This is a genomic window from Halogranum gelatinilyticum, from assembly GCF_900103715.1.
Lineage (GTDB): Archaea > Halobacteriota > Halobacteria > Halobacteriales > Haloferacaceae > Halogranum > Halogranum gelatinilyticum.
In genome coordinates this window covers 551713-661278 of record NZ_FNHL01000001.1, presented here as the reverse complement: position 1 = coordinate 661278, position 109566 = coordinate 551713, and the positions used below count along the sequence as shown (strand labels likewise).

At 66.7% G+C, this 109566-nt stretch carries 118 protein-coding genes and 2 tRNA genes (2 of these 120 cut by a window edge); 59 read left to right on the top strand and 61 right to left on the bottom strand.

The genetic code is table 11. The features are described 5' to 3' along the window. The 8 genes from BLR57_RS03405 to BLR57_RS03370 all read right to left on the bottom strand — a co-directional run. Nucleotides 1-1283 carry the 5' portion of a cobyrinic acid a,c-diamide synthase gene (locus tag BLR57_RS03405; RefSeq protein ID WP_089694142.1) on the bottom strand. It extends 76 nt beyond the left edge of the window, so 1283 of the gene's 1359 nt are visible here — the first part of the coding sequence; the start codon lies at nt 1281-1283; the stop codon falls past the left edge of the window. 140 nt (nt 1284-1423) lie between these two features. Further along, nucleotides 1424-2152, bottom strand: a complete 729-nt coding sequence (locus BLR57_RS03400) for an adenosylcobinamide amidohydrolase (protein ID WP_089694140.1) — start codon at nt 2150-2152, stop codon at nt 1424-1426. Further along, nucleotides 2152-3162, bottom strand: coding sequence for a threonine-phosphate decarboxylase CobD (cobD, locus tag BLR57_RS03395; RefSeq protein WP_089694138.1), 1011 nt, complete (start codon nt 3160-3162; stop codon nt 2152-2154). The genes BLR57_RS03400 and cobD overlap by 1 nt, the downstream gene beginning before the upstream one ends. Further along, the gene (locus BLR57_RS03390) at nt 3152-4144 is read right to left on the bottom strand and encodes a nicotinate-nucleotide--dimethylbenzimidazole phosphoribosyltransferase (RefSeq protein WP_089694135.1); all 993 of its coding nucleotides are present in this window, start codon (nt 4142-4144) and stop codon (nt 3152-3154) included. The genes cobD and BLR57_RS03390 overlap by 11 nt, the downstream gene beginning before the upstream one ends. Further along, nucleotides 4135-4707, bottom strand: coding sequence for an NTP transferase domain-containing protein (locus BLR57_RS03385; RefSeq protein WP_089694133.1), 573 nt, complete (start codon nt 4705-4707; stop codon nt 4135-4137). Before BLR57_RS03385 ends, BLR57_RS03390 begins: the two co-directional genes overlap by 10 nt. Next, nucleotides 4707-5504, bottom strand: a complete 798-nt coding sequence (gene cobS / locus BLR57_RS03380; RefSeq protein WP_089694131.1) for an adenosylcobinamide-GDP ribazoletransferase — start codon at nt 5502-5504, stop codon at nt 4707-4709. Before cobS ends, BLR57_RS03385 begins: the two co-directional genes overlap by 1 nt. Continuing rightward, nucleotides 5495-6397 carry an adenosylcobinamide-phosphate synthase CbiB gene (cbiB, locus tag BLR57_RS03375; protein WP_089694129.1) on the bottom strand — a complete coding sequence of 301 codons (903 nt, stop codon included), beginning with the start codon at nt 6395-6397 and terminating at the stop codon, nt 5495-5497. The genes cobS and cbiB overlap by 10 nt, the downstream gene beginning before the upstream one ends. After that, nucleotides 6397-7035 carry an HAD family hydrolase gene (locus BLR57_RS03370; RefSeq protein ID WP_089694127.1) on the bottom strand — a complete coding sequence of 213 codons (639 nt, stop codon included), beginning with the start codon at nt 7033-7035 and terminating at the stop codon, nt 6397-6399. Before BLR57_RS03370 ends, cbiB begins: the two co-directional genes overlap by 1 nt. Before the next feature lie 128 nt (nt 7036-7163). Here BLR57_RS03370 and BLR57_RS03365 point away from each other — a divergent pair, with 128 nt between their 5' ends. Next, nucleotides 7164-8483: an outer membrane protein assembly factor BamB family protein gene (locus tag BLR57_RS03365; protein WP_089694125.1), complete on the top strand. Its 1320-nt coding sequence runs from the start codon at nt 7164-7166 to the stop codon at nt 8481-8483. Nucleotides 8484-8487: 4 nt separating this feature from the next. On the opposite strand, the gene BLR57_RS03360 is transcribed toward BLR57_RS03365, so the two are convergent. The 3 genes from BLR57_RS03360 to BLR57_RS03350 form a co-directional block, all read right to left on the bottom strand. Then, a complete protein-coding gene (locus tag BLR57_RS03360; protein ID WP_170830548.1) occupies nt 8488-9537 on the bottom strand; it encodes a dipeptidase in 1050 nt (349 codons plus the stop codon). A gap of 192 nt (nt 9538-9729) precedes the next feature. Beyond that, nucleotides 9730-10338: a translation initiation factor IF-2 subunit beta gene (locus BLR57_RS03355; protein ID WP_089694122.1), complete on the bottom strand. Its 609-nt coding sequence runs from the start codon at nt 10336-10338 to the stop codon at nt 9730-9732. Nucleotides 10339-10489: 151 nt separating this feature from the next. After that, nucleotides 10490-11479, bottom strand: coding sequence for an aldo/keto reductase (locus BLR57_RS03350; RefSeq protein ID WP_089694120.1), 990 nt, complete (start codon nt 11477-11479; stop codon nt 10490-10492). A gap of 170 nt (nt 11480-11649) precedes the next feature. Between BLR57_RS03350 and BLR57_RS03345 the strand changes: the two genes are divergently transcribed. After that, nucleotides 11650-12252, top strand: a complete 603-nt coding sequence (locus BLR57_RS03345; RefSeq protein ID WP_089694119.1) for a flavin reductase family protein — start codon at nt 11650-11652, stop codon at nt 12250-12252. Nucleotides 12253-12304: 52 nt separating this feature from the next. On the opposite strand, the gene BLR57_RS03340 is transcribed toward BLR57_RS03345, so the two are convergent. Next, nucleotides 12305-12378, bottom strand: a tRNA-Tyr gene (locus BLR57_RS03340). A 120-nt stretch (nt 12379-12498) separates the two neighbouring features. Here BLR57_RS03340 and BLR57_RS03335 point away from each other — a divergent pair. The 3 genes from BLR57_RS03335 to ftsZ all read left to right on the top strand — a co-directional run bounded on the left by BLR57_RS03335 (nt 12499) and on the right by ftsZ (nt 14629). After that, the gene (locus BLR57_RS03335; protein WP_089694117.1) at nt 12499-13038 is read left to right on the top strand and encodes a double zinc ribbon domain-containing protein; all 540 of its coding nucleotides are present in this window, start codon (nt 12499-12501) and stop codon (nt 13036-13038) included. Nucleotides 13039-13246: 208 nt separating this feature from the next. Continuing rightward, on the top strand, nt 13247-13438 hold the full coding sequence (locus BLR57_RS03330; RefSeq protein ID WP_089694114.1) for a ribbon-helix-helix domain-containing protein: 192 nt from the start codon (nt 13247-13249) through the stop codon (nt 13436-13438). A gap of 3 nt (nt 13439-13441) precedes the next feature. Next, nucleotides 13442-14629: a cell division protein FtsZ gene (ftsZ, locus tag BLR57_RS03325; RefSeq protein WP_089694113.1), complete on the top strand. Its 1188-nt coding sequence runs from the start codon at nt 13442-13444 to the stop codon at nt 14627-14629. Between the two features lie 117 nt (nt 14630-14746). On the opposite strand, the gene ncsA is transcribed toward ftsZ, so the two are convergent. The 4 genes from ncsA to BLR57_RS03305 form a co-directional block, all read right to left on the bottom strand. After that, a complete protein-coding gene (ncsA, locus tag BLR57_RS03320; RefSeq protein WP_089694111.1) occupies nt 14747-15724 on the bottom strand; it encodes a tRNA 2-thiolation protein NcsA in 978 nt (325 codons plus the stop codon). Nucleotides 15725-15764: 40 nt separating this feature from the next. Next, nucleotides 15765-16481 carry an RAD55 family ATPase gene (locus BLR57_RS03315; RefSeq protein WP_089694109.1) on the bottom strand — a complete coding sequence of 239 codons (717 nt, stop codon included), beginning with the start codon at nt 16479-16481 and terminating at the stop codon, nt 15765-15767. Then, complete coding sequence (locus BLR57_RS03310) at nt 16474-17076, bottom strand: response regulator transcription factor (protein WP_089694107.1); 603 nt, start codon at nt 17074-17076, stop codon at nt 16474-16476. Before BLR57_RS03310 ends, BLR57_RS03315 begins: the two co-directional genes overlap by 8 nt. 88 nt (nt 17077-17164) lie before the next feature. Continuing rightward, complete coding sequence (locus tag BLR57_RS03305) at nt 17165-19888, bottom strand: PAS domain-containing sensor histidine kinase (RefSeq protein WP_089694105.1); 2724 nt, start codon at nt 19886-19888, stop codon at nt 17165-17167. 98 nt (nt 19889-19986) lie between these two features. Here BLR57_RS03305 and BLR57_RS03300 point away from each other — a divergent pair, with 98 nt between their 5' ends. After that, nucleotides 19987-20637, top strand: coding sequence for a DUF7095 family protein (locus BLR57_RS03300; RefSeq protein WP_089694103.1), 651 nt, complete (start codon nt 19987-19989; stop codon nt 20635-20637). Nucleotides 20638-21013: 376 nt separating this feature from the next. On the opposite strand, the gene BLR57_RS03295 is transcribed toward BLR57_RS03300, so the two are convergent. From BLR57_RS03295 to BLR57_RS03275, 5 genes are all read right to left on the bottom strand, one after another. Next, nucleotides 21014-21811, bottom strand: coding sequence for a class I SAM-dependent methyltransferase (locus tag BLR57_RS03295; protein WP_089694101.1), 798 nt, complete (start codon nt 21809-21811; stop codon nt 21014-21016). A 165-nt stretch (nt 21812-21976) separates the two neighbouring features. Next, nucleotides 21977-23638, bottom strand: coding sequence for a bacterio-opsin activator domain-containing protein (locus tag BLR57_RS03290; protein WP_089694099.1), 1662 nt, complete (start codon nt 23636-23638; stop codon nt 21977-21979). A gap of 195 nt (nt 23639-23833) precedes the next feature. Beyond that, a complete protein-coding gene (locus BLR57_RS03285; protein ID WP_394327564.1) occupies nt 23834-24805 on the bottom strand; it encodes a metal ABC transporter permease in 972 nt (323 codons plus the stop codon). Then, nucleotides 24802-25647, bottom strand: a complete 846-nt coding sequence (locus tag BLR57_RS03280) for a metal ABC transporter ATP-binding protein (protein WP_089694097.1) — start codon at nt 25645-25647, stop codon at nt 24802-24804. Before BLR57_RS03280 ends, BLR57_RS03285 begins: the two co-directional genes overlap by 4 nt. Continuing rightward, entirely contained in the window at nt 25644-26669 is a 1026-nt protein-coding gene (locus tag BLR57_RS03275; RefSeq protein WP_089694095.1) for a metal ABC transporter substrate-binding protein, read from the bottom strand. The genes BLR57_RS03280 and BLR57_RS03275 overlap by 4 nt, the downstream gene beginning before the upstream one ends. 111 nt (nt 26670-26780) lie before the next feature. Here BLR57_RS03275 and BLR57_RS03270 point away from each other — a divergent pair, with 111 nt between their 5' ends. Further along, nucleotides 26781-27620 (top strand): lipoate--protein ligase family protein, encoded by an 840-nt coding sequence (locus BLR57_RS03270; protein WP_089694093.1) that lies wholly within the window; start codon nt 26781-26783, stop codon nt 27618-27620. Between the two features lie 55 nt (nt 27621-27675). Here BLR57_RS03270 and BLR57_RS03265 read toward each other — a convergent pair whose 3' ends face one another. Beyond that, a complete protein-coding gene (locus BLR57_RS03265; protein WP_089694091.1) occupies nt 27676-28206 on the bottom strand; it encodes a redoxin domain-containing protein in 531 nt (176 codons plus the stop codon). 104 nt (nt 28207-28310) lie between these two features. Between BLR57_RS03265 and BLR57_RS03260 the strand changes: the two genes are divergently transcribed. The 3 genes from BLR57_RS03260 to BLR57_RS03250 all read left to right on the top strand — a co-directional run bounded on the left by BLR57_RS03260 (nt 28311) and on the right by BLR57_RS03250 (nt 30912). Continuing rightward, nucleotides 28311-29180, top strand: a complete 870-nt coding sequence (locus tag BLR57_RS03260) for a deoxyribonuclease IV (protein WP_089694089.1) — start codon at nt 28311-28313, stop codon at nt 29178-29180. Nucleotides 29181-29303: 123 nt separating this feature from the next. Next, the gene (locus BLR57_RS03255) at nt 29304-29903 is read left to right on the top strand and encodes an arsinothricin resistance N-acetyltransferase ArsN1 family B (protein ID WP_170830547.1); all 600 of its coding nucleotides are present in this window, start codon (nt 29304-29306) and stop codon (nt 29901-29903) included. A 94-nt stretch (nt 29904-29997) separates the two neighbouring features. After that, nucleotides 29998-30912, top strand: a complete 915-nt coding sequence (locus BLR57_RS03250; protein WP_089694087.1) for a serine/threonine-protein kinase RIO2 — start codon at nt 29998-30000, stop codon at nt 30910-30912. A 114-nt stretch (nt 30913-31026) separates the two neighbouring features. Here BLR57_RS03250 and BLR57_RS03245 read toward each other — a convergent pair whose 3' ends face one another. Genes BLR57_RS03245 through BLR57_RS03235 form a run of 3 tightly spaced genes read right to left on the bottom strand, consistent with a single transcriptional unit; the run spans nt 31027 to nt 34532 of the window. After that, on the bottom strand, nt 31027-31578 hold the full coding sequence (locus tag BLR57_RS03245; protein WP_342026070.1) for a metal-dependent hydrolase: 552 nt from the start codon (nt 31576-31578) through the stop codon (nt 31027-31029). Between the two features lie 24 nt (nt 31579-31602). After that, a complete protein-coding gene (locus tag BLR57_RS03240; protein ID WP_089694083.1) occupies nt 31603-32553 on the bottom strand; it encodes a CDP-alcohol phosphatidyltransferase family protein in 951 nt (316 codons plus the stop codon). Further along, the gene (locus BLR57_RS03235; RefSeq protein ID WP_170830546.1) at nt 32550-34532 is read right to left on the bottom strand and encodes an aldo/keto reductase; all 1983 of its coding nucleotides are present in this window, start codon (nt 34530-34532) and stop codon (nt 32550-32552) included. Before BLR57_RS03235 ends, BLR57_RS03240 begins: the two co-directional genes overlap by 4 nt. Before the next feature lie 211 nt (nt 34533-34743). Between BLR57_RS03235 and BLR57_RS03230 the strand changes: the two genes are divergently transcribed. Further along, nucleotides 34744-35115, top strand: coding sequence for a DUF7475 family protein (locus tag BLR57_RS03230; RefSeq protein WP_089694079.1), 372 nt, complete (start codon nt 34744-34746; stop codon nt 35113-35115). Between the two features lie 170 nt (nt 35116-35285). Here the strand turns inward: BLR57_RS03230 and BLR57_RS03225 are convergent, their stop codons facing one another. Then, nucleotides 35286-37220, bottom strand: a complete 1935-nt coding sequence (locus BLR57_RS03225; RefSeq protein WP_170830545.1) for a methyl-accepting chemotaxis protein — start codon at nt 37218-37220, stop codon at nt 35286-35288. A gap of 243 nt (nt 37221-37463) precedes the next feature. Next, nucleotides 37464-38534 carry a TrmB family transcriptional regulator gene (locus BLR57_RS03220; RefSeq protein WP_089694075.1) on the bottom strand — a complete coding sequence of 357 codons (1071 nt, stop codon included), beginning with the start codon at nt 38532-38534 and terminating at the stop codon, nt 37464-37466. 165 nt (nt 38535-38699) lie between these two features. On the opposite strand from BLR57_RS03220, the gene BLR57_RS03215 reads away from it, so the two are divergent. Then, nucleotides 38700-40823, top strand: coding sequence for a DUF7997 domain-containing protein (locus BLR57_RS03215; RefSeq protein WP_089694073.1), 2124 nt, complete (start codon nt 38700-38702; stop codon nt 40821-40823). A gap of 70 nt (nt 40824-40893) precedes the next feature. Further along, complete coding sequence (locus BLR57_RS03210) at nt 40894-41304, top strand: hypothetical protein (RefSeq protein WP_089694071.1); 411 nt, start codon at nt 40894-40896, stop codon at nt 41302-41304. A gap of 63 nt (nt 41305-41367) precedes the next feature. On the opposite strand, the gene BLR57_RS03205 is transcribed toward BLR57_RS03210, so the two are convergent. Then, nucleotides 41368-42492, bottom strand: a complete 1125-nt coding sequence (locus BLR57_RS03205) for an ABC transporter ATP-binding protein (protein WP_089694070.1) — start codon at nt 42490-42492, stop codon at nt 41368-41370. A gap of 372 nt (nt 42493-42864) precedes the next feature. On the opposite strand from BLR57_RS03205, the gene BLR57_RS03200 reads away from it, so the two are divergent. Genes BLR57_RS03200 through BLR57_RS03190 form a run of 3 tightly spaced genes read left to right on the top strand, consistent with a single transcriptional unit; the run spans nt 42865 to nt 46331 of the window. Beyond that, entirely contained in the window at nt 42865-44154 is a 1290-nt protein-coding gene (locus BLR57_RS03200; protein ID WP_089694068.1) for an extracellular solute-binding protein, read from the top strand. 12 nt (nt 44155-44166) lie between these two features. Next, entirely contained in the window at nt 44167-45186 is a 1020-nt protein-coding gene (locus BLR57_RS03195; RefSeq protein ID WP_089694066.1) for a carbohydrate ABC transporter permease, read from the top strand. After that, nucleotides 45183-46331, top strand: a complete 1149-nt coding sequence (locus BLR57_RS03190) for a sugar ABC transporter permease (protein ID WP_089694064.1) — start codon at nt 45183-45185, stop codon at nt 46329-46331. Before BLR57_RS03195 ends, BLR57_RS03190 begins: the two co-directional genes overlap by 4 nt. 30 nt (nt 46332-46361) lie before the next feature. On the opposite strand, the gene BLR57_RS03185 is transcribed toward BLR57_RS03190, so the two are convergent. Further along, complete coding sequence (locus BLR57_RS03185) at nt 46362-47249, bottom strand: DUF7351 domain-containing protein (protein WP_089694062.1); 888 nt, start codon at nt 47247-47249, stop codon at nt 46362-46364. Between the two features lie 268 nt (nt 47250-47517). On the opposite strand from BLR57_RS03185, the gene BLR57_RS03180 reads away from it, so the two are divergent. Both BLR57_RS03180 and BLR57_RS03175 read left to right on the top strand, forming a co-directional pair. Further along, nucleotides 47518-49578 carry an alpha-amylase family glycosyl hydrolase gene (locus BLR57_RS03180; protein ID WP_089694057.1) on the top strand — a complete coding sequence of 687 codons (2061 nt, stop codon included), beginning with the start codon at nt 47518-47520 and terminating at the stop codon, nt 49576-49578. A 193-nt stretch (nt 49579-49771) separates the two neighbouring features. Beyond that, complete coding sequence (locus BLR57_RS03175; protein WP_089694056.1) at nt 49772-50362, top strand: 50S ribosomal protein L15e; 591 nt, start codon at nt 49772-49774, stop codon at nt 50360-50362. 154 nt (nt 50363-50516) lie between these two features. Here the strand turns inward: BLR57_RS03175 and BLR57_RS03170 are convergent, their stop codons facing one another. Then, nucleotides 50517-50957, bottom strand: a complete 441-nt coding sequence (locus BLR57_RS03170; protein ID WP_089694055.1) for a DoxX family protein — start codon at nt 50955-50957, stop codon at nt 50517-50519. 107 nt (nt 50958-51064) lie between these two features. Then, the gene (locus BLR57_RS03165) at nt 51065-51388 is read right to left on the bottom strand and encodes a rhodanese-like domain-containing protein (RefSeq protein ID WP_089694053.1); all 324 of its coding nucleotides are present in this window, start codon (nt 51386-51388) and stop codon (nt 51065-51067) included. A gap of 125 nt (nt 51389-51513) precedes the next feature. Here BLR57_RS03165 and ubaA point away from each other — a divergent pair, with 125 nt between their 5' ends. From ubaA to BLR57_RS03150, 3 genes are all read left to right on the top strand, one after another. Then, complete coding sequence (ubaA, locus tag BLR57_RS03160; RefSeq protein ID WP_089694052.1) at nt 51514-52323, top strand: SAMP-activating enzyme E1; 810 nt, start codon at nt 51514-51516, stop codon at nt 52321-52323. Between the two features lie 53 nt (nt 52324-52376). Then, nucleotides 52377-53012, top strand: coding sequence for an MBL fold metallo-hydrolase (locus tag BLR57_RS03155; protein ID WP_089694050.1), 636 nt, complete (start codon nt 52377-52379; stop codon nt 53010-53012). A 137-nt stretch (nt 53013-53149) separates the two neighbouring features. Next, a complete protein-coding gene (locus BLR57_RS03150) occupies nt 53150-53599 on the top strand; it encodes a PaaI family thioesterase (RefSeq protein ID WP_089694048.1) in 450 nt (149 codons plus the stop codon). A gap of 120 nt (nt 53600-53719) precedes the next feature. Here the strand turns inward: BLR57_RS03150 and BLR57_RS03145 are convergent, their stop codons facing one another. Next, nucleotides 53720-54142 carry a DUF6069 family protein gene (locus BLR57_RS03145; protein WP_089694046.1) on the bottom strand — a complete coding sequence of 141 codons (423 nt, stop codon included), beginning with the start codon at nt 54140-54142 and terminating at the stop codon, nt 53720-53722. Between the two features lie 130 nt (nt 54143-54272). Between BLR57_RS03145 and BLR57_RS03140 the strand changes: the two genes are divergently transcribed. Both BLR57_RS03140 and BLR57_RS20020 read left to right on the top strand, forming a co-directional pair. Next, complete coding sequence (locus BLR57_RS03140) at nt 54273-54623, top strand: winged helix-turn-helix transcriptional regulator (RefSeq protein ID WP_089694044.1); 351 nt, start codon at nt 54273-54275, stop codon at nt 54621-54623. A 112-nt stretch (nt 54624-54735) separates the two neighbouring features. After that, nucleotides 54736-54855: a DUF7129 domain-containing putative zinc-binding protein gene (locus BLR57_RS20020; protein WP_449271666.1), complete on the top strand. Its 120-nt coding sequence runs from the start codon at nt 54736-54738 to the stop codon at nt 54853-54855. Here BLR57_RS20020 and BLR57_RS03135 read toward each other — a convergent pair. Next, nucleotides 54852-55484, bottom strand: coding sequence for a DsbA family oxidoreductase (locus BLR57_RS03135; RefSeq protein WP_089694042.1), 633 nt, complete (start codon nt 55482-55484; stop codon nt 54852-54854). The two genes, BLR57_RS20020 and BLR57_RS03135, sit on opposite strands and share 4 nt — an antisense overlap. Before the next feature lie 140 nt (nt 55485-55624). Here BLR57_RS03135 and BLR57_RS03130 point away from each other — a divergent pair, with 140 nt between their 5' ends. From BLR57_RS03130 to BLR57_RS03120, 3 genes are all read left to right on the top strand, one after another. Beyond that, nucleotides 55625-56677 (top strand): AIR synthase family protein, encoded by a 1053-nt coding sequence (locus BLR57_RS03130; RefSeq protein WP_089694040.1) that lies wholly within the window; start codon nt 55625-55627, stop codon nt 56675-56677. Continuing rightward, nucleotides 56677-58047 carry a bifunctional hydroxymethylpyrimidine kinase/phosphomethylpyrimidine kinase gene (gene thiD, locus BLR57_RS19960; RefSeq protein ID WP_089694038.1) on the top strand — a complete coding sequence of 457 codons (1371 nt, stop codon included), beginning with the start codon at nt 56677-56679 and terminating at the stop codon, nt 58045-58047. The genes BLR57_RS03130 and thiD overlap by 1 nt, the downstream gene beginning before the upstream one ends. A gap of 223 nt (nt 58048-58270) precedes the next feature. Then, nucleotides 58271-58561, top strand: a complete 291-nt coding sequence (locus tag BLR57_RS03120) for a DUF7536 family protein (protein ID WP_089694036.1) — start codon at nt 58271-58273, stop codon at nt 58559-58561. Between the two features lie 12 nt (nt 58562-58573). On the opposite strand, the gene BLR57_RS03115 is transcribed toward BLR57_RS03120, so the two are convergent. After that, nucleotides 58574-59782, bottom strand: coding sequence for a potassium channel family protein (locus BLR57_RS03115; RefSeq protein ID WP_089694034.1), 1209 nt, complete (start codon nt 59780-59782; stop codon nt 58574-58576). Nucleotides 59783-60061: 279 nt separating this feature from the next. Between BLR57_RS03115 and citZ the strand changes: the two genes are divergently transcribed. Both citZ and BLR57_RS03105 read left to right on the top strand, forming a co-directional pair. Next, nucleotides 60062-61204, top strand: coding sequence for a citrate synthase (citZ, locus tag BLR57_RS03110; protein ID WP_089694032.1), 1143 nt, complete (start codon nt 60062-60064; stop codon nt 61202-61204). 83 nt (nt 61205-61287) lie between these two features. Further along, nucleotides 61288-61611: a hypothetical protein gene (locus tag BLR57_RS03105; protein WP_089694030.1), complete on the top strand. Its 324-nt coding sequence runs from the start codon at nt 61288-61290 to the stop codon at nt 61609-61611. 89 nt (nt 61612-61700) lie between these two features. Here BLR57_RS03105 and BLR57_RS03100 read toward each other — a convergent pair whose 3' ends face one another. Continuing rightward, nucleotides 61701-63092, bottom strand: coding sequence for an MATE family efflux transporter (locus BLR57_RS03100; protein WP_244509891.1), 1392 nt, complete (start codon nt 63090-63092; stop codon nt 61701-61703). A gap of 108 nt (nt 63093-63200) precedes the next feature. Between BLR57_RS03100 and BLR57_RS03095 the strand changes: the two genes are divergently transcribed. The 11 genes from BLR57_RS03095 (at nt 63201) to BLR57_RS03050 (ending at nt 71316) form a co-directional block, all read left to right on the top strand. Continuing rightward, nucleotides 63201-63641: a gamma-glutamylcyclotransferase family protein gene (locus tag BLR57_RS03095; RefSeq protein ID WP_089694028.1), complete on the top strand. Its 441-nt coding sequence runs from the start codon at nt 63201-63203 to the stop codon at nt 63639-63641. Nucleotides 63642-63885: 244 nt separating this feature from the next. Next, nucleotides 63886-65097: a threonine ammonia-lyase gene (gene ilvA, locus BLR57_RS03090; RefSeq protein WP_089694026.1), complete on the top strand. Its 1212-nt coding sequence runs from the start codon at nt 63886-63888 to the stop codon at nt 65095-65097. 51 nt (nt 65098-65148) lie between these two features. After that, the gene (locus tag BLR57_RS03085) at nt 65149-65529 is read left to right on the top strand and encodes a Rid family detoxifying hydrolase (RefSeq protein WP_089694024.1); all 381 of its coding nucleotides are present in this window, start codon (nt 65149-65151) and stop codon (nt 65527-65529) included. Nucleotides 65530-65535: 6 nt separating this feature from the next. Then, complete coding sequence (locus tag BLR57_RS03080; RefSeq protein WP_089694022.1) at nt 65536-65742, top strand: DUF7981 family protein; 207 nt, start codon at nt 65536-65538, stop codon at nt 65740-65742. A 29-nt stretch (nt 65743-65771) separates the two neighbouring features. Then, a tRNA-Ser gene (locus tag BLR57_RS03075) sits at nt 65772-65852 on the top strand. A 415-nt stretch (nt 65853-66267) separates the two neighbouring features. Then, nucleotides 66268-66444, top strand: a complete 177-nt coding sequence (locus tag BLR57_RS03070) for a hypothetical protein (RefSeq protein WP_244509889.1) — start codon at nt 66268-66270, stop codon at nt 66442-66444. 46 nt (nt 66445-66490) lie between these two features. Further along, the gene (locus tag BLR57_RS03065; protein WP_089694019.1) at nt 66491-66880 is read left to right on the top strand and encodes a DUF7383 domain-containing protein; all 390 of its coding nucleotides are present in this window, start codon (nt 66491-66493) and stop codon (nt 66878-66880) included. Between the two features lie 81 nt (nt 66881-66961). After that, nucleotides 66962-67102 carry a hypothetical protein gene (locus BLR57_RS19220; protein WP_170830544.1) on the top strand — a complete coding sequence of 47 codons (141 nt, stop codon included), beginning with the start codon at nt 66962-66964 and terminating at the stop codon, nt 67100-67102. A gap of 446 nt (nt 67103-67548) precedes the next feature. Next, nucleotides 67549-69186 carry a thermosome subunit beta gene (gene thsB / locus BLR57_RS03060; protein WP_089695475.1) on the top strand — a complete coding sequence of 546 codons (1638 nt, stop codon included), beginning with the start codon at nt 67549-67551 and terminating at the stop codon, nt 69184-69186. A gap of 111 nt (nt 69187-69297) precedes the next feature. Beyond that, nucleotides 69298-70206, top strand: coding sequence for a hypothetical protein (locus BLR57_RS03055; RefSeq protein ID WP_089694017.1), 909 nt, complete (start codon nt 69298-69300; stop codon nt 70204-70206). A 117-nt stretch (nt 70207-70323) separates the two neighbouring features. Continuing rightward, on the top strand, nt 70324-71316 hold the full coding sequence (locus tag BLR57_RS03050) for an ornithine cyclodeaminase family protein (RefSeq protein WP_089694015.1): 993 nt from the start codon (nt 70324-70326) through the stop codon (nt 71314-71316). Nucleotides 71317-71433: 117 nt separating this feature from the next. Here the strand turns inward: BLR57_RS03050 and BLR57_RS03045 are convergent, their stop codons facing one another. From BLR57_RS03045 to hisH, 7 genes are all read right to left on the bottom strand, one after another. After that, nucleotides 71434-71667: a DUF7535 family protein gene (locus BLR57_RS03045; RefSeq protein WP_089694013.1), complete on the bottom strand. Its 234-nt coding sequence runs from the start codon at nt 71665-71667 to the stop codon at nt 71434-71436. 68 nt (nt 71668-71735) lie between these two features. Then, nucleotides 71736-74645, bottom strand: coding sequence for a leucine--tRNA ligase (gene leuS / locus BLR57_RS03040; protein WP_089694011.1), 2910 nt, complete (start codon nt 74643-74645; stop codon nt 71736-71738). 69 nt (nt 74646-74714) lie between these two features. Then, complete coding sequence (locus tag BLR57_RS19215) at nt 74715-75125, bottom strand: hypothetical protein (RefSeq protein ID WP_170830543.1); 411 nt, start codon at nt 75123-75125, stop codon at nt 74715-74717. Nucleotides 75126-75367: 242 nt separating this feature from the next. Continuing rightward, nucleotides 75368-75835, bottom strand: a complete 468-nt coding sequence (gene hsp14, locus BLR57_RS03030) for an archaeal heat shock protein Hsp14 (protein WP_089694009.1) — start codon at nt 75833-75835, stop codon at nt 75368-75370. Between the two features lie 212 nt (nt 75836-76047). Next, nucleotides 76048-76509, bottom strand: a complete 462-nt coding sequence (locus BLR57_RS03025; RefSeq protein WP_089694007.1) for an Hsp20/alpha crystallin family protein — start codon at nt 76507-76509, stop codon at nt 76048-76050. 96 nt (nt 76510-76605) lie between these two features. Next, nucleotides 76606-77412, bottom strand: a complete 807-nt coding sequence (pheA, locus tag BLR57_RS03020) for a prephenate dehydratase (protein WP_089694006.1) — start codon at nt 77410-77412, stop codon at nt 76606-76608. 137 nt (nt 77413-77549) lie between these two features. Further along, nucleotides 77550-78209 carry an imidazole glycerol phosphate synthase subunit HisH gene (hisH, locus tag BLR57_RS03015; protein WP_089694004.1) on the bottom strand — a complete coding sequence of 220 codons (660 nt, stop codon included), beginning with the start codon at nt 78207-78209 and terminating at the stop codon, nt 77550-77552. Between the two features lie 213 nt (nt 78210-78422). Here hisH and BLR57_RS03010 point away from each other — a divergent pair, with 213 nt between their 5' ends. From BLR57_RS03010 to phnE, 3 genes are all read left to right on the top strand, one after another. After that, entirely contained in the window at nt 78423-79460 is a 1038-nt protein-coding gene (locus tag BLR57_RS03010; RefSeq protein ID WP_089694002.1) for a substrate-binding domain-containing protein, read from the top strand. A 98-nt stretch (nt 79461-79558) separates the two neighbouring features. After that, nucleotides 79559-80356 (top strand): phosphonate ABC transporter ATP-binding protein, encoded by a 798-nt coding sequence (gene phnC / locus BLR57_RS03005; protein WP_089694000.1) that lies wholly within the window; start codon nt 79559-79561, stop codon nt 80354-80356. After that, the gene (phnE, locus tag BLR57_RS03000; protein ID WP_089693998.1) at nt 80346-81311 is read left to right on the top strand and encodes a phosphonate ABC transporter, permease protein PhnE; all 966 of its coding nucleotides are present in this window, start codon (nt 80346-80348) and stop codon (nt 81309-81311) included. Before phnC ends, phnE begins: the two co-directional genes overlap by 11 nt. A 94-nt stretch (nt 81312-81405) precedes the next feature. On the opposite strand, the gene BLR57_RS02995 is transcribed toward phnE, so the two are convergent. The 3 genes from BLR57_RS02995 to BLR57_RS02985 are packed head-to-tail and all read right to left on the bottom strand — an operon-like array spanning nt 81406 to nt 82824. After that, complete coding sequence (locus BLR57_RS02995; RefSeq protein WP_089693997.1) at nt 81406-82002, bottom strand: uracil-DNA glycosylase; 597 nt, start codon at nt 82000-82002, stop codon at nt 81406-81408. 24 nt (nt 82003-82026) lie between these two features. Beyond that, complete coding sequence (locus BLR57_RS02990; RefSeq protein ID WP_089693995.1) at nt 82027-82644, bottom strand: endonuclease dU; 618 nt, start codon at nt 82642-82644, stop codon at nt 82027-82029. Next, entirely contained in the window at nt 82645-82824 is a 180-nt protein-coding gene (locus BLR57_RS02985; RefSeq protein WP_089693993.1) for a DUF5786 family protein, read from the bottom strand. A 128-nt stretch (nt 82825-82952) separates the two neighbouring features. Here BLR57_RS02985 and BLR57_RS02980 point away from each other — a divergent pair, with 128 nt between their 5' ends. After that, nucleotides 82953-83579, top strand: a complete 627-nt coding sequence (locus BLR57_RS02980) for an MBL fold metallo-hydrolase (protein ID WP_089693991.1) — start codon at nt 82953-82955, stop codon at nt 83577-83579. A gap of 236 nt (nt 83580-83815) precedes the next feature. Here the strand turns inward: BLR57_RS02980 and BLR57_RS02975 are convergent, their stop codons facing one another. From BLR57_RS02975 to BLR57_RS02960, 4 genes are all read right to left on the bottom strand, one after another. Continuing rightward, entirely contained in the window at nt 83816-83965 is a 150-nt protein-coding gene (locus BLR57_RS02975; protein WP_089693990.1) for a 50S ribosomal protein L40e, read from the bottom strand. A gap of 46 nt (nt 83966-84011) precedes the next feature. Then, nucleotides 84012-84308 carry a phosphoribosyl-ATP diphosphatase gene (hisE, locus tag BLR57_RS02970; protein WP_089693988.1) on the bottom strand — a complete coding sequence of 99 codons (297 nt, stop codon included), beginning with the start codon at nt 84306-84308 and terminating at the stop codon, nt 84012-84014. A gap of 51 nt (nt 84309-84359) precedes the next feature. After that, nucleotides 84360-84989 carry a pyridoxal 5'-phosphate synthase glutaminase subunit PdxT gene (gene pdxT / locus BLR57_RS02965; protein WP_089693986.1) on the bottom strand — a complete coding sequence of 210 codons (630 nt, stop codon included), beginning with the start codon at nt 84987-84989 and terminating at the stop codon, nt 84360-84362. A gap of 110 nt (nt 84990-85099) precedes the next feature. Then, nucleotides 85100-85264 (bottom strand): preprotein translocase subunit Sec61beta, encoded by a 165-nt coding sequence (locus BLR57_RS02960; RefSeq protein WP_089693984.1) that lies wholly within the window; start codon nt 85262-85264, stop codon nt 85100-85102. A gap of 152 nt (nt 85265-85416) precedes the next feature. Here BLR57_RS02960 and BLR57_RS02955 point away from each other — a divergent pair, with 152 nt between their 5' ends. Next, nucleotides 85417-85683 carry a thioredoxin family protein gene (locus tag BLR57_RS02955; RefSeq protein WP_089693982.1) on the top strand — a complete coding sequence of 89 codons (267 nt, stop codon included), beginning with the start codon at nt 85417-85419 and terminating at the stop codon, nt 85681-85683. 13 nt (nt 85684-85696) lie between these two features. Here the strand turns inward: BLR57_RS02955 and BLR57_RS02950 are convergent, their stop codons facing one another. Continuing rightward, nucleotides 85697-86119: a hypothetical protein gene (locus BLR57_RS02950; RefSeq protein ID WP_089693979.1), complete on the bottom strand. Its 423-nt coding sequence runs from the start codon at nt 86117-86119 to the stop codon at nt 85697-85699. A 160-nt stretch (nt 86120-86279) separates the two neighbouring features. Between BLR57_RS02950 and BLR57_RS02945 the strand changes: the two genes are divergently transcribed. Next, nucleotides 86280-86654, top strand: coding sequence for a hypothetical protein (locus BLR57_RS02945; RefSeq protein WP_089693977.1), 375 nt, complete (start codon nt 86280-86282; stop codon nt 86652-86654). Nucleotides 86655-86658: 4 nt separating this feature from the next. On the opposite strand, the gene npdG is transcribed toward BLR57_RS02945, so the two are convergent. Continuing rightward, the gene (gene npdG, locus BLR57_RS02940; RefSeq protein WP_089693975.1) at nt 86659-87327 is read right to left on the bottom strand and encodes an NADPH-dependent F420 reductase; all 669 of its coding nucleotides are present in this window, start codon (nt 87325-87327) and stop codon (nt 86659-86661) included. 102 nt (nt 87328-87429) lie between these two features. Between npdG and BLR57_RS02935 the strand changes: the two genes are divergently transcribed. After that, entirely contained in the window at nt 87430-87912 is a 483-nt protein-coding gene (locus tag BLR57_RS02935; RefSeq protein ID WP_089693973.1) for a hypothetical protein, read from the top strand. Nucleotides 87913-87934: 22 nt separating this feature from the next. Here the strand turns inward: BLR57_RS02935 and BLR57_RS02930 are convergent, their stop codons facing one another. Genes BLR57_RS02930 through BLR57_RS02920 form a run of 3 tightly spaced genes read right to left on the bottom strand, consistent with a single transcriptional unit; the run spans nt 87935 to nt 89505 of the window. Further along, nucleotides 87935-88156, bottom strand: coding sequence for a DUF7534 family protein (locus BLR57_RS02930; protein ID WP_089693971.1), 222 nt, complete (start codon nt 88154-88156; stop codon nt 87935-87937). After that, on the bottom strand, nt 88153-89016 hold the full coding sequence (locus BLR57_RS02925; protein ID WP_089693969.1) for a TIGR01548 family HAD-type hydrolase: 864 nt from the start codon (nt 89014-89016) through the stop codon (nt 88153-88155). Before BLR57_RS02925 ends, BLR57_RS02930 begins: the two co-directional genes overlap by 4 nt. 57 nt (nt 89017-89073) lie before the next feature. Beyond that, nucleotides 89074-89505, bottom strand: a complete 432-nt coding sequence (locus BLR57_RS02920) for a UPF0146 family protein (RefSeq protein ID WP_089693967.1) — start codon at nt 89503-89505, stop codon at nt 89074-89076. Nucleotides 89506-89544: 39 nt separating this feature from the next. Here BLR57_RS02920 and BLR57_RS02915 point away from each other — a divergent pair, with 39 nt between their 5' ends. From BLR57_RS02915 to BLR57_RS02905, 3 genes are all read left to right on the top strand, one after another. Further along, nucleotides 89545-90066, top strand: a complete 522-nt coding sequence (locus BLR57_RS02915; RefSeq protein WP_089693965.1) for an archaemetzincin family Zn-dependent metalloprotease — start codon at nt 89545-89547, stop codon at nt 90064-90066. A gap of 114 nt (nt 90067-90180) precedes the next feature. Beyond that, complete coding sequence (locus BLR57_RS02910; RefSeq protein WP_089693963.1) at nt 90181-91359, top strand: CBS domain-containing protein; 1179 nt, start codon at nt 90181-90183, stop codon at nt 91357-91359. Between the two features lie 84 nt (nt 91360-91443). Further along, nucleotides 91444-91893, top strand: a complete 450-nt coding sequence (locus BLR57_RS02905; RefSeq protein WP_089693961.1) for a universal stress protein — start codon at nt 91444-91446, stop codon at nt 91891-91893. Between the two features lie 29 nt (nt 91894-91922). Here BLR57_RS02905 and BLR57_RS02900 read toward each other — a convergent pair whose 3' ends face one another. From BLR57_RS02900 to BLR57_RS02885, 3 genes are all read right to left on the bottom strand, one after another. Next, nucleotides 91923-92546, bottom strand: a complete 624-nt coding sequence (locus BLR57_RS02900; protein WP_089693959.1) for a dienelactone hydrolase family protein — start codon at nt 92544-92546, stop codon at nt 91923-91925. 1313 nt (nt 92547-93859) lie between these two features. Beyond that, a complete protein-coding gene (locus BLR57_RS02890) occupies nt 93860-95680 on the bottom strand; it encodes a ribosome biogenesis/translation initiation ATPase RLI (protein ID WP_089693955.1) in 1821 nt (606 codons plus the stop codon). Between the two features lie 2 nt (nt 95681-95682). Continuing rightward, complete coding sequence (locus BLR57_RS02885; RefSeq protein WP_089693953.1) at nt 95683-95997, bottom strand: EMC6-like membrane protein; 315 nt, start codon at nt 95995-95997, stop codon at nt 95683-95685. Between the two features lie 266 nt (nt 95998-96263). Between BLR57_RS02885 and BLR57_RS02880 the strand changes: the two genes are divergently transcribed. Then, on the top strand, nt 96264-96539 hold the full coding sequence (locus BLR57_RS02880) for a MarR family transcriptional regulator (RefSeq protein ID WP_089693951.1): 276 nt from the start codon (nt 96264-96266) through the stop codon (nt 96537-96539). Nucleotides 96540-96672: 133 nt separating this feature from the next. Continuing rightward, nucleotides 96673-97464, top strand: coding sequence for a hypothetical protein (locus BLR57_RS02875; protein WP_089693949.1), 792 nt, complete (start codon nt 96673-96675; stop codon nt 97462-97464). Between the two features lie 3 nt (nt 97465-97467). Here BLR57_RS02875 and BLR57_RS02870 read toward each other — a convergent pair whose 3' ends face one another. Next, a complete protein-coding gene (locus BLR57_RS02870; RefSeq protein ID WP_139173269.1) occupies nt 97468-98142 on the bottom strand; it encodes a helix-hairpin-helix domain-containing protein in 675 nt (224 codons plus the stop codon). 172 nt (nt 98143-98314) lie between these two features. Between BLR57_RS02870 and BLR57_RS02865 the strand changes: the two genes are divergently transcribed. After that, nucleotides 98315-99040 carry a 2-phosphosulfolactate phosphatase gene (locus BLR57_RS02865; RefSeq protein WP_089693945.1) on the top strand — a complete coding sequence of 242 codons (726 nt, stop codon included), beginning with the start codon at nt 98315-98317 and terminating at the stop codon, nt 99038-99040. A 25-nt stretch (nt 99041-99065) separates the two neighbouring features. Here the strand turns inward: BLR57_RS02865 and BLR57_RS02860 are convergent, their stop codons facing one another. Next, the gene (locus tag BLR57_RS02860) at nt 99066-100949 is read right to left on the bottom strand and encodes a PINc/VapC family ATPase (RefSeq protein ID WP_089693943.1); all 1884 of its coding nucleotides are present in this window, start codon (nt 100947-100949) and stop codon (nt 99066-99068) included. Nucleotides 100950-101010: 61 nt separating this feature from the next. Continuing rightward, nucleotides 101011-102123 carry an ATP-binding protein gene (locus BLR57_RS02855; protein ID WP_170830542.1) on the bottom strand — a complete coding sequence of 371 codons (1113 nt, stop codon included), beginning with the start codon at nt 102121-102123 and terminating at the stop codon, nt 101011-101013. Nucleotides 102124-102224: 101 nt separating this feature from the next. Here BLR57_RS02855 and BLR57_RS02850 point away from each other — a divergent pair, with 101 nt between their 5' ends. The 3 genes from BLR57_RS02850 (at nt 102225) to BLR57_RS02840 (ending at nt 105728) form a co-directional block, all read left to right on the top strand. Continuing rightward, entirely contained in the window at nt 102225-103304 is a 1080-nt protein-coding gene (locus BLR57_RS02850; protein WP_089693939.1) for a M20 family metallopeptidase, read from the top strand. 278 nt (nt 103305-103582) lie between these two features. Beyond that, entirely contained in the window at nt 103583-103996 is a 414-nt protein-coding gene (locus BLR57_RS02845) for a carboxymuconolactone decarboxylase family protein (protein ID WP_089695471.1), read from the top strand. Between the two features lie 205 nt (nt 103997-104201). Next, nucleotides 104202-105728: a carboxypeptidase M32 gene (locus tag BLR57_RS02840; RefSeq protein ID WP_089693936.1), complete on the top strand. Its 1527-nt coding sequence runs from the start codon at nt 104202-104204 to the stop codon at nt 105726-105728. 66 nt (nt 105729-105794) lie between these two features. Here the strand turns inward: BLR57_RS02840 and BLR57_RS02835 are convergent, their stop codons facing one another. Next, nucleotides 105795-106241 carry a pyridoxamine 5'-phosphate oxidase family protein gene (locus tag BLR57_RS02835; RefSeq protein ID WP_089693934.1) on the bottom strand — a complete coding sequence of 149 codons (447 nt, stop codon included), beginning with the start codon at nt 106239-106241 and terminating at the stop codon, nt 105795-105797. Between the two features lie 138 nt (nt 106242-106379). Here BLR57_RS02835 and BLR57_RS02830 point away from each other — a divergent pair, with 138 nt between their 5' ends. The 4 genes from BLR57_RS02830 to BLR57_RS02820 form a co-directional block, all read left to right on the top strand. Beyond that, entirely contained in the window at nt 106380-106562 is a 183-nt protein-coding gene (locus BLR57_RS02830; protein WP_089693932.1) for an HVO_0416 family zinc finger protein, read from the top strand. Nucleotides 106563-106642: 80 nt separating this feature from the next. Then, the gene (locus BLR57_RS19210) at nt 106643-106801 is read left to right on the top strand and encodes a DUF7563 family protein (protein WP_170830541.1); all 159 of its coding nucleotides are present in this window, start codon (nt 106643-106645) and stop codon (nt 106799-106801) included. 97 nt (nt 106802-106898) lie between these two features. Beyond that, complete coding sequence (locus tag BLR57_RS02825) at nt 106899-108740, top strand: UvrD-helicase domain-containing protein (protein ID WP_089693930.1); 1842 nt, start codon at nt 106899-106901, stop codon at nt 108738-108740. Nucleotides 108741-108747: 7 nt separating this feature from the next. Continuing rightward, on the top strand, nt 108748-109566 hold the 5' portion of the coding sequence (locus BLR57_RS02820; protein WP_089693929.1) for a M24 family metallopeptidase. The gene runs 297 nt beyond the window's last position; only the first 819 of its 1116 coding nucleotides appear in the window; its start codon is at nt 108748-108750; its stop codon lies beyond the right edge, outside the window.

Sequence of the window (109566 nt, the reverse complement as noted above, 5' to 3'; positions counted from 1 at the left end):
GTCCGGTACTCGGTCAGCCCATCGTGCTCGCCGTCGATGCCCGACCCGCGAACCACGTCGAAGGCGAAGCGGGCGTCGTCGGCGACGGTGGCACTCGAATAGTGGAACTCGTGGCCCCGGAGCGTCCCGCCCGCGTCGGCGGTGAGCACCCCCTCTCGACCCTCCAACTCGACGTGGTCCAGGGCCTGATACCGGTCTTCCATCCGGACGTCGGCGGGGAGGACGCCCGCCATCTCGTATGTGTCGCCCTCGGCCGTCGTCAGCGACTCGGCCAGGGCCATCAGGCCGCCGCACTCGCCGAGGACGGGCAGGCCGTTGGCGGCGCGGTCGGCGAGAGTGGCGAGGCCCGGACTCGATTCGAGGGCGTTGGCGTGGAGTTCGGGGTAGCCGCCGGGAAGATAGACCGCGTCGCAGTCGGGCAGGTCGTCGCCCGCCGTCGGCGCGAAGGGGACGACCGTCGCGTTCGCGCGGAGCCGTTCGCGGGTCGCCGGATAGACGAACCGGAAGGCGGCGTCGTCGGCGACGGCGATGCGGGGACCGTCGTCGCTCCCGTCTGCGGTGTCACCCGCGGCCGTCGCTCGCGACGACGCGGACTCGACGGACTCGCTCGGTGGGGTGGCCGCCCGCGCGACGTCGAGCAGGCGGTCGGTGTCGAGACCGTCGGCCGCGGCGTCGAGTGCCTCGCCGGTCAGTGACTCCTCTTCGCCGAGGACCAGCCCCAGATGTCGCTCGGGGATGGTCAAGTCCTCACGCGGGGGAATCCGACCGAGATAGGCGATGTCGTCGGGGAGCGCGTCCTCGATTCCCTGCTCGTGACGGCCGCCGTGGGCGCGGCTCGCGAGGACGCCCGCGACGTCGATGTCGTGGCCGGAGTGCTCGGCGTAACGCTTGAATCCCAACGCGGTGGCGGCGACGCTCTCCATCCCCGCACTCGCGTCGACGACGAGCACGACGGGCAGGCCGAGCAGTTCGGCCACCCGCGCGGTCGACGTGTCGGGGTCGCCAGCACCGTCGTACAGCCCCATCATCCCCTCGACGACGCAGACGTCGCCGTCGCCGCGGGCGTAGTTCTCGCGGAGTCCGTCGACGCCCTGCATCCACGGGTCGAGCGTCCGCGACGCGCGCCACGTCGCGGCGGTGTGGTGACTCGGGTCGATGAAGTCCGGGCCGGCCTTCGCGGGCTGGACGGTTCGCCCCTCGCGCTGGAGCGCGCGACACACCGCGAGCGTCGCCACGGTCTTCCCGACACCCGACGCGGTGCCAGCGACGACGACGCCCTTCACGATCTCACCTCGGATTTCATTGAATCTGTGTTACTGCAAGTCTACTTTAATTCGATGGTCGGCGCGGGCGGCGTCCTCGCTGTGGGAGTGCAGACGTGGAAGCGGAGCGGGGTGGGTGGAGATGGGAGAGAGAAACCCGACTAGTCCAGCCGCGAGACGGTGGCTCGCTCGTCGGTGACGACGCCGTAGGCCGCGTCGGCGACGGATTCAGGTAACTCGACGTCACCCACCGCGTACCGCGAGTCCAGCGAGGCAGTCAGCGCGTCGCGGACACAGGCACGGGTCGCCGCGCCGACCGCGGTCGCGCTGCCGGAGAAGGCGGCCTCCTCGCCCGCCGGGTCGCAGCCGACGACGACCGCGTCGGTCGTCGTCCCCGTGAATCCGGTCGTCGCCAGCAACGTGGCCGTCTTGGCCTCTGCGGCGACCGTGAGGAGGTTTTCGAGCGCGCCGGGCGCGAGCGACCGGGTCGTGCCGACGACGACGTTGACCGTGCCGACGGGGCGGCCGTCGGACGGGGCCGTCTCGTTCGCTGTCGCCGACGCGGCCTCGGATACGAGCGGCAGCGTCGCCGGGTTCGAGACGCCCGCCGTGACGACGGTCTCGACCGGGCCGAGTCGCGCGCGGTGAGCGTGTTGCTGTTCGACGCCGGTCAGGAGTGTCGGTCCCGGCTCGGAGAACCCGGCACGGTCGCGCCGCTCGCGGACGTACTCGCCGAGGTCGGTCTCCGGCCATCCCTCGGGGACGGTGACGTTGTAGGCCGTGGGACCGCGGGACTCCCCGCCGTCGTAGCCCGTCGAGAGCCAGCGCGTCCCCTCGCGGCGGAGCCGACAGACGCCCTCGCGGACGGTCGTCTCGAAGACACGCTCCATCAGACGTCCCGCAGCGCGTCGAGCAGCCGGTCGTTCTCCTCTGCGCGCTTGACGGCGACACGGATGTGCGAGTCCAGCCCGCGGAAGGTCGTCGCGTCGCGGACGGCGACCCCGCGCTTGCGGGTGGTCTCGGCGACGGTCTGAACGTCTCTGTCGCCGACGTCGACGAGCAGGAAGGGCGCGTGCGACTCGCGGACGTCGAACTCGTGAGTCAGGACGTCGTACATCCGCTGCCGCTCGCGGGTGACCCGCGCTCTGGTCTCCTCGACGAACTCGTCTTGGCGCATACAGTACGCGCCGACGTCGGCCGCGGGCGTGCTCAGTCCCCACGCGGGGCGGGCGGTTTCGAGTCGTTCGCGGAGGTCGCCCTCGGCGGCGGCGTAGCCCGCGCGGATGCCGGGCAGGCCGAACATCTTCGTCAGCGAGCGGGCGACGACGACACCGCGGGTCCCCGCGATAGAGGGGGAGTCGGTGAAGTCGAGGAAGGCCTCGTCGACGAGCAGCGTCGTGTCCGCCCGGCGGCACTGGCGGGCGAACCGCTGCAGGTCGTCCGCCGGGTAGAGCTGGCCCGTCGGATTGTTCGGGTTGCAGACGACGACCACCGAGTACGGCTCGGGGTCGAGGTCGAGCAGCGTGTCGGCGTCGACGAACTCGGGGTCGCCGCCCTGCAAGCGCGCCTCGCGGGCGTACTCGCCGAAGCTCGGCGCGGGGACGGCGACCGCGTCGCCGGGGCTAACGGTGACACCGAGCGCGAGCCGGATGGCGATGAGACCGCCCGCCGTGGGGACGACGTGTTCGGGTTCGCAGTCGGCGTAGTCGGCCGCGGCGAGCCGGAATTCGGTGTAGTCGTCGGCGTGGTAGCGGGTCGACGCGCCGAAGGCGGCGTCGTAGACCTGTGTCACACCTCTGGGCCGCACCGGGTTGATGTTGGCACTGAAATCGAGGAGGTCCGCGTCGGTGACCCCACCGTGCGGAACGTGGTCGACGTCCGAGAGGGCCTCAGGGTCCATTACCGGTGCCAAGACGGTCGAGCAAGTCAAGCGTTGCGCCCGTCACCTCGTCGACCAGCCCCTCGCGAGCCGCGAGCGCGAGCGCGCCGCCCATCCCGGCACCCTCCTTTGCGACGCCGTCGGCGTAACTCGCCAGCCCGGCGTGGTCGACCGCGTCGAAGCCGGGGTCGGTGACGGTCAGCCCGAGATCGAACGTCGCCGCCGCCTCGCGGAAGTCCGGGACGCTGTCGACGACGTAGCTCGTCGTCGCCAGCGACAGCGGGGCTTCGATGCCCGCGTGTCGGACGAGCGCGGCGGCCGCGAGCATCTGCGTCCCGCCGCCGAGGACGACGCGCGTGCCGGATTCGAGCGCGCCGACGGTCAGTCCCGCGACGACCGCGAGAACGGGGTCGCCCATCCGCCGGACGGCCATCTTCGGGTCGCCCGCGGCGTCGCCGGGGGAGAGACCGCTCGCATCCAGCCCCTCGGCGACGACCTCTTCTTTCAATTTCTGGGGGTTCTCCGGCAGCGACGACGAGACGGCCCAGTCCTCGCCGAGCGCGCGGAGGACGCCGAGTGCCGTCGTCGTCCCGCCGGGGACCGTCTCGCCGACGACGAACTCCTCGTTCGGCAGCTTCCGGCCGTACTGGCGGGCCGCCACGAACGACCCCGGTGCAGACGGCACGGGGTCCTGTTCGCGGATGTCGTCGCCGGGGCGGGCACCGACGGTCACGGTCGGCGCGCCGGTCGGCACGCGCAGGCCGCCGTCGACGGTCACGACGTCGAAGCCGACGACCTCGCGGGCGGCGCGGGTGACGAGCGCCGGTGTCGGACAGCCCGTCGGACTCATCGGCACCTCGGGCGCGCGCACCACGTCGCCGTAGGCCAGCAGTTCGGCGTCGGCACCCGGCGTATGTTGCAGCAGGTCCGCGTCGGCACCAGCCGCGCTGATGCCGTCGATACCGGCGGTCGCCGTCGTCCCGGCGACGAGAATCAGTCGCACAGTTCCTCCGCGAGTCGGTGGTCTGCGGGGCGGTTGACGTTCACGCTGAGTCGCACGTCGTGGCTCCGATACAAGTGGTCGTCGCTTCCACCCACGACGTTCAGGCCGGTTGGCACGAGTTCGATCCCCTCGGACTCGAAGCTCGTGTCGACGCTCGCGCCGAGCGCGCGCTTGACGGCCGCGGGGACGCAGACGGTGACCGAGTCGCCGTGGCGGTCGGGGCGCGTCGCCTCGTCCAGCACGCGGTTGACGATCTCGGGCGCGAGCAGCGGCAGGTCGGCGACGACGGTCACGACGGGTGTCTCGACGCGTTCCAGCGCGTAGCCGAGGTCGTCGACGTAGCCCTCGCCGGGGGCGTCGACGACGGTGCAGTCTCGCCCGCGCAGATGCTCACGCGTCGCGGGCGTGTCAGGCGAGACGACGGCGTAGACTTCGCCGCCGTCGCTCGCGACGCGACTCGCTGCGAGCGCGTCGAGCACGCGGTCGACCATCGGCGTCCCGCAGACTTCGACGAGCGGTTTCTCGACGCGACTGCCGAGGCGGGTTCCCCGGCCGCCGCACATCAGAAGAACGTCCACGCGACCACCCCCGCGTGGAGCGCGACGAGGCGCGTGAGTTCGTTGGCCGCGCCGAGCACGTCGCCCGAGACGCCGCCGACCGTCCGCGTCGCCCACCAGCCGACGCCGCCCGCGACGAGCGGCGCGACGAGCAACGCGGCCAATCCGGCCGAGACGGCCGGGCCGGGCACCAGAAACAGCGGCAGGGAGAGCGTGAGCACGGGGACGACCCACCAGCCGTCGACCGCGCCGACGAGCTGCGAGCCGAGTCCCTCGTGGGGCGCGCGGCCGAGACAGACCAGGAGTGCCATCGCCGTCTTGGCGGCGACCTCCGCGGCGACGACGATGCGGACTGCGGGCAGCGCGCCCCAGCCGTTCGTCGGCAGGCCGAGCGCGCCGAGCGCGAGGCCGACGACGACGAGGACGACCGCGAGCGTCCCGCCGACGCCGGTCTCTGAGTCCTTCATCACGTCGACGCGCTTCTCCACGCTTCCGTGGACCGCGAAAGCGTCGCCGAGGTCCGCCAGCCCGTCGGCGTGGGTGATGCCGGTCACGGCGTAGAGCGCGAGCAGGTAGCCCACGATGGCGACGTTGAGCGGCAGCGGCGGGAGTCGCGGGACGAAGGGCAGCAGCGAGAGCAGGTCGGGCGCGAAGAACGGGACGGCCGCGAGGAGCCCCACGAGATAGCCGACGAGCGGGAAGGTGATCGGCGTCCGACGGAAGGCGTCCCAGCCGGACTCGCCGCCGCCGACCGGAAGTCTGGTGAGGAACGAAACCGCGCCGCGGAGCGCGGTCAGAACCACGCGACCACCCCCGCGACCGCGACGGCGAGCAGGCCCGCGACGGCGACGACGCGGACGCCGCGTTCGGCGTCGGCGACGGTCGGGAGGTCGCCGTCCGCGTTGAGCCGGTAGTGGCCGGACTTCTCCAGACGCGTCCCGAGGACGACGGCGAGCGTCGCCATCGGCCAGCCGGAGTTCGGGGATGCCGGGACGCGGGCGTCGTCGCGAGCACGGACAACTGCCGCAGGCGCGCCAGCGGCGAGCGCGATCAGGAGCGCGCTGACACGCGCGGGCAGCCACATGGCCGCGTCGTCGAGGCGGGCGGGTGCCCAGCCGACCGGCTTCGAGCGGTAGCCGAGCATCGAATCGAGCGTGTTGACCGCCTTGACCCACGCCGCGGCCGCCGCTGCGAGCGGGAGCGAGAGGGGAGCGAAGAGCGCGAAGCCGAGCAGAGGTGCGACGAGACCGTCGGCGAGGTTCTCCGCGAGGCTCTCGACGGCGGCACTCCGAATCTCGGCTGCGTCGAGCGTCGAGGCGTCCCGCCCGGCGAGCGCTCGGAGTTCGAACCGAGCGTCGTCGAGGTCCGACTCGGTCAGCGCGACGACGTCGCCCGCGGCGTCGAGAAGCATCCGGAGGCTCGTCGTCGCGAAGAGGACGAGTCCGGCGACGGCGGCCGCGGCGACGGGATGCACGAGACCTGCGCTCGCGACGACCCCCGCGACGACACCGGCCGCGAGGAGCGGGAGAGCGAGCGCGACGGCGAGTCCGACGAGTTTGGGAGAATCCCACTCGCGGTCGAACGGCGCGACCAGTTTGCCGAACCAGACGACCGGATGGAGTCGGGTCGGGGGTTCGGCGAACAGCCGGTCGAGACCCGCGCCGAGCGCGACGGCCGCCGTCGCCGTCAGGGGCATCAGTCGGTCCCTCCGCCGTCCCGGTTTTTTAGCCACGCGGAGAACTCAGACAGCGGGACCTCCGCCACGTCGACGAAGGTGCCACCGAGAGCCTCGATACCGCCATCGGTCCGGGGGTCGTCGCCGACGTGAATCAGGTCGCCCACGTTCACGCCGAGACCGCGCGCAACCGTCTCGAAGGCCTGAGCGTGGGGTTTCCGCCAGCCGCAGGCGACGCTCGTCGTGATGGTGTCGAAGACGTCGCGGTCGACGTCGGCGCGGATGAGCGTCCGGGCGACGAGTTCGGGGACCGAACAGTTCGAGAGCAGTCCCACAGAACCGCGGTCGGCGGCGGCGTCGAGAGCCTCGCGTGCGCCGGGGCGAGTCGTCACCTCGGGGTCGAAGGCACTGACGACGGCGTGGCGGGAGGCGTTGTTGGGGGCGTCGACGCCGCGGGAGGCGAGCGCGGCACTGACGTGGGCGGGGAGCGGGACCTCGGCACCCTCGGGGGCGTCGATGTGGACCTCGCGGTAGGCGTCCCCCCAGTCGTCGGGGACGGCCACGCCGCGGGCGTCGAGTTCGTCGGCGACGACGGCCGCGGGGTCGTCGGGATACGAGACGTCGACGAGGGTTCCGAAGAGGTCGAACGAGACTGCCACTGTACTGTGGTTAACGAAAGTAGACTTGAAGATAGTGGTCGGTGGGGGTGAGACGCGACGTACAGCTGTCGAGAGCCCACCGAGCGACCACCACAAGATATGTGCGACTGACGACAGAACGCGGTCGTATGTCCCTCCACCGCCGCACTGCCCTCCGACTCGGTGGGAGCATCCTCGTGGGTGCACTCGCCGGCTGTCTCGGCCAGACGGACGACCGGCCCGGCACTGACGACACGGCGACGACACAGCCACCGACCGACCAGCCCGCGACCGAGACGGAGACGTCCGACGCGGACGACCCGGCGGCGTTCCCCCGCTGGGAGCCCTCGTGGAGCGTCGTCCTCGGCGACGGCTCGCGCAACGTCGTCGGCCTCGACACCTTCGACGGCCTGCTCTACGCGACGACGAGCGACGACGCCTTCGCGTCGGGCGTCGCTGCCATCACACCCGGCGACGGCGTCAGATGGTCCCGGACGTTCGAGGGCAGCCCGCTCGACTGGGAGCGTGTCGTGACCGACCGGAGCGTCTACGTCGTCAGCGGGACGCAGGCACCGGGTCTCGGCTGGAGCGAACTCTACGCACTCAACCGCGAGACGGGCGAGACGCGCTGGTCGGAGCGGCGTGAGCGCTCGTTCGACGTCTACGGCGTCGTCGGCGACGTCGTCGTCGCCAACGCCCGCGAGTACAACGACGAGACGCACAGCCACGCCGAGTCGTTCGTCGGCGGCACGGTGGTCGGTCTCGACGTCGAGACCGGCGAGGAACGGTGGCGCTACGACGTCTCGAAGCCGGACAGCGGCGTCGTCGCCGGCGACACAGCGCTCGTAGTCGATGGCACGGAGCTCGTCGCCCTCGCCGGGGACGGCACCGAGCGACGGACGGTCGACATCGGAGGGCCGACCAACGAGCCACTGGCGACCGACCACGGGGTCTACCTCACGACCGACGCCGGGGTCCGTGCACACGAACCCGACGGCCAAACGCGGTGGACGAAGTCGCTTCCCCGCGGTGCCTTCCACCGCGTTGCCGGCGACAGCCGAGTCTACGTAAGCAGCGACGGTATCTACGCCATCGAGGCCGATGGGAGCGTCGCGTGGCACCACGAAGAGCTCGGGAGTGCCCGGTGGGCATCGCCCCGGAACGGCCATCTCTACGTCGGGCGGAACGGCAAAGAGAACGACCAGTACGTCGAGTCGCTGTCGACGGCCGACGGGTCAGTGGAGTGGACGTTCGACCCCGACCCACCCATCCTCAACCAGGTGGCGGCGACGGACGAGCTCTGTCTCGCCGAAGAGGCCATCGACGACATCCTCTACGGGATCCGCGCCGCCGACGGCAGTGTCCGCGGCCGATTCCAGCCGGGGTCGACACTGTTCGACGTGGAACCACTGGACGGGACGGTGTACGTCGCGGACTCGACGGCGACGGTCTACGAACTCCCGCCGTGAGCGGCTAGACCGCCAGCGTCTCGTCGAGCACGCGGAGCCAGTTGTCGTGGGCGACCTTCTCCACCCCGTCCGCGTCGAAGCCGCGGGCTCGGAGTTCGTCGAAGACTGCCGGGAGTCCGCTGACGTCGCCGAGGGAGTCGGGCACGGTCGTCCCGTCGAAGTCCGAGCCGAGCGCGACGTGGTCGACGCCGAGGCGGTCGGCGACGTACGCCACGTGGTCGACGAGCGTCGAGAGCGGCACGTCGGCGTCGAACTCCCCGTCCGGTCGGAGGTCGCTCACGCCGAAGGTGATGCCGACGACGCCGCCGGAGTCGGCCACGGCGTCGAGCTGTTCGTCGGTCAGATTGCGCGAGGAGGGACAGAGTTCGTGGGCCGCGGTGTGGGTGACGACGAGCGGGTCGTCGGACGTTTCGGCGACGTCCCAGAAGCCCCGTTCGTTCAGATGGGCGCAGTCGACGACGATGCCGAGGTCGTTACAGGCGGCGACGAGTTCCTCCCCGGCGTCGGTCAATCCGGGACCGATGTCCGGCGAGGCAGGGTAGCGGAACGGGACCCCGTACCCGAAGGCGTTCTGCCGACTCCAGACGAGACCGATCGACCGGATGCCCGCGTCGTACAGGTCGGTGAGGTTCGAGAGGTCGGGGGCGACGGCCTCCGCCCCTTCGAGATGCGCGAGCGCGACGAGCGTGTCGCCGTCGAAGCAGTCCGCCAACTCGGCCGCGGTGCGGACGAGTCGCAGTTGGCCCTCGGACTCCTCGACGAGGGTCGTCAACAGGTCGAACAGTCGCTGTGTCATCTCGTGGGCGCACTCGTGACGGACGGCCGGGGGATGGGGGACCTCGTAGCCCTCGTCGGTCTCGACGAGGTCCAGGCCGTCCTCACTGGGGACGAACATGGCGAAGAAGCCGCCGCCGAAGCCGCCGTCTCTGGCACGCGGGAGGTCGAGATGGCCGCACTCGGACGCCTCGAAGAACGACCGCTCGCCGCTCCGACCGTGCAACAGGTCGAGCAACGTGTCGTTGTGGCCGTCGAAGACGAGCGGTGAAGAAGACATGATGAGAACCGTGTGGGTACGCTCACCTCCGGCCGCTGACTACCTCAAGCTTCCGTCCGGGCGGGCGAACCGCTCGGGGTCGATGAGCGGGAGAACAGGCGGAGAACAGGCTGTCCGACGGTTGAGGCACCGCTTGCCACGAGCGTCAGACAGCCGAGAAACGGAAAGACAGCGGAGTCGTCGGGTGAAAGATCAGGCCAGCCGGGCGAACGCGAGCGTGCCGCTCACGTTCTCGATGTAGATGTTGACGACGTCGCCCTTCTGCGCGCCGGGGACGAAGATGGTGTATTTGCCCTTCTCGGCGACACCGTCGCCCTTGCGGCCGGTGCCGGTGATCTTGACCTCGTAGGTCTTGCCCTCTTCGACCTCGGGCCCGCTGGAACGCTGGCTGGCGCGCTTACGCTTTGCGACCGGCCGGAAGGCACCACAGGCCTCACAGCGGAGCATCTGGTTTCGGTCCTCCATGACGAGGCGGGTGTCGGGCAGGCCACACTCCGAACAGGTGACGTACTCCGCGATGTAGCTCGTGACGGCGGCGTCGAAGTCCTGGCCGGAGAAACTGCCGTTGTAGCGGGCACGGCCGTCGGAGTACTGGCCAGCGGTCCCGAGTTCGCGCTGGATGGCACTGTGGAGATGCTCGGGATCACGCGAGAGGGCGTCGGCGATGGCCGAGAGATTGGTCAGTCGGGTGAACGCCCCGTCTTTCTGTGCCTGCGCGTCGGGAACGGAGAGACGCTCGTCGGACCCGCCGAGGTCGGGGACCTCGTCGAGTGCTCGGTCGAGACTGGCTTGATAGTCCATAGAGGTGCGTGGAGAAGGAGACGTATAGGCGTTCCGAGAGAGTCATTCACGAGTCTGTCACGCGAGCACGAGCACGCGTTCACGCGGGGTGCGGCGGGCCGTACGCACGCAGGTCGAGATCGGACGGTCGCCGACCGTAAGACGGCCGGAGTTACCAGCGGTGATGAACGTGCTCGCGGACGTACTCGTCGTACACCTCGGCGACGCGGTGGTGCTGGTCCGCCGTGAGCGGCGGGAGGTCGGCGGCGGCGACGTTGTCTTCGATGTGTTCCGGCGACGTCGACCCCGGAATCACCGTCGTCACGGCGTCGAACGAGAGGATCCACTGCAGCGTGAACTGTGCCATCGTCGTCCCCTCGGGGACAGCGGGCCGAAGCTCGTCGACGGCGTCCAGCCCCGCCTCGAAGGGGACGCCCGCGAACGTCTCGCCCACGTCGAAGGCGTCGCCGTCGCGGTTGTAGTTGCGGTGGTCGTTTTCGGGGAACTCCGTGTCGCGGTCGAGCTTGCCGGTCAGCAGCCCCGACGCCAGCGGCACGCGGACGATGACGCCCACGTCGCGGCGTGCGGCCTCGCGGAAGAACAGCTCCGAGGGCCGCTGGCGGAACGGATTGAAGATGATCTGGACGGACTCGACGCCCGGATACTCGATGGCCTTCAGTGCCTCTTCGACCTTCTCGACGCTGACGCCGTAGGCGTCGATCTTCCCACGGGCTTTCAGGTCGTCGAGGGCGTCGAAGACCTCGGGCTGGTAGTAGACCTCGGTCGGCGGACAGTGCAGCTGGAGGAGGTCCAGCGAGTCGACGCCGAGGTTGTCGAGGCTGCGGTCGACGAACTGTTCGAAGTTCTCGGCGTTGTAGCCCGCCGGTTCGTGCGGGTCAAGGCGACGGCCGGCCTTCGTCGCGACGGTGACGTCGTCGTACGCGTCGCGCTCGTCGAGCACGTCGCCGATGTTGCGCTCGCTCTTGCCGTCGCCGTAGACGTCGGCGGTGTCGAGGAAGTCGATACCGGCGTCGAGCGCGGTCCGGATGGCCTCGCGGCCCTCCTCGTCGCTCACGTCGCCCCAGTCGCTGCCGATGTTCCACGTGCCGAGGCCGATCTCTGTGACGCGATACCCCGTGCTACCGAGTGTCCGATGGTCCATGGTCGGACGTCTCGCTGGAGGCGTGTAAACGTCTGTGCTGCGGCAGAGATAGACGGTGTCGGGAGGGCGGCGTCGGGACGAGCGATCTCGGACAGACCGTGCCTCCGGAACGCCGTCGTGTCGGCTCAGCCGCGAGAACAGTTATCAGGCTGGTTTGCAGAGAGAGGACGATGGATATCGACCCCGACGAGGCCGTCGACGAGATGTACCGGCTGCTCACGAGTCTCATCGTCCCCCGACCCATCGGCTGGGTCTCGACCCGGAGCACCGACGGCGTCGACAACCTCGCGCCGTTCAGTTTCTACATGGGCGTCATCGAGGCGGACCCGCCGGTGGTGATGTTCTCGGCGGAACACCGGTCGGACGGGACGCTGAAGGATTCCGCACGCAACGCCGTCGAGACGGAGGCGTTCGGTCTCAACCTCGTCACGGCCGACCTCGTCGAACAGATGGACGGGACGAGCCGCCCCGTCGACCCCGAGACCGACGAGTTCGACGTCGTCGGCCTCGACCGCCGGGAGGCGACCACGATAGACGTCCCGCTCGTCGCGGCGGCGAAGGCGACGATGGAGTGCTCGCTCCACGACACGATGGAGGTCGGCGACCACACCGTCGTCTTCGGCCGCATCGAACGCATCCACGTCGACGACGAACTCCTGACCGACGGGAAGATCGACATCGAGAAGGTCGACGCCGTCGGCCGCCTCTCGGGGTCGTACTACGCGCGACTGGAGCCGTTCACGGTCGAACGGGACTGGGTCTACAAAGACTGAGCGGGCGACGGTCGGGGGTCGACGCAGTGCTCGCCGGTCGGAATTAGAGAAGTCCGCTCTCCCCGATTTGAACGGGGGACAAGCCGATCTACAGTCGGCTGCTCTGCCAGGCTGAGCTAAGAGCGGTCACTGAATCGTATCCGGCACTGTCGTTTAACGATTACTGTTTTTCGCTCGTGACCGCCACGGTATCGTCTGACATGAGGGAAGATTAAAATAGTCCCGCGTTAATGTGCCGCACAGACGATGAGCAAGATCACGTTCCGTGCGGACGAAGACCTCGTCGAGCGTCTCGAAGCGCTCGATGCCTCGAAGAGCGAGGCTATGCGCGAGGCACTTCGTGCGTATCTCGACGGTGCGGAACGTGACGCGGGACAGTCGGCCACGGTCGACGACGCCCTGGCCGCCCGCGTCGACGAACTCATCTCCGAGCGACTGGACGCGGCGATGGCCGAGCGCGAGCCGAGAGACCGTCGGACGAGCGACGTCAACGTCAACGTGAGTTTCGACGGCGTCGCCCCGGCAGACACGGCCGTCGACCGAGAGCCGGAACCGAACGACAGCGTCCGTAAGACACCGGTGGAGACGACGGCAGACACCGCGACGACCGCCTGCGGACAGTGCGGCGAGGAAGTCGACGGTGACCACGTCTACTGTCCGAACTGTGGCGAGAAAACCGCGAGACGTGCCTTCTGTGACTGTGGTGACGAGGTCCGGTCGGACTGGGCCTTCTGCCCGAGCTGTGGAAGGCGGACGCCGGCGGCAGACGTGCTCGACCGCTCATAGTCCCAGTAGACGCTCTGTAAACGGCGTATTCGGGATTTGTCTTACAACCGCCGATACCTTTATAACCTGTCGGTCTGTGCCTACTTCTGCGTAAGACGGTTGTCTTACACGGCAGAACCCGGCGGGGGATGACCCTCCCGTCATGGGGTTTTGGTGTGTCTGACGTCCGCACGGGGCAGACCCGCCGTCTTACCGGGGGAATGTAAGCATGGAGCGTGTGACACTACGAATTCCGAAGCAGCAGATTGAAGAGGTCGAACAGATGGTCGAAACGGGGAAGTTCCCGAACCGAAGCGAGGCGATTCGCTCGGCCGTCCGTGAGATGCTCAACGAACAGGGCGAGAGCCGCGACGCCCAGAAAAAAGAGAAGACCACCAAGCGCAGCTGGGCGAGGGTGTAACCGATGCAAGACATCGTTCAAGACGCACTCGACAACGCGGAAGCCGAGCAGCGTGACATGGATATCGACGACGACGACGACGATTTCGGGGAACCGCGAATCGTCATCGTCGGCGCCGGTGGTGCCGGTAACAACACCATCAACCGACTGTACAACATCGGTGTCGAGGGCGCAGATACCGTCGCCATCAACACCGACAAGCAGCACCTCAAGATGATCGAGGCCGACACGAAGATCCTCGTCGGCAAGTCCCTGACGCAGGGGCTCGGTGCCGGTGGCGACCCCTCGATGGGCGAACGTGCCACGGAGATGGCACAGGGTACCATCAAGGAGGTCCTCGGCAACGCCGACCTCGTGTTCGTCACCGCCGGTATGGGTGGCGGAACCGGGACGGGTGCGGCACCCGTCGTCGCCAAGATCGCAAAGGAGCAGGGCGCAATCGTCGTTGGCATGGTCTCGACCCCGTTCAACGTCGAGCGTGCCCGGACGGTCAAGGCCGAGGAAGGGCTGGAGAACCTCCGCAACGAGGCGGACTCCATCATCGTCCTCGACAACAACCGCCTGCTCGACTACGTGCCCAACCTGCCGATCGGCAAGGCGTTCTCGGTCATGGACCAGATCATCGCCGAGACCGTCAAGGGCATCTCCGAGACCATCACCCAGCCGTCGCTCATCAACCTCGACTACGCCGACATGTCGACCATCATGAACCAGGGCGGCGTCGCGGTGATGCTCGTCGGCGAGACACAGGACAAGAACAAGACCCAAGAAGTGGTCAACGACGCGATGAACCATCCGCTGCTCGACGTGGACTACCGGGGGGCCTCGGGTGGCCTCGTCCACATCACGGGCGGCCCCGACCTCACGCTGAAGGAGGCCGAGGGCATCGCGGACAACATCACCGAACGGCTCGAAGCGAGCGCAAACGTCATCTGGGGTGCCCGCATCCACGAGGAGTACAAGGGCAAGGTCCGCGTCATGGCCATCATGACCGGCGTCCAGAGCGCGCAGGTGCTCGGCCCGACGACGCAGAAACAGGCCGACAAGTCCCGCGCGAGCCTCGACAATCAGGCTTCGGACTTCGGTTCGAGCTCGAGTTCGAGTAGCGGTCAGAACACCAACGAAGCGTGGCAGTCCGACGGCGGACGCGACGAGGTCGAGAAGAACAACGGTCTCGACGTCATCCGCTAAGCCACGACTCGAACTCTCTACTTCGTTTTTACAGTCGCGAGCGACAGCCACGAGCGACGACGCTGTCATACGGTGTGAAGGGAGCCGACGACGAGACACGTCTTACAGCCGTCTCGACTACACGGCCTCGATGGCTTCGACCAGCTTGCACTTCCGACAGACGTCGCGCGCGGTCATCGACCCACACCGCTCGCACTCGTTGAGGTCCGGCCCCTCGCCGTCGTCACCGTCGCCACGGTACCGCTCGGCGGCGAGATGCGCGAGTTCCTCGTAGCCGGCCATGATGGAGTGGCGCGTGCCGGGATGGTTCTCCTCCAGTTTCAACATCAGCTCCTGAATCTCGCCGCGGAACGCCTCACTGGCGTGGGGACATTCGGTGATGTGTGCGGGGAGGTCTTTCAGGTGGGCGTACAGCGCGACCTCCTTCTCGGGGACGTCCCGCAGCGGCTTCGCCCGCGGGATGAAGTCGTCCTGTTCGTTGCGGTCGTCGAAGCCGCCGATGCTGGCGTCGAAATGTTTGGCGACCTGTTTGACGTCGCCTTCGAGGAAGTTCATCAGCGCCGTCTCGGCCTCGTCGTCGAGGTTGTGGCCGGTCAAGAGCTTGTCCGCGCCGTACTCGTCGGCGAAGCGTTCGAGGAGGTCGCGACGGAAGACCCCGCAGTAGGCGCAGGGAGCCATGTCCATCGGGTCCTTCTCGGCGACGTCGTCCATCTTGACGCCGATTTCGTCCTCGTACGTCACGAGTTCGTGGCGCATATCGAGGTCGTCAGCCAGCTCGACGCAGGCGTCGACGCTCTTGTCGCGGTAGCCCTCGATACCCTCGTGGATGGTCAGCGCGATCATCTCGATGCGCGGGTCTTTTCCAAATGTTTCGTCGAGGATGTGGGTGAGCACGACGCTGTCTTTTCCGCCCGAGAGACCGATGACCCACGTCTCTGGGTCCTCGGGTGTCGCGTCGGACGGGAGCATACTATCCTCGCGGATGCGGCGGCGGACGCGTTTGTCGACCGAGGCACAGAAATGGTCCTCACAGAGATGTGCCCCGGAGTAGCCCGCGTGCATCACCGCGTCGCGACTGCACTTGTCGCACTCCATTACCGAGTCGTTGCCGACGAGTGGGCATGACCGTTTCGTCTCAGGGAGGCGCGAGCGTCCGCCACGTGCTCGGCACGTCCTCGTCGCCGACGACCCGGATCTCCCGGCTGCCGTCGTCGGTCTCCCGGAGTTCGACGACCACGTCGTACAGCGAGCGGAGCGTGTTACGCTCTTCGTCGCTGTGAGCCGTCGGGTCGACCGTCGAGACGCCGAGGTAGCCCGCCGCCGACACCCGGCCGGTCAGGACGTGCAGGAAACCGAACAGCCGGTTCATCTCCGTATAGCGGAGCATCGTCGACAGCGAGAGCGTCGACAGCCGAACGCCATCGTCGTCGGCGTCGGCGTCCGCGACGATCTGTCTGGTGCATTTGACGACACCCAGTCCGATACCGGTGAGGTCTGCAGGCGAGGAGACGTATCTCACCCCTTCGGCGTCGTCGAACGACTCCTTGCCGCTGGCACCCGAGCAGTCGACGACGTGGAGCCGCGAGGGGTCGCCGTCGACCGCCTCGAACCGCTGGCGGAGGCGTGTGCCGTCGACGTCGGCCGTGACGGCGATGGCCTGCTCACCGGTCGCCGTCCCGCGGGCGAGCAGCCGGAGCGCGAGCCGCGTCTTGCCGGACTGCGGCGGGCCGCTGACGAGGACGTTGGTGCCCGCCGACACCGCGTCGAAGCCGTCGACGGGGACGATGTCGGCGACGTCATACGCCGACCGGTTCGTGTCTGCCGACCGAGTCGCGGGAGGCTGTTCACTCACTGGTCTCACCTCGCTCGCCCGCGATATCGCGGATCGTACCGACGAACGTCGCATCGTCGAGCAGGTCCGTCTGGTCTTCTTCGAGTTCGGCCGCTACTTCCTCGATATCGCGTTCGAGCCGTGCGTACTCGCGGTTCGACGCGAGTGCGTCCGGCGACTTCTCCGACGCCAACGCCGACCGCTTGGCGAGCAGCGCGTAATACTCCCGGAGCTGTGCCGTGTAGTCGCTGCGGTCCAGCAGGTCCTCGATCGTCTCGACGAGCGTCTCGCGCGTCGGCGGCTTCTGGATGTACTCGTCGAAGCCCATCTCCAGAATGTCGAAGTCGGGGTCGACGGCGGTCACCATCGCCACCCGGCACTCGTAGCCGCGGTCGCGGATCGCTGCCAGCACCTCCTCGCCCGACAGCCCGGGCATCATCCGGTCGAGGAGGACGACGTCGACCGCTCCGTCGAGACTGTCGAGTCGGTCGAGCGCGCGCTGGCCGTCCGGGGCGTGGTGGACGTCGTAGCGGTCGTCGAGCCACCGCCGATACGTCTCCGCGACATCGGGTTCGTCTTCCACGAGGAGGACGACTGCTTCGGCGGGGTCGTTCATTAATTCGTGTCGTCAGTTGCTCGCCGACGTAATGACCGTTTCCCCGAACTATCTCGCGGACAGCGTTGTCGACGGCCACCTCGCGGTCTCAGGCGAGCGGCAGTTCGACGACGAACACCGCGCCGGTCGGCTCGTTGTCCTCGACGCGAACGCTGCCGCCGTACGCGTCGACCATCGTGTCGACGAAGAAGAGACCGAAGCCGGTACCGGCGGATTTCACGTGGCCCGTCTCGTCGCGCCGGAAGATGCCGTCTTTGAGTTCCGGACGGACGCCCGGCCCGTTGTCGGCGACGCAGAGCGTCGCCGTCCCGGCGTCGTGGTCGGTCTCGACGGCCACCGTCACCTCGGGGTCGTCGCCCCGGTTGTGCTCGACGGCGTTCGTCACGAGGTTGCCGACCACCTCCGGGAGGACGGCGTTGGCGGCCACGGTGACGCCGTCCGCGACGTCGGTGTGGAAGCCGACGTCCGGATAGGTGGTCCGGACGCGGTCGACCTCGGCCTCGACGACCGCCGAGAGGTCCGTCGGTTCCGTCTCCGTCCGACCCGACCCGGCGAAAGTATCGAGCAGTGCCCGCACGTTCTGCACGAGGTCGACGATGTCGTCGGCCCACCGCGAGACGGTCTCGGCGTACCGCGTCTGCTCCTCGTCGAGGTCGGTCTCCAGAAGGAACTCCGCCCGCGAGTCGACGACCATCATCCCGTTGAGGATGTCGTGTCTGAGGAGGCTGTTGAGGAACTCCAGTCGGTCGCGCTGTCGCCTGAGGTCGGTCTCGCGGGCCGCCCGCCCGAGGGCGACCTCGGCGTTCGCCGCGAGGATGGTTGCGAGACTCACGTCGTGCTCGTCGAACTGCGCCGGTTCGGGCGAGCCGATGATGAGCACGCCGTGCGGGCCGAGCGGCAACAGCAGTTCGCTGCGGACCGGCGTGTCGGGGTTGTAGACCCGGTCGTCGGTTCGGACGTCGTCGAAGACGAGCGGGTCGCCGGTCTCGAAAGTGGCCCACGCGAGACTCTCGCCCGCCGCGGTGAACGTCGGTAGCTCGTCGAACAGTGCCTGCGACCGCACCGTCGACGCGACGGGCGTGAGCTGTGTCTCGTCGTCGTCGACGAACCAGACCCCGGCGATGGGGTAGCCGAGGATCTCGTCGGTCGTCTCGGTGACGAGCTCGGCGACCTCGGCCGCGTCGCCCGCCTGGACCATCCGTCGCATGGCCGACTGGAGCGCGTCGATGGTCCGGTCGCGAGCGACGCGGTCCAGCGTCGCCGTCGCCTTGCGCGCGAGGATGTCTGCGAGATAGCGGTCGGCGGCGGTAAACTCCCCGCCGTCCTGTGCGGCGATTCCCAGCAGTCCGTGCTCGCCGAGCGGTTCGTAGAGGACGCGTTCGAGCGGCAGGTCGAACCGCTTGCTCCGGTCGACGTCCTGGTAGTCCTCCAGGAACTCGGGTTCCTCGCCCCGGAAGGCGGCCATCTGTCGCATCCCCTCGTGGACGACGAGCGACTCGACCGGCAGGTCACGCGACGCCAACAGCGACGCCGCCTGCGTCGACGTGGCCATGGGGACGAGCCGTTTTTCGGTCTCGTCGTACGACCAGACGATGGCGAGCGGCTTGTCGAGGACTTCCTCGACGATGTCGGCGACGGTGGTGGCGACCTCGGTCTCCGAGTCGGCGTCCCGCAGGGTGAGCGTCGCCTCTTGGAGTGCCTTGAGCCGACTCTCCCACTGCTTTCGCTCGGTGATGTCGCGGACGACGCCGACGAGACCGCCGTCGTCGAGCGTCGTCAACGAGACCTCCTGGGGGAACGTCGTCCCGTCGATGCGGCGGCCGACGGCCTCGCCCCGCCACTGGCCCGCCTCCCACAGTTCGGGCATGACCTCCTCCTCGAACCGGGCGAGTTCCTCGTCGTCGTAGAGGAGCCGCCACGTTTCGTCGAGGAGGTCGTCGGCGTCGTCGAAGCCGTACAGCTCCGCGTGGGCGTCGTTGACGTAGACGTATCTGCCGTCCTCGTCGAGGATGGCCATCCCGTCAGTGGCGCTGTCCATCGCCGTCGCCTGCGCTTCGAGCTGTCGCTCGCGCGCCTTGCGTCGCGTGATGTCGCGGGCGACGACGACGAGTCCACCCTCGTCGGTCCGGTTGACCGTCAGCTCCTTCGGAAACGTCGACCCGTCGATTCGCTTGCCGGTCACTTCGCCGTGCCAGTGGTCGGCCGCCTGGACGGCCGGGACGACCTCGTTGGTCAACCGGTCGACGTCGGCGACGAGCTGATACTCCTCGTAGTGGTCGTTCAGAAACGCCGACTCGTTGTCGATGCCGTGGATGTCCAGATACGCCTGGTTGACGGCGCGGAACGTGAAGTCGTCGTCGAGGACGGCGATGCCGTCCGTGGCGGCGTCGACCGCCATCTGGACGCGCTCTGCCATGGCCGCGTTCGCCTGCTGGCGGACCTCGTAGTAGCCGACGAGCGCGCTCACCAGCCCGCCCGCCGTGAGATACATCACGCTCTGCTCGAACGCCTCGGCCAACGGGAGGTCGTCGAAGAGGAGATGGTAGCCCCCCCACACCGTCAACAGGCCGAAGACGACGAGTCCGCTCGCGGTCCAGGCGGCGATACGGACGATCTCGTCCGGGTCGAAGGCCAGCCGTGACAGCCGGACGCCGAACCCGACCAGTGCCACGGAGAGGAGCACCGGCATAAAGAGCAAGAGCCGCTCGCCAGGCTCCGCGCTCGTCACGTAGGTGACCGTCGAGAGCACGACGAGCAGGAGACCGAGGCCGGTGACGGACGACCGGCGGAGACGAGTCGAGAGCGAAACCATGTGTCTGCTTTCCCCGACGTGGACATGAAATTTGGGCACGAGTCGCCGACTGTCGCGGGAGGAAACCGTTTTGCGCGTCCGTCGGCAAGAGACCGCCAATGGAGCGAGCCGCCGCCCTCGACCGCGTCGAGACCATCGTCGACACAGTCGCGTCCGAACCCATGGCCGTCCCCATCCGCGAGGTGTGGGTCTACGGCGACGTCGCGCTCGGTCTCGACCCCATCGAGCGACTCGACGTCTACGTCACCAAGGACCTCATGCTCCGCGGCGACGGCAGCGACGAGCAAGAAGCCCGGTTCGAGACCGAGTACGGGGTGAAAGGCGTCGGCAAGAGTGTCTCTGCCGACTGGGCCGAACAGTTCCCCGACCATCTCCGCGCCAACGACAACGGCTACGCCGCCCCCGAGAAATGTCTCGCCGCCCATCTCGTCGACGACAGCGAGCCGATCCATCTCGAAGTCTGCAACGCCAGCTTCGAGGACAACGTCACCCAACGGCTGCGCGGCGCGGTTGCCCGCGACGCCTACGAGCAGATTCTCGACCCGCGCGGCGTGTGTCTCTGGATGGACGGTACCTACGCCGAGGAGACGATGGCGAAACTCCGCGGCGGCGAACTGCCGTTCCCGACGCTCTCGGGCGCGCTGGAGATGCTCGGGCTGGAGGAAGAGAAGGCGAGCGAGGCGGCCGACGCCATGCGACAGCACCGCGCCGAACAGACCGGCTCGACCGTCCGCGGCGACGTCATCTGAATCTTCTCGACGCCACGGCATCCGAGACGCCTTCTCGACGCCACGATTTCTCGACGGCGTCCCATCGCGACGACACGCCGCCGTGACGCGGTTTAATCGGTGCTTATGGCTCCGATAGGCCTCCTCAGTACAACTCCTCGAAGACGGCGTCGCGCTGGCTGGCCTGCGTGCCCGTCTGTGAGCCTACACCGCGACTCCACGCTTCGAGCGTAAACGTCCGAAAACGAACCGTAGCGGCGTTTTCGCTGTCGTGACAAAGACTGGCACAGAAATACGCGTTTCGAGGAGAACACGTGGGGGTGTGCGTCGGGCTGATTTCTCCCGCTCGAATTTGGGAACCTCCCGACAGGTAAGTAGTCACGACAGCGCGCGCTGGTCACACTCGGCCGACGGTCACGTCGAACGGGACGACCTCGACGCGGCGGTACGCCTCGCGCTGTATCTGGTCGGCGACGGCCCGACCCATCTCGCGCCAGTCGCGTCGGAGGTCGTCGTACGCGTCGGCCGAGAGCACGCGTCGGAGTTCGGTTTCGTGGTCCGCGAGCCCCGCCCCACTCGCTTTCCGCGCAGCGTCCTGCAACGCCATCTCGTCGTACGGTGGCTCGACGACCTTCCGGTGGTGGTACCGCCGCGTCCGGACGTCCGACAGCCCGCAATCGCCGAACAGTTCGGGCACCTGTTCGCCGAGGGCGACGTCCGTCTCGACGCCGCGCAGATAGGTCTCGCGGACGCGTGCTTCCAGGTCGACCTCGCTCTCGACGGTCGAGTCGACGTCGACGTCGGCGTTGTCGGGTTCGACGGCGGCGACGAGGTCCGTAGAGACACGGGCGAACTCGCGGAGTGCCGCAGCCGGGTCGGGGAGATTGACCAGGAGTGCCTGACAGACCACGAGGTCGAAGCTGTCGTCGGCGACGGGCAGCCGAGTCGCGTCGCCAGCGACGGTCGGCAGGCCGGTCTCCTCGCGGGCGACCGAGAGCAGCGACGGGTCGGCGTCGAGACAGACGACGTCGGCGGGACTCTCGGCGGCGAGCACGCGGGAGAGTTCGCCGGTTCCGCAGCCGACGTCGAGAATCCGTGTCCGCGAGTCGAGGCCGAGATCCGACAGTGCCGCTCGCGAGTCGTCCCACATCCCCTCGCGCGTCCGACGGAGATATTCGGCAGTGAATCTGCGCACAGACGCGCTTCGCGACTGCTCGGCAAAAGTGGGTCGGACGAGTCGTCTCCTCGACGGTCCCCGTAGGCGTCGATGAAAAAGCGCGTCAACAGGTCGTCGTTTCCAGTGTCGGACATGACCGTCGTTTCCAAATGTCCGACACGGCCGTCGTTTTCAGGCTCCGGCTCAGGCGTCGCGTTCGAACAGCAGTCGGAGCATCTTCTCCAGGCCGACGCGGGTGTGTTCGTGGAACGTCGCCGCCGAGAGATCGAACGACTCGGCGACCTCCTCGCCGGAACTCTCGCGCGGCCACTCGAAGAAGCCGGCGTGGTACGCCGCCTGCAACATCGACAGCTGGCGGTCGGTCAGCCGTTCGGTCAGCTCGTCCCAGTAGTCGTCGATGGTCCGCGTCTCGCGTTCGACTTCGCGTTTGGCGACGAGTTCGGCACTGTCGAAGTGCGCGCTGACGGCCTCGACGACCTCGCGGATGTCGGCGTCGGCGACGGCCTCGGCGACGACGCGCACCTCGCCATTGGCCGCGGTCGCCGTCCGGACGTTGACGCCGTGTTCGGCGAGCAGCGCGACGAGCGAGGTGTCGCTGACGGCGTATTCGAACCGGACGCTGTCGTCGTGTTCCGAGATGATACTCACGTTCTCGACGGTCTCGATCTCGTCGGCGAGCACCTCGACGAGAGCGGCGTCGGTGCCCTGGGCCGTGACGTACTGGAGGACGGCGTCGGTCGTCAACGGAACGAACCCCGTCAGCTCGACGTCGCAGTTACAGCGCGCCGAGAGCTGGGTCAGGAAGGAGGTGGGGTCGCTGACGGCGAACTCGACCTCGGTCACGAAATCCGAAAAGAGCAGCCGGCGGTTCTCGATGGCGTTGCTCGCGTGGCCGAGCGTCTCGCCGAGCACCTCGAACGCGGCGCGCTCCCACTCGCTGAAGGCGTCCTGGGTCGTCGAATGGACGACGAGGACGCCGTACTCGGCGTCGCGGTAGCGGATGGGGACGGCCGTATACGACTGGTTGCCCTCTTCGAGCGCGAGCGACTCGATGGCTCCCGCGGTCCGGTGGCTGGCGCGGACGACCTCCGGCCGTTCGCCGTTCAGCGCGGTGGCGACGCCCGTCCGGTCGACGTCGTCGGCATCGATAGCCTCGACGCTGTCGCGGAACGATTGGGTCGTGTTGGCGTGAGCGCGCATCTCCAGCCCGCCGTGGTGGGTGTTGCGGCCGGCGACCCACGCCGAGTCGTAATACTCCGATTCGGCGAGCCGTTCGCAGACGAGCGTCTCCAGCTCGTCGCGCGTGTCGACTTCGAGCAGCGACTGGATGATCTCGCGGATGAGGACGTTGATGCGGTTGACCGTCGAGAGCTGGGTGTTGTGACGCTGGGCGGCCAGCTCCGACAGCTTCCGTTCGGTGACGTTGAGATGGAGGACGAGCGCGAACCGGTCGCCGTCGTGGCGAAACCGGATGGTTCGCATGGTGAACCACCGACGCTCGTCGGGACCGTGACAGGGGTATTCGAGCGAGAACTCGTCACGGTCGCCGTCGAGGACGGAGCGGATGCCCGTCGCGGCGTCCGTCGCGTCGGCACCGCTGCTGCCGTCACAGACCGAGAGATAGTTCTCCCCCATCATCTCCGGGGGGCCCGGATAGTCGTTGTCGCGAGCGAACTCCCGCCACGAGCGGTTCGTGTAGACGATATCGCCATCGTAGTTGATAATCGCGACCTGGGTCGGGAGCGCGTCGAGCGTCGCTTGCGCAAACGGATGTGTCTCGAACGTCCCCGCTGTCGGAACGGTACCGGTGTTTGACCCGGCTGAATTTTCCGTACTGTGTTCCATCTGGTAGTAGCCCTTGGTATCCCTTCAACAGCTACAACGGCTACGTACTCAAAAATCTATTCACTATGGAACATTCCCGAACTGTCATTTCTGCCGGAGTCAGGACAACAGAACAGGGCGGTCAGGACAGGTCGCTCGGGCCGACGTCGATGAAGACGTGACAGCCTTCTTGAATATCAGTTCGCCGACGCGGTCTCACTTCGACAGCCCGGTGACGCCGACGACGACGGCGTAGCCGCCGATGGCCGCGAGGACGATACTCCCCCCGGCCGCCAGCCCGTAGCCGTAGGACAGCGCGATACCGACGAGGACGGCCAGCTGGGCGGCGACGACCGAGATGACGACCGACTCCCGAAAGCTCCGAGCCACCGGCGCGGCGGTCGCGACGGGGACGACGAGCATCGCGGCGACGAGGATGACGCCCAGAATCTGCATGGCCGCGACGACGACGAGTGCAGTGAGGACGACGAGCAGCCGCGTCGTGCGGGTCACGTCGACGCCGCCGACAGCGGCGGCCGTCTCGTCGAACGTGACCGCGAGGAACTGCCGGTAGTAGCGCGCGACGACCGCGACGACGACGAGGCTCAGGACGACGAGCAACAGCGTGTCCTCCCAGCGGACGGTCGCGAGGCTGCCGAACAGATACTGGCTGATACTGACCGCGATGCCGCCGTCGGTGAGGCTCACGAGAACCGTTCCGAGGGCGAAGCCGCCCGAGAGGACGATGGCCATCGAGACGTCGCCGTAGGCGTCGGTCCGCTCGGCGATGACCTGCACCACGAGCGCGCCGATGACGGCGACGACGAGCGCGGTCAGCGACGGCGACAGCGGGAGACCGAGCCGCGAACCGAGAAACAGACCGACGGCGACGCCAGCGAAGGCGGCGTGCGCCAGCGTGTCGCCGATGAGCGCCAGTTCCCGGTGGACGAGAAACGAGCCGACGAGCGGCGCGACGACGCCGACACAGAGTCCCGCCACCAGTGCCCGCTGCATGAACGGATAGCAGACGAGATCGACGCCGAGCGGCGCGAGCAGGCGACAGAGCAGGTCGCCGACAGCCCCGAGCACGGCCGAGAAGGCGTCGAGGACGGCGGTGAACGGGTCGGCGACGGCGAGCAGTCCGGTGACGACGTCGGCGAGGAGAAGCGTCGTCAGCGGGTCGGTCACTGGCCGTGGCCTCCGTCTCGGCCAGTCGCGCCCTCGGCCTCGCTGTCGTGGTCGTGGACGACGACGTGGTGGTTCGCGCCGTAGGCCGCCGAGAGCGCGTCGCTGGCGACGAAGTCGTCGGTCGAGCCGTGGAAGTGGAGCTGACGGTTCAGACAAGCGACCCGAGTCGCGTGGGTCGTCACGACGCCGATATCGTGTTCGACGAGGACGACCGTCAGCCCCTCGCGGTTGAGTTCCGAGAGCAGGTCGAAGAAGGCCGCTCGGGAGGTGGCGTCGACGCCGACGGTCGGCTCGTCGAGCGCGAGCACGTCCGCGCCGGTCGCCAGCGCGCGGGCGATGAACACCCGCTGGCGTTGGCCGCCGGAGAGTGCTCCCACGCGGCGGTCGGCGAGGTCTGTCACGTCGACCGTCGCCAACGCCTCCTCGACTGCCTCGCGGTCTTCCCGCCGGAACCGCCCGCGCGGGACGTGCGGATACCGGCCCATCCGGACGACTTCGCGGACGGTGATGGGCATCGCCCGCCCGCCGCTGGCGACGTCCTGGGCGACGTAGCCGACGCGGGTGCCCGTCGCGGCCTCGTGGGCTGGCTCGCCGAACAGCTGCACCGACCCCGAGTCGGGGCGGTGCAGTCCGAGAAAGAGCCGGAGCAGCGTGCTCTTGCCGCTGCCGTTCGGGCCGACGAGCGCGAGGAAGTCGCCCGGCTCGACGGTGAACGAGACGTCCTCGACGACGGGCGTCGGGCCGTAGCCGAAGGTGACGTCCTCGAAGCGGGCGACGGGGTGGTCGTCCCCGCTTCCGACAGCTGTCGAGTCGTCTGCCGACCCAGCGTCTGCGGGCGTCATTTCGCTCCCAGTGCCGTCGCCAACGAGTCGAGGTTGACCTCGCGCATCACGTCGAGATAGCCCCAGCCCTGGTCGGCCCACTCGGCCGTGAGCGTCGGGATGGGCGTGACGGGCAGCGTCGCCGTTGCGTCCGTCTCCTCGACGAGCTGTGTCGCCGCGCGGTCGGACTCGAAGACGGGCGCGAGGACGTGCTCGATGTCGTGGCGGTCGATGACCGCCTGTGCCTCGCGGATGGCCTGCGGCGACGGCGTCGCGTCGGGAGCGATGCCGACCAGCGCGTGGACCTCGAAGCCGTACCGCTCCGCGAGATACTGGAAGGCGTTGTGGCCGGCGACGAGGACGACGTCGCGCTCGCGGTCGGCGAGCGTCTCCTCGAACTCGGCGTCGAGGTCGTCGAGGGCGGCCGCGAACGACTCGGCGTTGGTCTCGTACGTGGCCTCGTTGCCAGCGTCGAAGTCGGCGAAGGCGTCGCGGACGTTCATCGTCGCCTGCTTCGCGCGCTGGGGGTCGAGCCAGAAGTGCGGGTCCGCCGCGCCGTGGTCGTCGTCGTGTTCGCTCTCGTGGTCGTCGGTCTCGTCGTGAGAATCCTCGTCGGCGTGCTCGTCGGACTCCGGCGCGGGCAGGAGGTCGATGCCCTCGCGGACGGCGACGACCGGGAGGTCGGGCGCGTCGGTCGCGAGGTTGGCGACGATGTCGTCGGCCCACGGCTGGAAGCCCTCGCCGACGTAGACGAAAGCGTCGGCGTCGGCGACGGCCCGCTGAATTTGGGGACCGGGTTCCCAGCCGTGGCCGTGCTGGCCGAACGGGACGAGGTCGCTCACGGTCGCTTCCTCGCCCGCGACGTGGCGGGCGATGTCGCCCGCGACGAAGAACGACGACTGGACGTCGTGGCCGTTCGGCGACTGCTGGCCATCTGCGGCTTGACTGTCAGGGGCGGCCGAACCGCCGAGACAGCCGGAGACGGCGGCGAGCGTCCCGGCTGTCGCAGCGGCGAGAAAACGGCGTCGGGTGGGGGAAGACATCTTGATAACAATTTTGGCGTTTTAGTTAATAAAATCTGCTATCCACACACCAGCTGTTGTTAACGGCGCGCCGTCGCAACCGCTATGGCCGGTGCGGGGTAACTCCGCGGTATGACTGGAGGCGACCCGGACGCCAGCGACGACATCGACGTCCGAGACCGGGAGTGGCGGCTGATTCGCGAGGAGTCGTGGTCGGGTGCGATGAACATGGCACTCGACGAGATCGCCGCCGAGACCGCCGCCGACGGCGGCCCGCGGACCGTCCGCGTCTACCGCTGGGAGCCGAGCACCCTCTCACTCGGCTACCGGCAGGACCCCGACACCGTCGACTGGGCGTTCTGCGAGCGCGAGGGCATCGAGGTCACGCGCCGACAGACCGGCGGCGGCAGCATCTACCACGACGCCCACGGCGACGTCTCCTACTCCATCATCGCGCCGAAGGCCGAACTGCCGTCGAGTCTGATGGACTGCTATCATCTGCTGTGTACGCCCGTCCTCGACGCCTTCCGCCGGATGGACGTCGCCGCTGACTTCGCCGACGAAGGGTTCCCCGAAATCTACCATCCCGCGTGCTATCTGCGGGAGTTGCACCCAGCCCACGACGTCGTCGCGGGCGGGAAGAAGATCAGTGGCAACGCCCAGTACCGACGGAAGGACGCCGTCATCCAACACGGCTCGCTGACCTACGCCGTCGACGCCGAGCGTCACCTCGCGACGTTTGCGGGCCACGACGTGTCCCCCGATACGTTCCGCGAGCGCGTCACCGGCATCGACGAGGAGAGCGCGGCGACCCGCGGCGACGCCGTCGCCGCCGTCGAAGACGCCCTCGCCGAGTGGACCGACGCGAGGGAGGGGTCGTGGACGGACGACGAACTCGAACGGGCACGCGAGCGAGCCGAGGAGAAGTACGCGGCCGACGACTGGGTCCGGCGGCGACCCGACGACCGATAGTCGGCGGAAAGAAGCCGGTCGACCCGACGACCGGTAGTCGGCGGAGAGAGGCCGATCAGAAGCCGAAGCTGCGGTTTTCGGAGCCGAGTTCTTGCTGAATCGCGTCGTGGATCTCGCTGACGGGCGGCGTGTCGCGCGTGGGGTCAAGCCAGTGGTCGCTGATCCACCGGTACCGGACGGTGCGGTCCTCGTCGACGAGGAAACACGACCGGCGGGCGCGCCGGGAGATGCCGAAGGCGCGGTAGGCGACGTCGAACGCCGACGCGACGTCGAGGTCGGGGTCCGAGTAGAGCGGGAAGTTCAGACCCAGATGGTCGATGAACCGTTTGTGGAGTCTGACGCCCGACTTGCTGATGCCGACGACGCGGACGTCCTCGCCGGTCGAGAACCAATCGAAGTCGCGGAAGGCACACCACTCGTCGATGCAGTCGGGACTGAAATCGGCCGTGTAAAACGACAGCAACACCGGTTTGTCGTCGAGAAGCGAGGAGAACGAGACGTCTTCCGTCCCGCGCTCCGCACTGACTAGCGGTGCCGTGAAATCTGGTGCTTGCTCGCCGACCGCAAGCCCGGATGAGCTACCCATGGGTTCGGACTCTGGGCGCGAGGACAATGTGTATTACGGACAGGTCGCCCGCTCGCGCCGCCGACTCCGAAGTCCCTTTTAGCGGCCACCCCCTCCCCTCGGCCATGCAAGTCGGAGCCCACGTATCCATCTCCAGTTCGAAGGTCGACAGCGACGAGGAGACGCCGCCGCACGGCAACATCGCCAACGCCGTCTCCCGACAGGTCGCCTTCGGCGGCAACTGCGGCCAGATCTTCACCACCTCTCCGCGCGTCTGGCAGGAGCCGGATATCGAAGACGACGAGGCCGAGACGTTCCGCCGCGAGACCGAAGAGAAACTGGCGGGGCCGTGGGTCATCCACGCCTCCTATCTCGTCAACCTCTGTACGCCCAAGGACGGCCTGCGCGAGAAGTCCATCAACTCGATGCAGACGGAGGTCGACGCCGCGGCCACGCTGGGCGTCCCCTACGTCAACGTCCATCTCGGTGCCCACACCGGCGCGGGCGTCGAAGGCGGCCTGGAGAACGCGGCCAGCGCGCTCGACGAACTCGACATCCCGGACGGCGTGACGGTGCTCATCGAGAGCGACGCCGGGAGCGGAACCAAACTCGGCGGCGACTTCGAGCATCTCGCGACCGTCCTCGAGGAGTCCGAACAGGACCTCGACGTCTGTCTCGACACGGCCCACGCCTTCGCTGCGGGCTACGATCTCTCGACCGAGGAGGGCGTCCACGAGACGGTCGCGGAACTCGACGACATCGTCGGGCTGGAGCATCTCAAGTACATCCACCTCAACGACTCCAAACACGAGTGTGGCACGAACAAGGACGAACACGCTCTCATCGGTGAGGGCCTCATCGGCGAGGAGGGGATGCGCGCGTTCATCAACCATCCCGACCTCGCTGACGTTCCGATGGCGCTGGAGACTCCGACCGAGGACGGCAAGGGCTTCGCGTGGAACATCCAACGCGTCCGCGAGTACCGCGAAGCGTAGGGCGGCGAGCGACGAACGCCGTTCCGACCGAGACGGGTGGGCTTATGTCCGGTTCCGGCGACCATCCGGTATGTTCGTATCCGTGTCAGACACCGACGTCTCGCCGTCGGCAGGAGGAACCCCGTGAGCGAGGCGGAAATCCGCCTCGCCACGCGCGACGACGCCGAGGCAATCGCCGAGATCTACCGCCCCTACGTCGAGGAGACGGCCATCACCTTCGAGTTGGAGCCGCCGACGGCCGAGGAGATTCGCGAGCGTATCGAAAAGAAACTCGTCGACTACCCGTGGCTGGTCTGTGAGCACGAGGGCAGAGTCGTCGGCTACGCCTACGCCGGGGCGGTCCGGACGCGCGAGGCCTACCAGTGGTCCGTCGAGAGTTCGGTCTACGTCGCCGAGTCGGCGCACCGAAACGGCGTCGCTCGCGGTCTCTACGAGTCGCTGTTTGCACTGCTCGACCTACAGGGCTATCTCAACGTCTACGCCGTCGTCACCCTCCCGAATCCGGGGAGCGTCGCCCTCCACGAGGCGTTCGGCTTCGAGCACGACGCCCGCTTCGAGAAGATGGGATACAAGAGCGGCGCGTGGCACGACGTCGGCTGGTGGTCGCTGTCGCTGGGCGAGCATCCCGAAGCACCGTCGCCGCCGACGTCGCTCGCGACGGCGCGGGAACACGACGAGTGGACCGAGCGACTGCACCGTGGTGAGGACTCGGTCCGGCTATAGCCGCTCATCCTGATTGGGTATCGCGCCATCTGATTCATTTGGCAGCCCGATGCCGACTCGCGGCCCTTTTACCGGCACGTCACGACCACCCGATATGGTTCGGAACATCGCGAGCGTGATGGCCGAACTCGAGCCCGAGGACTTCTATCTCCTCTCGGGGGTCGAGCACGGCATGCGCTTCAGCAAGTGGGTCAACCGGGAGAAGATCCCGGACTACGCGAATCTCACCAAAGAGGAGGTCGACTACCGCATCGACCGCTGTATGAAACGCGACCTCATCACCCGTAAGACAATCCAGTACGAGGGCTACCAGCTGGAGTTCGAGGGCTACGACGCCCTCGCCCTGCGGACGTTCTCCCAGCGGGACACCATCGACGGCGTCGGTGCACCCCTCGGCGTCGGCAAGGAGAGCGACGTCTACGAGGTCCAGTCGTTCAAGCCGATGGCACTGAAGTTCCACCGCGAGGGCTACACCAACTTCCGGAGTGTCGACCGCGAGCGCGACTACACCTCCGACAAGCAGCACGTCTCGTGGCTCTACACCGCCCGGAAGGCGGCCGAACGCGAGTACGAGGCCCTGGAAACTCTCTATCCGGACGTCTCGGTTCCCCGCCCCGTCGACCACAACCGCCACGCCATCATCATGGAGAAACTCGACGGCGTCGAACTCGGCCGCGCGAAACTCGAATCCGAACAGGTCGTCGGCGTCCTCGATCTCGTCCTCCGGGAGATGGCGACCGCCTACGAGGCGGGCTACGTCCACGCCGACATGAGCGAGTACAACGTCGCTATCAGCGAGAACGGGGTCACGGTCTTCGATTGGCCGCAGTCGGTCCCGACCGACCACGACAACGCAGACGAACTGCTCGAACGCGACGTCAAGAACATCGTCGGCTACTTCGGCCGGAAGTATCCCGCCGAGACGCCCGATTCGCTCGATATCAGCGCGCTGGCAGCGTCAGTCGCCAGCGGCGAGTTCGAGACTGCTCGCGCGTTCGCGGGAGAATAAACTGCATAACGCGATAGCAAATCGCCATTCTGTCCTGTCGGAGTCCGACTCCACCTCCGAGCCGAGTGTGCGGGCTGCTCTTCGGTCGTTCCTCCAGCCCAACGAGAAAACGAGTTACAGGATTCGCTCGAAGTACGGCACGAGTCGACGTCGAAGGGCGGCGTACACGAGGGCGACACCGAGAGCCGCGGCGAGTCCCCAGCGGACCGGCCCCTCGTACACGAGAAGGACCGGGAGGCTGGCGGCGACTGCCAACAGGAGGTCCTTCGGCGAACCGTCGTACGGAATCACGTACCGCGCCTGCCACCAGCGTCCGGCGACGTGGTCGTAGACCGCGTCCGTGTTCGTCCGTTCCCACGGCCGGAGTTCCTCACCCGCACCCAACACGTCGCTCGCGCTGTGGACGCCGAAGCCGACGAGAGCGAGCGCGAGCGCGACTGTCGCCGCCGTCGGAACCAGAAACGCGAGTATTACCGCAGGAACCGCAAGCAGGGGACCGACCACCGGAAAGTGCAGTGTCCGCCGGTGTTCGCCGACGAGCAGGTCGAGATCCGGAAAGACCCCGCCGACGGTCGCGCCGACGGCCGCGGCCGTCGCGAACTCGGGGGCGACCAGCGCGACCGGCACCGCGAACGCCAACGCGACGGCGACGTGGGTGATGACCATCACGGCTCAGTCATCTCGCGCCCTTCATGAAGTTCGTTCACGCTCCTCACCAAGGGGCGGCGAGTCGTGTGTGTTCGACCCGCCGAGTCGGCCGGTGACCGAGAGGAAGTCCCGGCAGAACACTGCCAGCGAGGGAACCACTGCCAGCGTCGCGAGCGGCCAGACGAGACGCGGTGGCGTCACCGGAAGCAGCGCGCCAGTGATGACTGCCATCTGAAGCCCGGCGAGCGGCCGTCTGACGCGGCTCTCCGGGAGCTCACCGAGCGTCCCGCCACGGCGTTCGTGGAGCCAGCAGCCGAACCGGTAGCAGTACCGCGCCGCCGACACGGAGAGATACCAGACCGGCAGTGCCCCCCAGGCGACCGCCACGACGGGCGCGATCAGAAAGCCCATCGTGTCGAACGCCATGTCGAGTCGCTCCCCGAGGACTGTCCGGCGGCCGATCCGACGGGCGACGAAGCCGTCGACCCAGTCGAGCGCGGCACCACCGCCGTACCAAAGCGCTGGTAGCCACCGCCAGAGGCTGTCGACGGCGGGGACGACGAGGAGGAAGCCTGCCACGCCAGCGTAGAGCCAGCCACGGCCGATGGTGATGCCGTTCGCCAGTCCGAGGGTCGGATACACCGACGACCCACCGTCTGAGGCAGTGTCGGTCGCGTCGGTCGTTTCGGTCCCTTCGGTCGCGTCGGCCACATCGGTCGCGTCCACTGCGTCGGTCGCGTCCACTGCGTCGGTTGCATCGGCTATGTCGGCTGTGTCGGCCGATTCCGGGGGATGGTTCAGCCCCAGCGACTGCCGCAGGAACCACAGGACGTAGCCCAGCGGGACCGCGGCCACGAGGAACCACGACACGCCGGCCGTGGGCGAGAATGCATCCGCCGCGGCCGACGCGACGGCGACGGCTGCGAGGGCGGCGACGGCCGTCGTCAGCCACCAGCGACCGCGGAGCGCGGCCGGGACTGACTCGGCGGTCATCGTTCGAACTCCGGGTCGGCGAGTCCGTCCAGCCGAGCCATCGCCTTGTCGTCGAGCCGACAACGGGCGGCCGCGAGGTTCGACACGGCGTGCTCCCGCTCGGTCGTCGACGGGATGGGGACCACGCCCCGCCCGACGTCCCACGCGAGCACCGCCTCGCTCGGTGTCACACCGGCGTCCGCCGCGACCGACTCGACGACCGGGGCGGACAGCAGCCCCGGTGCCGAGAGCGGGGAGTGGGCGACGACGCGGATACCACGCGCGTGACACCACTCGACCAAGTCGGTTTGGGGGCGGTAGGGATGCCGCTCGATCTGGACGAGTGCCGGTGGGATGCGCGCCGCATCGACGAGGCGGGAGAGCTGCGGCAGCGTCACGTTGCAGACGCCGAGCGTCCGTGTCAGCCCCTCCTCGACCAGCGACTCCATCCGTTCCCACGTCTCGACGAGCGAGTGGTCGGCACGGACTGGATCGCCCGCGTCGTCGGTCGGGAACGTCCGACGCTCCTGTTCGGCGAGCGGGAGCTGCGAGAGTTCGGACAGCTCCCCACGATGGGCCCACGCGTCGGGCCAGTGGAGCGCGTAGCAGTCGAAGGCGTCGACGCCGAGTTCCGCGAGCGAGCCTTCACAGGCCCGTTTGAGATGGCCGGGACCGTGGTTCGTCCGCCAGGGCTTGCCGAGGAGGAACAAAGACTCCCGGTCCGGCGCGCCCGGTGCGGCGAGGAGGTCGCCGAGTCGCCACTCGTTACCGTACAGCTCCGCGGTGTCGAACAGCCGGTAGCCCGCGTCGAGGGCCGCGCCGAGTGCCGGTTCGACGTAGCCGTCGCCGCGGTAGCGCGAGCAGCCGAACCCGACCGGCGGGAGCCGCATCGCGGCCTGGCAATCGTCGAGTTCCGTCGCCGTCGGCGGGCGGACCGGGACCGCCCCCTCGGACGCTGGTCCCCCCAGCGCGTCGTCGAGTCCGTTCTCGACCGGGACCGGTCCACACTCGTCTGCGGCGGCCAGGACGGCCTCACAGACCGCGACCACGTGTGCCGCACGGCGGGCACTCGCCCTGCTCGGGCGGCTACGCTCGACCGTCTCGGCGAGGCGGGCTGGCCCGGCGGCGTGCGGGCGTTCGCGTCGTGGACGGGGATGGGGAGCGACGGTCGGGTCGCGGTCGCCGCCGCGGACGGTCACGGCGTCACGGTCGGCAGCGAGCGCGCCCGTGTCGCGGAGATAGAGCGTCCCGTCGTCGCCGTGGAGTTCCAGCCCGTAGAACTCGCGGCTCCGGTGGTCGACGTAGAAGCTCGTGCGGAGCGCGACGACGGGACCGTCGGCGAACTCGAGCGTCGCCTCGACGTGTGGCGGTGCCGAGGCGTCGGCCGGTCGCTCGCCGGGCCAGACGTCGATTGCGTCGGCCGTCCGAACCCGGTCGACACGGCCGAACCAGGCGACGAGCACGGAGAGCGGATAGACCGCGCCGTCGAACAACGGGCCGACGGCGAGAAACGACGCCGGCCGGTCGTGCCACTCGCGGACGCGGCCGACGTTGGCCGTCGCGCTGGCGAAGCGGACCGTCCCGAGCCGTCCGTCCGTGGCGAGCGTCCGGGCGTGTCGCTGGGCGTCAGCGAGATGGTTCTCCGGCGCGCAGCCGAGCGCGAGACCGCGGTCGGCGGCCAGTTGGACGAGGTCGGCAGCGGTCTCCGCGTCGAGCGCGAGCGGTTTCTCCGAGAAGACGTGTCGGTCCGCCCGGAGACACGTCCGGGTGACAGCGGCGTGCGCGCCGTGGCTGGTCAGATTCACCACGAGCGGGACCGACTCGGCCGCAAGCAACTCTTCTAAGTCGGTGTAGGCGGTGGCGTCGTCGACGCGGGCGGCGAGCGTCTCCGCGCGGTCCTCGTCCAGGTCACAGGTCGCGACGACCCGAAGCGGGGACTCCCGGAGTCCGTCTGCGTACTGTTCCGCGATGCTCCCCGCTCCGACTAACGCACAATCCACCCCTGTTCGTAAGCGGATACGCATAAAGTAGCTCGGTCTTCCGGCCGACGATGCCGGGATTCCCGGGATTCGACCCCCGCTCGGAGCCGGACTGTCCAACTGGCGGCCCCGGCCGGTTCGAGACGAAGTGAGACGAAACGGGTCGCCACCGGGAGCCGAACACGTCCCCAGCAGCATGAAGATAGAAGCGGCTGGCGGTCAAAGAAGAGGTATGGCAACACAAAACACGGCAAACAGCGGGCTACAGCTCGCCACGGAATCGATGACACCGCTCCACTGGATCGGGGTGGTGCTCGCGGTCGTCACCGGCGTCCTCCATCTCGGACTGGGGGCCTCGTTCGGACTCAGCGGGTTCGGCATCAGCTTCATCGTGGCCGGAATCGCCTTCCTCGGCGGGGCGGCGGCCATCGTCGTCGACTACCGTCGGCGGCTGTTCTACCTCCTCGGAATCCCGTTCACTCTCGGACAGATCGTCGCCTGGTACGTCGTGAACGCGCCGTCGTTCAGCCCGCTCGGTCTCGCGGACAAGGCGGTCCAGGTCGCGTTCGTCGTCGTCCTCGTTCTCCTCCTGCGGCGGAACTGAGGCCGCCGCTCACGAGCAGTTCAGGCGACAGAAGGCAACGGCGCGTCGGTGACGAGTTCGTCGTCCGTCTCGACGAGGCCGGGCAGGTGACCGACCGGGAAAGAGTCGTTTCTGCGACGGTACGCCCCCTCACCTGGAGTCAGCGGGTCCAGGGCGGGTCGCCCGTGGTCTCAGTTCTCGAAGCGAAACCCTCCGTCGGTTGATACGGACATACTGGAGGTCCTCGTCCTGTCGGCGGCTACCGGCTCGCCGGACACGGGAACGGCGTCGCCGACCTCGAACGCGTCGAGTAGCGCGTGGAGTCTGTCGGCGCGCGCAGACAGCGCGTTGACGCTCGTCGACACCTCCTCGAGCGAGTCCAACTGCTGTTCGGAGGCCGTCGAGACGGTCGACGCCTCGGCGGCGGTCTGCTCGCTGACTCCCGTGACCTCTTCGACCATCCCGACGACTTCCTCGGTCGAGGTCGACTGCTCGTCGGTGGCCTTGCTGATCTCTTGGACGCCCTGGTTGACTTCGTCGAACTGAGCGACGACGTCCTCGACTGCGTCGAGGGTCTCTTCGACGGTCTCGACACCGTCGGTGATACTCTCGCCGGTCGCCTGCATGTCGTCGACGGCTCCCTCGGTGGAGGCGACGATTTCGCCGATGAGCGTTTCGATGTCTGTCGTCGCCCGACTTGCCTCTCCGGCGAGTTGCTTGATCTCGTCGGCGACAACGGCGAAGCCGTCACCGGCCTCGCCAGCACGTGCGGCTTCGATGGAAGCGTTGAGCGCGAGCAGGTTCGTCTGTTCGGCGATGCCGTTGATCAGCTCGATGATCTCACTGATACGTTTGATCTCGTCGTCGAGCGATTCGACGTCCTCGACCGCCTGTTCGGTACGCCGCTCGATCACGCTCATCTCCGCGATCGCGTTCCGTGCGTGGTCCTGTGCGTCCTCGCCACGGTCAGCCGCTTGCTCGGACGTCGCGGCGACCTGATTGGCAGCGGCCGCGACTTCCTCGACGCTGGCCGAGAGCGTGTTCATCTCGTCGACGGTTTCGACGAGCTGCTCGGTCTGGTGTTCCGCACCGGTGGCGATCTCCTGCGTCGACCCGCGAACCTCTTCGCTGGCGTACTGGACGGATTCGACGCTCGCGGTCGCCTCTTCGCTCTGGACAGCGACCTCGTCGGCGAACTCCTGGATGCGGACGATGGTCTCCGAGAGGTCGTCCATCATCCGGTTGAACGTCGTTGCGATGTCGGCCATCGCCTCGTGGTCCGAACTGGTGTCCATCCGCTGCGTGAGATCACCGTTCGCACACTTCCGCATCACCTCACCGTACTCGTTCGCACGCTGCTCGATGGTCGTCGCCAGCTCTTTGACCTCCTCGCGCTGTCGCTCTGCTTCCGCCTTTGCCTCCTCGATGTCCTGGAGTTGGTTGGTCTGCGCTGTGACCTCCCGGAGTCGCGCTTCGGACTCCTCTCTGGAGCGTTCGATGGAGTACCAGTTCGAGATGAGCGCGCCGGAGAGCCCGAGGATGAACACCGCGTGGATTCCTGCCCACGCCCACGGATACTCGATCGCAGCGGTGTGGTTGTAGACCCTCGTCGGGTCGATCATGCTGAAGATGACGTGGCCGGTCGCAACGTACAGCAGCCCGATCGCGAACGGGAGCCAATCCTCGTAGAGTGCGATCACTCCCATGACGACGAAGAAGTGGAAGTGGGCTTCGATGTACCCACCCGAGAACTGGACGAGCAGGGTCGACGTGGTCATCAACCCGAAGGAGCCGATAGCGGTACGCGTCCGTCGGCTAAACCGAGACCAGTTCGACAACAGGGCGAGCGCGAGGACGATGCTGAGTTGGCCGACGACGAGCCACGTCGGAATCGAGGGAATCGTCGCTCCGGTCACCACCGACTCGGTCCCCTCGTACAGGCCGAGTGCCAACAACAGGGGGATGTGAGCGACGACGCCGATGAGAATCCGCTTGTGACGTGACCGCCAGACATCCTCCGGTATCGACGACCCGTTCGGTGTGTATTTGAGGTCCTCGCGTATCTTCTGCCGCCATCTCTCGACTGCCGAGAGGACAGTCCGAGACTGCCAGCTGGGACGTTCCATACGGTTCGTATCCGAACAACAGTCCATATGTATTCCCTCCCAAATACACGTTCTGATAATTTATTGGAGCATTAATAAAATTGTCAGTGAAATAAACCATCGATGGCGTGCACTTTTCCGGGAAGTGGACAGGATACCAGTTCGATTCCCGGTTCGTCCACTTCGAGCGTCAAACTGAGAGCACTCGAAAACGAGCGGTGGGTGGTCGGACAGAGACGCGTGGTTCGCGCCCTGAGAGTGGTGTCACTCCTCGTCGATGGCTTCGTCGAGGACGTCGAGCGTCACGGATTCGGCCTCGAAGTCCTCGATGAACGCGCCGCCGCCGCCGACGGTGACGAGACCGTCGTCCGTCTCGACGACGAGCGTGTTCTCGACCGGAAAGGCGTTGTTCGCCGGTTCGGTCAGCCCCTGGCGGACGTCGACGACGCGGCCGACCAGTTCGTCTTCGGTCTCGCCGCCGCGGGTGCGTCGGCCGCGGATGCGAGCGCGAAGCGGGGTGTCGGCCCGGAGATGGAGCGTCGCCTGAAACACCGTCTGCCGGAAGTTCGTGTACGTCTCGGGGAGCGTCACCGGCTCTGCGACGTAGACCTCCTCGGCCATCGGCCAGTAGTTGCCGAGGAAGGAGCCGACGATGACCGGGCCGAGACGAGGTTCGGTGAAGGCGATGGCGCGCGCGCCGCTGTTCGAACGGATGATCATCTCCGTCGGGGCGACCAGCCCGACCCGCTGGTCGGTGGTGAGCATCGTCGGCATCGGCTCGGTCCACGCCCGGACGACGCTGGCGACCCCATCGAGCGGGAGGTCGGCCGTGCCGTCGGGGTCGGCGACGACGAGGAGGACGAGGACGCCCCGGTCGACGGCCGCACGGAGCGAGTCGGCGACCTCGTCGAGGTTGTCCTTCGGAATCGAGAGGGTCACTTCCTCTTCGGCGTCCTCGATGAGGCTTCGGATGCGTTTGAGGACGGTGACGCGGGATTTGATGACCTCGAAGCGTTCGGTCTCGGGGGCGGCGTGGGAGTAGCGCTCTTCGAGCGCGGGGCGCATCGTCTCGATGTCGTCCGTCAGCGACGCGATGACCTCCTCCGGCGGGTTGGCTCGGATCGTCGTCGGCACGACGTGGTCGTTGACCGAGACGAATCCCCGGTCTTCGAGCTTCTCGCTGATGCTGTAGACGTAGCGCTTCGAGACACCCGCGGCGTCGGCGACGGTGCTCGCCTTCGCCTCCCCGTGTTCCAAGAGCGTCAGATACGTGTCGATCTCCTTGTCCGAAAGCCCGAACTGCTGTAGAATCCGCCTGAGCGCGGTGTCGTCCATATCGAGAAGAACTCGGCGGGGCACTTAAGCGACGGTGTGCGGCCGTGACGTCGTCGGGGACGGACGCCGCCGAAGTGTGCCACGCGCGGGCGACCGGCAGCTGCCAGAAACTATGAACGACAATTACACCAAGAGTTATTACCCCGGCGCGGCCTCACACAGCTAATGCAACTTCGCGACGCCCTCGACGATTACAAACGTCACGAGGGACACGACACCCGGTTTCCGGGCGAGCGACGCTCGACGACCGGTCTCTTCTCGGGGTTCGACGGGCGGCTCGTCCACGTCGACCCCGACGGCTCGCTCCGCGACTTCGGCTATCCGCTGACCGGCCGCAACGGCATCGACCGCTGCCGGCTCGGTCTCCGTGTCGGTGCCGACCGCAGCGGCGACAGCAGCGGCGAGGTCTACTGGTTCGACGCCAGCGACACGGTCTCACAGACGTACCACGAAGCGACCGCACTCGTCGTCACGGAACGCGAGACGCCGGTCGGCACCGTCACGCAGTACGACCTAACCGTCGGCGACGCCCACGTGACACACATCGACGCTGACATCGAGCGCGAAAGTGAGAGTGAGAGCGAGCGCGAGTACGACGACGCCGAGTTCGTCGCCTACGTCGGTCTCGCGCCGAACGCCCAGGACACCCGCATCGGCCAGCTCCGCCACGGCGACGCGGTCGAGGTCTACCACACCGACGAGCACGACTTCGTCGGCAGCGCGACCGGCTTTTCGGACCTCACCGGGCAGGTCCCCGCACGCTTCGACGAACTGCTCGACGCGGCGGCCGTCGACCTCCCGCGCCCGGTCTCGGAGGACCGCTACGAGGAGGACCGACTCAGCGGCGACGTCGTCGCCTCGATGCCCGTCGAGTCGGGCCGCGCGACGCTCGTCACGCTCCTGACCGACGAGAACGCGACGCCCCGCGACGCCGCGCTCGGCCGACTCGACGAACTCACCTCGACCCACGTCGACGCGGACGCGCTCCGACGGGCCGCCGAGGCGGAGACCGTTGCCGTCCCCGAGGACGCGCCCCACGCCGACGCCGTCGCGACGGACGTCCGCGTGCTCCAGTTGCTCTCGGCTGCGACCGGTCTCCGCATCGCCGGGCCGGACTTCGACCCCTACTACGCCCATTCTGGCGGGTATGGCTACACCTGGTTCCGCGACGACGCCGAGATCTCGCTGTTCGTCGACGAAGCGTCCGAGTATCTGGGTCTCGACCTCGACGCGTGGACCGAGCGCAGTGCCCGCGCCTACCTCACCACCCAGGAGGCCGACGGCACGTGGCCCCACCGCGTCTGGCCGCACGACGGCAGCCTCGCACCCGGCTGGGCGAACGGCCGTCTCGAAGCCGGTGACGGCGTCGACTACCAGGCCGACCAGACGGGGAGCGTCGTCACGTTCCTCGCCTCCGTGCTCGGCGAGGCCGACGGCGACCTGCGCGAGGAAGTCGTCGCCGCACTCGACGTCGCCCTCGACGGGCTGGACGACACGCTCGCCGACGACGGCCGCCCCATCGCCTGCCAGAACGCCTGGGAGGATATGAACGGCCGGTTCAGTCACACGGCGGCGACGTTCCTCGAAGCCTACGCCGCCGTCGCGGCCGCGGACCTCGACGAGGAGACGACGGCTCACGCGAAGGCCCAGGCCGACCGCGTCTACGACGCGCTGGACGACCTCTGGGTCGAGGAGCGGGGTATCTACGCGCTCCGGGAGTGCGAGGAAGCCGACGAGGAGGAGGGACTCGCCGCGGGTGACCTCGACGAACGTGCCGACTCGGCCGCGCTGGCACTCGCCGCTGCCCACCGCGAGTACGCGCGGGTCGGCGACGTCGACGACGCACGGCTGGACCGCCTCGTCTCGCACGTCGAAGCGGTTGTCGACGACCTCTGGCACGACCCCGCCGAGAGCGACGTGAAGGGACTCGTCCGCTACGAGGGCGACGGCTGGCGACAGCGTGGCCAGGGCCACGAGAAGATCTGGACCGTCTCGACCGCCTGGGGTGCCCACGCCGCCGCGAGCATGACCGCACTCCTCCGCGAGGAGGGCGACAGCCGCGCGGAGTTCTTCGCCGCGCGCACCGACGACCTGCTCTCGCTCGTCCTCCCCGACGGCCCGCTCTGCATGGACACGGGCTATCTGCCCGAACAGCTGTTCGACGACGGCACGCCCGACAGTGCGACGCCGCTCGGCTGGCCGCACGCGCTGCGACTGGCGACGGTCGCGCTCGCCGACGAACTCGACATCACGGTCGGCGCGAAGACACCGGCACTCGCCGACGACTGAGCATCCCTGACGGCTGACGACTCGGCTGACAGCCGACACGACTTTTATTGCTCTCTTCGTCGCTCGACGTGTGCCCTCCAGACGCCAACTCCTCCTCGCCAGCGGTGGTCTCTCCCTCCTCTCGGGCTGTACCGAACTCGTCGAGCCGGACGCGACGGTCGAGTCCGTGGAAGTCGAACTCGCCAACGGCGAGACCGAAGCCCAGGAGTTCCACGTCGCCCTTGAGACGGACGAGGGTCTCGGCGAGTGGCAGACGTGGACCGTCCCGCCGGAGACACGCCGGACGGTCACGCTCGACTCACCCACTGAGCGCGTCCCTGCCGCAGTCCACGGCGTCGTCGGTAACGAGCCGGTTCGAGCCAGTCTCGGACGCATCGATTTCGGGAGCGAAACGGTCTGTCTTCGCTTCGTGTTCTACTATCACATCGTCGACGACGACGAAGTTGAACTCGCGGAGATCGCCGACATCTCGTGTGAGTAGCCGGACTGCTGGCTCTCGGAGGGGAGGTGTCAGAGAGAAGAGGTCGGAGTCAGGTATCGCGGCCTACTGCGCAGCCGCGAACACTTCGCGCTCGCCGTCGTCGAACGTCAGTGACTCGCCTGACTCGGCGTCGAACAGATGGATGTCGGCCTCGTCGAAGGTGATGGCGACGGTGTCGTCCGTCTCGGGTTCGATGTCCGAGTCGACGCGGGCGATAAAGTCGGTCGCGAGGTCGAGATAGAGGTAGTTGTCGCTGCCGATGGGTTCGATGACCTCGACGACCGTGTCGATGCCGCCGGTGTCGGCGACGAACACGTCCTCCGGCCGGATGCCGAACGAGAGATGGTCGCCGTCCTCGATGTCGGGGTAGTCGGCCGCGTCGAGCGTGTAGACGAACCGCCCCGAATCGTCTTCGAGCGTCACCGTGCCCTCGGAGACGGTCGCGCGGACCTCGATGAAGTTCATCGACGGTGAGCCGACGAAGCCGCCGACGAAGGCGTTGGCCGGGTTCTCGTAGACGTCCTTCGGCTTACCCACCTGCTGGAGTTCGCCGTCTTTGAGGATGACGATGCGGTCACCCATCGTCATCGCCTCCTCCTGGTCGTGGGTGACGTAGATGGAGGTCGTGGCGAGGTCGTTCTGGAGCCGCTGGATCTCCGTCCGCATCGTCGTCCGGAGCTTGGCGTCCAGATTCGACAGCGGCTCGTCGAAGAGGAACACGTCCGGTTCGCGGACGATGGCACGGCCGAGTGCGACGCGCTGTTTCTGGCCGCCGGAGAGTTCGTTCGGCTTGTCGTCCAGCAGGTCCTCGATACCCATCATCTCCGCCGTCTCGCGGACGCGCTCGTTGCGCTCCTCTTTCGAGAGGTCGGTGCTCATCCGCAGGCCGAACGCCATGTTCTGGCGGACGGTCTTGTGCGGATAGAGCGCGTAGTTCTGGAACACCATCGCCACGTCGCGGCGGCGGGCGTGGACGTCCGTCACGTCCTCGTCGTCGATAGTGATTCGTCCCGACGTCGGTGACTCCAGCCCGGCGAGCATCCGCAGCGTCGTCGATTTCCCGCAGCCTGACGGACCGACGACGGTGATGAACTCACCGTTTGCAACGTCGAGTGAGACGTCGTCGACGGCGACGATCTGTCCGTTGTCGAACTCCTTTCTGAGATTATCGAGCGTTACAGTTCCCATTATCTCACCGAGTTGGGAGCATCTGTAATAGGTCTTACCCTCGAATCAGGATTTGTGATGCACAATTTCGTAGTATTTTTACGGTCGTCGTCGCCAGGTGACACGAACACGGGTGACGATAACGACCCACGCGGACCCGAATCGCACTGACGACGGGACCTGGCCTGTCGACGGGAGCCCCGCCGACGCCCACGTCGCGACCGCACGAGGCCGGGTGACGGTTTCCGTCGACTGACTTTATCGCCCGAATTCGGCCGCCAGAGGCGTTCTACTGGCTCATATCGTCGCCACAGTGACATCAAATAACGGATGAACAATCGTGTCGTATCCGAAGGTTTAAGGTGTGAACACATTATTCATCCAGTATTCACCATGACAATGGATCGCAGAACGGTTCTCAAGAACCTTGGTGTGGCAGGAACGCTCGGCGCGCTGGCAGGCTGCGTCGGTGTCCAAGAGCAGAGTACGGAACAGCCCGCGAACGACGGGAGCGGTTCGAGCGAGTCGAGCGGTGACTCGACGGCCGACCAGGAGGACAGTGCCCCGGCTGGCACCGCGAAGGCGTGGTACGCGCTCTCCGACACGGAGCTCCCCATCCGCGAGGCGAACATCGAGGCGTTCAACGAGGCGTCCAAGCACACCATCGAGGGTGCGGACATCGCCGATATGCGCAAGAAGACGACCAGTGCCATCCCGGCCGGTCAGGGGCCGAAGACCTTCGAGTGGGCACACGACCTCGCCGGCGGCTACCTCGACCGCGGCTTCATCGTCGGCAAGGGCGACTCGCTGACCGTCGACCTCGACGCGTTCACCGGCACCGCCGCCGAGGCGGCGCAGTTCGACGGCAACGTCGTCGGTCTCCCGCACAGCGCGGAGACGGTCGCGCTCGTCTACAACAAGGACATCGTCGACGAGGCTCCCTCGACCGTCGCCGAGATGACGGCGACGATGGAGGAGTACCACGACCCTGACAACAACCAGTACGGGCTCGGGATGCCCTTCGCGGACGCGTACTTCCTGAGTGCGTGGGCACACGCCTTCGGCGGCTACTACTTCGACTCGACGAAGGAGGACCAACTCGGCGTCGACAACGCCGAGACCATCGAGGGCGTCCAGTTCGCCGTCGACAACTTCGTCCCGTACATGCCGAACGACCCCGCCTACGAGCCGCAGGCGTCGGTCTTCGCCGAGGGCAACGCCGCCTTCGCCATCAACGGCCCGTGGTATCTCAACACGCTCAACGACAAGGGCGTCGACTACGGCGTCGTCGAACTCCCGACACCCGAGGGTGGGTCGCCCCAGCCGTACACGGGCATCACGCTCTGGTACTTCACGAAGTCGATGGAGGAGGACGGTCCCGCGACGGCCGCCGCCCAGGAGTTCGTCGAGTGGTTCGTCACGAACGAGGAGATCCAGCAGGAGGCCGCCCAGGAGACGGGCAGCATCCCGGTTCTCCAGAGCGTCGCCGAGAGTGGCGACCTCCCCGCGGACGTGCAGGGCTTCGCCGACGCGGTCGCGCAGGGCTATCCGATGCCCGCGGACCCGAAGATGAACCAGGTCTGGACGCCCGTGAAGGACGCGCTCACGAAGAGCTTCAACGGCAACGACGTCGAACAGGCGATGCAGACCGCCGCCGAAGAGATCCGCGGCAACTGGGACTAAGGACAGCCACCAATGAGCACTGCATCACGGTTCGCCCGTCGGATCGAAGAGGTTCCCTTCCTCGACAAGCAAGACACATCGCTCCTCTTCGTGCTGCCGGGGCTGTTCGTCTTCTCGGCGTTCATGCTGTTTCCGGTGGTCTACCTGATCGGCATCTCCTTCACCGACGCGGCCCCCGGAAACCTGTTTGCGGGCGAGGGCGCGCTGTCGGTGTTGACGTTCGGCGAGGCGACGTTCGTCGGGCTACAGAACTATACAGAGGTACTGTTCGAGGGAACGTTCACCGTCGTACTGTTTGGTGAGACGCTGCTCACGCTCCCCATCAACGGACGGTTCTGGAACTCCTTCGGCGTGACGTGGCTGTTCGTGGCCACGAGCGTGACGCTGAAGATCGCGCTGAGCCTCGGTATCGCCCTCGTCGTGACGGGCGACCGCGTCCGCGGCAAGCGGTTCATGCGCTCGCTCATCATCCTCCCGATGGGGCTACCGGCTATCTTCACCATCACGGTGTGGCGCGGTATCTTCAGTTCGGCGCAGTTCGGTCTCGCCAACCAGATCCTCAGCTCGCTCGGCCTCGGGACGGTCTCGTGGCTCAGCGAACGCTGGATGGCGTTTCTCGCCTACAACGTCACCGAGGCGTGGCTGGCCTACCCGTTCATGGTCATCATCACCGTGAGCGCGCTGCAGGACGTCCCGGCGGAACTCCACGAGGCAGCGATGGTGGACGGCGCGGGATACTTCTCGCGGTTCTTCCACGTGACGCTGCCGTCGATCAAGAAGCCGGTCCTGTTCGCGACCATCCTCACCTCGGCCGCGTCGTTCCAGCAGTTCCTCATCCCCTACGTGTTCAACGAGGGTGGGCCTGCGCGGGCGAACGAACTCATCGTCGTCTACGGCTACCGCGAGGCACTCGCGTTCTCCGAGTACGGCCGTGGCGCGGCGATCAGCATCATCGCGCTGCTGTTCATCGGCGCGTTCATGTGGCTGAACGTCAAGCGCGGCAAACTCGCCGACGGGGTGAGTGACGCATGAGCCTCTTGGACGGCATCGGCCGCAAGCTCAAGGAGGACGCGCAGAACGCCGCCGAAGCACCAATCGACGCTGCTCGCGACGCCCGGTACACCGTCGGTGCGATCCGCCGCGGCGAGACCTCGCCCGTCGAACCGCTGAAGACGCTCGGGGCGACGGTCGGCGCGCTCGTGCTCGTCTCGCTCCTGCTGTTTCCCATCTACTGGATCCTCATCGCGGGACTGTCGGGGACGGGCGGCTCCATCTACTCGTCGGGCGGCCTCCGGCTGTTCCCCGAGTCGCCGTCGTTCGTCCCGTTCCTGTGGGTCGTCGGCGACCTCATCGTCCCGGCGTACGACATTACGGTCAACGTCCCGCTGACGGATCTCGCGGTCGTGTTCAGCACGCCACAGCTGGCGTTCCTGGACGTGAGCGCGATCCAACAGGGGACGGTCGGGCGGCTCGCGCTCGGCTCGTTCGAGCTGTTCCCCGGCTTCGCGGTCGGGCCCGTCGAGAACCCTTCGGGGTTCAAGGCGTTCTTCGCCAACAGCCTGACGGTGGCGATTCCGACGGTCATCATCGCGATGGCACTCATCATTCCGGCGTCGTACGCGCTGTCGCGCCGTGAGTTCATCTTCCGCCGGAAGATCCTGTTCGTCTACGTCCTGTTGACGCAGGTCGGCGGCGGACTGGGCATCGCGCTGCTCATCGGTCTCTACACCGTCTACGTCCAGCTCGGCATCAACGACAGCAAGCTGGCACTGTCGGTCTACTACGCCGCGACCGCGGTCCCGTTCAACACGTGGCTGCTCAAGACCTACATGGACGGTATCCCCGTCTCCTACGAGGAGGCCGCCGTCGTCGACGGCGCGCCGCCGTGGCGTGTCGTCACCGAGGTCATCCTGCCGCTGTCGGCGGCGGGGCTCGCGACGGTCTTCATCTTCACCTTCCTGACGGGGTGGACGGAGTTCGTCGTCGCCCAGACACTGCTCGGGACCGACAACTACACGCTCCCGGTCGGGCTGTACTCGCTCGTCAGCGAGTACTCCATCCCGTGGGCGCGGTTCTCCGCGTTCGCGCTCACCTTCGCGGCACCCATCATGCTCGTCTACCTGTTCGCCCAGCGCTACATCGAGGGCGGCCTGTCGTTCAGCGGCATGGAAGGGTAAGCCGCCGACCGCCACTCGTTTTTCAGCCGTCTACCGTCGTCGCCGCCGCACCGTCTCCACCACGTCGCCAGCGGCGTCGACGGTCACGCGTAGCGTCTCGTCTCCCTGCTCGATGGGAACTGCGACCCGGAACGGGTCCTCGGAGACGACGGCCACGTCGCCGTCGTCGAGACAGAAGTCGAAGGTCCAGAACGGCCGGTCGTCGACCGCGATTCTGTGGTCGTGGAGGAACGAGACGACCGCCGGGTCCGCGAGCAGGCGGAGACCGATGGCCGTCGCGACTTCGGCCCCGCAGTCGTGGCAGTCGCTGACGGCCGGATACTGGAGATGGTGGTCCGACCCCCGTTCGACACGGGTCTCCATCCGCCCGCTACAGTAGGGACAGACGCCCTCGTCGGCGAGCGTGAAATCCCGCCAGACTCCCTTGGCGTAGGCGTCGAACAGCTCCTCGGGGTCCCGACTCGTGCGCGCACGCGGGGGAAAGTAGCCGTAGTGGACGAGCGTCGAGCAGTCGGGGCAGCCCACTTCGACGTTCTCCTCGGCGTAGGTCGCGCGGAGCGTCGCCCCGCAGGTCGGACAGTCGGCGTCGACGGCGCGTTCGACGGGCGGTGGCGACTCCCCGAACCGTTCGTCGGTGACGATGTCGACGGCTTTCGCTCCGGCGGCGCGGAGTTCGTAGCCGTCTTCGACCTTCCGGACGAACCGTCCGAGAAGCCGGTCGAGATGGTAGTTGAACCGGCCGCTGTCGGCGAAGCCCGCGGCCCGCTGGAGTTCGACGAACGTGAGCGTCTCCCAGTTGCGGAGCGCGAGGAGGATCGCCAGCCGGTCTTCGTCCGCGAGCGACCCCATCGCCGACGCCGCGCGGGCGACGTCGACGTCCGCGGCCCGCTCGCCCTCGTCTGTGGCGTCCTCGGTCATGTCCGAGAGAGGGAGCCGGTCGGGTGAAAAGCTGTCTACTCCGGGGGTGAAGAAACCTTCACAGCGAGCGGCCACTGGCGCGCCAGCGACGACGGGACGGCGCGGGAACGTCGAGAGAGACGCGCGGACGACACTGGAACAACCGGAACCACGTCGGAACGGCACCAAGACGACGCCGGAACGACGACGGTCGCGAGACGTCCGGTCTCGCGAACAGAAGAACCCTTCTGAAGAGGTTTATCCGCGACGCGGACGCTCGAATAGGACGATGCACCACCCCGGACCACCCCGGTTTACGACCGTCGGCGAGCCGGTTGAGTTGGCTCCCCGTGACCCCGACCCCGAGACCCACTACCGTTGGACGCTCGCGTCCGCACCCGAGGCGTCCACGGTCGAACTCGGCGATGGCCCCGTCGTCCATCTCGACCCGGACGTATCGGGCACCTACGTCGCGGAACTCGACGCGCCGGACGGGACGCACCGCCAGACCGTCCGCGTCTTCCCCGCGACCCGGAAGCCCGCGCAGCTCTCCGTCGCCGCGGACGAGGTCGACGGCGACCTCGACGGCGTCGAGTCCGCCTCCGTCATCGGCCCGTTCAACGACTTCACGATGGGTAGCCACCGCGTCACCCGCGAGGGCGACGAGTGGACGCTGGACGTCGAGCTACCGCCCGGCGACCACGACGCCATCTTCGCCTTCGAGGACGGCTTCGAGCCGTACGCGAGGACCGAGGTCACCGTCGACGGTGCAGGCCGCCCTCGGATTCGGCTCGACGGCTGCCGCGAGGCCGAGGAGGTCGTCGTCACCGCGACCGCCCAGCCCGCACCCGACGGAGGCGGACCCGACGTGGAGTTCCACCTCGACGACCGCGACGCGCTCGGTGAGAGCGACGTCGTCGTCGACGGCGACGAACTCCGCGTCGCCGTCGAGGACCTGCCCGTGCTCTCGCGTGTTCACGCCGTCGCCGTCGCCGAGCGGCCGAGCATCGCCGACACGCTGACCATCGAGGTCGCCGCCGACGGGTCGGTCGGCTTCGACCACCCTGCCGACGCGCCCGAGTGGGTCCGCGACGCGACCGTCTACCAGATATTCGTCCGCGAGTTCGCCGGCGAGACGGTCGATACGACATTTGAAGAAATCGAGCGGCGCGTCCCTTACCTCGAATCGCTCGGCGTCGACACCCTGTGGCTGACGCCGGTCTGTGGCAGTCCGACCCGTCACGGCTACCATATCACCGACCTGTTCGACACGGCCGACGACCTCGGAACCCAAGAAGAGTTCGAGTCGCTCGTCGACCGGCTCCACGAGGCGGGAATCAGGGTGCTCTTCGACCTCGTCGTCAACCACACCTCGCGGGACCACCCCGCGTTCCAACTGCACCGCGCGGGCGTCCCCGAGTACGCCGACTACTACGAGCGGATTCCGCGCGAGCAGGACACCACCGGCGTCGACTGGGCGGGCGAAGACTCTCCCGGCCATTACTTCAACTGGGCGTCGATTCCGAACGTGAACTACGACTCGCTCGCAGTCCGGCAGTGGATGCTCGACGTGGTCGACCACTGGGCACCGCTCGTCGACGGCTTCCGGTGTGACGTCGCGTGGGGCGTCCCCCACGGCTTCTGGAAGGAGGTCCGCGAGCGCGTCAAAGCCGACGACCCCGAGTTCCTGCTACTCGACGAGACGGTTCCTCGACGGGTTGGCTTCCGCGAGAACGAGTTCGACCTGCACTACGACACGGACCTCTACTTCGCGCTCCGTGATATCGGCACGGGCGACGCACCCGCGACGGCCATCTTCGACGCGCTGCGGGCCTCCGAGGCGATGGGGTTCCCCGACGAGGCGGTCCACATGCGCTACGTCGAGAACCACGACGAGGACCGCTACGCGACCGAGTGCAACGACGGGACGCTCCGCCCCGCGGCGGCGGCGACGTTCACCCTTCCCGGCACGCCGCTGGTCTACTACGGTCAGGAGCGAGGCGTCCCCGAACAGCGCGGGCCGATGCGCTGGCACGACGGCGACGCCGCGTTGACGGCGTTTCACAAGCGACTCGTGGCCCTGCGCGACGAGGTCCCCGCGCTTCGCGCGCGCGAAGTAGACCGAGTTGGCTGCGACGTCGTCGGGGGCGACTCCGAGGCTGTCGTCGCCTACGAGCGGACGGATGGTGAGGACGACACCGTGGTCGTCGTCGTGCTCAATTTCGCCGACGAATCCGCGACTGTCGCCCTTAACCGCGCCGTCGACACGGTGGATCTGTTCTCCGGGAGTGACGTCAATTCAGACAAAGGCGTCCGCGTCGACGACGTGGCTGTCCTGCGCGTCGACTGAGGGAGTGGTCGCGGATGCGACGCCGACACACACGAACGGGAGTTCCGAAGTCGTTAAAGGCGGAGATATGGAAGTAGAGGTAACTCGCTGGCAGACGGACCACCAGTGGGCACCCGTGACCCGTCCAAGACGGGAACGGGACGAAATGTGGTTGCGTTCGCAACTGAATCGCAAGCGTCCGTGGTGATTACAAATGGCACGAAGCTTCTACTCCCACATCAAGGAAGCCTGGAGGCAGCCCGGCGACGGCAAGCTCGCCGAACTCCAGTGGCAGCGAAAACAGGAATGGCGTCGCGAGGGCGCGATCGAGCGCGTCGAGCGCCCGACGCGTCTGGACAAGGCCCGCGAACTCGGCTACAAGGCCAAGCAGGGCATCGTCGTGGCTCGCGTCTCCGTCCGTAAGGGGACCGCGCGCAAGCAGCGACACAAGGCGGGTCGCCGCTCGAAGCGTCAGGGTGTCAACCGCATCTCGCGGCGTAAGAGCATCCAGCGCATCGGCGAGGAGCGCGTCTCCCGCAAGTACCCCAACCTGCGTGTCCTCAACTCCTACTGGGTCGGTGAGGACGGTTCGCAGAAGTGGTTCGAAGTGATTCTCGTGGACCCGGAGCATCCGGCGATCGAGAACGACGACGAGCTCAACTGGATCTGCTCGGACAAGCACAAGGGCCGCGCGTTCCGCGGTCTCACCAACGCTGGCAAGGACAACCGTGGGCTCCAGAACCGCGGCAAGGGGACGGAACACGTCCGCCCCGGCGTCCACAAGGGCCAGGGTCGCGGCAAGTAACTGCGGACGCAACGCGTCCACCACACACGTTCTGTCTTTTTTCAGTCGCTGAGTGACGACGCCGTTCTCTCCACTCGTCGACACGGAGCCACGGCTCTTGGCGGTCGTCGAGTGGAGAGAACGGCCCGGACGCCCGGGCGGGTTGGCGTCCGAGTCAGTCGCGCTGGGCCTTGATGAGGAAGGCAATCGCGCCGCCGAAGATGGCGATGTTCTTCAGGAAGTTGGTTCGCTCGCTCTGTTTCTGTTCCTCGTCGACCTCCCAGAAGGGATGCATCTTGATCGAGACCGGGATGAGGAACGCCGCGACCGCACCGGCAGCGAGTGTCGGGAGCCGCCAGAGCGCGATTCCGACGCTGCCGAACGAGAGCATCCCGACCGCGAAGGGGACGACCTGATCGGCCTTGTCGACGCCCATCGCATCGGCGTAGCCGATGGTGCCCTCCATGTCCTTCCAGTGGTCAAGTGCCGTGACCGCAAGCGGAATCGCAAAGGCCAGCCGCGCGAGAAGGAAGAGAATCCCGCCGTCGCTGCCGCCGGTCTGCTGCGCGCTCGTCTGTTCGTCTTCGACGTCGATGGTGATTGCCTCGTCGCTCATGAGAACGGGTCTCCGTTACGGGAGATACACCACAGGACGCTCCGAATACGTTTAGCTCTACGCCAGCAGGCAGACGGTTCCGCCAGTAGCCGTCTCGGGAGCGGCCGTCACCGCGAGGCGGGACTCGCGCGCTCGACGTCGCCCTCCCAGCCGTCGAAACCGCCGCGGAGGCTCGCCACGTCGGCAGCGAGGTTCGCGTCGAGCACCCCCGCGATACGCTTGGAACTCTTGCCGACGTAGCAGGAGACGACGACCTCGTCGGGCCACTCCTCCTCGAAGACCGAGGCGTCCAGTCGCTGGGCGGGGCGGTTCTCCGAGCCGGGGATGTGGCCGTCCGCGTAAGACTGCGGGTCGCGGATGTCGAGCACGGCGAGGTCGGCGTCGGCGTTCAGTTTCTCCTGTAGCTCCGACGGCGAGAGTTCCCTGACCATACTCGCAGTTGTGTGCAATTGTGGAAATGCTCGTCGGTTCGAGACGGTGAGACCGAGTGCCGGGTGTGGTACGGGCCACACCACCGAGCCGTACCCTTATCCCGCCGTATCGCAAACCTCCGGTAATGAGCCTCGCACTCGACGCGACCCAACTCGACAGATACTCCCGGCACATCATCATGGACGAGGTGGGTCCCGAGGGCCAGCAGAAGCTCCTCGACGGCAGCGTCCTCGTCGTCGGCGCGGGCGGGTTGGGCGCGCCCGTCATCCAGTATCTCGCCGCCGCGGGCGTCGGCCGCATCGGTGTCGTCGACGACGACGTGGTCGAGCGGTCGAACCTCCAGCGACAGGTCATCCACGCCGACGCCGACGTGGGCGTCCCGAAGGTCGAGAGCGCCCGGAAGTTCGTCGAACGTCTCAACCCCGACGTCACCATCGAGACGCACGAGACGCGCCTCGACACAGGGAACGTGGAGGAACTCGTCGCCGACCACGACGTCGTCGTCGACGCCTCCGACAACTTCCCGACGCGCTACATGGTCAACGACGCCGCCCGCATCCACGACGTCCCCGTCGCCCACGGGGCCATCTACAAGTTCGAGGGACAGGTGACGACCCTGACGCCCGACGGGCCGTGCTACAGGTGTCTGTTCCCGGAAGCACCCGAACCCGGCACGGTCCCCGACTGCGCGACGACGGGCGTCTTAGGTGTCCTCCCCGGCACCGTCGGCTGTATCCAGGCGACCGAGGCGGTCAAACTCCTCTTGGACGCCGGTGAGGTGCTGGAGGGGCGGCTGCTGTTCTACGACGCGATGGACATGACGTTCGAGACGGTGCCCTACCGCCGGAACCCCGACTGTCCGGTCTGTGGCGACGAGGCCATCGACTCCATCGAGGGCGTCGAGTACACCGGCGGCTGCAGTATCGCCGACTGATCTCGCTCTCTGCGACACCCGAAGCTAAGCCGCTCGCGGCCGTCTCCCCCACCATGCCCGAAGAGATTCTCCCGGACGTGTACGACATCACAGTCATGGAGGGCGAGGGGCGACGGCTCCGCGCCTACCTGTTCGACGGCCCGACGCCGACGCTCGTCGACACCGGACTCGAATCGACGACAGAGGCGTTGTTCGACGGTCTCGACGACCTCGGTGTCGAGCCGGAGCGCGTGGTCATCACCCACCACGACGGCGACCACACCGGCGGTCTCCCCGCCGTCGTCGACCGCTTCGCACCCGAGGTGTTCGTCCCCGAGCAGACCCCCGACGACGCGCTCGGCGGCGTCGAACCCGACGTCCGCTTCGGCCACCGCGACGCAGTTGGCGACTTCGTGGCGGTCCACACCCCCGGCCACGAGGCGGACAACTACGCGCTCGTCGACGAGTCTCGAAACCTGGTCGTCGCTGGCGACGCGCTCAGCGGGTCGGACCAGCGCGGCCTGCCCGCCGGCTATCTGATTCTTCCACCGGCGATCTACTCCGAAGACCTGAACGAGGCCGAGGTGAGCCTCGAACGCCTCCTGAAGTACGACTTCGACGCGGTACTCGTCTTCCACGGTTCCTCTGTCTTGGAGGGAGCGAAGGACAAGCTCGACGCCTTCGTCAACTTCCCCGGCAAGCCGTCGTAGCGTCGTTGCCCCGTCGTCCGGCTATCCGACGGTCGGCGGCGCGACGAGCGTCGCCGTCGGCGACCACTCGCGGAGTCGCGGCCACCGCGACACGGCCTGCGACAACCGTTTTCTCCCTCCCCGGTGAACGGCCGACAATGACGTTGGAGGAGCTACTGACGCGGATGCCCTTCGCCGAGCATCTCGACATCGAGGTGACCGAGGCCGACGACGGCTACGCGAAGGGGACGCTCTCACTCGACGACCACCACTCGTCGGTCCCCGGCCGTTCGATTGCCCACGGCGGCGTCGCCTACGCGCTGGCCGACACCGTCGGCGGCGCGGCCGTCATCTCGCTGCACTACACGGCGACGCCGACCATCGATATGCGCATCGACTATCTCGCCCCGGCCCGGACGGACCTCGTCGCCGAGGCCGAGGTCGTCCGCGACGGCGGTAGCGTCGCCGTGGCCGACGTGACCGTCCGCGACGCCGACGGCCGGGACGTGGCGACCGCTCGGGGGACGTTCAAGACGAGCGGCGCGGCCGAGGAGACGGCGTGGGGGTCCGGAGCGAAAGGGAGTCTGGCCGAGCGCGAGGAGGAGTAGTGCCCGTTCGCGACTGCAGATGGGCGTCTGAACTGTGACGCCTGTTCGCGGCTGCAGACGGGCGTCTGAACTGTGACGCCTGTTCGCGGCTGCAGACGGGCGTCTGTACTGTGACGCCCGTCAGCGGCCGACCGCGCCGGTCAACCCGGCGACGAGACCGGCGGCGGTCGTGACGTGGAGCACGACGAGGACGGCCAGCACCGAGGTCGTGACGCCCGGAAGCGTGGGTGCGACGGTGAAGACGGGTGCCATCGAGAGCAGGAGCACGACGGCGGCGACGACGGTGAAGTGGTAGTCGGGGCGTGCGGAAACCCGGGAGACGAGCGCGTAGACGGCGGTGGCTCCGACTGCCGCGACGACGGTCGCCCCGAGAATCGCTCCCCAGCCGAGCGGTTCGATGCCCGCGGTGTCGAGGACGGTCCCGGCGATACCCCGGACGAGACCGTTGGCGACGACGGCGACGAGGAGACCGACGAGCGCGCGCTCGGGGAGCGACGAGACGGGTTTGACGGCCGGGTCGGCAGTTGTCGAGACGGATTGCATACCACCCTCATACGTCTTCTGCAGAGATATAGTCGTCCTCAGTCCGGTAGCTATCCGACACGAGACGCGATTTCGAACCAGGTTCGGTTCCGAACCGGTTTATACTCGGAGGGCGTTGGGGTGGATAGAGATGGCGATCAACGACATCGAAGACGAGGAACTCGTGGGACCGTGCTCGGTCATCGACTCGATCCAGCAGATCGGGTCGCAGTGGCGACTCATCGTACTCCACGACCTCCAAGAGGGCGAGAAGCGGTTCAACGAACTCAAGCGGTCGACGGGTGCGAGTTCGCGGACGCTCTCGCGCGTCCTCGAAGACCTCCAAGAGACCGGCTTCGTCAACCGGCGGCTGGAGGAGGACTCGCCGGTCGCGACGTACTACAGCCTCACCGAGAAGGGCTGCTCGCTCGCCCCCGTCTTCGAGGAGATCGAGGCGTGGGCCGAAGAGTGGCTCGAGCAGCCGCTCGTCGGCGAGAACTGAGCAGTCCTCGGATTCGGCCCCACCGGCCCCACAGCGGTCCCTCCGGCCGCTTCGTTCCCGTCGAGCGAGAACCGTGGCCAACGGTTAACTTAGTCGATAACCATAAATCGTTATGGACAAACAGGAAGCGTTCGACGGGATGGTCGCGTGGTACGAATGTGCCCACTGCGGGTTCAGACCCATCGCGACCGAGGCGCGGTCGACGTGTCCGCGCTGTGACCAGCCGCTCTAAGTTCCCTCGACCAGCCGTTCGAGCTGTTCGGGTGGCACGGCACCGCGAGCAGCGTAGCCCTCGTAGGCGAACGTCGGCACGCCGGTAACGCCGCTCTGCTGTGCTTCGGTGAACTGCTCGCGGACCTCCGCGCGCAACGCCTCGTCGTCGAGTGCCGACCGGATCTCGTCGCCAGCGACGCCCGCGTCTTCGGCGAGTTCGACGAGCAGCTCCTCATCACCGATGTCCTTGCCCTCCTTCCAGAGTGACTCGAAGACGGCCACGTCGAAGTCGAGCCAGGTGTCGGTGTCGTAGTGCTGCTTGACGTAGTAGGAGGCAATCTGGGCGGGCAGCGAGTCGATGTCGGTGGCGATGTCGAGCGTCATCTCGACGTCGTACTTCTCCTGCAGGCGGCGGACGTTCTCTTTGGCCTGCTCGTAGTAGTCCTCGTCCTTGCCGTCGTCGACCGAGAAGTCGATGCTGCCGTCCGGCTTACGCTTCTGGCTTCGGAGGTCAAACGGGTGCCAGTCGATCTCGAGTGCCTCCTCGCGGGTCTCCTGATACTGTTGCAGCGAGTGGCGGCCGAGATAGCAGAACGGACAGACGTAGTCCGAATACACCGTGATCTGGTCTGCGGACTTCTGGCTCATCGTGGTCGGATAGTGGCCAACCGGACAAAAGAGGGTTGGTCGGGTGTGCGAGGGGAGCGCGCTCGCGCGGAGTGGCGGAGCGAACGGCGGAGGGAACGACGAAGCACACAGCTTTGTACCACCAGAGAATACCACCGAGTATGTCCGAACTCGGCAAGATAGACCGGGCGTTCTTCGACGAGTACGTGTATCCGAATCTGGGCGCGGAGCGCGACGACGTGCGGCTCGCACCGCAACACGGCGTCGACTTCGGCGTCGTCGACGTGGGTGGGAAGGCCGTCGCGATGGCGACGGACCCGGTGTTCGTCCTGCCGTCGCTCGGCTTCGAGCGGGCGGCGTGGTTCGCGTTCCACATCCTCGTGAGCGACGTGGCCGTCTCCGGGCTTCCGCCGACGCATCTCGCCGTCGACTTCAACCTCCCGCCCGAGATCACCGACGAGCAGTGTCGGACGCTGTTCGAGACGTTCGACGCCGAAGCGCGCGGGCTGGGCGTGAGCATCGTCACGGGCCACACCGCCCGCTATGCCGGCTGTAACTATCCGATGGTCGGCGGCGCGACGAGCGTCGCCGTCGGCGACCACGCGAACCTCGTCCGCCCGGACGGTGCGCGCGTCGGCGACACCGTCGTCGTCACGAAGGGACCCGCAATCGAGGCGACCGGTCTCCTGAGCATCCAGTTCGAACCGCTGCTCCGCGACAGCGACCTCGCCGCGGAGACGGTCGAGGCCGCCCAGGACCGCTTCTACGACATGAGTCCCGTGAAGGACGCGCTGGTCGCGGCGGCCGCCGGAAACGTCACGGCGATGCACGACGCGACGGAGTGCGGCGTCTACGGCGGGCTGTACGAACTCGCCCGTGCCGCCGACGTCGGTATCGACATCGACCGCGACCTAGTGCCGGTCATGCCGGGCGTCCGCGAGGCCTGCGACTTCTTCGGCATCGACCCGTGGCACTCCATCAGCGAGGGGACGCTCCTGGCGACGGTCGACCCCGACGACGTCGATGCCGTCCTCGCCTCGCTCGAGGCCGAGGGAATCCCCGCGGCCGCCGTCGGCACCGTCGTCGAAGGCTCGGGCCTCCGCGTCGACGGCGAGGACGTCCCCCATCCCGAGGTCGACCCGTTCTGGGGGACGTTCGAGGAGTACATGGAGAAGCTGGGGGCAGGGGGCGAGGTTACGGAGGGAGGGGCCTGATGCGCCGACCTGCACCCGTCTCGCCGCCCGTCGCGCTGACCGTCGCTGGCAGCGACTCCGGCGGCGGCGCGGGCATCCAAGCGGACCTGAAGACGATGGAGGCCCACGGCGTCTTCGGCACCTCCGTCGTGACCGCCGTCACCGCACAGAACACCCGCGGCGTCGAGTCCTCGCACGTCCTGCCGACCGAGGAGATCGAAGCCCAACTCGACGCCGTCCGCGACGACTTCGCCGTCGCCGCGGTCAAGACCGGGATGTTGGCGACGGCCGACGTGGTTCGCACCGTCGCCGACGGACTCGCGGCCGTCGACGCCCCGCTCGTCGTCGACCCGGTGATGGTCGCCACGTCGGGCGACCGCCTGCTCTCCCCGGATGCCGAGTTGGCCTACGAGGACCTCGTCGCGGCCGCGACGCTCGTGACGCCGAACGCCGACGAGGCGGACGTCCTGACCGGTCTCGACGTGACCGACGCGGCGTCCGCGGAAGCCGCCGGCGAACGGCTCGTCGAGCTGGGGGCGGACGCCGCGCTCGTGAAGGGTGGCCATCTCGGCGGCGACCGCGTGGTCGACGTGTTGGTTTCGGACGAGGGAGTCCACCGCTTCGAACACTCCCGCGTCGACACCGACGCGACCCACGGCTCCGGCTGCACGCTCTCCAGTGCCATCGCGGCCCGACTGGCCCACGGCGACGACCTCGTGAGTGCCGTCGAGCGCGGGACCGACTTCCTCCAGCGGGCGGTCCGCTACAACCTCGACGTCGGCGACGGACCCGGCGCGGTCCACCATCTGGTCGGCCTGCGCGAAGAAGCCGACCGTCACCGCGTCGTCGAGGACGTCGCGAGCGTGGTCGAGCGGTTCGTCGCCCGCGACGTGTCGGCACTCGTCCCCGAGGTCGGAATGAACGTCGTCGGCGCGACCCCCGCTGCCGAGGCCGTCGACGAGACCGCGGCCGTCGAGGGTCGCATCACCCGGACGCTCTCGGGGGTCAACCCGAACCGAGGGGTCCGGCTGGGCGCGTCGAGCCACGTCGCGCGCTTCCTGCTGGCCGCCCGCGAGTCGGACCCGGCACTCCGCTTCGCGGTCAACTGTCGGTTCGCCGACGACGTGGAGACCGCGCTGTCGGCACTCGACGGGCCGGTCGCGGAGTACGACCGCTCGGTAGAGCCCGAGTCCGACGAGGAGGGCAACACGATGGGGTGGGGTGCGCGACAGGCGTTCGGCACGCGCGACGCCGACGAGCCGACGCCCGTCGCCGTCGTCGACCGCGGCGCGGTCGGCAAGGAGCGCATCGTCAAACTCGTCGCTCGCGACCCCGCGGAGTTGGTCGAGCGGACGTTCACGCTGCTGGACGCGGTGGAGAACGAGTCGTAGGAGCCGCGAGCGAGTGGGTGGGGAGTTGTTGGCGAGTCGGTGGCGAGTGGGTGGGGAGTTGTTGGCGAGTCGGTGGCGAGTGGGTGGGGAGTTGTTGGCGAGTCGGTGGCGAGTGGGTGGGGAGTTGTTGGCGAGTCGGTGGCGAGTCGGTGGCGAGTCGGACGGACGTGACGCGCGGCTCCGAGACGACGCGCCTATATCGTCGCGCTCCTCACCCTCAGTCGTGAGCGACGACATCCCCGAACGGCCGCCGTCGGGCGGACTCGTCCAGGCGTTGAACGTCCCGCGGAACGCCACGATCGGCGTCGCCGTCGGCCTTCTCTTGGCAGTCTCGGTCTATCTCATCCGGGTGTTCGAACTGCTCGGGCCGGTCCTCGGCACGCGCGAGTATCCGATTCTCGGGCCGCAGGGCTGGTTCGTCTTCCTCGCGTTCGTACTGGCGACGACGAGCGCGATGCTCGTCACGGCACTGTTGACGCTGGTGTCGGCCTACCGGCTCGCCCAAGAAGTCTAGACGTCTAATCGCTCAGTCGTGGTAGTCCTGCGGTTCGCCCGCGAGTTCGCTCAGCTGTTCTGCGGCCGCGCGCGTCCCCTTCGCGATGATGACGTCGCCCGGCGTGAGCTTCGTCGCCGGGCCGGGTGAGACGACCCACTCGCCGCCGTCGGGCCGGCGGACCGCGATGACGCGCATCCCGGTCTCCGTCCGGACCATCTTGTCGCCGAGCGTCGCGTTCGCGAGCGGGCTTCCCGCGCCGACGGTCAGCCGGACGATGATCTCATCGGACTCCTCGACGGCGGCGGCGACGACGGGGTGGGTGTCCATCCCGCGGAGGACGCCCTCACTGATTTCGAGTGCGGCGTCGCTGATGACCTCCGTCGCGCCCGCGAGATGCATTAGCCCGCGTAGCGAGATGGGGTCCTCGACGCGACTCGCGGCGCGGAGCGTCCACGCCTCGAAGCGCGATTCGAGCGCGTCGACCTCGGCTTCCAGTTCCGCGACCTCCTCGGCGACGCCCTCGCTGTCGAAGAGGACGGCCCCGTAGGCGAGGTCGACCGCGAGTTCGCTCATGTTCTTCATCAGGACGATGGAGTCGACCGCGCGTTCGAGGTCTTCGATGGTCGACTCGGATATCTCGGGGGGTTCGTAGGCGGTGCCCGTCGCGGTCTCGTAGACCGTCGCGATGCCCTCTTCCAGCCCGCGCAGGAGGACCACGTCACCGGCTTCGAGCGTCGTCTCGTGGTCGGGGTTCGTGATCCAGTCGCCCTGCCGGCGGATGGCGATGACGCGGACGCCCGTCTCCGTCTCCATGTTGACGGCGGCGAGCGTCTCGCCCGCGTAGGCCGAGTCGGCGGCGACGGTCCCGCGGACGACCGTCTCGACGGCCTCGGGCAGTGCCGCGCGCATCGCGTCGGGCAGGCCGATGTCTTCGAGGACGATCTTCGCGATGTCGCCCGCTGCGTCGGATATCTTCTCGGCCGCGCCGACGACGCCGAGGACGGGCGCGAGCGCTTCGGCGTCGTCGGGGGTGCGGGCGGCCATGAGGAGGCTCATCCGCGCCTGGAGCTGGAGGACGTCCATCCGGTCTTCGAGCTCGAGCACCTCCTCGGCGATGTCGGTGCTGCGGTGGAGGACGGCGGAGTACGAGAGGTCGATGAGCAGCTCTGCGGTGTCTTTCATCTCCGCGAGCACCGCCTTCACACTGACCGGCTCGTACTCGACGTCCCGAGGGTCCATGACTCGGCGTTTACGCCCCGGTGAGAAAAGGGTTGCTCGCCTCACTGGGCGCGCCTCGGCGACGACGCGGTCCCGGCTCGGTTCTGATACACTGCTGCTGGCAGGCCGGTCGGGGTCGCCGCCGACCGCCCTGCCGTCCGACGGTTCATCTGCCGAATTTAAACGACGTGGGCCGTGATGTACCTGTCGCTCACGGAGAGGGACACAAAAGACGACACATGGTGGCACGAAACGCGAAAACGGTAACGCTTTTTTGAGACGGTCCGGAACCATTGGGGTATGTCAGACGAACTGAAGCGGGGGCTGGAAGGCGTGCTCGTCGCTGAGTCGGAACTCAGCTTCATCGACGGCGACGCCGGGAAACTCGTCTACCGAGGCTACACCATCGAGGACCTCGCGCGCAACGCGAGCTACGAAGAAGTCGTCTATCTCCTCTGGCACGGTGAACTGCCGACGCGCGAGGAGCTGGAGTCGTTCCGCGAGACGATGGCCGCCGAGCGCGAACTCGCAGACGGCGTCCACGAGACTGTCCGCGAACTCGCCGAACAGGACGAGGACCCGATGGCCGCGCTTCGGACCATCGTCTCGGACTTCTCGGCCTACGACGCCGACGCCGACGGCTTCGAGAACGTGACCGACGACGAGGCGAACATCCGGAAGGCCTGTCGCATCACGTCGAAGATCCCGACCGCGCTGGCCGCGTTCCAGCGGATCCGTCAGGGCGACGACCCCGTCGCGCCGCGCGAGGACCTGACACACGCCGCGAACTTCCTCTACATGCTCAACGACGAGGAGCCGGACGAGGTGCTCGCCGAGACGTTCGACATGGCACTCGTCCTCCACGCCGACCACGGGCTGAACGCCTCGACGTTCTCCGCGATGGTCACTGCCTCGACGCTCACGGACCTCCACAGTGCCGTCACGAGTGCCGTCGGCACGCTCGCCGGAAGCCTCCACGGCGGGGCGAACCAGAACGTGATGCGGATGCTCAAGGAGGTCGACGAGGCCGACATGGAGCCGACCGAATGGGTCGTCAAGGCACTCGAAGAGGGCCGCCGCGTCCCCGGCTTCGGCCACCGCGTCTACAACGTCAAGGACCCCCGCGCGAAGATCCTCGGCGAGAAGTCCGAAGCACTCGGCGAGGCCGCGGGCGACATGAAGTGGTACGACATGAGCGTCGCCATCGAGGAGTACATCGGCGAGGAGAAGGGGCTGGCACCCAACGTCGACTTCTACTCCGCGTCGACCTACTACCAGATGGGTATCCCGGTCGACATCTACACGCCCATCTTCGCGATGTCGCGCGTCAGCGGCTGGATCGCACACGTCTTCGAACAGTACGACGACAACCGCCTCATCCGGCCGCGTGCCCGCTACATCGGCGAGACGGAACAGGAGTTCGTCCCGCTCGACGAACGGTAACGCGCCGCTCGCTTCGGTTTTTCCGCTTTTTCGGACCTCTCAGCCGACGCTAGGCTTTTTGCTTCGGACAGCCTTGGTAACGTATGGCGCGTTACAATATCCGACGGCCGAGTGGCGACGACGTTAGTGCCCTCACGTCCCTCCCGACCGACCGTATCCGCGAGCGATACCCGAACAGCGAGCGGTACGCCCGCCGTATGGGCGAGTTGCTCCGCGAGGGGGCGATGGCCGCCCGCGAGACCGACCAGTACCACCAGCTCGGCGACCGGATGATCGACTCCATCGCCCAGGCGTTCCCCGAGGAGTACCAGGCGCGTCGCCGGAGCCTCATGGTTCGCTCGTTCGCCGCGGGTGCCGCGGTGGGTGGCATCGCCGTCGGCTACCTCGTGCGACGCCTCTCGAAGTAATCCGCGAAAACCACAGACTCCCGCTTTTTCGGCTCTCGTCACCGTGAGCGACAGCCCTTGGTATGTCGTCGACAACGACCGCAACCACCTCACTCGACGGTGCTGCCCCGTTCCTGCATCATCGACGCCGCCCGGCTGGCCCAGTCGCTGCGCCAGAAGCTCAGGGCGACGATTGCGGCCATCCAGACGTACGAGAGACCGATGCCCGCGTAGGCAGCGACGACACCGTAGTCCATGACGACACCGACGAGGTAGGTGAAGCCGACCATGAAGCCGAACAGCCCCGATGTCCGCGCGTAGAACGGCATCCGGGTCTCGCTCGCGCCGCGGAGTGCCCCCTGCAGGATGGAGAAAGTGACGAGGAACGCGGCGGTCAGGCCGTACACCCGCGCGAAGTCGACGGCGTAGCTGGCCGTCTCCGAGTCGGTGGTGAACAGGTTGACGAACGGCTCCGCGACGACGACGAGCAGCAGGCCGACGACGCCGACGGTCGCCAGCCCGAGCGCGACGGTCCCCCAGCCCTCGAAGCGCGCCTTCTCCGGGTCGCCCTCGCCGAGCGCCTGGCCGACGACGACGCTCGCGGCGACGTTGTAGCCGCGCGAGAGCGGTCCCGTCACCTGCTGGTAGAGCCGACGGCCGATCTGGAAGGCGGCGTTGACCTCGGTGCCGAAGCCGAGGAGGATGCTGTTGAGCGGGAACTCCGCGAGCGTCGACGCCAGCCCCTCGGCGACGCTCGGCGCGCTGACGACGACGAGCTGTTTGGCGACGATGGGGTCCGTGGGCCGGACGAGCCACGCGTCGGTGTAGTTCGTCCGGAGCGCGCCGAGGAGGGCGACGGCGGTGACGACGTTGGCAGCGGAGGTGGCGATGCCGACACCGACGACACCCGTGATGCCGACGCCGAAGAGTTCCATCCCCGCGGTCCCGAAGAGACCGAGACCGAGGACGACGCTGCCGCCGATGTTGAGCGCGTTGGCGACGACGTTGACGTACATCGGCGTCCGGGTGTCGCCTGTGCCCTGCAAGGAGCGGGCGGCGATGAGTGCGACGTGGCGGGCGGGCGCGGTCGCGAAGATGACCGCGAGATAGAGACCGCCGAGGTCGGCGACGTCGGCGGGCGCGCCGAGGATGGCGATTGCTTGCCGACCGAAGAGCAGGCCGAAGACGACGAACGGAATCCCGAGTAACGCGCCGAGGAGGAGGGCGATCGAGATGGCTTGGTCGCGGTTGGCGTCGGCACCGCTGCCGGTGTCCTGACTGGAGAGCGCGATGGCACCGCCGCCGGTTCCGAGACCGATCCACAGCGGGAAGCGCGCGTAGAGGTCCGCGAGACCGATGGCCGCGACGGCGACGGGCGAGATGGTCGCGGTGACGATGATGTCGGTCGTCCGCATCGCCGTGCGGAAGGTCTGCTCGGCCATCACCGGCCACGCCAGTCCGAAGACGCGCTTCCAGACGGCGAGGAGTCGGCTGTCGCTCACACGGACCCTCCGCGGCCGTCGCGTTTACCCGTACCGGAACCCGAGGGGCTGGCCGGTGTCGGCTGAGTTAGGAGGCAACTTGAACTGCGTCCGGCCCGACGACCGTATATGGATTTCTTCGTCTACGGCACGCTCACCAATCCCGAACAGGTCGCGCAGGTCGTCGACTCCTACAGCTATCTCGGCGCGGCGGTCCTGGACGGACTCCATCCCGTGAGCGGCCGGTATCCGACGCTCGCGCCGGGCGGGTCGGTCGGCGGCCGCGTGCTGCGGACGGACGACGTCGACGCGGTCGACACCTACGAGGGCGTCGGGCAGGGACTCTACGTCCGGGTGGAGGTGCCGTGGCGGGTGGACGGAAACGATGGTGGCGACGGCGACGCGACCGCCGGGGACGACGGTGTCGGCGAGACGGTCGCCGTCTACGTCGGCGACCCCGACGAACTCGACGCCGAGGAGGAGATCTCGTGGCCCGGCGACGGGTCGCTCGCCGAGCGGGTCCGCCGCTACGTCGCCCGCGAATCGGTGACCGTCTCGTGGACCGACTGAGCCGAGAACCGGGTGGCGGACGAACGGCCGACAGGCGTCTGACACGCGTTTCGGGTCGCTTCCGTCTAGCGATTACACTTTCACTCCGCGTGGCGGACGTTTATGTGTACTGGGCGTGAGGAGACGAATGCGCATCACGCGCACTTACATTCCCCCCTTCCCCCAAACCGCCCGAGAGCGGCCGCGCTGGCCGAGTCGTCTGTGTGAATAAACGGTTAACAACGTTGCCGAAGTAGCGACGGCTATGCTCTCGCTCGCCGACGTTCTCGACGCGCGCGACCGCGTCTCCGAGGTCGCCCGCCATACACCGCTGGAATACTCCCACACCTACACCGACATGACCGGTGCCGAGGTCCACCTGAAGCTGGAGAACTTCCAGCGCACGGGGTCGTTCAAGATTCGCGGGGCGATGAACCGCATCACGACGCTCTCCGAGGAAGAGAAGGAGGTAGGCGTCGTCACCGCCAGCGCCGGGAACCACGCCCAGGGGGTCGCGCTCGCGGCCACCCGCGCGGGCGTCGACTCGACCATCGTCATGCCCGAACACGCGCCCATCACGAAGGTCAAAGCCACCGAGCGCTACGGCGGCCGGGTCGTCCTCCACGGCGCGGACTACAACGACGCCCAGGACAAGGCCCACGAGATCGAGGCCGAGGAAGGGAGAACGTACGTCCACGCCTTCGATGACCCGTACGTCATGGCCGGGCAGGGGACCATCGGCCTGGAAATCGTCGAGGACTGCCCCGACCTCGACACGGTCATCGTCCCCATCGGCGGCGGCGGCCTCATCTCCGGCATCGCCACGGCGGTCAAAGAGCAGGTCCCCGACGCCCGAGTCATCGGCGTGCAGGCCGAGGGTGCCTCCAGCGTCGCCGACTCGCTGAAGAAGGGCGAGATTACGCCGCTCGACGAGGTCGACACTATCGCCGACGGGATCGCCACCCGCAACGTCGGCGAGGCTCCCTTCGAGGTCATCCGCGAGCGCGTCGACGAGGTCGTCACCGTCTCCGACGAGGAGATCGCCGTCGCACTCACCTACCTGCTCGAACGGAGCAAGACGCTGGTCGAGGGGGCCGGAGCCGTCGCGCTCGCGGCACTGCTCTTCGACAAGTTCGACTACGAGGAAGACGAGGTCGTCGTTCCCGCGCTCTGCGGCGGCAACATCGACATGAACACGCTGACGACGGTCATCATGCGCGGGCTGGTCGAGACGGGTCGCTACCTCAAGGTCAAGACGGTACTCAAGGACCGGCCGGGCGCGCTGGAGAAGCTCATCGACGTCCTCGCCGCCCAGCAGGCGAACATCTACGCCATCCGCCACGACCGCACCTCGCGGGACATCGCCATGAACGCCGCGGAGGTCGAGTTGGACCTGGAGACTCGCGGTGAGGACCACGTCGAGGAAGTCTTGGACGCCCTCCGCGAACACGGCTACTCCGTCGAGGTTCTCGCCTGATTCGGACGCACGACTCGACCTTTTAAGCCCCGTCCGGCCGACGCCTCGCGTATGAAGCGAATCATCAGCACCGACGACGCCCCCGCCGCGGTGGGCGCGTACAGTCAGGCGACGACAGACGGCAGCCTCCTCTTCACGGCCGGGCAGATTCCGCTCACTCCCGACGGTGAACTACTCGCCGACGCGGACATGACCACGCAGACCGAGCAGGCACTGGACAACATCATGGCCGTCCTCGCCGAGGAGGGTGCCGACGCGGGCGACGTGCTGAAGGTGACCGTCCTCCTCGACGACATCGAGGACTTCGACGAGATGAACGAGACCTACGCGACGTATTTCGACGACGAGCCACCGGCCCGCAGCGCGTTCGAGGTCGCCAACCTCCCGAAGGGCGTCGGCATCGAGATCGAGGCCATCGCCTCCCTGGAGTAGTCGGCCGTGCGGGCACGAACCAAGTCCGGCGTCCTGTGGGGTGCGGTCGGCGCGCTGGCGTTCCTCGCGCTGACGCAGGGCTACATCCTGCTCGTCGGACCGCTGCCGGTGTCGCTGTTGGTACGGCTCGCGCTGGCAGCCGCCCTCGGCGTCGCTGTCGCCGGTGTGTCGTACGTCACCGAACACCGTCTCGCTCGGAAAGGAAGGACTTAAACTTCCCACTGCGGTACGATGGATTGCAAGCCAGGATGGCTGAGTGGTAAAGCGCACGCCTGGAAAGCGTGTTCCCTTTGGGATCCAGGGTTCAAATCCCTGTCCTGGCGTTTCTCGAGAAACTACGTGCCGAGCAGCGCGTTTTATCGCGCTGTGACCACCGTATTTCGAGTGAACGACGACGACGGGATTTGAATCAGGGAGTGGAGCGAGCAACGCGAGCGAAACGACCGTAGTTCAAATCCCTGTCCTGCCGTTTTTCTGTCGCACACAACACGGCGAGCACCTCGTGTGCTAGCCACCGACGTGTGCGACTGTGTTCGGCAGCCTACGTCGCCGCCGACAACCGTCTGCCCTGCCGGAGCGTCTAACCAGTTCTCGAAACGGCCGCACGAAAGACACTCATCGCAGCGGTTTCCGGCACGAACAGCCGATTTCTCACGCAACTGTCAACCTGTCGCGGTCACCGTATCAGATACCTTTCAAAAAGGTTCATCACCCTCCGTGGCCTCTCCATGCATGACAATGCCAGACACGAAGAGTGGTCGAGAGAAGAAGGGCCTCAACAAGGAAGCACAGCTCGAATCCGAACTCGCTCAACGTGAACTGGGAGCGGAAGACCAGCAGGAGCCGCCACGGTTCGAGGACGTCGACGACGAACTTCTCGCCGAACCGTCGGAACTCGACGAACTGGACAACTGACGGCGTTGTCGTCGTGTTTTTATCACCTGCCTGATTAGCCGTGAGCGTGCAGACCCGTGCCAACTACGCGACCGTCTACGTTGGAGCACAACTCGCGCCCGAGGGACACTCGCTGGACCTCGAGTGGGCGACCGACGCCGGTGACGAGACCGACGCCTTCGAGTTCACCGTGCCGACCGACGAACCGACCGACGCCTACATCGGCTTGCAGGCGTTCGACGTCGCCGAGTACGGCCACGAGATCCTCGTCAACGGCGAGCCGTTAGGTGGGTTCGACATCCCACCGAACGAGGGCTGGCAGTACTGGGTCGACACGCTCTCGGGCGCGACGCTCCACGAGGGGACGAACACCGTTCAGTTTCGGCGCAACGCCGAGGGAACGGACGCCTTCGCCGTCGGGACGGTGACAGTACACTGGAAGGAGCCGGTCGAGTAGCCCGGTCTGTCGGTAGGGTCACTGAATCGCCCCATCCGAAACGGGTATGTGCCCCACTCACTCTCCTACGGGTAGACCACCATGGCGGACGAAAGCCTCAGACACCGTGGACGGTACGAAACGCTCATCTGCGACGACGGCTCAGTCGAGATCTACGACACACGACACGAGTTCGCGTGGATTCGCGCGGACAACGCCGTCGAACTCGACCTCGCGCGATAGCCAGCCGAGCCGTCGAGACCCCGCCCGAACGTCTTTTCGGCGCGCTTCCCGCACGGCTTCGTTTTCACTCGCCACGAGCGACGCGGCACGGCCGCCACGTCCGCTGCCGCGCATTCGGGCCAGTTCTTCGCATCGTTCCGACTCGCGTATCGCTCTGACTCTCGCATCATCCCGACTCGCGTATCGCTCCGAACCGCACGAGTCTCCTGTCCGACTCGCCACGCCAAAGAGTATATAAATGGCCGAAATCGGGTCCCGACGACACCGATCCGAGACGTGGTAATAAGTCTCATAGTTTGGGCAGAAATCCCGGCCAGTCTTGCGGTTTCGTGTCTTGAAATCTCTTCGTCGTGTCTCCACAGGATCGTCCCGAATCGTGAGCCTTATATAGAATCACAAACAATCTGGCGATGAACATGAGTCAGCGAATGCAACAGGGTCAGCCGATGATCATTCTCGGAGAGGATTCCCAGCGCGTCAAGGACCGTGACGCGCAGTCGTACAACATCCGCGCGGCTCGCGCCGTCGCCGAGGCCGTACGTTCCACACTCGGCCCGAAAGGGATGGACAAGATGCTCGTCGACTCGATGGGCGACGTCACCATCACGAACGACGGTGTCACCATCCTCAAAGAGATGGACATCGACAACCCGACGGCCGAGATGATTATCGAGGTCGCCGAGACGCAGGAAGACGAGGCTGGCGACGGCACGACGACCGCCGTCGCGATCGCTGGCGAGCTTCTCAAGAACGCCGAGGACCTCCTCGAGCAGGACATCCACCCGACGGCGGTCATCAAGGGCTTCCACCTCGCCTCGGAGAAGGCTCGTGAGGAAGTCGGCAACATCGCCGAGACCGTCGAACCCGACGACGAGGAACTCCTGAAGAAGGTCGCCGAGACCTCCATGACGGGCAAGGGCACGGAGCTCAACAAGGACCTCCTCGCCCAGCTCATCGTCGACGCCGTGAAGCAGGTCACCGTTGAGGCCGCCGACGGCTCGCACATCGTCGACCTCGAGAACGTCAAGCTCGAGACCCAGACCGGCCGCTCGGCCTCCGAGTCCGAGCTCCTGACGGGTGCAGTCATCGACAAGGACCCGGTCCACGACAACATGCCGACCGAGGCAGAGGACGCGAACATCCTGCTGCTCAACGAGGCAATCGAAGTCGAGGAGGCCTCCACGGACACGAACGTCTCCATCGACAGCCCGGACCAGCTCCAGCAGTTCCTCGACCAGGAAGAGAAGCAGCTGAAGCAGAAGGTCCAGCAGATCGTCGACTCCGGTGCTGACGTCGTCTTCTGCCAGAAGGGCATCGACGACCTCGCCCAGCACTACCTCGCCAAGGAGGACATCCTCGCCGTCCGCCGCGTCAAGAAGTCCGACATCAAGTTCCTCAAGAACGTCGTCGGCGGCTCCGTCGTCTCGGACCTCGACAGCGTCGAGGTCTCCGACCTCGGCCACGGCTCGGTCAGCCGTGACGACGAGGACGAGCTGTTCTACGTCGAGGGCGACGACGCCCACGGCGTCACCATCCTCCTCCGTGGCTCCACCGACCACGTCGTCGACGAGCTCGAGCGCGGCATCCAGGACGCCCTGGACGTCGTCGCCACGACCGTCTCCGACGGCCGTGTCGTCGCCGGCGGCGGTGCAATCGAAGTCGAACTCGCCTCGCGTCTCCGTGACTACGCTGACTCCGTCTCGGGCCGCGAGCAGCTCGCCGTCGAGGCCTTCGCCGACGCGCTCGAACTCGTCCCGCGCGTCCTCGCCGAGAACGCCGGTCTCGACTCCATCGACACGCTCGTCGACCTCCGCGCCGCCCACGAGGACGGCCAGGTTCGCGCTGGCCTGAACGTCTTCACGGGCGACGTCGTCGACACGTTCGACGCAGGTGTCGTCGAGCCGGCTCACTCCAAGGAGCAGGCAATCTCGTCTGCCACCGAGGCCGCGAACCTCGTCCTCAAAATCGACGACATCATCGCCGCTGGTGACCTCTCCACCAAGGGCGACGGTGACGACGAGGGCGGCGCGCCCGGCGGCATGGGTGGCATGGGCGGTATGGGCGGTATGGGCGGCGCGATGTGAAGTTCGGCATAACGCCCACATCACCCTAACCCGACCGACCACCGCACCGCACGACAGACCGTTTTCTTTTCGACCAGAAGACAGATACCACATACTCGAGTAGCCGCGGCCATGCTCTCCAGACGTAGCTACCTCACCGGTCTCGGTAGCCTCGGTTCCGTGCTCGGCCTCGTGGGCTGTCTCGGTGACGAGCCGACAGCCACCGAGACGGCGACAGGTTCGTCCACCGAAACGCCGACGCCAGCGTCACAGTCGTTCGGGAACGAGGCGACTGTCGGTGAGATAGCCGTGACCCCACTGATGGCACATCCGCAGTCGTCGTTTCTCTACATCTCGAACGTCGATTGGGCGGACGTCAAGCGACTTGAAGATGAGTGGCTGGTGTTCGTGAAACTGTTCGTTAGCGGCGAGTCTGAGAACCCGCCGCCGTGGGATTCGTTTCGGCTCGTCGCAGGAGACGACTCGTTTCCTGCAGTCGAGACAGTCGACGAGGCTCCACTCGACCAACTGTCCGCCGACGACGCCGTCGACACTGGTCCGTACTGGGACCGAGATGGGTCGACGGGATGGGTCGCGTTCGTCGTTCCGACCGAGTTCGACTCGGCATCCGACCTCACGTTTCGGGTCGACCACGAGGGTGACACCGCCCAGTGGTCACTCCCCGAGAAGGTGACGGACCATGTCGCCAGCACACACCCGACTTTCGAGGTCGTCTCCTTCGACACACCGAAACGCGTCCTCCTCTCCGACACCGCTGACGTGACGGTGACCGTCGAAAACACGAGCGACGTTGACGGTGTCTTTCGTGGGTGTGTCAACACGTCTGGGCTGTACGCCTTCTACGAGATTGAACTTGCCACCGAAGCAGGAAGCGAGGCGACGTGGACAGAAGAACTCCGTCCTGCGGACTATGCACCGGATGCGAGTACCTTTGGGCTGTACCTCAGAACAACCAGCGGCGATGAAAAACGCACCATCGATGTCGACGAGCAAGACGAGACGTCCGCCGACGGGGCGTGAGCGTGAGCAATCCTGACAGTTCCAAAAAGTTAGACACAACTCCTACTTTCATACCTGAACTTGGACGACAGTGTAGAAATGGAACGAACTAAGTAGCCCCTCTGGGAAGGGGCGACTATGCAGACGCTGCTGCTCAACAGCGACGACGTCCACGACAACTGCCAGATGCCCGAACTCATCTCGGCCATCGAAGACGCCTTCGCCGCCTACGAGACGGGCGACGCACAGATGCCGCCGAAGTCCTACATCGACCTGCCGCAGTACAACGGCGACTTCCGGTCGATGCCCGCCTACCTCGACGCCGGCGAGTGGGACGCCGCCGGCATCAAGTGGGTCAACGTCCACCCCGACAACGGCGAGAAGTTCGACCTGCCGACGGTTATGGGGACGATGATCTACTCGGACCCCGAGAACGCCTTCCCGCTGGCCCTGATGGACGGGACGGAACTGACGATGCTCCGCACCGGCGCGGCCGCCGCCGTCGCCACCGACCATCTCGCGGTCGAGGACGCGACGTCGATGGGCATCATCGGCGCGGGTGTCCAGTCGTACACCCAGCTCCGGGCCATCTCCGAGGTCCGCGACATCGAGGAGGTCGTCGTCTCGGACCTCTCCGAGGAACGCGTCGCGCGCTTCATCGACACCTTCGAGGGCGAGTTCGACGTCCGCGCCGGCTCTATCGCGGAGGCCGCCGGCTGTGACGTCCTCTCGACGGTCACGCCCGTCGAAGACCCCATCGTCCCGCGCGAGGCCGTCGGCGACCACACCCACATCAACGCGATGGGTGCCGACGCCGAGGGCAAACACGAACTCGCCGACGAGGTTCTCTTGGATGCGAAGCTCGTCATCGACGACTTCGAGCAGACGACCCACTCCGGCGAGATCAACGTCCCGTACAACGCGGGCGTCCTCGCTGACGACGACATCTACGGCCAGATCGGCCAGATCGTCGTCGGCGACAAGGCGGGCCGCACCGACGACGACGGCATCACCGTCTTCGACTCGACCGGGCTGGCGATTCAGGACGTCGCCGCCGCCCACGTCGTCTACGAGCACGCCGACGACAACGACAACGGCTACCCGTTCGACCTGCTCGGTCTCGCCGAGTAAGTCCAGTCTTCAGGAAGCCGCAGGCTGTCATCCCCTTCTGTCGCACTCAGTCTCTGAGCGTCGGCTCTGAAAAACCAGTCGCGCTCGTCCACGCTCGTTCGCGCGCTCTCGCGTTCGCTACTTCGTCTCACCGCTGCCCGTCTGGTCGGCGACGAGTTCGATGAGCTTGCTGATGAGCCAGACGAGGACGATGAACGGGAGCAGGGGCACGAGCAGCACGAGGATACCGAGGAAGTACGCCAGCCCGATGACGTTCATCTCGGTATCCGGGTGACTCTTGTAGCCCGGCGTCACCGTGCGGTACGCCGATTTCAACACGCCCGGCTCCGAGTCGTCAGATTCACTGCTCATGCCTCACGGTAGGGGTGGTGGATAGATAAGGGTTAGTCGAAAAACACGTTGCGCGCCGGTGTCGCGCCCTATTCGAGGTGGATTGCCGGGCGGAACGGCGTCGCCTTGCTCGCGCGGTCGGCCGGGTCGTGGACGTCCTCGCTGCCCTCGACGTAGACCTCGATGTCCGCGTCGAACTCGCGGGTGAGGAAGCCGGTTGCGTTCTCGTAGACCTCGGCCTCCTCCATCTCGCGCATCGCCTCGACCGTCTCGTCGTCGAGACCGCGGACGACATCGACGAGGTCCTGCACGAGGTCGTTGACCTCGTTGCCACGCTCGCGCAGGCTCTCGTGCTGCATGACCTGCCCCATCACCTGGCCGATGTCCGTGCCGACGTCGGCGACGGTGTCGAACACGAGGTTCTTCCAGTCGGCGGCGACGTAGACCCGAACCGTCTCGGGGTCGGTGTCGGTCACGTCGATGATGTCGTGGATGTCCTCGGTCAGCCGCTCGACCTGCCGTTCCTCGACTTCGACGACCGTACTCTCGTACTCGTGGTCGACCTCGGGCCACGGGGCGTCCTCGGCGGGCGTCCCGGTCAGCTGCTCGTGGAGTTCGTTCGCCAGGAACGGCACGAACGGGGCGAGCAGTCGCAGGCGCGTCTCGAGGACGTGACGGAGCGTCCACTGTGCGCCCGGCCGGTCGAGGTCGGCGCGCCGGCGGTACCAGCGCAGGCTCTCCTCAAAGCCGTAGAAGGCGGCCTGACTCGCCGTCCGCGTCTCGGAGTTCTCCATCGCCTCGGTGACGGTGGCGACGGTGTCTTGGAGCTTCGACAGCAGCCAGCGGTCGATGTGCGTCACGTCGTCTTCGTCGCCCTCGTCACCCTCGATGAGGTCCTGCGCACGAGACCAGAAGCGGTCCAGCTGGTTACGGACGCTGCCGACCTGGTCGGCGCGCCAGTCGTAGTCCTGCCACGGCTCCGCGGAGTTCAGCAGGAAGAACCGAACGGTGTCCGCGCCGTACTTCTCGATGGCCTCGCCGGGGAGGACGACGTGGCCCTTCGAGGAGGACATCTTCTCGCCCTCCAAGAGGCCCATGCCCATGATGACGACACCCTCGGGCCACATCTCCTCGTCGAAGAGGTCGGCGTGGTGGAACAGGTAGAACGTCAGGTGGTTACTGATGAGGTCGTTGCCGGAGAACCGGTAGTCGACCGGATACCAGTACTGCCACTCCTCGCGCAGGGCCAGCGCGCGCTCGTCGGCGTCCTCCACTGCCTCTTCGCCGTAGAACAGCGCGTCGAAAAAGTCGCGGTCGAGGTCCTCGACGGGGACGTCCTGCAGGCGGTGGGCGATGGTGTAGTACGCCATGTAGACCGTCGAGTCCGACAGCGGCTCGATGACGAAGTCTTTGTCCCACGGCAGGCGCGTGCCCAGCCCGTAGTTGCGGATACAGGGCCACTCGTTGAGCCAGTCGATGGTGTGGTCGTACTCGCCACGGGTGTTGTCCGGGATGGCGTCCATCCCTTCGACGACCTCGTGGGCCATGCGCTTCCAGTCCTCGTCGTTGTAGGTCAGGAACCACGTGTCCTGTTCGGCGACGACGACGTCACCGCCACAGCGACAGACGACCTCCTCGGAGAACTCCTGCATGACGTCGAACGCGCCGGAGTCGGCGTAGTCGTGCTTGAACTCGTCGCGGACCTCGTTGACGACGCGACCGGCGTACTCGCCGTACATCTCCTTGAGGTGGCCGGCGTGGAACTCCTTGTTGTAGAGGTCCTTGGTGGCCTTCTCCAGTGCGGGGTCGTCCGACGACTCGATGCCGCGGGACTCGACGGCGTGCTTCGCCGGAATCTCGCCCCAGTCCTCGTCGTCGTCCTCGATGTCCAGAATCGGGATCGGCTGGATGTCGGCGACCTCGGCCGGGTCGATGCCAAAGGATTCGAGATAGTCGGTGTCGGCCTTCGCCTCCTGCAGCGCGACGTAGTCGTCCGGCGAATGTGCCGGGACGGACATGACGACGCCAGTCGCGTTGTCGGCGTCGACGAAGTCGGCGGGCAGGACGAGCACGTCGTCGCCCGTGATGGGGTTCGTGACGCGCTGGCCGACGAGTTCGCTCCCCTCGTACTCCGAGAGGACCTCGACCTCGTGGGCCTGCAGGCGGAGTTTTTCGGCGGCTTCGGTCGAGACGAACCAGTGTTCGCCGTCGACGTCGGCGACGACGTAACTCGCTTCGGGGTCGATGTAGGCGTTCGTGACGCCGTAGACCGTCTCGGGGCGGAGCGTCGCCATCGGGACGATCACCTCGCGCGGTGACGAACCACGCGAGTGGGTATCTGACTCGCCCTCGTGGTCCCACCCGAATCTGACCAGCGTGTACTCCTGGAACTCGGCTTCCTCACCCTCCAGCAGGTCGTGGGTCGTGACGGGCTGTTCCTCGTCGGTACAGAACTTGACGGGGTGCAGTCCCTTCTCCAGTCGGCCGTGGTCGCGCAGCGTCTCGTACTGCCACGTGATGAACTGCGAGTAACGGTCGTCGTTCGTGTTGAACTCGCGTCGCCAGTCGACCGAGAGGCCGAGCGACTGCATCCCCTGCTTGTAGTGCTCTTCGATGAAGTAGTTGGCAAAGCCCATCGGGGTCTCGAGGTCCGAGAGGCTGTCTTCGGGGACGTTGTAGGTGTCCTGCAGGACGGACATCTGCTTGGGCTCGCGCTTCTTCAGCCGCTCGACGGCACCGATGATGGGCGTGCCGGTGACGTGCCACGCGATGGGAAAGAGGACGTTGTCGCCCTGTTGGCGACGGTAGCGCGCGTAGACGTCGGGGACGGTGTACGTCCGGGCGTGGCCGATATGCATCCCGCCGCTCGGATACGGATACGGGACGGTGACGAACGTCGGGTCCTCGTCGGCGACGTCGCTCGGGTCGGCCTCGTACCGACCTGTCTCGGCCCAACGCTCTCGCCAGCGCTGTTCGAGTTCCTGCGGGTTGTAGTCCATAGTCGTGTGTGTCGGGTCGAACCCTAAAATACTCCTATACCTGACGTCCGTGTCTGTCTGATCTCCCTGTCACGTGTCCACGCGACGCACGCCAGGCGAAAGCTTGAGGCCGCCCCCGGCCGACGGCCAGCTCGTGGCCACCGCCGCGACGCGCGTCCAACGTCGACTCCGCGAGACGCTCGCCCAGCGACATCCGGGCTTCCACTGGACGACGGAGTACCGCGTGGGTTCGACCCCGGTCGACGTCGCTGGCGAAGGTACTACGAGCGGCGGGTACGGCAGCGAGCACGGCGGCGCGCCGACCCCGCGGACAACACGGCCAAACTGTTCCGCCATCTCGCGAGCGAGACGGTCGACGCCGAGACCGTCCACGTCCGACAGCTCTTCACGACCTACTACGACCTCGCCTCGGGCGGTGTCTCCTCGAAGCGGCAGAACGCGGAGTTCGTCGGCGAGCGCGTCGCCGACGCGTTCGAACACGTCGACTACACGGCACTGACACTGCCGCTCGACCCGCCGAAACGGGGCGGGGAGCTACCGCCGGCGTGGAAGGAGACGGTCGACGAGACGGCAGCGTCGCTGGAGTGGTAGGGGACGAAAGAAAACCGAGCGTGCACCGCGGCGTGCGGGGATGGTCTCTCGACTCCGATGAGCCGACCGGACAGGTACTGGAGAGTGGGTCGCTTACCGGAGACTGGATTGCTTACCGGGGACCGGGTCGCTTACTGGACGTCGATGTGGTGGGAGTCGTCCTCGTCGTCGGCCTGGAACTTGGGGAGGCTGACGGTCAGGACACCGTTCTGGTAGCTCGCGCTCGCGCCCTCTTCGTCGACGTCGACGGGGAGGCGGATGCTGCGTCGGATGGACTCGCTGCGTCGCTCGCGGCGGAGGTACTCGCTCTCCTCGTCACCGGACTCGGAGGCCATCTCGCGCTCGGCGACGATGGTGAGCGTCTGGCCAGCGACTGTGAGGTCGATGTCGTCCTTCTCGAAGCCCGGCAGGTCGGCGACGACGACGAGGCTGTCGTCGTGCTCGGCGACGTCGATGGCCATGCCGCGGTGGCTGACCATCTCGCCGACGTTGCCCTCCCAGGAACCGAGTTGGCGGTTCATGTCTTCGAACTGGCGGCTCATGCGTTCGAACATTCGGTCGAGTTCACTGAAATCAAAGGGGTTGGAACGTCGCATCATGATTGTATATCTCCGGCACCTCAGTACGCCGTTTGTGAGCTTAAACGTTGCTGGACGCGAGATAGCCAATCGCACGAGAGACGCGCGCTCCGTGAGATATTCTAGCTCTGGTCAGCGTTCGACACGGTGGGATTAACGGGAGAAAATCGAGTGTCGTGAGAGACGGACGGGCGAACGGTATCGACGGGCCGTCGCTCGCGGCGAGCGGCTGGTTACTGGACGTCGATGTCGTAGCCTTCGTCGCCAGCCGCTGGCTTGGGGAGGGTGACGGTCAGGACGCCGTTCCGGTAGGTCGCGCTCGCAGCGGTCTCGTCGACCGCGGTGGGCAGGTGGAGGCTCCGACTCACCGTCCGGCGGGTCCGCTCGCGGCGGTGGTAGTGGACGTCGTCGTCTGCTTCATCGCCTTCGTCCCCTTCGTCGACTTCGCCCACATCGTCTCCCTCTTCGGTCGTCTCCTCGTGGTCGGCGGTGATCGTCAGGCGGTCGCCCTCGACGGCGACGTCGATGTCTTCCTTGTCGTAGCCGGGGAGGTCCGCGGTGACGACGAGTTCGTCATCCGTCTCGCTCACGTCGACGGCGACCTCGTGGAGGGCGAGCCCGCGCGGCTCGAAACCGTGGCTCATGCGGTCGAACAACTCTTCGATATCCTTGAACGGGTTCGAGCGGTCTGGCATCGTACCGTACTATCGGTTCCCTTACACCTTCAACGTTGTTGCTACGGGAACGACACGACCGAGCGTCGACAGGACTCGGTGGCCGTCGGCTCCGTCTCAGTACAGCACGTGGCGGGTGTCGTAGGAGCCGAGCCGACGGACCCAGCCCTTGCGAGCGATCTCTTCGACGTCTTCGAGCGCTTCCTGTGCGCGGTCCTCGTACAGTCCGGCCTCGAAGTCCAGATGGAAGAGATAGTCACCGAGGCGGTCGCCGCTCGGCCGCGACTCGATGCGCGAGAGGTTGATGTCGCGCTCGGCGAAGGCTTCGAGCAGTTCGAGCAGGAGGCCGGGATAGTTGGCGTTCGGGTAGACGACGACCGACGATTTGCCGCCCGCGTCCGAGCGTTCGCTCATGGGCGCGACGACGAAGAAGCGCGTCGCGTTCGACTTGCGGTCCTGGATGTCCTCGGCGATGATTTGGAGGTCGTCGCCCGCGTTGTCGGGGTGGCCGATGCCCGCGACGGTCGGGTCGTTGCGGGCGCGCTCGACACCGCGGGCCGTGCTGGCGACGGCTTCGAGCGACACGTCGGGATACTCGGCTTCGAGGTAGCTGCGACACTGCGCGAGTGCCTGGGAGTGGCTGGCGACGGTCTCGAAGTTGCCGCTCTGAGCGAGCAGCGCGTGGCGGATGGGCGTGACGATCTCCTGCGTGACGGCCACTTCCCGGTTCGAGAGGGCGTCGAGCGTCTCGGTAACGCTGCCCTCGATGCTGTTCTCGATGGGGACGACCCCGCGGGCGTAGTCGCCGTCGGCGACGGCGTCGACGATGGCGGTGACCGACTCGCGGAACTCCACGTCGTCGGCGACGGCGCGGGCGGCGCGATGGGAGTACGTGCCAGCGGGACCGAGGGTGACGGCTTTCATGCTACGCGGTGGTTTGCCGGTGACTGGCAAAAGGGCGTCGGGTCAGGAGGATATTGTGGGAGTGGGTGGCGCGTGCAGCGACGCACCGAGCCACAGCCGCTGGCTGTCGCCGTCTTCGACGAGAGAGGCAGCCGAGACTACTGTTCGGCGCAGTATTCGACGAAGTTCCGGAGAATCCGCAGCCCGGTCTCGCCGCTCTTCTCGGGGTGGAACTGCGTGCCCATCACGTTGCCTGCCTCGTTGGCGAGCATCGCCGGGAAGTCGATGCCGTAGTCCGTCGTCGCCAGGACGGCCTCGTCGTCGTCGGGGACGGCGTAGTAGGAGTGGACGAAGTAGGCGTACTCTCCGTCGATGCCCTCGACGAGCGGGTGGTCGCGCTGGACGTTCAGTTCGTTCCAGCCCATGTGGGGGACCTTCTGGCCCTCCTTGAACCGGACGTTCGTGCCGGGGACGAGGTCGAGACCTTCGACGTCGCCCTGGCCGGCGCGGTCGGCCTCTTCCGAGGAGGTGAGAAGCATCTGCATGCCGAGACAGATACCGAAGACGGGCATCCCGTCGGCGGCAGCCTGGGTGAGTGACTCGCGGAAGGGACCGGCGTTCTCCATGCCGTCGCCGAACGCGCCGACGCCGGGGAGGACGATCCCGTCGGCCTCGTCGATGCTGTCGGGATCGTCCGAGACCGTCACGTTCGCGCCAGCGCGCTCCAGACCGCGCGTGGCACTCCGGAGATTGCCGAGACCGTAGTCCACGACGACGACGTCGGCCAGCGTCTCCTCCGGGGGGTGGGTCGTGCTCATGTGGGGTGGTACTCGGGGGCGGGGCAAGTCAGTTTCCGTTCGGGCGACGAGATATGTCCTCGTTCGTGGAACACTTCTTTACTAACAGCTAGATTCGGAGGCGGTCTCGTGAAACAACTCACATTCTGAGAACTATAGTTCATTTCTATACCCCTCTCTATAGATAGAATAGGAAGTCTTAAACACGAAGTCTCTAAGAAGAATGACAACCGCATGGCAAACCGACGAAACTTCCTCAAGGTGACCGGCGCGGCGGGCGTCGCCGGTCTCACCGGTCTCAGTGGTTGTACCAGTGGCGATTCGAACGACGGCGGTTCTCAGACGACCGACTCTTCGAGCGGCGGCTCCTCGGAGGGGACGACGACCGGCTCGAGCAGCGAACCGCAGACGATGACCTTCGCGCTCACACCGGCCGAGTCCGACGTCGACATCCAACAGCAGTACCAGCCGCTGTTCAACTACCTCGAAGAAGAGACGAACACGACCATCGAGTCGACCGTCGCCGCCGACTACGCAGCAGTCCTGCAGGCACTCGAGAGCGGACAGGCCGACATCGCCGACGCTGCCCCCGCAATCGCAATCCAGGGTGCGAACGAGGGCGTGACGCAGGTCGTCGGCATCCGTATCGCCTACGGTGCCTCGCGATACTTCTCGCTCATCACGACGACGCCCGACAGCGGCATCGAGTCGCTCACGGATCTCGAAGGCGAGACGGTCGCCTTCGCCGACCGTCTCTCGACGAGCGGATCGCTGTTCCCGCTGTACATGCTCAACCAGGCCGGTCTCGACACCGGCGGCGCGCCCGACGGCACGCCGGAGGACTTCACCGGCCAGTGGTCCGACCACGCGACGGCCCGCGAGACACTCATCAACCGCTCGGAGGTCGTGGCGGCCGGGACGGGTGCCTTCTCGACGGCACCGCACGTTCCGGAAGACCAGTTCCCGGAGCAGTTCCTCGAGACGTCCGCGGAGAACGACGGCGACCTCGGCACCGAGGACCCCGAGCTGCAGCTGCTCGCCACCTCCGACCCCATCCCGCGCGCGCCCATCCTGGCTCGTGCCGACATGGACGAGGAGCTGTACGCCGAAGTCGAGACGGCCCTGCTCAACGTCACCGAGGACCAGCTCATCAACGAGGACCTCAGCGACGACCAGCAGCTCTGGTTCACGGGCGTCGCCGAGGGGACGGCCGACGACTACGAGCCCGTCCAGAACGTTCTGGACGCACTCGGCGTGACGCTGGGCCAGTAAGCCTGTCACGGCCGCGAGGAATCGCACCTTTTTCGTAGGTGTACTGTACAATCAATTATCAGGAATCCGGCGACAGCGGTAGCCGGTAACGACGACACATGAGCAAAATAGAAGTAACGAACCTCAGCAAATCGTACGGAGACGTCCAAGCGTTGGACGACGTTTCGTTTACCATTCCGGACGGTGAGTTCGTGGTCCTCCTCGGGGAGTCGGGTGCAGGGAAATCCACCCTCCTCCGCTGTCTCAACGGCATCACGAAGCCGTCGGCAGGCTCCATCACCATCGACGACGAGCCCGTCAAAGGACCACGTAACGACGTCGCAATGATCTTCCAGCAACACTACCTCCTCGAGCAGATGAGTGCCTACGGCAACGCGCTCACCGGTGCACTCGGCCGCACCTCGTTCCTCAAGAGCCTCTTGGGGCTGTACGCCGAGGACGACAAACACGAAGCCCTCCGCGCGCTCGACACGGTCGGTCTCCTCGACGAGGCCAACCAGCGTGCTGGCAAGATGAGCGGTGGCCAGCAACAGCGCGTCGGCATCGCCCGCGCGCTGGTGCAGAAACCGAACCTGCTGCTCGCCGACGAGCCGGTCGCCAGCCTCGACCCCGCGAGTGCCGAGACGGTCATGCGCTACGTCCGACAGGCCGCCAGTGAGCGCGACCTCTCGACCATCGCCAGTCTCCACCAGGTCAACATCGCCCGCGAGTTCGGCGAGCGGTTCCTCGGCATGAAAGACGGGGAACTCGTCTTCGACGGCTACCGCGAGGACTTCACCGTCGATGTCATCGACGAGATCTACGGCGACATCGAGACCGAATCCATCCGCGAAGAGCGCGAAGTGACCCCCACTGAAACGACCGCCACGAGCGGCGCACAAGCGCATGAGTACTGACACCGACCGCATCAAGCAACGACTGTCCGTCATCCAGTTCCACAAACGCGTCCGTCTCGTCTTCTCACTGGTCCTGCTCGCCATCTTCACCTTCTTCTTCCAGAGTGCCCTCTCGGAGGTCGGCTTCTCCGTCGGCGAGATTCTCCGATACTGGCCCCAGTTCACCGACGCGCTCAGCGGCTTCTTCCCGCCAGCGGAGTTCTTCGGCTTCCTTCCCTTCGTCGACGTCAGCCAGTACTGGGCGTTCATCCAGGAGCGGAACCTCCTCCTGCAGTTCCAGAACGGCAACCCCATCCTCGGGGCCGTCTTCGTCACGTTCGCGATGGGCTTCGCCGGGACCGTCCTCGGTATCCCCGGCGCGCTCCTCCTCGGCGTCCTCGGCTCCGAGCGCGTGACGCCCTATCCGTTCAACTTCATCTTCCGCGGCACGATGAGCGTCATCCGCGCCATCCCGGCACTCGTGTGGGCACTCATCTACATCCCGCTCGGCGGCGTCTCGCCGTTCACGGCGACGCTCGCCATCGGGACCGACACGATGGGCAACCTCGGTCGCCTCTTCACCGACGCGCTCGAAGAGGTCGAGGACGGTCCCATCGAGGCCGTCGAGAGTACCGGTGCCAACAGCCCCCAGAAGGTCGTCTTCGGGATGCTCAGCCAGGTCTTCACCCCCTTCATCGCGTGGACCTTCTACATCCTCGAGATCAACGTCCGCATCGCGGTCACGATGGGGCTCATCGGCGGCGGCGGGCTGGGGCAGGTGCTCCAGACCCAGCGCGGTCTGTTCAAATACACCAACATGATGGCGACGATTCTCGTCATCTTCCTGTTGGTCATCTCCGTCGAGGTCTTCAGCCAGCGGATCCGCTCGTACATCCGCGGCAACGACGAGGGGCAGACCATCCTCAGCCTCATCGCGAACTTCCCGCAGCGGATGGCCGAGTCCATCTGGCGGTAGCGCAACGCAGAACCGATTTTCACTTCTCTCCTCTCTCCTCTCGCTTCCTCTCGCTTCCTCTCGCTCCGTCTCTCGACGTACCGGCTACGCCGGCTCAGTAATCGCCCAACCGTGACTGGCCGCTGGACCCCTCGCCGGCACCCGACAGTTCGGCGGCCTTCCGAATCGTCTCCTCGAACGTCTCCTTTTGGCTCCGGTCGTAGAGCGTCGCGGCCGGATGGACACACACGAGGACTCGCCGCGACGACTCGCCGATGCGCGCGTCGACGACGCTGCCAGCCTCCTTCGTCACCGCGACCGAGCGGTCCAGCAGATGCTCGCTCGGGACCTTCCCGAGCGTGACGATGATTTCGGGGTCGACGAGTTCCAGTTCGCGTTCGAGATAGCCGCGGCAGTTCGCGAGCTCCTCTTTGGTGGGGTCGCGGTTCTCCGGCGGCCGACAGCGGACGCAGTTCGTGATGCGGACGTCGGCGCGCGCGAGCCCGACGTCGCGAAGCGCGTCGTCGAGGACCGTTCCCGAACGGCCGACGAACGGCTCGCCCTGTTCGTCCTCGTTCGCGCCGGGCCCTTCGCCGAGAAAGAGCAGGTCGGCGTCCGCCGGCCCGGTTCCGTTGACGATTCGACTCCGCGACTCGACGAGCGCGGGACACCGTTCGCAGTCGGTGACGCAACGCCCCTCCATCTGTTCCATACCGAGGGAGGGGACGGCGTCGGCTTAATTCGGGGTGCTTTCGTCGTCGCCGTCGCTGTCACTGTCGGCAGCGACGTCGATGGATTCGACCCGCTCTCCGTACTCCCGTCCCGCCCGCGCGAGCAGTCGCGCGACCCGCAACGGCTCGGGACGGCCGCCTTCGGGGGTGAAGCCGCGGACGATCTCGGCCGCCTCGGCGTCGTCGACGCCGACCGCGCGGACGAAGCGCGTCTCGCCGTTCACCTCGACGCGTCGCCGCGGCGGGAGGGTCCGGTAGGTCGCGAGCCGTTCGTCGAGCGCGTTCCCCGAAAAGTGCTCGCTGAGTGCCGGTTCCAGCCCCTCGCTGGTCTCGAAGGAGACGGCGATGACCGGCCGCTCGACGGTCTCGTGAATCGCCTGGAGGTCATAGAGATTGAACCACGCGGGCGCGACGCCGGACAGCAGGAGATACTGGACGTCCTCGCGACCGAGCTTCGAAAAAAGCTGAGCCACAGCGGGAGTCGCATCGGTGCCGCCGACGGTGCATCGCCCGAAGACGCAGTCGTCGACGACGCGGTCCGCGCGGACGAGTGCTCCACAGAGGGTGCTTTCGTCGTCGCCGTCCGAGGCGGCGACGCCGAGCGCGCGGCTCCCGGGCTTCACCTACTCGTCCTCTTTGATGTCCTGCAACCGGTCGAGGAGTTCGTCGTTCGAGGCACCGATGTCGAACTCCATACTCCCCTTGTGGTCGTTTTCACGGGACGAGACCCCGTCTGACTCGTCGAGGTCGGCATCGTACTCCTGGTTCTCCTGTTCGGACTCGTCGTAGCTCCCAAAGCCCATGCACGTCTAGATTGCCGCTTCATACGGAAAAATCCGGTGCCGTATCAGATTCCTGTCCATTCCCTGTCCCTTCGCGGAGTATCGGCCGCTTCCCCGGTAGTTTTGGGTTTCGGTGACAAGCCTTCCCCATGGATGTCTTCAACGTGACTGCAGACGCCGAGCAGTTCACCTGCAACGCGTATCTCGTCACGGGCGAACGGACGGTCCTCGTCGACGCGGGCTCGATGCCCGGCGTCGTCGACGTCGTCGCGGACCACGTCGACACACTGGACGCAGTCGTCGTCACCCACCAACACTCCGACCACGTCGACCAACTCGACGCGGTCTGCGAGCGGTTCGGTCCCGAGGTCTACGCCTACGCCGAACATCCCCAGCGAACCGACGCGCTCGACGACGGCGACACCGTCGAGATGGGCGACGAGACTTTCGAGGTCGTCTACACGCCCGGCCACGCCGCCGACCACATCTCGCTCGTCGGCGAGACGGCACTGTTCAGCGGCGACGTCGTCGTCCACAACGACGGCGCGTTCGACAACGGCAGCTTCGGCCGGACTGACCTGCCCGGCCAGTCCCGTGAGCGACTCATCCAGAGCATCTCACAGCTTCTCGACCGCCTCCCCGACTCCGTCACGACCATGTACGCGGGCCACGGCGACGTCTTCGCGGCCGACCCCGACGGCGACAGCGTCCGCGACGTCGTCCGCCGCGCGCTCCTCCGCGCCGAGGAACGCCAGCCGAAGTATCCCGACGGGTAGTCGACGACGACACGGCCGAGTCGGGAGCCTCGATGTTTTCGATCTCTTCGACGAAGCGAGATAGCTGACACTCGTCGGTGTTCTGAGAGAGCCGAGACAGCCGATGCTCGTCGGTGTTCTGAGAGAGCCGAGACAGCCGATGCTCGTCGGTGTTCTGAGAGAGCCGAGACAGCCGATGCTCGTCGGTGTTCTGAGAGTAGTGTTCCGCGCAGAGCGCGCGGAGAAGGAGAGCGCGCTTACGCGGCGCGGCGTTCCTTCGACTTCGGGCGAAGGTGTTTGTAGCCACATTTGCGGCACTGCTTGGCCTTCTTCGGGTTTCGTGCGTTACAGCGCATGCAGATCTGTTTCTCCAGGGTCCGCTCCACGGCGGCGTCGAAACTGGGCATGGAGTGCAGTTACCGACCCGCTTGTATAATGCTTGCGAGACGTCTCTCAGTGACCGAACCGCTCGTCGAGTTCCTCGCGCAACTCGTCGAGCGTCACGTCCTTCATCGACAGGAGGACGAGGAAGTGGTAGACGAGGTCGGCACCCTCCGCCTTCAGCTCTGCCTCGTCGTCGTCTTTCGCCGCCAGGATGAGTTCGGTCGTCTCCTCGCCGAGCTTCTCCAAGACGGCGTTCTCGCCCTTCTCGTGGGTGAAAAGCGACGTCGTGTAGGACCCCTCCGGCAGTTCCTCCTTGCGCTCCTCGATGAGAGAGAACAGCTCGTCGAGGATGTCGTCGTCGGCCATAGACGTGCTCGGATGCGACGGGTCGAAAAGCTGTCCCTTCGCCGTGTCTGCTCACTCAGCGTCGACGGGCGATTCCTCGGCCGACAGTTTACTGTTGCCCTCGACGCCCTCGAAGAACGCCAGTCGGTGGAGCCGGACGTCGTCGGTGAGTTCGGGGTGGAACGACGTGCCGACGACGGGACCGTCGCGGACGGCGACCGGGTCGTCGTCCCACCGCGCGAGCACCTCGACGTCGCCCGCGTCGTCGATGAGGGGTGCACGGATGAAGACCGCGGGGAACGGCTCGTCCAGCCCGTCGACGTCGAGCGGGGCCTCGAAGCTGTCCTTCTGGCGGCCGAAGGCGTTGCGGTCGACGGTGACGTCGACGAGGTCGAGCGTCTCGACGCGGTCGTCCTTCGCGTCCGTCGAGGCGACGATGAGCCCGGCACACGTCGCAAGCACGGGCTTGCCTGCGGCGACGTGTGCTTTGATCTCCGCGGCGATGCCCTCGCTGCGGAGGAGCCGCGAGATGGTCGTCGACTCCCCGCCCGGAAGGAGCAGGACGTCGCAGTCGGGGACGAGCCCGGACTGGCGGATCTCGACGACCTCGGCCTCCTCGCCGTGGAGGCGGGCCGCGCGCTCGACGGCCGCGGCGTGTTCGCTCACGTCACCCTGGACGGCGATGACGCCTGCACGTAGCATAGTCCGTGCTCGGGGTTAGGAGGGTAAAAAGGGCGCGACCCGAACGTGGTCGGAGCGTCGACACGCTGTCGGCACTGGACGGGTGAGAGAATCGAGAGAAACGGACGACCTTACAGTGCGAGGATGTTCAGGAGCTGTACGCCGACACCGAAGAGGACACCGAACGCGACGATGGTCTTGGGGTCGAGCCGGATCGCGTTGCGGTCCTCCGCGTCGAAGTAGCGGACGAGCCCTGCACTCGACATCAGGCCGCCGCTGTTCTGTCCACTGCTCATACTGCATACCACCGCTCTTTGGGGGTGTAAACGTTTCGACTCCCCAGACCGTCAGGTGGCGAGTCACTCGCCCGAACCCGACGGTCCGGCGGCGGAGACATCCACCTTGGAAACCCTTTTAGGAACTCGTAGGCTACCCGGAGAAGGGAACAATGACTGTCCGACTCAAAGACTTCTACGCCGACTGGTGTGGCCCGTGTAAGACCCAGGACCCCATCCTCGAAGAGCTGGAGGCCGACTACCCCGACGTCTCCTTCGAAAAGGTCGACGTCGACGACGAACAGGAGATCGCCAACCAGTATCAGGTCCGCTCGCTGCCGACGCTCATCGTCGAGAACGACGACGGCGTCGTCGACCGCTTCGTCGGTGTCACCCAGCGCGAGGACATCGAAAGCGCCCTCAAGCAGGCCGGCGCGTAGAGCGAGCGAGTATTCACGCCGATTCGGTCCTCGTTTTGAGCCGTCTGACGACGACGCCGAGTCCGTAGGCGACGCTGCCAGCGACGGCTCCACCCGCGCACAGCGCGAGGTAGACGAGCCACGTCGGCGAGTCCGAACTCGGCCCGAGGACGGCCGTGGCGAGCACGAGAAACGCGCCGACGCCAGCGAGCGGCCCGACGAGAGCCGTCGCGGCCGGTCGCAGACCGCGGCCGACGAACGCGTACCACCCGACGAGACCGAGCGTCGCGACGGCGACGGCGGCGAGGACGACGCGGCTCGCGGACTCGACAGCGACGCCGAGGACCACGCGGACGTCGGCGAGTTCCCACAGGAACCGCTCGACGGTCCACGCGAGAAACGTGACGAGACCGAGGAGGAGGGCGAGACGCCGGGGCGTCGGACGTCGACTGACCATATCCGGACGTTTCGCGGGCGAGAGATAGATGTGTCGAGCACCGCTCGGCCGAAGACGGGCCACACGTCCGAGTGTGAGTCGTCGCGAGAGGCTGCCGTGAGCGGACTGGTCGGCCGTGACCGTGGCTACGGTTATGATGGTCGCGAATCGACGCTATGTCATGCCCTCCGATACTGAGACCGGCCAGGGGTTCGACAGACGACGCCTCGCGTTTGGGGCCGTCTTTCTGAGCCTCGTGGCCCTCTGGTACGCGACGCATCCGGCGCAGTTCGCCGCCGAGTTCAGTCAGCCGGTGACGTACGTCCTCGCCGCCCTCACGGTCGTGGTTCTCGTCGTCTCCGCCCACCGCCGACTCCGTGAGACGTGGCTGTTCGGTCTCAGTCTCGGGCTGCTCGTCGCGGTGTGGGGACTACACAACCTCGCCGGGCCGGCGATGCCGCTGCTCACCGGATACGGATTCGTCGTCCTCGGTGTCTGCGGCGTCGGCTACGCGGTCTATACGCGGATACGGGACCGGTCGGCGTCGGAAGCGTAGCTGGCTACTGGAACCGGACGCCGAGGTCGTGCAGCCCCTCGTTGTTCGTCGCGACGTTGATGAGAAGCGGCGTCACCGCCTCGATTTCGGGTGCGTTGGCGATGCCGCCGGCGTCGAGCGCGCGCAGGCCTTCGATACCCTCGGCGAGCATCCGCACCGTCTCCTTGGCGTCCTCGTCGTCGGCAACGAGCAGGGTGTCGATACCCAACTCGGCGTCGAGGTCGGCCAGTCGAGCCGCCGCGAGGTTGTGGAACGCGCCGACGACAGAGACGCCCTCGGGGGCCGCGTCGGCGACGATCTCCGTCACGCTGCCCGCGCCGGGACGGTGGTAGTGGAAGCCGTCGTCGTCGCGTTTGATACCCACCGCGGGACTGACGAGCACGTCGCCCTCGTCGAGTTTGTCGGCGATGGTCTCGACCGTGTCGGCGACGTGGTACGGCGGGACCGCGAGCACGACGATGTCCGCGCGGTCGGCGGCCATCTCGTTTTTGAAGCCCGTGACCTTCCGCTCGACGCCGCGGCTGTCGAGTTCGGTCTCGTACTCCTCGGCCTTCGCCCGAGCCTTCTCGGGTTCACGGGAGCCGATGATGACCTCGTGGTTCGTGTGATACGCCCAGCGGAGGGCCAAGCCCTCGCCGATGTCGCCGGTGCCGCCGAGTAGTGCGATTCGCATACTCCTGAGTGTGGAGTGCCGAGAGGTAAGCCTTGCGCGACCGGAGAAGGCGGCCGGTGTCGACGGCCCAATAGCTATGGCAGTCGCGGGGCAGCCTCCACTATGGACGGTCCCAGCTACGACGTGCTCCTCCGCCCGTCGCCCGGTGAGTCGGCCCGCCCCGGCCGCGCCTTCCTCACCGACGACGCGCTCCTGCTCACCCCCTCGCGCCACGGCCGGTTCACCCGCCTCGTCGGCGACGCGGTCGACGGCCTGCTCGCCGGCCTGCCCGAGTCGCTCGGCCTCTACTCGCCACACGCCGTCTCCCGCACCGAGGCGACCCACGACCCCGAGACGCTGCGCGTCCGCTACGCCGACCTGCGGGCACTGGCACCCGTCGTCCGCCCGACGGGCTTCACGCTCTCGCTCCGCGTCGACGGCCGCGAGGAGGAGATCCGGCTCCGGTTTCGCTCGGCCGAAGAACGCGACGAGACGGTCGGGTTGGCTCGGGAACTCCGAGCGCGCGCTCGCGAGGCTGGCGTCGAGGTGGCCGTCTACGACCCCGGCGGCCGGGGGCGGCTGCTGTCGCTTGCGGAGTCGGAGTGACCCGGGGAGCGTCGTCGACGGGTCAGGACTCGTCGCCGTCGTCGTCCGCGTCGCCCTCGCTGTCACCGCGCGTGACCCACTCGCCGTAGACGATGCGTCGCGAGACGAAGGGCGCGACCAACAGCACCGGGACGAGCGCGGCCAGCTGCGTCAGCGAGTTCGCGGGCGTCACGAGAGCCACGACGGCGTAACCGAGCGCGTCGAGCGCGAGCATCGTCACGAGAAACCGGCCGTACTGACTCATTCGAGGAGGGCGGGAAGGTCGTTGACGCTGTCGAGGACGGCGGCCGCACCGGCGGCCTCGTACTTCGCGCGGCCCGCCTCGCCCGTCAGGCCGCCCGTCAAGACGCCGATGCCGTAGTAGTCGCGCTCGGGGTCGGCCTCGGCGGCGTTGACCGCGGTCTCGACGTCGTCGAGCGTGTCGCCGGTGAACGTCACTGCGTCGGCGTCGAACCGCTCGGCCAGCGTCGTCAGCGCGTAGGGGTGGGGTTTGCCCCGCTCCCAGTCGTCCATCGTGAAGCGGTGCTCGTCGGGGACGTCCAGTCCCACTCGGTCGAGGGCGATGTCGGCCTCGGCGGCGGGGCGGCCGGTGACGACGCCGACGTCGAAGCGTGTCGTGAGGTCGTCGATGGTCTCCTCGGTGACGATGACGGGTTCGTCGTGGATGTAGCCCGGCGCGTCGAACGGCGGCTCGCCGCCTTCGAGGTCCCGGTAGAGGTCACTGCCGAGATAGAGCGTCTGGAAGACGTCGCGGAGGCGTTCTTTGTCCCACTTGTTTCGGACTCGCGCCTGCGAGATGCTGGGGAGTTCGGCGACCGTCGCACGGGCGGCGTCGAGACCGCCGCCGCGCTCGGCGATCTCGTCGGTGAACTCGGCGAGACGGAGGTCGAGTCCCTCGCTGCGGCCGAGGACGTAGAGTGCCGCCGCGTAGGTGAGTTCCCAGTCGTTGTTGAAGCCGCCCGCGTCCTTGAAGAGCTGGATGTCCTCGAAGTCGATGGTCTTGCCATACACTCTGTCGACCGACTCGACGATGGCTCGTCGGTAAGAGTCGGCGACGTCGACGAGTACCCCGTCGATGTCGAGGACGACTGCGTCCGCGTTCATACCGGTCGTCCGGCCGTCACGCGCTAAAGTGCTTCTGTCCCGGCCTCTTCGTCCGGCTTAGACGGCAACGTAGACCGTCTCGCGCCCGATTTCGACGTCGCCGACGGTCTCGCGGCGGACGGCCACGTCGGGTTCCTCGTAGCCGAGGGTGGTAAAGAGGAAGTCCGCGCCGGTCGCGCGGGCGACGTCGCGGACGGGGCGGTGGAGTTCGGCCGGGAGGTTCAACGCGTAGATGGCGTCGACGGCGTAGAGCGGGCCGGGGTCAGTGGCGTCGCTCGCGGCGACGACGTCGTCGCGGACGAACCGGACGCCCTCCGGAACCTCGACACCGTCGAGGGCGGTCACGTCGACGACGTCGGTCACGGTGACCGACGCCCCGTCGGCGGCGAGGGCGGCGGCGACGTCGGGACGGCGGCCGACGCCGACTTCCACCAGCGAGTCGTAGCGGGCGAGTCGGGCCGTGAGCGCGTCGCGCAGTGCAGTATTCACGTCGGGATATTTATGACAGGCCGTCGCATAACCCCTTCCATGCTTGTCGACATCGTGCCCATCGGGGACGTCCCCGCGCAGGTCAAGCGGGAGGCCTCGGCAGCCCTCCGCTCTGTCTACGACCTCGACGTGAGCGTCCACGACCAACAGAGCATCCCCCAGGGCGCGTACGACCGGAGTCGGAACCAGTACCGGGCCGAGGAGTTCATCGAGCTGGCCAGCCGCGTCGGGAGCGGCGACAAGAACATCGGCATCACGCCGCAGGACCTCTTCTACCGCCGCCGCAACTACGTCTTCGGGCTCGCCTACCTCAACGGCAACGGCTCCGTCATCTCCACCTACCGGCTCCAGACCTCCTCCGACGGCGGCATCTCCTCCAAGCCCCAGTCGGAGGTCTTCGCCGACCGCGTCCGCAAAGAGGTCGTCCACGAGATCGGCCACACCTTCGGCCTCGAACACTGCGACAACTCCAAATGCGTGATGAGCTTCTCGCCGACGGTCCGCGAGGTCGACGTCAAAGAGGAGAACCTCTGCGGCACGTGTAGTCGGCTCTACCGGTAATCCCTCCGCCGTCGCTCGGTCTCTCTACTTAAACTGCTCGCTGGTTCTATGTGTCGTACATCTGTCCCACCCCTTAAAGAGTGTGGGAACCATACACACACATGGAGGTCTCGTATGAACATCTCACAAATCATTTCTCACGAGTTCAGTACCCTCGACGCAGACGCCCCAGTCTCGAAGTTGACGGGTGCGTTCGAGGACCAGACGCTCAAGGCCGTCGTCGTCACCAACGCGACGGACTACGAGGGCGTCGTCACCCGCCAACAGCTGCTCACCTCGCACCACAAACCGGCGGGGAAAGTCGGCTCGCTGGTCTACCACGTGCCGACCGTCAGCGAGACCACCGACGTTCGGGAGGCCGCTCGGCTCATGGTCGAGTCCCGCTCGATGGTCCTCCCCGTCCTCGCAGGGGGCGACCTCGTCGGCGTCGTCGATGCCGACGACCTGCTCGCCGAAGTACAGGAGTCGCTGTCGGCTCTCGACGTCGAAGACGTCTACACGGCCGACCTGCAGACGGTCACCCCGAACGACACGCTGGGGACCGCGCTCAACCGGTTCCGCGAGCGGCGCATCACCCATCTGCCCGTCGTCGACGGCGACGACCTCGTCGGTATCGTCAGTGCCTCGGACGTCGTGAGCTTCACGACGCGCGACGTCTCGAAGAGTACGGGCGGCGAGTCGAGTCTCGGTCCCGGCGGGGCGCGACAGGGCGGTTTCGGTGCCCGCGAAGGCGACACCGACCGGATGCTCGACCTACCCGTCCGTGACCTGATGAACTCCCCCGTCGACACGACGACGACCGACGCGACGCTCGAGACGGCGGTCGAGACGATGTTCGACCGCGGCTGCTCGTCGCTCGTCGTCGTCGAGGAGGACGACCCGGCGGGCATCGTCACCAAGACCGACGTGCTGCGCTCGCTGACGTGGACGCCCAAGGGCCACCGCGGGGTGCAGGTCATCGGCATCGGTCTCCTCGAAGATATGTCGTACGACAGGGTCGCCGCGATGGTCGAAGAGTTGGTCGCAAAGGACAGCGAGATAACGCTGCTCGATGCGACCATCCACCTGCACGAACACGACGAGACGCTCCGCGGGACGCCGCTCGTCCTGGCGCGCGTCCGGCTGTTCACCGACAGGGGCTTCGTCACCGGCTCCGGCGAGGGCTACGGCGCGAAACACGCGCTCCACGAGGCGCGCGACGTCGTCGAGCGACAGATCATCGAACAGAAGACCCACGCCCAGACCAAGAAGCACCCGGACGAGGACACGCGGACGCGTCTCCGGGGCTACTGAGCGTCGGCCGACCCCTTGTTTTTCGCCTGCGACCCGCACGAACAGCTATCGCTCCGGCGAGCGTACGGTAGGTGGTGATTCACTGTGAAGTTCCTCGTCGCAACCGACGGTTCCGAAGAGAGCGACCGCGCGCTCGACTACGCCATCGACATCGCTGACGGGCTGGGAGCCACGCTGAGCGTGGTCCATGCCGTCGAGCCGGACGTCTACTCCGAGGGCGGCGACGGCCCCATCACGAGCCTGAGCGACGTCGACCGCGCACTCGTCGTCGAGGCGGTCGCCGACGCCGAAGACCGCGGCCAGCGAGTCCTCGACGAGGCGGCAGACCGGGTGGCCGCCGCGGGCGTCGCCGTCAAGCGCGAACTGCTCTACGGCGACCCGCTCGCCGTCCTTCCGGACTTCATCGACGCGAGCGACTTCGACGGCGTCTTCGTCGGCCACCGCGGCTACTCGAAACGCTACGAAGGCCTGCTCGGCAGCGTCGCGAAGGGTCTCGTCGAGCACTCCTCGGTTCCGGTGACGGTCGTCCGCTGACGGTCGTTCACTCGTCGGCCACCGAGTGCTCAGTCGAGATGTTCTGCGAACCACTCGGCTGCGTGCTCGGCGACGGCTTCGAGCGTCCCGCGCTCCTCGAACAGATGGCCCGCACCCGGGACGACCTCCAGTTCTTTCGTACAGGTGAGTTTCGTGAAGGCTGCCTCGTTGAGCGCGAGCACCTGCTCGTCGCGCTCACCCACCAGGAAGAGCGTCGGTGCGGTCACGTCCGGCAGCTGCTCGCTCGCGAGGTCGACGCGGCCGCCGCGGGAGACGATGGCCCCGACTTGGTCGCCCAGGGCGGCGGCCGCCCGCAACGCCGACGCCGCGCCGGTCGAGGAGCCGAAGTACCCGACCGTCAGGTCCGCCGTCTCGTCGCCCTCAGCGACCCACGCGGTCACGTCGACGAGCCGCTGGGTCAGGAGGTCGATGTCGAAGCGCGTCTCGTAATTCTCGTCCTCTTCTTCGGTCAGCAGGTCGAACAGGAGCGTCCCGAGGCCGTGGCGGCGCGCGACCTCCGCGACGAAGTTGTTGCGCGGGCTGTGGCGGCTGCTGCCGCTGCCGTGGCTGAAGACGACGATGCCTGGCGCGCCTTCTGGGACCGAGAGCGCGCCTTCGAGAGTCACGTCGTCGAGCGCGATGTCGACGATCATGCCGAGGTGGTTGTCTCTGTCTGTGGAGTCTGTGGCCATTCCTAGAGAGACGTCGAGCGGGAGTATGGGGTTTTGTGCTGTGGGAGACGAACGATGTCGGTTCTGCGGGGAGTGGGCCACGTGAACTGAGAGAAGACAGAGAATTCGTCGGCGACGTGCTGAACTCGGGACGCGGGTTGGTCATGCCAAGGGTGAGCTCGGATGGCTATCTTAGCCCGATTTCCTCGCGGCGTCTGTACAGATACACTACACCTGCCGGGATCGTGAGTAGTTGCACGGCCGAAAAGACAAACGAACCCAAGTGCAGTATGGCAACGGCACCCCACAGCATTCGGTTCGGTATCCACTCGGTGTCGCTCTGACGGATTGCTCTCACATCGAGATAGAGGCACAGCGAGTACAGTGGCGCGAGAAGGCTTCCAAGTAGGACTGTCGCTGCTACCGTGAGTGTGGAGAACAGGAATACCAGGCCAGTCTCTGGACTGGAGGGCACCAGGCTTGGGGGCGAGCCGGCCTGTGGTTCGCTAACTAAGTGAAGAATACCGTACGACGCCCACACGACTCCTAAAATTGCGATAAAGAACGCGACGCCATACCACCATCGTGAACTGGAGGAGGTACTGACTGATTTCCTTGACATGGGATCTATGAAACCGTGACTGTGTTAGGTTATGTGAATAGTAGGGTGAAATAACTGTTCGTCAGCGGTGACTATACCCGCTGTCTGGTGCACAACTCTCCTGACACTGTTTAGTAACGTTCGATGGTCGTGCTGAATCAGGGGCGCGTCTGTTCCGTTTCTTCCTGCGGGGCTGCTTTACCCAGAATCCCGGTTCGCTCTCGTTTTCAGTCCAGAGTAGACGGCACTGAACATCACCAGCAGTGCGACGCCGGCAAGCCAGAGACTGAGTGGAGTAGAGTTCCCAGTCGTGTACTCATACAGATGAAAGCTAGCAAGGATCAGCATACTCAGGCCAATCAAGAGTTTCCCAGTGCTGTCATCCATAATCAGTTTTCAAGCGGGTCTCTACTAACCGTTGTGTTGACATGGAAGTTCGAGGTGGTTAGGCAGAGAACTCCTCGAAAGTCCCGCCCGAACAGTAGCCACGTCCTCCCCAGCCGATTCGCTCACTCGCATCCGCTCGTTCGCTCATCCCTCGCGTGCGTGTCTCGCGGCCGTCGCCGCGAAGCCACGCGCCACGACTGACTGATCAATCCACAGAGTGAGAGTGAAAGGCAGGGGCGTTCGAGGAGTCAAAGAACGCCCTCAGAATTCGCGTGAAGTCGAGAAAGTAGAAGCGACCGACGAAAGTTCAGGGCGCGTAGTAGTACTCGCCCTGTTTCTTCTGCTGGCGGTCAAGCTGCGAGTCGGGCTTGTTGATGCGCGGGCGTCCCGTCCGCTCGTCGCGGCGGAAGGTGATGTCGAGGTCCGCGAGGAAGTCGTTCATACCCGCGCGCATCTCCTGGGGCTGGGAGGCGTGGCCGTGTTCGGCGGGTTCGCCGTCGAAGACCATCAGCCGGTCGGCGAGCAGGTCGATCATGTAGATGTCGTGGTCGATGACCATGACCGTCGCGTCGTGGTTCTCGGCGTAGCGGCGGATGGCGGTCGTCGCCTGCACCCGCTGTTCGACGTCGAGGTGGGCCGACGGCTCGTCGAGCAGGTAGAGGTCGGCGTCCTTCGAGAGACAGGCCGCGATGGCGACGCGCTGGCGTTCCCCGCCGGAGAGGTCCGTCAGCTGCTGCTCCATGATGCGGTTGAGCTGGAGCGGCTGGGCGACTTCGGTGTTCCAGTACGAGGAGCCGAAGTCGTCGGTAATGGAGGAGAGGAACGTGTCGACGCGCATCGGCTGGTCGATCTCGATATACTGCGGCTTGTAGGAGATGTCCAGCCGGAAGTCGAGGTCGCCCTCGTCGGGTGCCACCGAGCCGGTGAACATCTGTGCGAGCGTCGACTTCCCGATGCCGTTCGGGCCGACGATGCCGAGCACTTCGCTCTGGCGGATGGTACCGCCCTCGACTTCGAGGGAGAACTCGCCCTCGCCGTAGGACTGCTTCAGGTCGGGATATTCGACGAGTACGTCGCGCGCCGTCGTCTCCCGGGGCGCGTGTTCCTCGAACGTGATGGCGTTCGGGCGAATCCGCATGTTCTCGTTCGTCAGATAGCCCTTGAGATACTCGTTGATGCCGTTGCGGACCGACTTGGGGTCCGTGACGACACCGAACGCCCCCGGCTCACCGTAGGCGACGTGGAGCGAATCGGCGAGCAGGTCGAGGATGGCCAGGTCGTGCTCGACGACGAGCATCGAGCGGTCGGCCTCGTCGTCCTCGGCGAGTTCCTGAATCAGGCGTGCGGCCTTGACGCGCTGGCCGATGTCGAGGTAGGGCGTGATCTCGTCGAGGAAGTAGAAGTCGGCGTCGCGGGCGAGCGTGGCCGCGAGTGCGACGCGCTGGAGTTCCCCGCCGGAGATGGAGTCGATGTCCTGGTCCATCACCGGGCGGATGGAGAGTTCGTCGACGAGATAGTCGAGTTCGCCGCGCTCGTCGGTGCGTTCGAGCAGGTCGCGCGTCTTGCCGTCGAACTGCTTCGGAATCTGGTCGACGTACTGCGGCTTCTTCGCCACCGCCATGTCGCCCTCCGTCAGCCGCTTGATGTAGTTCTGGAGTTCCGTGCCCCGATACCGGTCGAGGACGGCGTCCCAGTTCGGCTCCTGTGAGTAGTCGCCGAGGTTGGGGACGATCTCCTCTGCGAGCGCGCGGACGGCCGTCGACTTCCCGATGCCGTTCGGGCCGAGGATGCCGGTCACCTTGCCGGGTTCAGGGACGGGAAGTCCGTAGAGCGAGAAGGCGTTCTCGCCGTAGCGGTGGACGGGGTCCTCGGTCAGCTCGGAGGGGAGGTTGATGATCTCGATGGCGTCGAAGGGACATTTCTCGACGCAGATACCGCAGGTCTCGCCGAGACAGATCTCCTCGGAGATCCGCACTTGGTCCGGGTCGCCCTCTTCGGTGTCCTCGCCGCGGACGGTGATGCACTCCTTGCCCGTCCGGTTCGGGGGGCAGAAGTTCGAACACTCGTAGTTACAGCGGTCGGGGGAACACCGGTCGAGGTCGACGACGGCGATGCTGTCGTCGGCCATCGTTAGAACGTGACCCCTGCGGTCAGCATGATGCCGTAGGAGATGAACCAGAACGTGAAGGTCATGAAGGCGACGTAGAGGTAGTCCTTCGCGCCGAAGTCTTCGACGTCGATACCGACGACCCGCAAGAGCGGGAGCTGTGCCAGGATCGATACCCCGAGGAAGGCGAGCGAGAGCGTCTCGCTCGCGGCCTCGGGCGTCGTCCCGACGACGTAGGCGGAGGCGAGGGCCGCGATGACGCCTGCGAGACAGGCGAGCGTCGTGACCGTCACGCCCCGCATGTGGTCGGAGAAGCCGGTTGTCGTTTCCGTAGCCATGCCCCACAGTCCGATAGCGAGAATGAAAAGGTGTTCGCTTGCGCCGCACGAACGGTTCCCTCCGTCGAGAGCGACCCGGTCGCGCGTCAGGCTATCCACTACGCTGATAAGACTCGGGCACCAAGGGTGTTCACAGGTGTGCACGTTTGCCCGGCCTGAATAGCGTCTAGTTTACCGGTTAGAGCTCCTGTGCTCGTCGGTGGCGGCAGGTACCGGGGATGCAAGCCATCAACCTTTATGCCGCTGGCGCGTTTCGAATCGTAGTGATGGCTGGAACTGCAGAGGAGAACCTGGACGACCTTCCACCGAGTGCGAAACTCGTGTTCAAAGTCCTCGAATACAACGGGGCACTGACGCAGAAGGGCATCGTCGAAGAGTCGATGCTCTCGGCACGAACGGTCCGGTACGCACTCGAACGACTGGAAGGTATCGGGATGGTCGACGAAGACGTCTACTTCGCCGACGCCCGACAGAACCTCTATCAACTCAACAAACCCAAGGCAAAGGCTGACGGCGGCGAAGAAGTGCAGTGCGCCGAGTAGGCAGACGCTTCGGGTTCTGACGGCAAGTACCGTTTTCGGCTTCGGTGTTCGCCCGACGGCGTGACGTGGCTGGCGCGACGTTCGGTCGAACCCTGAAAAATAGTTAACTCCCACAACCCCCTTCTTTCCGACCATGCCCCCGACCATGACAGCGAGTGCCACACCGACAGGGCCACGGTTCGGACCGGTCGGACTCATCTGTCGGGCGGACCATCCGACGTTCGGTCCGGTCGCCGACCGACTGGAGACACTCGGCTACGACGTCGAGTTCTTCCAGCCGGGTGTCGACCTCTTTCCCGCGGAGATCGACGGCCTCTCTCTCCTCCTCAACACAGCCGTCGACCCCGCGTCGTTCCGCGCACTCCGGTACGCCGACCGCACCGGCGTGCCGACGTGGAACGGCACGGTCGCACACTTCCTCGCTGCCCGCCTCGTCGGCGTCACCGCGCTCGAAGCCGCCGGCTTCGACGTGCCCGCCGTCTCGTCCGAGCCGCCCGACGGGCCGTCCGTCGCGAAGGAACTGTTCGACTGGCACGGTGGGTCTCCCCCCACGGGCGGCGGCGAGAGCGACGTCTATCAGGAACTGGTCGCCGCCGACCCCTTCGACTTCACGTACTACGCCGTCGACGACGGCCTCACCACCCACGTCAGTTGCGTGCTCTCGCGGTCAGAACTCCACGGCGAGAGGGAGATCATCGGTCCCGTGACGCCCGACCCGGCGGTCGTCGCGAGACTCCGCCGCCTGCTGCATCTCGTCGACGCCCGCGCACTCGGCGTCGACGTCGTCATCTCGGAGGGGAGAAACTACGCCGTCGACGTCACCCCCGCGACGAGCTTCGAGGGTGCCGACATGGTCGACGTCGTCGTCGACTCCGTCGTCGACTGTCTCCAGACGGCCCCGCCGCGGCTCCACGTGGAGATCTGACGGTCAGCTCGTCGCACTCGACTCCTCGGGGGTCGTCTCCGATTCGCCTTCGGTCGGTTCGTCGTCGGTTTCGGCGGCTTCGGCGGTCGAGGTCGCGTCGGCCGACTCGTCCGCTGTCTCGTCGGTCGCCGTCCCCTCATCCACCGCTTCCTCCTCGGTCGGCACCAGTTCACCGCCGCGCATCTTCGTCGCGTCGATCCACCCCTGCGCGCGCTCCTCGGAGACGCCCGTCGCCTCGACGACTTTGGCGACGCTCGACCGGCGGAGCCCCTCGAAGGTCGTGATGCCCGCGTCGGTGAGCCGTCCGTGGTACGTCGGCCCGATGCCGTCGATGACTTCGAGGTTCTCCGGTTCGTCGACGTGGTGGCGCGCCTTCGCCCCCGCTTCGGCGTCCGCGGCCGTTTCCAGCAACTGGGCTTCGAGGTCGGCGACGGTCGCTTCCAGTTCCTCGATGCGTGTCTGTTGCTCCGCGTCCGAGACGTAGACGAACTCACTCGCCCCGTTCTCCGTCTCCCGCTGTGTCAGCACGTCGTCCGGCAGGACGAACCGAACCTCGTCGTGTGGGACGAACCCGATGACGTGTTTGCGCTTTTTGTCTTCTGTCAGGACGAGGCCCGCGTCGACGGCCTTGTAGTTCCCACAGTCGAGCGTCATCCCGTCTTCGAGCACTACTTTCATGATGAATCTCCGTCGCGGTGTGGATGGCGGAGACCACAGCCTCGCCGTCCACACGAGTGACTATAGACCTACGCGCCGCGCAGACATAACCAGTGACGCTTCGTTCTCCCGTGGGAGACTCTCGGCCTGCCGAGAGGGACAGTTAAGACCGTCTCGTCACGTAGAGACGCCGATGGACACGCTCGCCTCGCGAGTCATCGAACGCTGTGAGGAGATCCCCGACGACCCTGCGCCCGGCAGCTACGTCGTCGTCGACGTCATCTTCTTCTCGACGACGGTGGTCGAGCTGTTCGAGAACGGCGCGGCCTCGTTGCACGTCGTCAGCGAGAAGCCCGAGACGCTGGAACACAAAGCCGACAACCCCGACGTCGTCGCCGGCGGCGACCGAACCGAGGACTTCCAGCCCGTCGGCGACTACGACTTCTTCAACTCGCCGAGCTTCGTGCAGGACCTCGACCTCACGGACCGGCCGGTCTACATGACCTCGACCAACGGCGGCCGTGCGGTCAACCGACTGCTCGCCGCCGACTCCGACGATGTGGAGGTCTACATCGGGTCGACGACGAACGCCCGCGCGCTCGCCACCCATCTCCGCGGCCGCGACGACGACAGGCCGACGTACGTCGTCAGCGCGGGCACCAGCGGCGACGTCGCCACCGAGGACCACGTCGGCGCGACACTCGTCGGCCGACATCTCGACGGCCATCCGCCGACCGAGGTGGAGTTAGAAATCTTCCGCCAGCATCTACCGACGGCGAAGGGCGACGACTATCTCCACACCGCTCACCCGACGCGACAGGCGGACCTCCTGGACTACATCACCGCCTTCGACGAGCGGACGGCGGTGCCAAAGCTCGAAGACGGCAGGTTCGTGGACGTCGCAAACGCGGAGAACTGAGCGTCGAAGGAGGGGTTAAACCGGGTTACGCCGCGACGACGGTGATCTGCTTCTTGCGGTCGATGGCGTCCTCGAGTTCGTCGGCGATGGCACTGCCGCGGGAGACCTGGATGTCCCCGCCGCGGCCGACCGTCGCCGTGAAGAGATACTCGCCGTCGGCGCGGACCTCGACCGTCTCGCCGACGTGCTCGTCCATCCGGATGACGACGTGCCGAGAGGTGATCTCGGGCGTCACGATGTCGCCCTCGCTGACCTGCCCGCTGTGCGAGGAGCTTCCGGCACTCGACGCGCTCGACGCGCTCGACGCGCTGTCGCCCATCTTCGGGTTCTCCTCGTGGGTTCGGACGTCGATGTCGATACCGAGCCGACCTTCGATGTCGTTGATGCGGCCGCCGCCCTTGCCGATGACGTAGGAGATGTCGTCCTCCTCGACGTAGACGACCGCCTTGTTCTGTCCCTGGAGTTCGACGTCGACGTGCCCGCGGGCGATAGAGCGGATCTCGCGCTCGATCTCCTGGCGGGCGATGCGGCCGACGCTGGACTCCTCTTTGCCGCCCTCTTCGTCGTCGAGCGGGACGGTGACGACCTGTCGGTTGAAGGTGTAGATCTCGTAGGCGGGCTTCTTCGTCTCGAAGTCCCGGACCTGGATGACCGGACGGGCGAGGTCCTCGGCGGTCATGCCCGCGGGCACCTTGACCTCCGTCGTCACGTCGTAGACCGTGTGAACCTCACCGGCCTCGATGTAGACGACGGTGTCGACGACCTGCGGAATCATGCCGAGTTCGACCCGGCCGACGAGCCGCTGGAGGGCGTCGATGGCGCGGGTCGCGTGGACGACACCGACCATGCCGACGCCAGCGAGCCGCATGTCGGCGAAGACGCTGAAGTCGTTGGTCTTGCGCACCTCGTCGTAGATGGTGTAGTCGGGGCGCACCAAGAGCAGCGAGTCGGCCGTCTTCTCCATCTGGCCGCCGAGAGCAGTATATTGAGTAATCTCGGGACCGACCTGCAGGTCGCGCGGCTTCTCCATCGTCTTGACCGCGTAGTCGTTGTCGTTGAGGAACTCCGCGACGGCCTGCGCGAAGGTGGACTTCCCGGCACCCGGCGCGCCGGAGATGAGGACGCCGCGCTGGCGTTCTGCCAGGCGCGATTTGAGTTCGTCGGCGAACTCGTAGTCGTCCATGTCCGTCTTGGCGATGGGGCGAACTGCCGTGATTTCCAGCGCGTCCGCAAAGGGCGGGCGGGCGACGGCGATCCGGTAGTCGTGGAACTGGACGATGGTCATGCCCGGCTCCTGCAGCTCGACGAAGCCCTCGGGGCTGGCGCGGGCACTCTCCTCGATGTCGTGTGCCCACTCTTTCAGGTCCGCCTCGGTCGAGACCTCATCGCGGATGGTCTCGTAGTGCATCTCGGCCAGCGCGCCGCGTTTGGCCTTCGGCTTCGTGCCGACCTTGAGATGGACGCTCATCGTCTGGTCGTCGAAGAACTCCTCGATAGCCAGATGCTCTTTGCCGCGGCCTCTCGGCTCGACGTACTCGACGGCGAGCCCCTTGGCCTTCGCCACCTCGGCCTGCACGCCGTCGCTCGTCAGGAGCGTGGCGTCGTGGTCGTCGGCGAGGTCGCGGATGAGCGCGTCGACGTCGCCCTCGTGGGCCGCGTCGCGCTCGTCGCCACGCGCCCGGCGGCCGATATACTCGACCGTGATCGTCCCGTCGTCGGCGAAGTTCGTCAGCCGCTGGAGCTCTTCGAGCCCCTCCCAGCCGCTGTCGCGGCCGTCGTTGGCCTGCGATTCGAGTTCGCCGACGACCGCCTCGGGGACCAAGACCGTTAACTCCTCGTAGGTTCCCGACTCGATCCGCTCGGACACACGGCCATCGATGACCGCGCTCGTGTCCGGCACTATCTTCATGTCTGCCGGGTAGGGTCGGCGCGTTGATAAGGGTGTTTAACAGGACTCGTCGGCACCGACGTCACTCGGTCACGGCGACAGCGTCGCCGGTGAGAAACTCGAAGTGCGCGCCGCCGCCGGACGCTGGCGCGACGGACGCCTGCCAGCCGTGGCCCTCGCTGACCGCCAGGACGATCTTCAGGCCGAGACCGGTGGCACTCTCGCCCGTTTCGAGGTAGGCGTCGAGCGGGATCCGGTCGGCGACGCCCGGCAGCCCCGCGCCGTCGTCGCTGACGGTGAAGCCCGTCGTGGTCTCGGAGGGGGCGACGGTGACGTGGCTGTCGCCGTCGCCGTGCTCGACCGAGTCGCCGGACTGCGTCCGGCTGCTCGTGGAGCCATGCTCTACGCTGTTCCGAAAGAGGTTCTCGAACAGCTGTTGGAGCCGGACCCGGTCGGCCGCAACGGTCCCGAGATCCTCGTCGACGGTGAGCGTCGCCGTCCCGGTCTCGACGGTGGCCCACGCTGTCCGGGCTGCATCGGCCAGCGACACCGGCTCGCGGCGGCCGATTGCCTTGCCACGCCGCGCCAAGAGCAGGAGACTGTCGATCAGTTCCTCCATCCGTTCGTGGGCACCGGCGACGCGGTCGAGATGGGCCAGGTCGCCCGTCTCCGCTGCGAGGTCGAGATAACCGCGGGCGATTGCGAGCGGATTCCGGAGGTCGTGTGAGAGGACGCTCGCGAGGGCTTCGAGCTGGCGGTTCTTCGCCGACAGCTCCTGCTCACGGAGGCCAGCCGCGGTCAGATCCTCGAAGGCGGCCACGGCGGCGACGACCCGGCCGTCGTCGTAGACGGGTGCGCAGTTGACCCGGAAGGCGACTCGCCGACCGGTCGGGAGCACGAGAGACAGCTCCTGGCCGTCAGTCGCCTTCCCCCCGAGGGCTCGGACGAAGGGGTTGTACGACTCCGACAGCGGTCGGCCGTCGGCGTCTTTCGCGTCCCACTGCTGGTCGAAGACGCTCTCGCCGACGAGCGTGCTGGTCGGCACGCCGAGGAGCTGTTCCGTCCGCTCGTTCACGTCGGTAATCGTCCCTGCTCTGTCGGTGACGACGAGGCTGACCGGACTCGTCTCGAACACGCCGTAGAGCAGGTCTGTGGAGGGCGTCACCTGGTTCTCCCCGTCTCTCCCAGAAATCATACTATCCAGAGGCTGTTCTCGGATATAAACTCTCGCTCGGCAGACAGTCGGGTTCGTTGCCATACCTATCGTTAAGGCCGAGCATCCCCTCGCCCCCGACAATGACCGACGTCGCCGATCTGACCCGCGAACTCGTGGCGATTCCGAGCCACGAAGACGAGACCGCCGCGGGCGACGCCATCGAGGCGTGGCTCCGCCGCGAGACCGACGCCGACGTGACCCGCGACGACGCGGGCAACGTCATCGCTCGAAAGGGCACGGGCGACGTCTCGTTCGCCCTCGTCGGCCACCACGACGTCGTCCCGCCAGCGGACCGGCAGACGGAGGGAGACAGCTACGTGGTCGAGGAACGCGACGGCCGACTCTACGGCAGAGGGACGGCGGACATGAAGGGTTCCGTCGCCGCCGCGATGTGTGCCTTCCGCGACGCCGACCCCGCGTGCGAACTCCTGTTCGTCAGTTTCGTCGGCGAGGAGATCGGCGGCGTGGGTGCCCGCGCAGCCATCGACGACGGCTTCGCCCCGGACTACGCACTCGTCGGCGAGGGGTCGACCAACTACACCGGCGACGACGTGACCGACGTCGTCGTCGCCCACAAGGGTCGCCGCGGTAGCACCATCGTCGCCCACGGCGAGGCGACCCACGCGAGCGTTCCCGAGTCGGGCGTGAACGCCGTCTACCGCGCCTGCGACGCCGTCGACCTCGTCCGCGAGATGGCCTTCCCCGAAGCTGAGGTGCTCGGAAACGAGGTGCAGGGAAGCGTCGCCGTCACGGGAATCGACGGGGGGTCGGCGTGGAACGTCATCCCCGACCGCTGTGAGATAACCGTCGACGAGCGGACCGTCCCCGGGGAGCGCGTCGCGCTGGAGGCCGTCGAGGAGATAGAGGGCGTCGAGTGGACCGTCGACCAGGACCTACCGCCGATGGAGTGCGACGACGAGGCGTTCGCCGACACGGTGCTTGCGGCGGCCCGCGACGCCCAGGCGAACGCCCCCGAGTTGACGACGAAGCCCCACGCGACCGACGCCGGCTGGCTCTCGCAGGCCGGGACGACCTGCGTCGTCGCGGGTGCCTCGGAGCCGGGGGAGGCCCACACCGAGAGTGAGAGCGTCAGTATCGACGTGCTGGAGCGGTGTTACCGCCTCTATCTGAACGCGGCCGAATCGGTCGGTGCCGACTGAGCGGTGTGTGGACAGGAACCCGAATCCGAGGAGGAATACGGGGAGGAGCACGAATACGAGGAGGAACACGAACACCGCCCTGCTGCCCCCGATGTCTCCGAGGACGGGGCATGTCACGGACTATCATTCCCCCGAAGGAAGTCACTTCGGCGAGACAGTCTCCGCGGACGTGACTCACGGTTATGTCCGCTCTCGACGAATCTCTATCCGGGTTTCTCGCTCCCGAGCGGTGGGGTGAGAACGGCGGGTGGGAGCGAAACCCGACAGGAGAGAGACGTATGGTTTCAACCGAAACACGAACGGAAATCGAAGGGATGCTGGGACGGGTTCCCAGTTGGATCGAGGGGCTCTCGGACCCGGCGGCCGACCACAGTTGGGGAATCGTCCGCGACCTCGAACTGAGCGAGACGAGCCTGCAACCCCGGGACAAGGCGTTGATCGGCGTGGGTGTCGCAGCCGCGTTGCAGTGTCAGTACTGCACTCACTTCCACACAGAACAGGCGAAGGTCGATGGTGCCTCCGACGAGCAGATTATGGAGGCTGTCAACCTCGCGAGTACGATTCGATACTTCTCGACCGTGCTACACGGGGCACAGGTGGACTACAACGAGTTCGTCGACGAGACTGCGGGGATCGTCGAACACGTCAAGAGCCAACAGGGTGCGGCGGGCGGGGCTGCCGCGGACGACTGAGCACGCAGCCGTCGGCCGGGACACTGCTACTGCTCCGTCGTCACGTCGACTTCTTTCGACGGCGCGAGACACGGGCGACGGCGAGCGACGCGAGCACCGTCGTCGGTGACGGTCGCGGGGCGCGACGGCCGCGGCATCGTCGAACGAGCCGGGTGGGACACGCGAAAACAGCCTTTTAATTACCTACGAATCGAAGCCCTCTGCGATGGCAACAGAAGCCTCCACCGAGTCGTCGGCCGACGCCTACGACGAACTCCTCGACAAGATTCAACGTATCTCCAACGTCCAGAACGCCGCAGGCGTCCTCGGCTGGGACCAGCAGGTGATGATGCCCGACGAGGGCACCCCCGCCCGTTCCAAGCAGCTCTCCGCGCTCTCTGCGGTCTCACACGACCTCCTCGTCGACGACGAGATCGGCGAACTGCTCGACGAACTGGAAGCCGAGGAGCTGGACGACGAGCAGGCCGCCGTCGTCCGCGAAGTCCGCCGGAGCTACGAGCGTGAGGTTCGCGTCCCGACCGACCTCGTCGAGGAGATCTCGGAGCTCTCCTCGGAGGCGTTGCCCGCGTGGAAGGAGGCGAAGGCCGAGAACGACTTCTCGAAGTTCGCGCCGACGCTCGAACGGCTGGTCGACCTGAAGAAGCAGTACGCCGAACACATCGACCCCGACCGCGACCCGTACGAGGTGCTGTTCGAGGACTTCGAGCCGTGTCTCCCGCTCGACCAGGCCGAAGAGATTCTCGACGAAGTGAAGGCGACGCTCGTGCCGATGATCGAGGAGATCCGCGAGTCGGACGTCGACCTCGCCGTCGACTCGTTCCAGGGCACGTTCCCCGAAGAGCAGCAGGACGAACTGGTCCGCGACGCGCTCGACGTCCTCGGCTATCCGTGGGAACGCGGCCGCCTCGACGTCGCCCCGCATCCGTTCTCGACGGGGACGATGTTCGACGCCCGCGTGACGACCCGCTTCGACGAGTCCGACCCCCTCGGCGCGCTGCTCTCGACGGTCCACGAGTTCGGCCACGCTACCTACACGCTCGGGCTGCCGGACGAGGCCTATGGCACGCCGCTGGGGCAGGCGCGCGACCTGTCGGTCCACGAATCGCAGTCGCGGCTCTGGGAGAACCACGTCGGCCGCTCGCAGGCCTTCTGGGAGCTGTTCCTGCCGACGTTCAAAGAGCAGTTCCCGGAGACAGAGGACGTGTCGGTCCAGCAGGCGTACGAGGCCGCCAACCAGGTCTACGAGGACAACCTCATCCGCGTCGAGGCCGACGAGCTGACCTACCATCTCCACATCGTCATCCGCTTCGAGATCGAGCGCGAACTCATCAGCGGCGACCTCGACGTCGCCGACGTGCCGGAGACGTGGAACGACAAGTACGAGGAGTATCTCGGTATCCGCCCGGAGACCGACAGCGAGGGCTGTCTGCAGGACATCCACTGGAGCCACGGGAGCTTCGGCTACTTCCCGACCTACTCGCTCGGCAGCGTCATGGCCGCCCAGCTCTACGCCGCCGCAGAGGACGACATCGGCGACCTCGACGGCCAGATCCGCGCGGGCGACTTCGACGCGCTCCACGAGTGGCTGACGGAGAACGTCCACCGCCACGGCCAACGCTACGAGACGAACGAGCTGGTCGTGGAGGCGACGGGCGAGGACTTCACCGCCGACTACTTCCTCGACTACGTCACCGAGAAGTACGGCGCGCTCTACGACCTCGACTCGGCGTAAGCCGACGGATCACGAGGGTCACGAACCGTCGCTGCGAACCCCTTTTCTCTTCTCTTCATTTCTCCCCTACGCAACGCTAACCGGGCCGCACACCCGTCGGCCGCCGATATCGTCGACCGTCAGCCGGTAGACGACGGGCCGGACGTCCTCGACGGCCTCGTCGAACAGGCGGACGGGCGCGAACCAGCGGTTGAGCGTCGCGTCGTCGAACTCGTCTCCGTCGACGGCGGCCAGCGGGCCACGGACGACGACACTCCAGGCCGTCTCGTCGTCGCCGCCCGTGAGGACGAAACTCGCCCGTCGTGTCGCGCCGACGAGCCGGGACTTGTCGCTGCCCGGCCGTTCACAGAGCCGCAGATACAGCGTCTCGCCGTCGTAGTAGTGAGCGACCGGAAAGCCGACCGCCTCGTCGCCGTCGACGAGCGAGAGAACGCCCGTGACGTCCGTTCGGAGCCGTCGTGCCAGTTCGTCGTCGTCCATCCCGGTGGTGTAGGTGTACTCGGTGTCGCGCATGGTCGCTCCCCCACTGGACAGAGGCCGTCATCGGTAATGGCTGTCTAGGTCGGCCGAGCCGTCGGGTATCGGCGAATCAGACTGTTCGGCCTGTCGACCCATCAGATTGAAGTAGTGGTATGCCATACCATGTCGTGTATGGCCTCAGCACCGACCGACACGGACGAGCTGTTCGACGAGTTCCTCTCAGACCGCGGTCACGTGACGACACCGCAACGATGGGACCAGTCGTATAACAAGAAACAGTGTCCCGACTGTGGCGGAATCCACGACGACGCCGCCACAGAGTGCTCGGTCTGTGGGTGGCACCCGGAGGCGTAAGGCCGCACGGACGACCGATTTCTGTCGAACGTTCCGGTAGAATTATGTGTGATAATTTCCCAACTTCTACTGGAAGAAATATGCCCGAGTGTGAGAACTGCGGTTCCTTCGTCACGACGGACTACGTCCGCGTCTTCGCCCCCGGCGGGCTCGAGAACCCACGCGTCTGTCCTCGCTGTGAGGACATGATCCGCGACGGTGGGTCGGTCCGCGAGGCACGTTCGACCAGACGCACGTAGTCGCTGTATCGCCCTCCAACCTTCGGTTTTTCTTTCACGTTCTCCCCCCGAGCGCAAGCCATGCTGTTTATCAAGCGGCGGGGCGTGAGCGTGGACAATGAGCGATTCGGACTCCCACATCACCCGGCTGTTCGGTGGCCCGGGGAGCGGGAAAACGACCGCGCTGCTCGACCGCGTCGAGGAGATCCTCGAGGATGACGACACCGACTTCCGCGACATCCTCGTCGTCTCCTACACTCGGGCGGCGGCCGCAGAGATCCGCGAACGGCTGGCCGAACGGCTCGACGTCTCCCCGCGAGCACTCCAGGGCAACGTCTGCACCATGCACGCGAAGGCCTACGAACTGCTCAACCTCTCGCGCGGCGACGTCGTCGGCGAGAAACACAAGAAGGAGTTCTGTGAGGACTTCGGGCTGGAGTTCGAAGACGAGTACGGCGGCGGCCGCCGGACCTCGCGGTCGACGACGCTCGGCAACAAGATCATCGCCACGAGCCAGTGGCTCCAGCGGACCCGCCGCGACGTCGCCGATTGGTACGACGTCCCCTTCCAGTGGGACGTCGAAGAGGTGCGACTCCCCCCCGAGATCGACCCCAACGCCCAGGAGGGCAACAAGTACACGCCGACGTGGCCGAGTTCGGACGAGCGCGTCGACATCCCCGAGGCCATCCGCGGCTGGCGCGCCTACAAGGGCGAGAACGACCTCGTCGGCTTCGCCGACATGCTCGTCCGCGTGAAGCAGCGGTCTCTCTTGCCGAACGTCGACTACCTCGTCATCGACGAGTTCCAGGACATCACCTCCCTGCAGTACGACGTCTACGAGGAGTGGAAGCCCCACATGAAGGGCGTCCTCATCGCCGGCGACGACGACCAGGTCGTCTACGCGTGGCAGGGTGCGGACCCCGCGCTCCTGCTCGAGGCCGAGCGCGACGAGGACGTCGTCCTCCCGAACTCCTACCGACTGCCGTCGAACGTCCTCAACGTCGTCAACCGCGAGATTCGGCACATCACGAAGCGACAGGAGAAGGACCTCAAGCCGCGCAAGGAGGGCGGGACCGTCGAGGGCGTCAACAGCCCGTCGATGCTCGACCTCGTGCGCAACGTCCGCTACACCGTCCAGCAGACCGACGGGAGCATCATGGTCCTGTTCCGGGCACGGTACCAGATGTTCCAGTTCATGGACGAGTTCATCGGCGAGGGCATCCCGTTCAAGACGCTGACCGACCAGCGGATGTGGACCGACCGGCTGACCCAGTACGTCCGCGCCGTCGAGCGGATGGAGCGCGGCGAGAACGTCGACGGGCTGCAGGCCCGACGGCTCGCCGATATGCTGCAGGACTCGGCGTTCGGAACGAACGAGCGCGACGACCTCTACGACCTCATCGACGAATACGAGGAGGAGGCCGACGTCGACGACCTGACCGAGATCGAACTCACCCCCGACGAGATCAAGAACTTCGCGCCGTTCGCGCCGGACAGTGACTCCGCCTCCGACATGGTGCGGAAGGTCACGAGCTTCCAGCGCAAGACGATCAAGGCCTACTTCGCGGGCGACTACAAGAACATGGACCCGAGTCGCGTCCGCCTCGGCACCATCCACTCCGCGAAGGGTCGCGAGGCCGACCACGTCTTCGTCGCCACCGACCTGACCGAGAAGGTCGTCGAGCAGATGGCGGCTACCGTCGAGGACGAGGACGTCGACGGCGTCGAGGAGTTCACGAAGTCCACCAGCCCGGTCCCCATCCTGACCGACAACGAACGCCGTGTCTTCTACGTCGGGATGTCGCGTGCCCGCGAACGGCTCGTCCTGCTGGAGAACCTCGTCGACGGCGCGCCGACGCTCCCCGTCAGCGTCCTGCTGCACAACGAACTCCGCGACACGCCGCTCGACGAGATGCTGGAGGAGGCCCAGGAGCCGGTCGCCCCCGAACCCGAACCCTGAGCGGCCGATGGCTCCCGAACCGGACCCCGACGACGGCGCACGCGTCGACCGGCTGGCCGCCGCGCTCGACGCGGCCGACGCCGACGCGTTCGTCCACGTCGGCGACGCGACGGACGCCGACCTGCGCTATCTGACGCGCCTGTCCGAGACGCCACACGAGTACGGCTTCGTCTACGCCGACGGCGAGGCGACGCTCCTCGCGCCGCCGGAACTCGACACGGACGACGACGCAGCCGCGGCGTTCTCTGGCCGTATCGAGGAGTCGCAGGCGAGCGACCCGATGGGAAGCCGCGTCGTCGACTGCCTCACCGACCGCCTCGACGGACGCGCGGACGACGCCACCGTCCTCGTTCCGCGGCATCTCCCACACGACGCGGCAGTCTACCTCGAACAGGCGGGCTACGGTCTCGAATCGACGCCCGTCGTCGGCGAGGCGCGGGCTGTCAAGTCTGACTGGGAGCGCGACCGGCTCCGAGCCGTCCAACGTGCCGCTGTCCGAGGGATGCAGCGAGCGCGCACGATACTCTCGGCGGCGACCGTCGAGGACGGCGTCCTCCACTGGAAAGACGCCCCGCTGTCGGCCGAACGGCTCCGCCGACAGGTGAACGCGACGCTCGTGGCGGAGGGCGTCGTCGACGTGAGCGGGACGCGGATACGGGTCGCCAACGGGGGCGAGGCCGGCGGACTCCCGGCGAGTGACCCTATCGTGGTGACGGTCGAACCGCGGGGAGCCGACGGCTACTACGGCCTGCTCACCCGGACGGTCGTCGTCGACAGCGACGGCGGCTGGGAACGCCGGGCGCACGTCGGCGTCGAGGCCGCACGC

What these genes read in the sequence shown, in the direction of transcription:
- BLR57_RS03400 (WP_089694140.1), bottom strand. Translation starts at nt 2,152, where the DNA reads ATGGAGCGTGTCTTCGAGACGACCGTCCGCGAGGGCGTCTGTCGGCTC.
- cobD (WP_089694138.1), bottom strand. Translation starts at nt 3,162, where the DNA reads ATGGACCCTGAGGCCCTCTCGGACGTCGACCACGTTCCGCACGGTGGG.
- BLR57_RS03385 (WP_089694133.1), bottom strand. Translation starts at nt 4,707, where the DNA reads ATGTGCGGCGGCCGGGGAACCCGCCTCGGCAGTCGCGTCGAGAAACCG.
- cbiB (WP_089694129.1), bottom strand. Translation starts at nt 6,397, where the DNA reads ATGCCCCTGACGGCGACGGCGGCCGTCGCGCTCGGCGCGGGTCTCGAC.
- BLR57_RS03365 (WP_089694125.1), top strand. Translation starts at nt 7,164, where the DNA reads ATGTCCCTCCACCGCCGCACTGCCCTCCGACTCGGTGGGAGCATCCTC.
- BLR57_RS03360 (WP_170830548.1), bottom strand. Translation starts at nt 9,537, where the DNA reads ATGTCTTCTTCACCGCTCGTCTTCGACGGCCACAACGACACGTTGCTC.
- BLR57_RS03355 (WP_089694122.1), bottom strand. Translation starts at nt 10,338, where the DNA reads ATGGACTATCAAGCCAGTCTCGACCGAGCACTCGACGAGGTCCCCGAC.
- BLR57_RS03350 (WP_089694120.1), bottom strand. Translation starts at nt 11,479, where the DNA reads ATGGACCATCGGACACTCGGTAGCACGGGGTATCGCGTCACAGAGATC.
- BLR57_RS03345 (WP_089694119.1), top strand. Translation starts at nt 11,650, where the DNA reads ATGGATATCGACCCCGACGAGGCCGTCGACGAGATGTACCGGCTGCTC.
- BLR57_RS03335 (WP_089694117.1), top strand. Translation starts at nt 12,499, where the DNA reads ATGAGCAAGATCACGTTCCGTGCGGACGAAGACCTCGTCGAGCGTCTC.
- BLR57_RS03330 (WP_089694114.1), top strand. Translation starts at nt 13,247, where the DNA reads ATGGAGCGTGTGACACTACGAATTCCGAAGCAGCAGATTGAAGAGGTC.
- ftsZ (WP_089694113.1), top strand. Translation starts at nt 13,442, where the DNA reads ATGCAAGACATCGTTCAAGACGCACTCGACAACGCGGAAGCCGAGCAG.
- ncsA (WP_089694111.1), bottom strand. Translation starts at nt 15,724, where the DNA reads ATGGAGTGCGACAAGTGCAGTCGCGACGCGGTGATGCACGCGGGCTAC.
- BLR57_RS03310 (WP_089694107.1), bottom strand. Translation starts at nt 17,076, where the DNA reads ATGAACGACCCCGCCGAAGCAGTCGTCCTCCTCGTGGAAGACGAACCC.
- BLR57_RS03305 (WP_089694105.1), bottom strand. Translation starts at nt 19,888, where the DNA reads ATGGTTTCGCTCTCGACTCGTCTCCGCCGGTCGTCCGTCACCGGCCTC.
- BLR57_RS03300 (WP_089694103.1), top strand. Translation starts at nt 19,987, where the DNA reads ATGGAGCGAGCCGCCGCCCTCGACCGCGTCGAGACCATCGTCGACACA.
- BLR57_RS03290 (WP_089694099.1), bottom strand. Translation starts at nt 23,638, where the DNA reads ATGGAACACAGTACGGAAAATTCAGCCGGGTCAAACACCGGTACCGTT.
- BLR57_RS03280 (WP_089694097.1), bottom strand. Translation starts at nt 25,647, where the DNA reads ATGACGCCCGCAGACGCTGGGTCGGCAGACGACTCGACAGCTGTCGGA.
- BLR57_RS03275 (WP_089694095.1), bottom strand. Translation starts at nt 26,669, where the DNA reads ATGTCTTCCCCCACCCGACGCCGTTTTCTCGCCGCTGCGACAGCCGGG.
- BLR57_RS03270 (WP_089694093.1), top strand. Translation starts at nt 26,781, where the DNA reads ATGACTGGAGGCGACCCGGACGCCAGCGACGACATCGACGTCCGAGAC.
- BLR57_RS03265 (WP_089694091.1), bottom strand. Translation starts at nt 28,206, where the DNA reads ATGGGTAGCTCATCCGGGCTTGCGGTCGGCGAGCAAGCACCAGATTTC.
- BLR57_RS03260 (WP_089694089.1), top strand. Translation starts at nt 28,311, where the DNA reads ATGCAAGTCGGAGCCCACGTATCCATCTCCAGTTCGAAGGTCGACAGC.
- BLR57_RS03250 (WP_089694087.1), top strand. Translation starts at nt 29,998, where the DNA reads ATGGTTCGGAACATCGCGAGCGTGATGGCCGAACTCGAGCCCGAGGAC.
- BLR57_RS03245 (WP_342026070.1), bottom strand. Translation starts at nt 31,578, where the DNA reads ATGGTCATCACCCACGTCGCCGTCGCGTTGGCGTTCGCGGTGCCGGTC.
- BLR57_RS03240 (WP_089694083.1), bottom strand. Translation starts at nt 32,553, where the DNA reads ATGACCGCCGAGTCAGTCCCGGCCGCGCTCCGCGGTCGCTGGTGGCTG.
- BLR57_RS03230 (WP_089694079.1), top strand. Translation starts at nt 34,744, where the DNA reads ATGGCAACACAAAACACGGCAAACAGCGGGCTACAGCTCGCCACGGAA.
- BLR57_RS03225 (WP_170830545.1), bottom strand. Translation starts at nt 37,220, where the DNA reads ATGGAACGTCCCAGCTGGCAGTCTCGGACTGTCCTCTCGGCAGTCGAG.
- BLR57_RS03220 (WP_089694075.1), bottom strand. Translation starts at nt 38,534, where the DNA reads ATGGACGACACCGCGCTCAGGCGGATTCTACAGCAGTTCGGGCTTTCG.
- BLR57_RS03215 (WP_089694073.1), top strand. Translation starts at nt 38,700, where the DNA reads ATGCAACTTCGCGACGCCCTCGACGATTACAAACGTCACGAGGGACAC.
- BLR57_RS03205 (WP_089694070.1), bottom strand. Translation starts at nt 42,492, where the DNA reads ATGGGAACTGTAACGCTCGATAATCTCAGAAAGGAGTTCGACAACGGA.
- BLR57_RS03200 (WP_089694068.1), top strand. Translation starts at nt 42,865, where the DNA reads ATGACAATGGATCGCAGAACGGTTCTCAAGAACCTTGGTGTGGCAGGA.
- BLR57_RS03195 (WP_089694066.1), top strand. Translation starts at nt 44,167, where the DNA reads ATGAGCACTGCATCACGGTTCGCCCGTCGGATCGAAGAGGTTCCCTTC.
- BLR57_RS03190 (WP_089694064.1), top strand. Translation starts at nt 45,183, where the DNA reads ATGAGCCTCTTGGACGGCATCGGCCGCAAGCTCAAGGAGGACGCGCAG.
- BLR57_RS03185 (WP_089694062.1), bottom strand. Translation starts at nt 47,249, where the DNA reads ATGACCGAGGACGCCACAGACGAGGGCGAGCGGGCCGCGGACGTCGAC.
- BLR57_RS03180 (WP_089694057.1), top strand. Translation starts at nt 47,518, where the DNA reads ATGCACCACCCCGGACCACCCCGGTTTACGACCGTCGGCGAGCCGGTT.
- BLR57_RS03175 (WP_089694056.1), top strand. Translation starts at nt 49,772, where the DNA reads ATGGCACGAAGCTTCTACTCCCACATCAAGGAAGCCTGGAGGCAGCCC.
- BLR57_RS03170 (WP_089694055.1), bottom strand. Translation starts at nt 50,957, where the DNA reads ATGAGCGACGAGGCAATCACCATCGACGTCGAAGACGAACAGACGAGC.
- BLR57_RS03165 (WP_089694053.1), bottom strand. Translation starts at nt 51,388, where the DNA reads ATGGTCAGGGAACTCTCGCCGTCGGAGCTACAGGAGAAACTGAACGCC.
- ubaA (WP_089694052.1), top strand. Translation starts at nt 51,514, where the DNA reads ATGAGCCTCGCACTCGACGCGACCCAACTCGACAGATACTCCCGGCAC.
- BLR57_RS03155 (WP_089694050.1), top strand. Translation starts at nt 52,377, where the DNA reads ATGCCCGAAGAGATTCTCCCGGACGTGTACGACATCACAGTCATGGAG.
- BLR57_RS03150 (WP_089694048.1), top strand. Translation starts at nt 53,150, where the DNA reads ATGACGTTGGAGGAGCTACTGACGCGGATGCCCTTCGCCGAGCATCTC.
- BLR57_RS03145 (WP_089694046.1), bottom strand. Translation starts at nt 54,142, where the DNA reads ATGCAATCCGTCTCGACAACTGCCGACCCGGCCGTCAAACCCGTCTCG.
- BLR57_RS03140 (WP_089694044.1), top strand. Translation starts at nt 54,273, where the DNA reads ATGGCGATCAACGACATCGAAGACGAGGAACTCGTGGGACCGTGCTCG.
- BLR57_RS20020 (WP_449271666.1), top strand. Translation starts at nt 54,736, where the DNA reads ATGGACAAACAGGAAGCGTTCGACGGGATGGTCGCGTGGTACGAATGT.
- BLR57_RS03135 (WP_089694042.1), bottom strand. Translation starts at nt 55,484, where the DNA reads ATGAGCCAGAAGTCCGCAGACCAGATCACGGTGTATTCGGACTACGTC.
- BLR57_RS03130 (WP_089694040.1), top strand. Translation starts at nt 55,625, where the DNA reads ATGTCCGAACTCGGCAAGATAGACCGGGCGTTCTTCGACGAGTACGTG.
- thiD (WP_089694038.1), top strand. Translation starts at nt 56,677, where the DNA reads ATGCGCCGACCTGCACCCGTCTCGCCGCCCGTCGCGCTGACCGTCGCT.
- BLR57_RS03115 (WP_089694034.1), bottom strand. Translation starts at nt 59,782, where the DNA reads ATGGACCCTCGGGACGTCGAGTACGAGCCGGTCAGTGTGAAGGCGGTG.
- citZ (WP_089694032.1), top strand. Translation starts at nt 60,062, where the DNA reads ATGTCAGACGAACTGAAGCGGGGGCTGGAAGGCGTGCTCGTCGCTGAG.
- BLR57_RS03105 (WP_089694030.1), top strand. Translation starts at nt 61,288, where the DNA reads ATGGCGCGTTACAATATCCGACGGCCGAGTGGCGACGACGTTAGTGCC.
- BLR57_RS03095 (WP_089694028.1), top strand. Translation starts at nt 63,201, where the DNA reads ATGGATTTCTTCGTCTACGGCACGCTCACCAATCCCGAACAGGTCGCG.
- ilvA (WP_089694026.1), top strand. Translation starts at nt 63,886, where the DNA reads ATGCTCTCGCTCGCCGACGTTCTCGACGCGCGCGACCGCGTCTCCGAG.
- BLR57_RS03085 (WP_089694024.1), top strand. Translation starts at nt 65,149, where the DNA reads ATGAAGCGAATCATCAGCACCGACGACGCCCCCGCCGCGGTGGGCGCG.
- BLR57_RS03070 (WP_244509889.1), top strand. Translation starts at nt 66,268, where the DNA reads ATGCCAGACACGAAGAGTGGTCGAGAGAAGAAGGGCCTCAACAAGGAA.
- BLR57_RS19220 (WP_170830544.1), top strand. Translation starts at nt 66,962, where the DNA reads ATGGCGGACGAAAGCCTCAGACACCGTGGACGGTACGAAACGCTCATC.
- thsB (WP_089695475.1), top strand. Translation starts at nt 67,549, where the DNA reads ATGATCATTCTCGGAGAGGATTCCCAGCGCGTCAAGGACCGTGACGCG.
- BLR57_RS03055 (WP_089694017.1), top strand. Translation starts at nt 69,298, where the DNA reads ATGCTCTCCAGACGTAGCTACCTCACCGGTCTCGGTAGCCTCGGTTCC.
- BLR57_RS03050 (WP_089694015.1), top strand. Translation starts at nt 70,324, where the DNA reads ATGCAGACGCTGCTGCTCAACAGCGACGACGTCCACGACAACTGCCAG.
- BLR57_RS03045 (WP_089694013.1), bottom strand. Translation starts at nt 71,667, where the DNA reads ATGAGCAGTGAATCTGACGACTCGGAGCCGGGCGTGTTGAAATCGGCG.
- leuS (WP_089694011.1), bottom strand. Translation starts at nt 74,645, where the DNA reads ATGGACTACAACCCGCAGGAACTCGAACAGCGCTGGCGAGAGCGTTGG.
- hsp14 (WP_089694009.1), bottom strand. Translation starts at nt 75,835, where the DNA reads ATGATGCGACGTTCCAACCCCTTTGATTTCAGTGAACTCGACCGAATG.
- BLR57_RS03025 (WP_089694007.1), bottom strand. Translation starts at nt 76,509, where the DNA reads ATGCCAGACCGCTCGAACCCGTTCAAGGATATCGAAGAGTTGTTCGAC.
- pheA (WP_089694006.1), bottom strand. Translation starts at nt 77,412, where the DNA reads ATGAAAGCCGTCACCCTCGGTCCCGCTGGCACGTACTCCCATCGCGCC.
- hisH (WP_089694004.1), bottom strand. Translation starts at nt 78,209, where the DNA reads ATGAGCACGACCCACCCCCCGGAGGAGACGCTGGCCGACGTCGTCGTC.
- BLR57_RS03010 (WP_089694002.1), top strand. Translation starts at nt 78,423, where the DNA reads ATGGCAAACCGACGAAACTTCCTCAAGGTGACCGGCGCGGCGGGCGTC.
- phnC (WP_089694000.1), top strand. Translation starts at nt 79,559, where the DNA reads ATGAGCAAAATAGAAGTAACGAACCTCAGCAAATCGTACGGAGACGTC.
- phnE (WP_089693998.1), top strand. Translation starts at nt 80,346, where the DNA reads ATGAGTACTGACACCGACCGCATCAAGCAACGACTGTCCGTCATCCAG.
- BLR57_RS02995 (WP_089693997.1), bottom strand. Translation starts at nt 82,002, where the DNA reads ATGGAACAGATGGAGGGGCGTTGCGTCACCGACTGCGAACGGTGTCCC.
- BLR57_RS02985 (WP_089693993.1), bottom strand. Translation starts at nt 82,824, where the DNA reads ATGGGCTTTGGGAGCTACGACGAGTCCGAACAGGAGAACCAGGAGTAC.
- BLR57_RS02980 (WP_089693991.1), top strand. Translation starts at nt 82,953, where the DNA reads ATGGATGTCTTCAACGTGACTGCAGACGCCGAGCAGTTCACCTGCAAC.
- BLR57_RS02975 (WP_089693990.1), bottom strand. Translation starts at nt 83,965, where the DNA reads ATGCCCAGTTTCGACGCCGCCGTGGAGCGGACCCTGGAGAAACAGATC.
- hisE (WP_089693988.1), bottom strand. Translation starts at nt 84,308, where the DNA reads ATGGCCGACGACGACATCCTCGACGAGCTGTTCTCTCTCATCGAGGAG.
- pdxT (WP_089693986.1), bottom strand. Translation starts at nt 84,989, where the DNA reads ATGCTACGTGCAGGCGTCATCGCCGTCCAGGGTGACGTGAGCGAACAC.
- BLR57_RS02960 (WP_089693984.1), bottom strand. Translation starts at nt 85,264, where the DNA reads ATGAGCAGTGGACAGAACAGCGGCGGCCTGATGTCGAGTGCAGGGCTC.
- BLR57_RS02955 (WP_089693982.1), top strand. Translation starts at nt 85,417, where the DNA reads ATGACTGTCCGACTCAAAGACTTCTACGCCGACTGGTGTGGCCCGTGT.
- BLR57_RS02950 (WP_089693979.1), bottom strand. Translation starts at nt 86,119, where the DNA reads ATGGTCAGTCGACGTCCGACGCCCCGGCGTCTCGCCCTCCTCCTCGGT.
- BLR57_RS02945 (WP_089693977.1), top strand. Translation starts at nt 86,280, where the DNA reads ATGCCCTCCGATACTGAGACCGGCCAGGGGTTCGACAGACGACGCCTC.
- npdG (WP_089693975.1), bottom strand. Translation starts at nt 87,327, where the DNA reads ATGCGAATCGCACTACTCGGCGGCACCGGCGACATCGGCGAGGGCTTG.
- BLR57_RS02935 (WP_089693973.1), top strand. Translation starts at nt 87,430, where the DNA reads ATGGACGGTCCCAGCTACGACGTGCTCCTCCGCCCGTCGCCCGGTGAG.
- BLR57_RS02930 (WP_089693971.1), bottom strand. Translation starts at nt 88,156, where the DNA reads ATGAGTCAGTACGGCCGGTTTCTCGTGACGATGCTCGCGCTCGACGCG.
- BLR57_RS02925 (WP_089693969.1), bottom strand. Translation starts at nt 89,016, where the DNA reads ATGAACGCGGACGCAGTCGTCCTCGACATCGACGGGGTACTCGTCGAC.
- BLR57_RS02915 (WP_089693965.1), top strand. Translation starts at nt 89,545, where the DNA reads ATGCTTGTCGACATCGTGCCCATCGGGGACGTCCCCGCGCAGGTCAAG.
- BLR57_RS02910 (WP_089693963.1), top strand. Translation starts at nt 90,181, where the DNA reads ATGAACATCTCACAAATCATTTCTCACGAGTTCAGTACCCTCGACGCA.
- BLR57_RS02900 (WP_089693959.1), bottom strand. Translation starts at nt 92,546, where the DNA reads ATGATCGTCGACATCGCGCTCGACGACGTGACTCTCGAAGGCGCGCTC.
- BLR57_RS02890 (WP_089693955.1), bottom strand. Translation starts at nt 95,680, where the DNA reads ATGGCCGACGACAGCATCGCCGTCGTCGACCTCGACCGGTGTTCCCCC.
- BLR57_RS02885 (WP_089693953.1), bottom strand. Translation starts at nt 95,997, where the DNA reads ATGGCTACGGAAACGACAACCGGCTTCTCCGACCACATGCGGGGCGTG.
- BLR57_RS02880 (WP_089693951.1), top strand. Translation starts at nt 96,264, where the DNA reads ATGGCTGGAACTGCAGAGGAGAACCTGGACGACCTTCCACCGAGTGCG.
- BLR57_RS02875 (WP_089693949.1), top strand. Translation starts at nt 96,673, where the DNA reads ATGCCCCCGACCATGACAGCGAGTGCCACACCGACAGGGCCACGGTTC.
- BLR57_RS02870 (WP_139173269.1), bottom strand. Translation starts at nt 98,142, where the DNA reads ATGAAAGTAGTGCTCGAAGACGGGATGACGCTCGACTGTGGGAACTAC.
- BLR57_RS02865 (WP_089693945.1), top strand. Translation starts at nt 98,315, where the DNA reads ATGGACACGCTCGCCTCGCGAGTCATCGAACGCTGTGAGGAGATCCCC.
- BLR57_RS02860 (WP_089693943.1), bottom strand. Translation starts at nt 100,949, where the DNA reads ATGAAGATAGTGCCGGACACGAGCGCGGTCATCGATGGCCGTGTGTCC.
- BLR57_RS02855 (WP_170830542.1), bottom strand. Translation starts at nt 102,123, where the DNA reads ATGATTTCTGGGAGAGACGGGGAGAACCAGGTGACGCCCTCCACAGAC.
- BLR57_RS02850 (WP_089693939.1), top strand. Translation starts at nt 102,225, where the DNA reads ATGACCGACGTCGCCGATCTGACCCGCGAACTCGTGGCGATTCCGAGC.
- BLR57_RS02845 (WP_089695471.1), top strand. Translation starts at nt 103,583, where the DNA reads ATGGTTTCAACCGAAACACGAACGGAAATCGAAGGGATGCTGGGACGG.
- BLR57_RS02840 (WP_089693936.1), top strand. Translation starts at nt 104,202, where the DNA reads ATGGCAACAGAAGCCTCCACCGAGTCGTCGGCCGACGCCTACGACGAA.
- BLR57_RS02835 (WP_089693934.1), bottom strand. Translation starts at nt 106,241, where the DNA reads ATGCGCGACACCGAGTACACCTACACCACCGGGATGGACGACGACGAA.
- BLR57_RS02830 (WP_089693932.1), top strand. Translation starts at nt 106,380, where the DNA reads ATGGCCTCAGCACCGACCGACACGGACGAGCTGTTCGACGAGTTCCTC.
- BLR57_RS19210 (WP_170830541.1), top strand. Translation starts at nt 106,643, where the DNA reads ATGCCCGAGTGTGAGAACTGCGGTTCCTTCGTCACGACGGACTACGTC.
- BLR57_RS02825 (WP_089693930.1), top strand. Translation starts at nt 106,899, where the DNA reads ATGAGCGATTCGGACTCCCACATCACCCGGCTGTTCGGTGGCCCGGGG.